Raw genomic sequence first — 113109 nt, 5'->3', positions numbered from 1 at the left:
AGTTCAAGCACATGCTGCTGGGGCAGAACCCCTGCAATGTCGACATGATCTTCTCGGCCCTGCGCCGCTACGGCAACTGGGGGCGGGAAGGGGGCGGCGTCTCCGGCATCGAGATCGCGCTGTGGGACCTGGTCGGCAAGGCCTATGGCGTGCCCTGCCACCAGTTCCTCGGCGGCAAGCACCGCGACCGGGTGCGGATCTACGGCGACACGCCGGCCCCGGCCCAGATGACGCCGGAGGGCTATGTCGAGGCCGTCCTGCGCCGCAAGGCGCTGGGCCTGACCTTCATCAAGTTCGACCTGCCGCCGCGCTTCTTCAACGCGGTCGACGGCGCCCTGGTCGGGCAGGCCACCCGGCACGAATACGACCTGGCCAAGGCCTGGCGCGCGCCGGGCGCCGGGCGGGGGATCAAGCTGAGCCAGGCCGGCATCGCCGCCGCGGTCGAGGTGGTCGGCGCCGTGCGCCAGGCGGTGGGCCCCGAGATCTCGCTGTGCATCGACCATTTCGGCGAGGGCTTCATGACCGCCGACGAGGCGATCCGCCTGGGAGAGGCGCTGGAGCCGTTCGACCTCGCCTGGCTCGAGGACCCGCTGCCCTGGCACGATTTCGCCGGCCACAGGAAGGTGGCCGACGCCCTGCTGACCCCGATCGCGGCGGGCGAGGAGCTGTATCTCTGGGACGGGTTCCGCGAGCCGATCGAGACCCGCGCTTTCGACATCCTGCACCCGGACCTGCTGACCTCGGGCGGCATGCTGGAGACCAAGCGCATCGCCGATTACGGCGAGCGCTTCGGCCTGGCGACCGCGCTGCACGCCTGCTGCACCCCGATCGGGCTGATGGCCAATGTGCATTGCGGCGCCGCGATCTCCGGCCTGGTGGCGGTCGAGCATCACGGGCTGGATATCCCGGATTGGGGCGAGCTGGTGACCGGGATCGACCCCGACTATCTCGAAGGCGGCTACGTCACCGTGCCGGACAAGCCGGGCCTCGGCATCGAGCTGAACGAGGCGGCGGTGGAGGCGCATCTGCGCCATCCCGGCACGATGTTCCAGCCGACCGAGGAGTGGAACCGCATCCGCATCGGCTTCGAGCGACGGTCGCGCGGCTGAAGGTGCGTCAGGCCGTTCGGGCCAGGTGCAGATGCTTGGTGCGGTCGTCGTTCAGCACGATGCCGTCCGCGACGGTGCGGATCGTGAACTCCCAGCCGCCCGCGTCGATCGCGCCGGGCTTCGGCGGCGTGTCCGAGAGGGCCCGCCACGGTACGGCCAGATGCAGGTCCGGCGCCCGGGCCTCCAACGCGGTCTGCCACGTGCCGTAGGGGGTGCTCAGGCGCAGCACCGTCTCGCCGTCCTCCTCGCCGATCTCGGCCTCGAACCCGGTGGCGGCGTCGGCATAGCGTCCGGCCAGGCCGGGCGCGGCCGGCAGGGCGGCGTCGGCCAGGCGGCGGAAGCGCCGCGGGCGGCCGAACCAGCGCGTGTCCATGTCGCCGTCGCCGCGCGGCGTGAACTCCAGCGGCACGATGCCCCGCTCCGGCATGAAGGCATCGTCGCCGACCTGCTCGATCGGCATGCCGCTGTTCATGTTGCTGACGAAAACGGGCTGCCCGTCCTTCACCGCGATGCCGAACACGTCGTCGCCGTCCTCGGCCCGGTACAGGCCGGCGGCCTGTTTCAGCCGCCCGGCCGTCGCCGCGGTGCACGGCGGGCCCGGCTCATGGCCCAGCACCAGGTCGAGGATCCGGCGGGCCAGGGAGAACGGGCCCATGTCGTCGGTGTTGCCGAGGATGACGATGCCGATCCCGGCTTCCGGGAAGCGCACCGATTCCGAACGTCCGCCGGCGACGCCGCCGCCATGGCCGATGCTGGCCAGGCCGCGGTAGCGGCAGGTGACCAGGCCCAGGCCGTAGGGCGACGGGATGCCGTCGATCACGGCGCCGGGCGCCGACATCCGGGCGATCATCTCCGGCGTGCCGACCTTCGGCGCGTCGAGATTGGCCAGCCACAGCGTCATGTCCTCGAGCGTCGAGACCATGCCGCCTTCGCCGCCCAGAACCACGCCCCATTGCGCCTTGTGCCAGCCGCCGTCCGGGCCGCGGGTGTGGTGATCCGCCAGCCGCGGCAGGATCTCCGAATCCCAGCGCATCAGCCGGGTGTCGCGCATTCCCAGCGGCCCGGTGATGCGTTCTTCCAGCAGCTGGTTGAAAGTCTTGCCCGAGACCTGCTCGACGATCTCGGACAGCAGGAAGAAGCCGGTGTTGCAGTAGATCAGGTCGGTGCCGGGCCGGAAGTTCACGCCGCCATGGCCGCCGATGATCCGGCGCGCCCAGGCGCGGGTGGACGGCGCCCCGATCGGCAACCCGCCCAGGACCATGATCTCGAGGAAGTCGCGCAGGCCGCCGACATTGGCGGCCAAATGGCGCAGCGTCACCGTCTCCGGGTATTCGGGCAGCCAGGGCAGGTGGCGGCGGACGTCGTCCTCCATCGACAGCCGGCCCTCGGCCTCCAGCATCAGCGCCAGCAGCACGGTGAACTGCTTGGTCTGCGACCCGATGCGGATGACCGTGCGCTCGTCGATCTTCACGCCGTGGGCCAGGTCGGCCATGCCGTAGAAGCCGCGATGGATCTCGCGCCCGTGCCGGGTGACGCGGACCGCGGCGCCGGGCGAATCCGGCCGGGCCCAGCGCGCGAACAGCGCGTCGATGCGGGACCGCAAATCATGGGGCAGGTCCGGGGGCAGGGGGCTGTCATCGGTCATGGCGTCCTCCCGGAAGCAGGGGTCAGGCGAAGGGGTTCTCCACGCGCGGCCAGAACGGCAGGCGGCGCTTGGTATAGCCGATACTGGCATAATCGGGCGGGATCGCACCCGGCGTGGTGACGTAGCGGATTTCGGCCGCGATCGGGGCGAAGCCGGCATGGAAATGCTGGGTCGACTTCACCACCACGATCGCCTTGCCGGCCGGGTCGATGCCGAAGGCGGTGAAGGCATCGGGTGCGAAGGTCTGGCTGCGCAGCGTCACCAGCACCAGGTCGACCTCGCCCGCCGCCTGCACCCAGACGCCGCGGCCCAGCGGCGCCCAATCCTCGCTCAGCCCGGTCTGGCGCAGCTCCGGCAGCACGCGCCTGACCGTGACCCGCAGGTCGACCGGGTCGCCGGAGGCCGGGCCGCATTTGCCGCCGATGCGCAGGTCGAAGCTCGCCCCCTCGCCGGCCTCCTCGCACAGCGCCACCGCCTGCGGGTCCCAGTAGCAGCCGCTGACCACGTTGCCGATGCCGCGGTCGATGATCCGGCGCAGGATGAAGGTGCTGTCGCCCGGCGCGCCGCCGCCGGCATTGTCGGCCACGTCGGCCAGCACCACCGGGCCGCGCGGCGTCGCCAGCGCGTGGTCCAGCGCCTCGTCCACCGTGTCGTGCGGCGTCGCCGTGGCGTGGCGCAGATCCCAGATCTCCCGCCCCAGATCCTCGGCCACCCGGCGGGCCCGGTCGCGGTCGCCGTCGGCGACCACCAGCATCCGCGCGCCGACATCCTCGACATCGCCCCAGGGGAAGCCGTGGCCGAAGGTGACCGACAGGATGCCGTCGCGACCCTCCAGCGCCTGCATCCGGTCGACGAAGCCGCGCATCGGTTCCACCGGGGTGCGCCACATGCCGATCATGCGGCAGTCGTGCAGCGCCATCACCGGCCGGATCTCGCCGCGGCGGGCGCGCAGGCACAGCTCGTACAGCTCGACCGCCCGCGGCTCCATGTCGGTGTGCGGGTATTCCTTGAAGCCGATGATCGCGGTGCAGGCCTCGACCATCCGGTCGGTCAGGTGGCAGTGCAGGTCCAGCTCCATCCCGACCGGCACATCGGGGCCGACGATGGCGCGGACCCGCTGGGCCGTGTCGCCCTCGCAGTCGTCATAGCCGTCGGCCACCATCGCGCCGTGCATCAGCAGTAGCACGACGTCGACCGGGCCGGCCTGCCGCAGGTCGTCCAGGATGTCGTCGCGCAGGCTTTCGTAGAGCGACCGGATGGTGCGCCCGGCCGGCTGGGCGATGGCGGTGACGCTCTCGACCACCTCATGCCCGTCGCGTTCGGCCAGGCGGCGCCAGGTCTTCTGGCAGATGGTCTCGGCCGCGGTGCCGTCCAGGCTGGCGTCGCGCCGCCGGTAGGTCTCGGGCGCGTAGAAGCTGGCGGCCCCGGTCGGCAGCGGCGAGAAGGTGTTGGTCTCGGTGACCAGGGCGGCGATGAAGATCTTCACGGATGCGGCTCCGTCGATGCAGAACCGGCGCGGAACCGGCCGGGGGAGAGGGCGGCGGCGGTGACGCCCAGCCGGGCGAGATCCTCGGGCACCGGATCGCCGCGCAGCCGCGCCGCCCCCAGCCGGGCCATCGCCGGCGCGGTCTGGAAGCCGTAGCCGCCCTGGCCGGCGCACCAGAAGAAGCCCGGCACGTCGGGGTCGAAGCCCAGCACCGGCGTCTTGTCGGCGACGAAGCTGCGCAGCCCGGCCCAGCGATGCGTCAGGCGCCGGATCTCGAGCGTGGTCGCGCGCTCGATCCGGTCGACCGCGACGGCGACGTCGATCTCCTCCGGCTGCGCGTCGCAGGGCGGGCTCGGCGTCTCGTCGGCGGGCGAGCCGAGCAGCTTGCCGGCATCCGGCTTGATGTAGAAGGTCTCGTCCAGATCGACCACCATCGGCCAGCCATCGACGTCATGGCCCGGCGCGTCGAACAGAATGGCGGTGCGCCGCTTCGGCACCAGCCCGACCGGCGCGACCCCGGCCAGGGCCGCGACCGCATCGGCCCAGGCCCCGGCGGCGTTGACCACGATGCCTGCCTCGACCGGCCCGGCCGCGGTGACGATCCGCCAGCCGCCGCCGGGCAACGGCGCCAGCGCCGTGACTTCGGCCCCGGTGCGGACCTCGCCGCCGCGCCGGCGCAGGCCGCGCAGCGACCCCTGCAGCATCCCGTTGGTGTCGAGGTCCAACGCCTCCGGCTCGAACACCGCGCCGGCGACGCCGCCCGGCTGCAGCACCGGCACCCGGGCGATGGCATCCGCGGCGCCGATCTCGCGGACGCTCGGGACCAGGGCCGCCAGCGCCTGCGCCCGGCTGCGGATCGCCGCCTCCTGGCCCGGCCGGCCGACGTGCATGGCGCCGCGCGGGCGGGTCAGGTCGAAGCCGGCGAAGTCCTCGGGCGGGGCGCGAAAGACGTCGCGGCTGCCGATCGACAGGGCGCGCACCACGGCGTTGCCGTAGGTCTCGGAGAACAGGGCGGCGGACCGGCCGCTGGCGTGGGTGCCGGGCTGGCTCTCGCGCTCCAGCAGTAGCACCCGGCGGCCATCCGCGGCGGCCCGGGCCAGCGATGCGCCGGCGATGCCTCCCCCGATCACGGCGATGTCGACCACATCCATCCGGCAGCTCCCTTTGACGGCAGACTGCGGAGCGATAGCGTTTGTGTCAAATAGTTTATCGTATCGGAAAATTCGTGGTTCTTGCGATAAGCCGTCCCCCGACATAGGGTGATCGACCATCCAGTGTCAGGGTCCGCGCATGTCCAATCAGCCCAAGCTCGGGGAATGCCTGAAGGCGCTGCGGCGCCGGCATGGCTGGACGCTGCAGGACGTCAACCGGCGGACCGGGGTCGCGGTCTCGACCCTGTCGAAGGTCGAGAACGACCAGATGTCGCTGACCTACGACAAGCTGCTGCAGATCAGCGAGGGGCTGGGCATCAACCTGGCCGAGCTGCTGTCGACGCCGGCGCCGTCGGGGGCGGCGCTGGCGCGCCGGTCGATCAGCCGGCCGGGGGAAGGGCTGCTGCAGGTCACCCAGAACTACGACTACCTCTATCTCTGCACCGAGCTGCAGCGGAAGCGGATGGTGCCGGAGGTCGGCCGGGTGAAGACCCGCACCATCGAGGAGTTCGGCCCGCTGGTGCGGCATTCGGGGGAGGAGTTCATCTACGTCCTGGAAGGGGCGATCGAGGTGCACACCGACCATTACGCCCCGGTGCGGCTGGAGAAGGGCGGCAGCATCTATCTCGACAGCACCATGGGCCACGCCTACATCTCGGTGGGCGAGGGCGACGCCATGGTGCTGGCCGTCTGCTCCAGCCCCGATCCTGACCTGGAGGGGACGCTGCGGTCGCTGTTCACGATCTGAAGGGGGGGGCGATGCGGACCGTCTTTCGCAAGGCCGCGGAACTCTTTGCTGACACGGCTATGAGGAAGGCACGCGTTGGAGAGGCGCATGGACGGCCTGGCCCGACGGGGGCCGAGTCCCCTAGGGATATCTATCTGCAGGCTTGCGATATTATTGCAGCAGAGCTCGCCAAGGAGGATTTCAAGTATGCAAGAAGCGGCCCTCATCTGAGTCGTCGCGACGAAGATTTTGTGTTCAAAATTCAATTCCAATCGAGTCACAACAACATCGCCAGCGAGTATGTGGCTCTTTGGGTGCACGGGGGTGTGTCGTCGCGCCGATTGGCGGAATGGGCCAGCAACCACCATTGGCCATGGGATCAAAGGCGGGAGAGGTATCGAGGGGTCGCCGGAGGTCAGATCGGCAATCTGGTCGATCCACCAGCGTGGTTGGAATGGAATTTGGCCGATCCGGGAACGAGAGCAGAGACCATCGCCGACGCTGTGTCTGCGTGCCACGAGATGATTCTGCCTTACTTCGACCGATTCTCCGATCCGGATGCGATGGCTCGATTGCTGATTGAAGAGGACGTCCCCTCGTTTGGGATCGGAGAGGCGATACCTTTCCTGCTCTGCTATTCTGGAAAGGACTTGGCGGAAGAAGCCGGCCGGAACTTTTTTGACCGGCATCCGGATCTCCTCTCGTCCTTCGAGGCGGCGCGAGAAAGGTTCGGCCGTGAGGGATTGCCTCGCCTCCGACCAAATGGAACCGCCTTGCTCCTGGCGGCTATAGCGACTGCAGAGAACCTGAACCTCGGTCTGCGATAGAGGGATGCGTCAGGTTCGGCGAGCTGGCCCCACACACCTAACACTACATCGTCGCGCCGACCGAGAGCCTACATCGTCGCACTGACGCTGTAGCCGAACAGGAACATCAGGAACTTCGACATGTCGACCGCATCCTCCGCCTCGTAGCGGATGGTGTGGGTGTCGACCTGGGTGACGAAGCGCAGATAGGCCAGGTATTCGACCGGCAGGCGGTGGCGGAAGCGGACCTCCAGGGCGAGGGGGCCGTTCAGCCGGAACGGCCTGGCCTCGCCGATCCGGGCGACCGCGCGCTTCACGCCTTCGCGCACCGCCGCATGGGCGGCCGCCGGCGTCAGGGTGCGGGCGGAGCGCGTGCTGTGCGCCCATTTCACCGTCGTGGTCTCGATGTCGCCGACGATGTCGCGGATCTCGGCGGTCGCCACGTCGTCGCCCGAGGCGTAGATCACCGGCACGCCGTAATGGCCGGCAATGGCAGCGTTCAGCCCGGCCTCGTTCAGCACCTGGCCATTGACCCGCACCTCCTGGAAGGCGCTGCCGCTCAGCGTGTGCGCCAGCACGCCGGCGGGGTTGCTGGCGCCGGAGTGGTAGCCGATCAGCAGGGCGCCGGCGAACTCTCCGACCTCGATTCCCTGCATCATGCACAAGGGGCGCGGCCAGCTGCGCACCAGCTGCACGCTGTCCGGCAGCTTCTCGATCTTCAGGCTCTGGCCGTTGCCGTGGGAATCGCTGACCACGATCCCGGTCGCCCCGGCCTCCTGCGCGGCCTCGCAGGCGGCGACCACCGTGTCGGTCATCCAGTCGCGCGCCCGCTCGTATTCGAAGCCTTCGGGCCCCGTCTGGTCGCGGCTGACGACGCCGACGATGCCTTCGATGTCGGCGGAGATGTAGAGACGCATTTCTTCCCTCCCGGCTTGTCATTGGCGCTTGTGAACGATGCCATTGTTGCATACGGTACTTTTTAGCGTATAGGAAATTTCTTCTCGCTACGGCATCGGAGAGCCATGAAGAACGATCGCCTGCTCGAGGTCGAAAATCTCCAGGTCTCGTTCTCGCTGGGCGGGGGCGAGACCCTGCGCGCGGTGAAGGGCGTCTCGTTCCATATCGGGCGGGGCGAGACGCTGGCCCTGGTCGGGGAATCCGGCAGCGGCAAGTCGGTGACGGCGATGACCATCATGCGGCTCGCCGAATATGACGGCGCCCGGCTGGTGGGCGGGTCGATCCGCATGCGCCTGCGTGGCGGAGAGGTGGCCGACCTGGCCCGGCTGCCGCAGAAGCGGATGCAGAGCGTGCGGGGATCCGACATCTCGATGGTGTTCCAGGACCCGATGGCCAGCCTGAACCCGGTCTTCAGCATCGGCTTCCAGATCGCCGAGGCGATCATGCGGCATCAGGACAAGAGCGCGGCGGAGGCCCGCGCGATCGCGCTGAACGCGCTGAAGCTGGTGCGGGTGCCGGAGGCGGAGAAGCGGCTGGACCAGTATCCGCACCACCTGTCGGGCGGCATGCGGCAGCGGGTGATGATCGCCATGGCGCTGTGCTGCCGCCCGTCGCTGATGATCCTGGACGAGCCGACCACGGCGCTGGACGTCACCATCCAGGCCCAGATCCTGGACCTGGTGCGGGCTCTGCAGCGCGAGATCGGGATGTCGGTGCTGTTCATCACCCACGACATGGGCGTGGTGGCCGAGATCGCGGACCGGATCTGCGTCATGCTGAAGGGGGAGATCGTGGAGACCGGGACGGTCTATGAGGTGTTCGAGACGCCGCTGCACGCCTATACCCGCGCGCTGCTGGCCGCGGTGCCGCGCCTGGGCAGCATGGCCGACAAGGACGAGCCCGAGCGCTTCCCGCTGGTCGAGGTCGGCAATGCTCTCGATCCGGCCGAGACGCGCGAAGACGCGCGCGTCGAGATGCCGGCATGACCCGCGCCCCGCTGCTGGCGGTCGAGAACCTGACCACCCGCTTCGACCTGCGGTCCGGCGTCTTCGGCAAGGTGACGGGCCGTGTCCACGCGGTCGAGAACGTGTCGTTCGAGATCTTCCCGGGCGAGACGCTGGCCCTGGTCGGGGAAAGCGGCTGCGGCAAGTCCACCATCGGCCGCAGCATCCTGCAGCTGGACCGGCCGGTCTCCGGCTCGATCCGGTTCGAGGGCCGCGAGACGCTGGGGCAGCCGGCGCGCGAGATCCAGGCGCTGCGCCGCCAGGTGCAGATGGTGTTCCAGGACCCCTTCAGCTCGCTGAACCCGCGCATGACCGTGGGGCAGGCGATCGCCGACCCGATGCTGGTCCATGGCGGCCTGTCGCGGGCCGAGATCCGGGCGCGCGTCGCCGAGCTACTGCGGCGGGTGGGGCTGTCGCCGGAGCATGCGCGGCGCCACCCGCACGCCTTCTCCGGCGGCCAGCGCCAGCGCATCTGCATCGCCCGGGCGCTCAGCACCCGGCCGAAGCTGGTGATCGCGGACGAGGCGGTGGCATCGCTGGACGTCACCATCCAGGCCCAGGTCATCAACCTGCTGATGGACCTGCAGGCGGAGACCGGCATCGCCGTCCTGTTCATCTCGCACGACATGGCGGTGGTGGAGCGGATGGCCCATCGCGTGGCGGTGATGTATCTGGGCCAGATCGTCGAGATCGGCAGCCGGCGCGAGGTCTTCGGCAACCCGCGGCACAGCTATACCCGCAAGCTCCTGTCCTCCGTCCCCGTCGCCGATCCGCGGCAGCGGCCGGAGAACCGCGCGCTGCTGGCCGACGAGATCCCGAGCGCGGTGCGCCCGCCCGATTTCGAGCCGGCGATCCTGCCGATGCAGCAGGTGTCCGACCGGCACTTCGTGCGCGCGGAGGTCTGAGACCTCATGAGCTGGGGTTATATTCCGATACGCTAAAGGTTTTCCGAAAGGCGGAAAATTGGGCGTATTCGGTATGGTCTTATTGTCAGGCGTAAGACACACTGCCGGGCAGATCGCCGTTCCAGGCGACCCCGTAAGGGCGAAAAGCGCCCAGCAAAACAGGAGGCTCCTCGATGAAGAGTTGGATCGGCCCCAGCCTCGGCATCGCCCTGCTGGCCCTGTCCGGCACGGCGCAGGCCGAGCTGAAGAACCCGAATACCCTCGTCTATCTGTGGACCAGCGACATCCGGACGCTGGATCCGGCCTATATGGCCGACACCCCGAACAGCTATGTCTCGATAAACACTCATATGCGGCTGCTGAACTACAAGGGCAGCGAGATCTCGGAGTTCGTGCCGGCCCTGTCGACCGAGGTGCCGTCATTGGAGAACGGACTGATCAAGCCGGGCGAGAACGGGTCGATCAGCTACACCTTCCCGATCCGCAAGGGGATCTACACCCACAAGGTCGGGGTGAAAGTCGCGGATGGCACCATCGCCTGGAAGCCGTATGACGAGCTGACCGACCAGGAGAAGGCGGCGATCGTCCCCGGCCATGGCGAGCTGACGGCCCAGGACGTCAAGTATTCGCTGATGCGCGCCATCCTGCAGGGCGACAGCTGGATGGCCAATGCGGTGACGGAGATGATCACCGCCGGCAAGTACCCGGACATCGAGGCCTGGGCCATCGACCTGGCCGGGGTGAAGACCTTCGACGAGGTCGACGCCGCCGGTCTGGCCAAGGTGCACGACGCGCTGTCGCAGAAGATCAGGATCGACGGCGACCGGGTGACGATCGCGCTGGACGCGCCGTTCCCGGCCACGCTGGGCATCATGGCATTGCCCTTCGCCACCTCGATCATCGACCAGGAATGGGCCCGCGACCAGGGCGACTGGGACGGCACCGCCGGCACCTGGAAGGCGTTCCACAAGCCCGAGCTGGGCGAGGACAAGCTGTTCGAGGTCGAGAACGGCAGCGGCCCCTTCATGGTCGAGGCCTGGGACCGGTCCGAGAAGAAGATCACCCTGAAGCGGTTCAACGGCTACTGGCAGGGCCCGGCCCAGCTGGAGCGCGTGGTGCTGCGCTCGGTGCCGGAATGGACCACGCGCCTGCTGCAGCTCGAGGCCGGCGACGCCGATGTGGTGACCACGCCGGTGGAGTTCCTGGACGAGGTGGCGGCGAAGCCCGGCATCAAGGTGACCGAGGGCCTGCCCCAGGTGTTCGGCCGGTCGATCTTCTACATCTGGCCGGTCGCCGCGGTGGACAATCCGGCGATCGGCAGCGGCAAGCTGGACGGCAAGGGCGTCCCGCCCGACTTCTTCGCCGATATCGACGTGCGCAAGGGCTTCAACTACGCCCAGGACTACCAGCTGCTGCTGGACGACGTGCTGCTGGGCAAGACCGTGCAGCTTCGAGGCCCCACCGTGCGCGGCATCATGGGCTACCGGCCGGACAGCCCGGTCTATTCCTATGACCCGGAGAAGGCGGCGGAGCACTTCAAGAAGGCCTGGGGCGGCCAGGTCTGGGAGAACGGCTTCGAGCTGACCGCCTATATGAGCGAAGGCAATACCGCCTATCATTCGGCGCTGTCGGTGCTGCAGCAGAACCTGGCCCGCATCAACCCGAAGTTCAGGCTGAAGATCCAGCAGCTGCAGCCCTCCACCTTCGCCGACAAGGTCTATGGCTCGGCGGATTCCGGCGCCGGCGCGGCGGATCCCAGCGCGCCGATGGCGATCATGGGCTGGGGGCCGGACTATTCCGATCCGGGCGGGCCGCTGGGCGCCGCCACCTACTACCTGTCCAGCACCGGCCTGGTGGCGGGAATGAGCGGCAAGGGATACCAGGGGCTGATGCGGGAGAAGTTCGACCCGCTGCTGAAGCAGGCCTGGACCACCGTGGACCCGGCCGAGCGGGAGAAGATCTACGCCAAGCTGCAGGAGATGAGCCACGAATACGCCACCACCCAGTTCCTGTGGGAGGAGTACGGCTTCATCGTCACCCGCGACTGGGTCGATGGCTACGTCCACAACATGATCGAGTACGGCGCCTGGGACTTCTATCCGATCTCCAAAAAGGAGAAATAGGCGCGGCGGCCGGGCAGGGGCGCCGGGCCGGCGTCCCTGGCCCGGCGCCGGCCGATCCTTTCCTTTCCGGTCCGGGATGCTCCATGTTCGCCTACACGATCCGACGCCTGTCCTTCATCCCGATCGTCTTCTTCGCGCTGACGCTGATGATCTTCGCGATGCAGATGATGCTGACGCCCACCCAGCGCGTGATCACCTATGTCGGCAGCCCTGACGCGCTGAAGGGTGGCGCCGCGCAGGTGCAGGCGCTGATCGAGAAATACGGGCTGAACGACCCGTTCCACGAGCAGTACGGCCGCTGGATCGGCAACATCCTGCAGGGCAATCTCGGCTGGTCGGAGACGGCGAGGATGCCGGTGGCCGAGGCGCTGGTCTCGCTGTTCCCGGCGACGTTGGAGCTGGTGATCTTCGCCTTCGTGCCGGGCATCCTGGGCGCGATCTGGCTGGGCAGCCGGGCCGGCGTGCATCTGAACAAGCCGGTCGACCACGGCATCCGCCTGTTCACCGTGCTCGGCTGGTCGTTCCCGGTCTTCGTCTTCGGCCTCCTGGTGCTGATGGTGTTCTACGGCTCGCTCGGCTGGTTCCCGCCGGGGCGGCTGAGCCAATGGGCGGTGGTCGAGGTCGGGGGCGACGGCTTCCGGCGCTGGACCGGGCTGAACACGGTCGACGCGCTCTTGAACGGCAATCTCGAGGTTTTCCTGGATTCCCTGCGCCACCTGGTGCTGCCGGTGCTGACGCTGACCTATGTCAACCTGGCGTCGATGACCCGGATCATGCGCACCTCGATGCTGGAGGCGCTGCGCCAGGATTATGTCCGCACCGCCCGGGCCAAGGGCCTCAGCGAGCGGGTGGTGCAGAACCGGCACGCCCGGCGCAACGCCCTGCTGCCGGTGATGACGCTGGCGGGGATGGAGGTGGCGGCGATGCTGGGTGGCGTCGTCATCACCGAGACCATCTTCGACTATCACGGCATCGGCCAGTTCGCGGCGAACGCGGCCTCGAACCTGGATTTCCCGGCCGTGCTGGGCTTCGCCCTCTACTTCTCGCTGGTGCTGGTGGTCCTCAACCTGGTGGTGGACCTGCTGTACCCCCTGTTCGACCCGCGGGTGAGGCTGGCATGAGGATCATCGGGTATCTGCTGCGCAACCCGCTGTCGCTGCTGGGCATCCTGGTGCTGGCCGGCTTCGTCGCCGTCGCCACGCTGGCTCCTGTGATCGCGCCGCCGGAGCCGTACCAGACCTCGCCCTACGAGATCCCGCGCAGCGGCTTCCGCGCCACGCCGCAGCCGCCGTCGGCCCGCGCCCTGCTGGGCACCACCGAGGGGCAGTTCGACATCTATTACGGCCTGGTCTGGGGCACCCGCACCGCCTTCAAGATCGGCCTCGGCGTCGTCCTGATCTCGACCCTGATCGGCGCCGCGGTGGGGGCGGTGTCGGCCTTCTACGGCGGCATGGTGGACGAGGTGCTGATGCGCATCGTCGACGTCTTCCTGGCCGTGCCGTTCCTGATCGCGGCGATGGTGCTGACCACGCTGCTGGGCAAGGGCATCGGGCCGATGACGATCGCGCTGACCGCCTTCGGCTGGATGAACTACGCCCGCGTCATCCGCAGCGAGATCCTGCGGGTGAAGGAGCTGGACTACGTCAAGGCCGCGCGGTCCTACGGCACGCGCGACGCCCGGCTGCTGCTGCGGCACATCCTGCCGAACGCCTTCTTCCCCGTGCTGGTGCTGGCCACGATGATGACGGGATCGATGGTGCTGACCGCCTCGGCCCTCAGCTTCCTCGGGGTCGGGGTCGAGCCCGGCTACGCCGACTGGGGCCAGCTGATCAGCTATTCCCGCAACTGGATCGTCGGCCGCGGCGACAGCCCGTTCCGCTACTGGTACACGCTGGCCTTCCCCGGCGCCGCGATCTTCCTGTTCGTGCTGTCCTGGAGCCTGCTGGGCGACGCGCTGCGCGACATCCTCGACCCCCGCCTCCGGACCTGAGAGGAGACATCCGAATGGACACGCGTGCCCTGGCCGCCGGCCTGGAGGAAGCCATCACTCACGAGGTCGCCGACAAGCGTCTCCCGTCGATCTCCTACGCCGTGGTCGACCGCGACGGCCTCCTGGCCGCGGGCCATGTGGTGCGGCCCGATCTCGGCCACCGGCTGGATGGGCATTCGCTATTCCGCATCGGGTCGCTGACCAAGATGTTCACCGCGATCGGTATCATGCAGCTGGCCGAGAAGGGGCTGGTCGACATCGATGCCGACGTGTCCGCCTACATCCCCGACTTCCGCCCCGTGAACCCGTTCGCCGGGCGCGAGAGCGGCCCGTACGGGTCGCAGGTGTCGCTGCGCAAGCTGATGAGCCACACCTCCGGCCTGGTGCGCGAGCCGAAGGACGGCCACTACCTGGACGACCGGCGGCCGGGGCTGGCGGTGACGGTCGAGGGGCTGAAGACTTCGGTGCTGAAGGAGGATCCCAGCGCCGGCATCGTCCACTACTCCAACGCCGCCATCGCCGTGGTCGGCGCGGTGCTGGAGCGGGTCAGCGGCATGGGCTATGCCGACTACGTCGCCCGCCACATCTTCGATCCGCTGGGGATGACCGAGAGCAGCGCGGGGCCGATGGCGGGGCTGCAGGACCGGCTGGCCCCGGCCTGGATGTGGGATGTCGACCGCGACTTCCCGGCGCCGGTCTTCGACCTGGGCGGGTCGCCGGCCGGCGCTATCGTCTCCACCGTGCCGGACATGGCGAAGTTCGCGGCCTGTATGCTGCGCGGCGGTTTCGCCCCGGACGGGCAGTCCGTCCTGTCGCCCGCCAGCCTGAGGCAGATGTGGACGGTGGTGGGCCGGCCGGCGGTCGGCCACAGCAGCAGCAGGGGCTACGGGCTGGGCTTCGGCGTCGGCGACCTCGACGGCTGGACCTCGGTCGGCCATGGCGGCGCGGTCTACGGCTATGCCACCCAGTTCATGGCGCTGCCGCAGGCCGGCCTGGCGGCGCTGACCTTCGGCACGCTCGATTTCACCAACCAGATCGGCACGCGGCTGGCCCGGCGGGCGCTGCGGCTGGCCTTGGCGTCGCGGAAGATGGGACGGCCGCCAGCGCCGCCGGCGAAGCATCCGCCGCTGACCGCGGCCCATCTGGCGGCGATGCCGGGCCTCTACCAGGCCGCGGACGGCAGCGAGAGCGTGGAGCTGCGGGCCCAGGACGGCCGGCTGTACCTGATGGGCGAGGGCGTGCCGCTGGAGCTGAAATGGCGCGGCGGCGACGCCTTCACCATCGACGGCCGGATCTATGGGGAAGAGGCGGAGTATCCGCATCTCGACCTGACCTTCGGCGCCGACGGCGTGCTGGGATGGAAGGGCAAGGAGTGGACCCGGCGCAACACCGTGCACGCCGACGCGCCGGCCGATCTGGCGCCCCATCTCGGCGTCTACGGCCCGGACTTCAACCCGACCTATCTTTTCTACGCCGACGGCCGCCTGAAATGCCTGATCGAGTATTTCTGCACCCATGACTGCGAGCAGCTGCCGGACGGCAGCTGGCGCATGCACGGCATCCTGTACGAGGGCGAGACGCTGGAGCTGGCGGCCCGGGACGGGGAGGGCCGCACCGGCATCCGCGTCGGCCCGATGTTCCTGGCGCGGCATGCGGAGAGGGGGGTGTAGCGGCCGCCAATCGGATTGCGATAGGGTGCCCGGCCATCGATCGGGCGCAGACGGAGGGACGGTTGTGAGCGGGACGAAGACCATCCTCGCCTTCGGCGACAGCCTGACCTGGGGCGCCGATCCCGTGAGCGGCGGCCGCCATCGCTTCGAGGACCGCTGGCCCAGCGTGCTCGAGGCCGGGCTGGACGGATCCGCCCGGGTGATCGCCGAAGGCCTCGGCGGGCGGACCACCATCTTCGACGACCACGGGGCGGCGGCCGACCGGAACGGCGCGCGGATCCTGCCGACGCTGCTGGGCAGTCACCATCCCCTCGATCTCGTGATCGTCATGCTGGGCACCAACGACCTGAAGCCGCATGTCTGCGGCAGCGCCGCCGGCGCGGGCGCCGGGATCGAGCGGCTGGTCGAGATCGCCAGGACCTACCCCTATGGCCAGGACGTAGCCGCCCCGAAGGTGCTGATCGTCGCGCCGCCGCTGCTCGGGGAGACCGCGGGTGGGGACTGGCAGCGCAACATTGCCGAATCAGAGAAGCTGGCGCCGCGCTACCGCGAGGCGGCGGAGTATGGCGGCTGCGCCTTCTTCGACGCGGCGGGCGTGGCGGCCGCATCGCCGGTCGACGGCGTGCATCTCGACGCCGGGAACACCCGGGCGATCGGGCTCGCCTTGATCCCCGTCGTCCGGCAGCTGCTGGCGTGACGCCGTACCGGCGCTTGATGCGGCGGCGAACCGTCCCCGCGACGATCGCGATGGACGGCCCTCCAGATAAGGGGCGTTCAGCTCGGGCTCGAAGCCGGACGAGGTCGGCGCCGAAGGTTAGGGCCTTCAGAAGCTGACGCGCAGCCCTCCGGTGGCGGCCTGGCTGCGATAGCCGTCGGCGAAGCTGCCGTCGTAGCGCAGGAACAGGTTCACCGCCTGCGCCGCGAGAGTGACGCCGACGCCGACCCTGGCGAGGTCGCGCGGGGCGTGGGCGCCCTCTACGGTGAACTCCGCGTCCGAGCCCTCGAACCGCCCGTCGAAGGACCGGTCGGTGTCGCCGACGTCGTGGCTCCATGCCGCGCGCAGCGACAGGCCGAGCGGTGCGCCCAGGCCGATGTCGAGGCGATGGGCCAGCTCCGCGCCCAGCAGGCCTTGGGCCGAGGTGACGGTCCGGCCGCCGATCTGGAGATCGACGGCGCCGGCCCCGCTCTCCCTGATCTCGTCCTGCCCGACGACGATGGCCTGGAACCCCGCGAAGGGGGTGAGGTCGGTGCTGTCGCCCAGCGCCAGGCGATAGCCCGTCTCGATGCCGGACAGGAACAGGTTCGAATCCGTGTCGGCGGCGGCGAAGCGGTCGATGCCGGGGAAGGAGATCGCCCGGCTCACCGTGCCCCAGCCATGGGCGTAGCCCAGCGCGCCGTCGACATACCAGGCGGCGGGCGAATAGCTGGCGTAGAGGCCGAGGGAGAGGGAGGTGAGGTCACCGTCGCCCGAGAGCTTCCGGGTGTCGAAGCGGCTGGTCGACAGGGACAGCGCGCCGCCGACGGCCAGCGCGTCGTCCAGGCGATGGTCGAAGCCGATGGCGACGCCGAGGATGTCGAAATCGACGTCATGCGTGTCGCCGTCGCCCGACAGCCGGCCGAAGCTGCCCAGCCCGGCGATCCAGGCGCTGGTGGAGCCGGGCTCGCCGGGGCCTGCGATAGCCGGCCCGCCGGCAGCCGCGGCGCCGCCGGTCCGCGACCGGCGCATCTGCTGCTGCAGGGTGTTCAGGAAGGCCTCGGCGCCGGCGATCTCGACCGACGGCAGGTCGGCATAGATCTCGCCGCTCAGCTGCTGCAGGGCCGAGCGCAGCGGATCGTCGTCGCCGTAGTTCAGCAGGTCGAGGCTGTTGTAGACATGGTCCATGTCGCCGAACAGCTGCGGCGGCGTGGCTCGGTCCAGCGCCTCGGCGATCGCGCCGGCGTTGCCGCCGCCGGCCCGCGGCGCATAGGCCAGGGCCTTGTCCCCGATCAGCTGCCGGTTGGTGTAGGCATCGGACGGCAGGAATTGCGGGTTGGCGCAGTTCGGGTCGTCGGAGGTCCCGATCAGCAGGGACTGCGCCGTGCCGCCGCTGCCCCACGGGCCGCCGACGGGGATCGACGGGGGATTGGCGGGGAAGTTGCCCAGGATCGGGGCGCCGGTCCCGGTCAGGATGCAGGTTCCCGCCGGCACGCGGACGATGGTCAGGGAATCCGGCAGATAGGGCAGGGCGAGCCTGTCCTTGATCTCCGCGGCCGTCATCCCGCGCACCGTGTCGGAGCCGGCGATGAAGCCGCCGACCGGCCGGGTGGTGCCTTCGGTGTAGACGCGGACATACTGCGTCTCGGCCGTGGTCCGCACCACCGCCGCCGGGGCCGAGTTCACGAAGGATTCGGTCGGCGGGGTGCTGAAGATGTAGGCGTTGGCGTCGGCTCCGGTCCGAACCGAAGGGACCGAGGACCCGTCCCTGCGGTAGACCAGGCCGGACAGCACGTCGCCGGGCGGCAGCGGCAGCATCTGCGCCAGCGCCGGGGCGGCGCATCCGATCGCCAGCACGCCCGAAAGAACCGCGGCCACGTGCCGTCCGGCACGCCGTTTCCCCACGCCACCCAGCATTGTCGCAGCCTCCCCACCCGGCGCATCGACGATTTCTTCTGATAAAGGATTCGTTTCTGAAATGCCCACGGAAAATCGGTGCGGGATTCAAGTTATATTGAGAGAAATGCAATAAAATAGATGTATTATTTATCTGAAACTGTCGGTTTCGGAGGGTCCCGGCAGCCGGACAACCGTCGTCGCGAGCTTCCCCGCCAGGGCAAGGTCGTGGGTGACCAGAAGCACGGCCAGCCCGGTCTCGGACACGACCCGGAGCAGGACCTCCACCACCTCCCGCTGGCTCACCGGGTCGAGGCGCGAGGTCGCCTCGTCCGCGAACAGGACCACCGGGTCGAGCAGCAGGGCCCGAAGCAGGGCGAAGCGCTGCAGCTCGCCGCCCGAGATCTGGCCCGGCAGGCGGTCGAGCAGGCCATCCGAAAGGCGCAGCCGGGCCATCAGCCCGGCCACCCGGTCCCAGGGCTGCCGATGCAGCCGGGCCAGGTCGCGCAGGCCCCGGCGGATCGGCTGGTGCGGCGCGAAGGCGGCTGGCGGGTCCTGGTACAGCTTCTGGAACCTGAGCCGCGGCTGCCCGCCGGGCCGCTCGACCATGCCCGCGTCGGGGGCGGCCAGCCCGAGCAGGATATTGCCGATCGTCGTCTTGCCGCAGCCGCTGGGGCCGGCGACGGCGACGATCTCGCCCGCCCGCAGCTCGATATCGATCCCCGCGAACAGACGGCGAGGGCCGAAGGCCTTGGTCAGGCCGCGGCCGCGCAGGACGGGGCCGCCCGAAGGCCGTGGCGCCCGATCGGGCCAGCCCCGCGGATCGGCGGCGAGCAGGGCGCGGCTGTAGGCGTGGCCCGGCGCCCGCAGCACCGTCTCGGCCGCGCCGTGTTCGACGATCCGGCCGTCCAGCATCACGCCGACGGTGCCGCCGAGCGCCTCGGCGACCGCGACGTCATGGGTGATGGTGAGCAGCAGGCGGCCGGCCTCCACCTCCCGCTTCAGCCGCGCCACGACGCTGTCGCGGAGCTGGGCGTCGAGGCCCTTGGTCGGCTCGTCCGCGATCAGCAGCCGGCTGCCGCCGGCATGGGCGATGGCGATCGCCACGCGCTGGCCCATGCCGCCCGAGATCTGGAACGGATAGAGCGCGCCGGCGTTGCCGAGCCCGACCTCGGCCAGGTGCTGCCCGCCGAGCGCCTCGCTCTCCGCCCGGGGGCGACGATGCACGAAGCGGTGCACCTCCGCCACCTGGGCGCCGCCCCGCATCGTCGGGTCGGGGGCGAGCCACGGCTCCGGCGGTAGCAACGAGATCGTGCGGCCCCAGAGCCCCCGCCGCTCCGTGGCTGGCAAGGCCAGCAGGTCGGTGCCGTCGAGATTGATCGCGCCGGCGGCCCGCAGCTCCGGCGGCAGCGTGCCCATGATCGCCTGGGCGACCAGCGACTTGCCGGAGCCGCTTTCGCCCAGCAAGGTCAGCGGCCGGCCGGGCTGCAGCGACAGCGAGACATCCGTGACGACGGGGCCGGCGGCCGAGGCGACGCCGAGCCCGGAGACGGAGAGGTCGGTCATCGGGAACTCCTCTGGGCGACGAGCTGCAGGCCGAGGACGAGCAGGACGATCAGGGCGGCGGGCAGCAGCACATGCACCGGCGCCTCCCCGTAATAGGGCAGCAGCTCGACGATCATGCTGCCCAGCTCCGGCGTCGGCGGCTGCAGGCCGACGCTGATCGCGCTGAGGGTCGAGATGGCGATGATCGCCGTCGCCATGGCGAAAGCCGCGAGCGTGCCGATCATCGGGGCGATCGCGGGCAGGACGTGGCGGCGGAGGATGTAGGCCGGGCCGAAGCCGAGCAGGGTCGCCGCCTCGACATGCGGCTGCTTCAGGACCGTTGCTGCTGTGGCGCGGGTGACGCGGTAGAACTCGACCCACAGCGTCAGCGCGAGGCCGAGATAGAGCGGCCCAAAATTGCCGGGCGCGAAGGCCAGCAGCAGAAGGACCAGCATCAGCCCGGGCAGGGCGAGGACGATGGTCGAGGCGAGGTCGGCCAGCCGCTCCACCCAGCCGCCGCGCCAGGCGGCGGCGAGGCCGAGCAGGACGCCGGGAACGGCCGCCGTCGCCATGGTCACGAACGCCATGCCGAAGGACAGCCGCGCGCCATGGGCCAGCCGGGCCAGCAGGCTGCGCCCGTAATGGTCGGCGCCGAGCAGGTAGTCGCCGCCGGCCGGTGCCAGGCTGGCGCCCAGATCCTGCCCCGCCGGATCGGCCTCGATCAGCCACGGCCCGAGCGCGGCGAAGGCCGCCAGCGCCAGCAGCAGCGCGCCGCCCGCCGCACGCGGGCCGGCGAGGCGCAGTTCGGAGAGAGGGCGGGTCATCGCGCGAGCCTCGGGCGCGGATCGAGCCAGGCGGCGGCGGCATCGACCGCGGCGGTGATGGCGACGAAGATCAGGCCCATGACCAGGGCGGTGCCCTGGACCATCGGGACGTCGCGCTCGATGATGGCGTGGACCAGGGCGTGGCCGATCCCCGGATAGGCGAAGATCGATTCGACCACGACGACGCCCTCCACCAGGTAGATCGCCTGCAGGCCGAGATAGGAGACGACGGGGATCGCCGCGTTGCGCAGGCCGTGGCGGCGCACCGCCACCGCTTCGGACAGCCCCTTGTGGCGGGCGAAGGCGAACCAGGGCGACGACACGACGCCGGCGACCGCGTCCCGCGTCACCCGGCTCGACACCGCGGCGAGGCCGAGGCCCAGGGTCAGCGCCGGCAGCGCGATCTCGCGCCACGTCCCGAAGCCGGCGGGCGGCAGCCAGCCGAGCCGGATGGCGAAGACCAGCATCAGCACGAGACCCAGCACGAAGGGCGGCAGGGCCCGCAGGGCGACCGAGCCGGCCAGCCCCAGCCGGTCGACCCAGCCCTGCGGCCGCAGGCCGGCGACGACGCCGAACGCCGGCCCGGCCAGCAGCGAGAGCCCCAGCGCCGCGGCCGCGAGCCAGAGGGAATAGCCGAGCTGGACCTCCAGCTCCTCGACGATCGGCGCGCCGGTCACCAGGGACCGGCCGAGGTCCAGCCGGGCCAGGTCGGCGATCCAGTCGGCGAACTGGGCCGGCCAGGGGCGATCGAGGCCGAGCTCGGCCCGCACCTTGGCCGCGGCCTCCGCATTCATCGCGTCGGGGCCGTAGCGGCCGGCCGCGATCCGCATCGCCGGGTCGCCGGGCAGGACGCGCATCAGGGCGAAGCACAGCGCGCCGACGACCAGCGCCACCAGGCCGGCCTGGGCCAGCCGGGCGAGGAGAAGTCGTCTCATCTAGTCCGCCCAGCGGATCGAGGCGAGGCGGTAATTCACCTCCAGCGGATCGACCTCCACGCCGGTGATGCGCTTGTTGGCGACAACCGCGAGCTCCGACCAGGTGACCGGGATGCCCGGCAATTGGTCCTGCAGGATCTCGGCGGCGCGCCGGCGCAGCGGCTGCTGCCGGTCCGGGTCGCTGGCCGCCATCAGCTGGTCGACGATGCCCAGCAGCTCCGGGTCGGACCAGCCCATCGCGCCCCAGTCTCCGCCCTTCGGCCCGTAGTCCTGCACCAGCGCCCCGATCGGATCGGGGACGACGGAGTAGAGGCGCGAGACCAGGCCGACCTCCAGCGTGCCGTCCTGGTGCCGGCTGACGATCTCCGAGCTGTTGCCGACCGAGACCTTCAGCTCGATGCCGACCTCCCGGAGCTGCGCCTGCAGGGCGGTGGCGATCGGCGGCAGCTCCGGCCAGTTGGCGTAGGTGATCAGCGTCGGGGCGAAGCGGCGGCCGTCCCGTTCCAGGATGCCGTCGCCGCCGGGCGTCCATCCGGCCTCGGCCAGCAGCCGCCGCGCCTCCTCCGGGTCGCGCCGCAGCGGCGGCAGGTCGGGGACGTGCCAGCCGGCGAGGGTGGGCGGGAACAGCTGGGTCGCGGCCAGGTCGGGGTTGCGCAGGATCGCCTTGGCGATGCCGGCGCGGTCGATGGCAAGGCTCAGCGCCCGGCGCTCCCGCACGTCGTCGAAGAAGGGCGAGGCCGCGTTCAGCTTCAGGAGGCGGGTCCGGGGAATGGTGGCCGCACGCACGTCGAGATCCGGATCGCGCTTCAGCCGCGCCACGGAGACGGGCAGCATGGAGAAGGCGAGGTCGGCCTCGCCGCTCTCCGCCATCAGCGCCCGAGTCTCGCCCTGGCCGACGGCGAGATACTGCACCTCGCGGATGCCGGGCTCGCCGCCCCACCAGCCGCCGGCCTCCTCGAGCTCCAGCTTCAGGGGCGGCGTCAGCGCCTTCACCCGGTAGGGCCCCGAACCGATGATCCGCGCGACGCGGCCGGACTCGTCGTAGGAGGCCGGGGCGAGGATGATCGCGCCGTAATTCACCAGGAAGGCGGGCAGGGCGGCGAAGGGCCGGTCCAGCCGGACGACGACGTCGCCGCCGTCATAGCCGATGTCGGCGATCGGCACCTGGGACAGGATGCCGGCCCCGGCCCGGGCCCGCCGCAGGCTGGCCGCCGCCGCCTCGGCGGTGACCGGCGTGCCGTCGTGGAAGACGGCGCCGCCGCGGATCCGGAAGCGCCAGGTCAGCCCGTCGTCGGCGGCGGACCAGGATTTGGCCAGGGCCGGGGACAGGTGGCCTGCGGGATCGACCGTGACCAGCGTCTCGGCCACCTGCATGCGGCTGGAGATGTAGCCCGACTGCGCCGGGTCGATCCCGGCGATCTCCCAGGGGCCGACCACCTTCAGCGGCCGGTCCTGCGCCGAAGCGGTGCCGGCCAGGAGGGCAAGCGCCAGCCCCGCCGCGGCGACAAGATGTGCGACCCGCATCCCGATCTCCGTAATGTTATATCATACGTTTTGGATCGGGCGGACGAAAAGGTCAACAGCCGGGTGGCGCGGCGGCCCGCTCGGGCGTGGCGCCCGAGCGGCGTCTCGCCCGGGCCTACTTCGCCAGCTCGGCTCGGATCTTGTCGACCTCTGCGGCGCTCATCTCGCCGATCGTCGTGACCTTGCCGTCCTGGATGCGCCACAGCCGGAACGGGCCGGTGATGTCGCCGTACCGGTCGAAGCTCACCGGGCCGATCACGCCTTCGTATTTGATCGGCTTGCCGTCCTTGATCAGCTGCAGCGCCTTGGCGAACTCGTCCTTGCCGGCGTGGATCGGCGTGCCGTCCTCGGCCACCACCTGCGGGATCGCGGCCTTGATCGCCGCGGCGTCGGCCTTGCCGGCCTTGGCGATGGCCAGCGCGACGATGGCGCCGGCGTCGTAGGAGCGGTCGGCCGCCGGCGCGTCCGGCTTGATGCCGCCGGAGAAGGCCTCGTAGGCGCCGTAGAAATAGTCGGTCGAGGCCGTCCTGGTGGTGCCGGAGGAGGTGCCGTAGGCGTCGTTCAGGTACTGCGCGCCGACGGCCTCGATGAAGTCGCTGGAGTTCATGCCGTCGTTGAGCAGCAGCTTCTGCGGGCCGCCGCCCGAGATCCAGGCGCGGGCGATGGTGGCGCCGTCGACCGGGGTGCTGACCAGGTACAGCGCCTCCGGCTCGCCCGCCATGGCCGCGCTGGCCTCGGCGGAATAGCTCGACTGCTGCTCGTTATAGGGCGTGGCCGAGGTGATGGTGCCGCCGAGCCTGGTGTAGGCGGCCGAGAACTCGCGGACGATGTTGACGCCGAAGTCGTTGTTGACGTGGATGATGGCGATCTTCTTCAGGCCCTGGTCGAGCGCGAATTTCGCCGCCGCCGTGCCCTGCAGCGCGTCGGAGGTGATGGTGCGGAAGAAGACGCCGTTGGTCTTGCCGTCCCGGCCCAGCGCGGTCAGCGTCGGCGAGGAGGAGGCGGGCGACACCTGCACCACGCCGGCCGGCGCCGTCACCGAGGTCAGGATCGGGATCGAGACCGAGGAGATGATGCCGCCGATCACCACCGGCACCTTCCTGATGTTGACCAGCTGCGTCGCCTGGTCGACGGCGACGGTGCCCTGGCTCTGGCTGTCGCGGGTGTCGGTCACCAGCTTGCAGCCCGCGGCGCCGCCGGCCTCGTTGGCGTCGCGGAACGCCATCTCGACCGACTTCGCGCCGGCCTGGCCATAGGCGCCGGCCGGGCCGGTCAGCTCCATCACCAGGCCGACGGTGATGTCGCAGGCGGCGGCCGGCAGGGCCGGCGCGGCGGCGGCCGCCATCAGGGCAGTGGTCAGAAGGATCCGTTTCATGGCTGTTCTCCCTGTTTGGTTGGGCCGGCGATCCGCCGCCGGCCGTTGCTTGCAAAGATCAGGCGGCGCCCTTGTTCAGGTTGTATTTCATGATCGCGCCATGGCGCCCGTGGCGGTCGCGCTCCAGCGTGTAGACGTCGCCCTCCAGCTCCCCCGCCCCCGCCAGCGCCCCGGCGATCTGCGCATGATCCTCTTCGGTCAGGGCGATGTCCGAAATGGCGAGGTTGGCAGCCAGATGGTCGCGGTTGCGGGCGCCGACGATCACCGCGGCCACGCCCGGCCGATCCAGCATCGCGGCGCTGGCCACCGTGGCGATGTCGCTGCCGTGCCGGTCGGCGACCCGGCGCAGCGCCCGCAGCAGGGCCTGGAACAGGTCCCAGCCGCCGAGATCGTCGATAATCAGCTTGTACTTGACCAGCGACCGGTTCTCCAAAGGCTCCGCCGGCTCCCTGGCGCCGAGCCAGCGGTCGCCCAGGAAGCCGCCGGCCACGGTGCCGTAGCAGAGGAAGGAGACGCCGTGCTCGGCCGCGGCCCGGGCCATCCGCCGCTCCGGCCGGCGGTCCAGCAGCGAATACTGCACCTGCATCGAGGTCAGCGGCACGCCGGCCCGTAAGATCTCCAGCATATGGTCGGTATCGAAATTGGTGCCGCCGACCTTGTGGATCTTGCCGGCGCGGCGCAGCTCCTCCAGCCACAGCGCCGCCTCGCCCCAGCGCGGCGCCGCGTAATCCCACCAGTGGAACTGCACCAGGTCCAGCCGCTCTAGCCCCAGGCGCCGCAGCGACCGGTCGATCACGGCCTCGACATCGGCCTTGCGGATGCGCGGCAGGATGTCGAGGTCGGGGACGTATTTGGTGTGCACCTTGATCCGGCCGAGTGCCTCCGCCCCGCGCAGATCGCGATACTGCCGCCGGAACCGGCCGATCATCTCCTCGACCCCAGTGTAGATGTCGGCGCAGTCGAAGGTGGTGATGCCGGCATCGGCGAAGGCCGTCATGTCGGCCACGGGATCGCCGCTGCGGGCCTCGCTATGGCCGCTCGACAGCTGCCAGCCGCCGCGGATCACGCGCGAGATCTCGTAGTCCGGGGCCAGCCGGATCCTCTGCATGGTCGTCTCACTCGTCATGGAGCGGCACCGCGGTGGTCGCGGCATGGCTGAACCGGCGCCGGCCGGTCCGGGTGATGCGGAAGCGCGACGAGCAGTTCGGGTCGGGGCAGGCGACCTCGGCGTCCGTCGTCATCCAGTCGTTGGCATGGGTCGGGCGCTGCTTGGCCGGCAGCAGCGGCAGCAGCGCCGCCAGCGAGTAGATCGAGAAGCCCTGGCCCGGCGGCAGGTGCAGCATCTCGCCGCGCAGCTCGAAATAATCGCCGACCCTGGCGCCGCAATAGATCTTCCCGCCTTCGGGCGCCACCACTTCGACCCGCAGGTCGTACAGCTCGAAGCTGTCGTCGCGTGCGTCAGCCATAGGCTCTCTCCTCGGCATCCTCGACGTCGAGCCGCCCGCGGATCAGGCGGAAAGAACGGGTGATGTCGCTCGTCAGCGCCCGGGTCGCCTCTCCGGCATCGCCGCGCTCCAGCGCCTCGATCAGTTCCCAGTGGTAATGGGTGGCCGGGATGTCCCGCTGCTCGTCATGGATCTGCGCCGCGGCGCGGACATAGGGGCCGGACTGCAGCCACAGGCTCTCGACGATCGGGATCAGCACGGCCGAGCCGGCGGCGCGGTAGATGGCGAAGTGGAAGTCGTGGTTCAGCTCCGACGTCCGGTGCGCCTTGTCCGGATCGTCGCTGCGGAAGGCCTCCTCGCACGCCACCGTCAGCTGCCGCAGCCGGGCGAAATCCTCTGTCGACAGGTTTGGCAGCGCCAGCGCCGTCACCTGGCCCTCGATCAGGCAGCGGGCGCGGGCCAAATCGTCGAGACGTTCGCGGGTGATCAGCGGCACCCGGACGGAGCGGTTGGGCAGCGCCTCCAGCGCCTGTTCGGAGACCAGGCGGCCCAGCGCCTCGCGCACCGGCATGGTGCTGGTCCGCAGCGTCTCGGCCAGTTCGACGATGCGCAGCACCTCGCCGGCGTCGAACATGCCGTGGATCAGGGACCGGCGCAGCTCGGCATAGACCCGGTCGTGCAACGTCTCGCGCCCGACCGGCGACAGCGCGCGCCGGCGGCTCATACGGCCACATCCATGCAAGACACCGCGTATCGCTCGTCCCGATCGGGCATCGGCCCTCCAGATGCTCCCGAATTTTCTACTTGCCATCCCGCCGGCTGTAAACTTTGATCAAACATCACCGATCAAAATTGGCCCGAGGCGGATGCAGCCAGCCGCACATGCCCCGAACGCTTCCGCCGGCGCGCCCGTGATCGAGGGGCGCGACCTGGTCAGGCAGTTCGGCGGCCTGCGGGCGGTGGACGGCATGTCGATCGCGCTCCATCCGGGCGAGATGCTGGGGCTGATCGGCCCGAACGGCGCAGGCAAGACCACGCTGTTCAACCTTCTGGCCGGCAGCCTGGCACCGAGCGCCGGCACGATCCGGATCGCCGGCCGCGCGCTGTCGCACCGGGGGGCGGAGCAGCGCATCGCCCATGGCGTGGCCCGCACCTTCCAGATCCCACGCCCCTTCGCCGAGATGACGGTGCTGGAGAACGTGCTGACCGGCGGCCAGAAGCAGGCGGGCGAGCGGATCTGGCCGAACTTCCTGTCCCCCGGCCGGGTCGCGGCGGAGGAGCGGGCGGCGGTGGAGAAGGCGCGGGCGCTGCTCGACTTCGTCACCCTGTCGCATCTGCAGCACGAGCCGGCGCGAATCCTGTCCGGCGGCCAGCGCAAGCTGCTGGAGCTGGCGCGGGTGCTGATGGCCGGTCCGCAGGCGATCCTGCTCGACGAGCCGGCGGCCGGGGTCGCTCCGGCGCTGCTGGAGCTGATCATCGACCGGATCCTCGAGCTGAATCGCCAGGGCCGCTCGATCCTGCTGATCGAGCACAACATGGAGATGGTGGCCCGGCTGTGCGGCCGTGTCGTCGTCATGGCCTCGGGCCGCCACCTGACCGAGGGCGCGCCGGCCGAGATCGCGCGCAACCCGGCGGTCGTCGACGCCTATCTCGGCGGGGTGGGGTGATGCCCCCACTGGAAACGACAGCCGCCCTGTCGACCCGGGGCCTTGTCGCCGGCTACGAGCCCGACCTGCCGATCGTGCGCGGCGTCGACCTGCGGGTGGCGCAGGGCGAGCTGGTGGTGCTGCTGGGGCCGAACGGCGCCGGCAAGTCGACCCTGGTCAAGGCGATCGCCGGGCTGGTGCCGGTCCATTCCGGTACGGCGTCGCTGGGGGCGGCCGACATCACCGGGGTGCCGGCGCACGAGAAGATCCGCCACGGGCTGGCCTTCGTGCCGCAGACCGAGAACATCTTCGCCACGCTGTCGATCCACGACAATCTGCGCGCCGCGGCCGACATCCTGCCGAAGGACCGGCGCGCCGGGCGCATCGCGGCGCTCTACGCCCTATTCCCCGACCTGGCCGCGCGGCCGTCGCTGCGGGCCGGCCAGCTGTCGGGCGGCCAGCGCCAGATGCTGGCGGTGGCCCGCGCCCTGATCGTCGACCCGGCGGTGCTGATCCTGGACGAGCCCTCGGCCGGCCTGTCGCCGAAGATCGTGGCGGAGGTCTTCGCCAGGCTGCAGGCGATCAACCGCGCCGGCGTCACCATCGTGCTGGTGGAGCAGAATGTGAAGGCGGCCTTGGCCATCGCCGACCGCGCCGTGATCCTGGTCGAGGGGCAGGTGCGCCACGAGGGACCGGCCATCGGGCTGGCCGAGGACCCGATCGTCGCCGATCTCTATCTCGGCGCCCGGCGTCCCGGGGCCGCGCCATGACCCCGCAGGTGATCATGGATGGGCTGATCACCGGGGCGATGATCGGGCTGGGCGCCATCGGCGTGACCTTGACCTATTCGATCCTGCGCTTCGCCAATTTCGCGCATGGCGAGCTCCTGTCCTGGGGCGCCTATGCCGCGCTGGCCGCCGCCGGCGCGCTCGGCAGCCTGTCCGGCGGGCTGCTGGCCCCCATCGGGCCGTTCTCCTTCGGCTGGGCGCTGCCGATCGGCGCGCTGGTCGCCGTGGCCCTGACCGGCGGGCTGGCGCTGCTGGTCGACGCGCTGCTGTTCGGTCGCCTGCGCGACCGGCGCAGCACCGTCATCATCCTGGTGATGGCCAGCTTCGGCGCAGCGCTGACGCTGCGCAGCCTGCTGGAGTTCATCTTCACCTCCAAGCCGGCCTACTACACCAAGGCGCTGCAGATCGCCGTGAAGTTGGGCGGCGGGATGCGGGCCACGCCCGACCAGCTGCTGACCCTCAGCGTCGTCCTCGTCCTGGTCCTGGCGGTGCATCTGCTGCTGACCCGGACGGCGACCGGCCGGGCGATGCGCGCGGTCAGCGAGAACCCGCAGCTGGCCGGCGTCGTCGGCATCGATGTGCGCCGCGTCATCCGCATCGTCTGGCTGCTGGGGGCGGGGCTGGCCGCCGTCGCCGGCATCTTCGCCGGCCTGCTGGTCCAGATCCGGCCGCAGATGGGGCTCGACCTGCTGCTGCCGCTGTTCGCCGCGGCGATCCTCGGCGGCATCGGCAGCATCCCGGGGGCGATGCTGGCGGGTCTCGTCATCGGCTTGGCCGAGGCGGCGGCCGTGCCGCTGGTCGGCGGCGAATGGCGCGCCGCCGTATCCTTCGTCGTGCTGGTGCTGGTGCTGCTGCTGCGCCCCCAGGGCCTGTTCGGGAGGGCCGGATGAGCGTCGAGCTGGTCGCCTATGGCTGCTTCTTCCTGACCATGGCGCTGACCTACGCGATCATGTGCCTCGGCCTGAACGTGCAATGGGGCCAGACCGGGCTGTTCAATGTCGGCGTCGCCGGCTTCGTCGCGATCGGCGCCTATGTCTCGGCGCTGCTGACCACGCCGGAGACGGCAGACCGCTTCGGCGGCTTCGGCCTGCCGATGCCGGCCGGCTGGCTGGGCGGGGCGCTGGCCACGGCGCTGGTGTCCTTCCTGATCGGCGCGCTGACCATCCGGCTGCGGGCCGACTGCCTGGCCATCGCCACCTTCGGCGTCGCCGTGGCTGTGCAGCTCTGCGCCCTCAACCTCGTCACGGTGACCGGCGGCCCCTTCGGCATCGGCTTCACCCCGCGGCCCTTCGCCGGCCTGGCCGGCGCCCCGCTGCTGTTCGGCCTGGCCAATCTCGGCGTGGTCGCAGCGGTCGTGCTGCTCCTGTACCTGGCGCTGCAGCGCCTGGTGCGCAGCCCCTGGGGCCGGGTGCTGCGGGCGATCCGCGAGGACGAGACGGCGGCGCGGGCCCTGGGCAAGAACGCCGTCTCGTTCCGGCTGCAGGCCTTCGCCATCGGCGGCGGCATCATGGGGCTGGCCGGCGCCGTGCAGGCGCATTTCATCGGCTTCATTGCGCCCGACAACTACCTGCCCCGGCTGACCTTCCAGGTCTGGGCGATGCTGATCGTCGGCGGCTCGGGCAGCAATCTCGGCGCCATTCTGGGCGCGGTCTTCGTCTGGGGCCTCTGGGCGGCCTCGGGCGGCGCCATCTCGGCCCTGTTCCCGCCCGACCAGCAGGCGCGCGCGGCCGCGCTGCAGATCGTCATGATCGGCGTCGCCCTCTGCGCCGTCCTGCTGCTGCGTCCGCGCGGCATGCTGGGCGAGGACCGCGTGGTGTCGCGCCATCTCGGCCGGCTGTCGGGCGCCGGCCGGACCATCACCGAGGAGACGTCCCGTGCCGGCAACCCCTGAACGCATCGAGCTCGGTCCCGGCCTCTCGATCAGCCGGCTGGTCTGCGGGTTGTGGCAGGTGGCCGACCTGGAGAAGGACGGCGCGACGCTCGACCCCGAGCGCGGCGCCGACGCCCTCGACGCCTATGTCCGGGCCGGCTTCGACAGCTTCGACATGGCCGACCATTACGGCAGCGCCGAGCTGATCGCCGGCCGTCTGCTGGCCCGCCACGGCAAGGGCGCAGGCCGGCCGCTCGCCTTTACCAAATGGTGCCCGGAGCCGGGGCCGATGACGGCCGAGGTGGTCCGCCGCGGCGTCCAGGACCGGCTCGACCGGCTGGGCGTCGACCGGGTCGACCTGCTGCAGTTCCACTGGTGGAGCTTCGAGCATCCGGCCTGGCTCGACGCGCTGCACGAAATGGCGCGGCTGCGGGAGGAGGGGCTGATCGGCGCCATCGGCGTCACCAATTTCGACGCCGCGCATCTGGCCGTGGCCCTGGCAGACGGCGTGCCGGTCCTGACCAACCAGGTGTCGTTCTCCCTGGTCGATCGCCGCGCGGCCGGCGCGCTGTCGGATCTGTGCCGGGCCAGGGGCGTGAAGCTGCTGGCCTACGGCACGCTCTGCGGCGGCTTCCTGTCGGACACGTGGCTCGGCCGGCCGGAGCCCGCTTCGATGCCGGATTGGAGCCGGTCGAAATACAAGCGCTTCATCGACGCGGCGGGCGGCTGGAGTGTCTTCCAGGGCATCCTGCAGGCCGCCGCCGAGGTTGCGCGGAAGCATGGCGTCTCCCTCTCCAACGTCGCCACGCGCTGGGTGCTGCAGCACGAGGCGGTCGCCGCCGCCATCATCGGCGCAAGGCTGGGCGAGAGCGAGCATCGCGCCGACAACCTCAAGGTCTTCGATTTCGCGCTCGACGCCCAGGACAGGGGGCGGCTCGAAGAGGCCTTCGCCGCGGCGACGCCGATCCCGGGCGATTGCGGCGACGAATACCGGCGGCCGCCCTATCTCACTGCCTCGGGCGACCTCAGCCACCATCTCGACGCCCTTCCGTCGATCTTCACGGCCGAGCCGGTGCCCGGCCGGCCGGACCGGCTGCGGGTCTCCTCCGGCAGCGTGTGGGAGCCGATCGCGGGATACAGCCGCGCCGTCCGGGTGAAGGACACGATCCGCGTCTCCGGCACCACCGCCACCCATGGCGGCGACCGCTGCGTCGCACCGGGCGACCCCGGGGCGCAGGCCACCTACATCCTCGACAAGATCGCCGCCTCGATCGCGGCGCTGGGCGGTTCGATGGAGGACGTCGTTTGCACCCGCATCTATCTCCGAGACGCCGCGATGTGGGAGCCGGTGTCGCGCGCCCATGGCCGGGTCTTCGGCGCGGTCAAGCCGGCCAACACCCTGGTCCAGGCCGGCGCCCTGGTGGGCGACTATGAGGTCGAGATCGAGGCCGAGGCGGTGGTCGGATAGCGCGGCGCTCAGACGGCTCTCGCCTGGGCGACGACGCTGAGGCTCACGCCCAGCCGGCCTCCGCCGCCATCGCCACCGGGCCGTTCTCCCGGGCCGTCCACAGCTTCAACCCGTCGCCGTTCTCCTCGGCGTGCAGCACCATGCCGTCGTCGTCGAACAGCGGCGACAGGCTGCGGAAGTCGAACCGTGCCGGTGGCGCGCGGCGGATCTCCGCCGCGAAATGGAACAGCAGCGTCGCCTGCAGCGGCCCGTGGACGATCAGGCCGGGATAGCCCTCGACCTCGGTGACATAGCGGCGGTCGTAGTGGATGCGGTGGCCGTTGAAGGTCAGGGCGGAGTAGCGGAACAGCAGGGGCGGGGACGCGTCGAGGCGGCGCCGGTGGCGGCCGCCTTCGGCCGGGGCGGGGGCCGTCTTCGCCCCGCCGCTGTCGAGGCCGCGATAGACGATGTCCTGCCGTTCCTGCAGCAGCGGCCGGCCGTTTCCCTCGACGGCATGGTCGACCGTGACGAAGCACAGCCGGCCGGTGCGGCCCTCCTTCAGCACCACATCGGCGATGCGGGAGACGCGCCGCACGGCATCCCCGACCCGCAGGTCGTCCCGGAAGGTCACGCTGCCGCCGGCCCACATCCGGCGCGGCAGTGGCACCGGCGGCAGGAAGCCGCCGCGCCGCGGATGGCCGTCCGGGCCCAGCGCCGCCGTCGGCGCGGCGGGCTGGGCCAGGCAGAAATGGATGAGGCGCGGCGCGACCTCGCCGATCTGCGGCGGGCCGCCGGGAAGGTCGAGCGTCGCCTTGAACTTGCGGACGAGATCGGCGGTGACGACGTCCTCCGCCACCTCCTCGCGCCCGATCCAGGAGCGCAGGTGATCGATATCGAGATCCTGCGGGACGGCGGTCATGCGCTCTGCTCCTCCACGTCATCGTCGAACGGCCGATGCCCGTCCAGCCCCGGCACCGCACCGTAGCGCCGCCGCGCGCCTGTGACGATCGGTACCGGGGCAGGGAGGAAGACCGGCCCGGCCGTGACCAACCGGCATCCGCCGCCGGCGGAATCCTGCCGGCGGCGGAAGCCGGATCGGCGGATTTCCGCCGATCCGCGCCGGCATCGGTTCCGCGAAACGGCCGGACTCCGCCATTTCCGGCGGCGTCCCGGCCCTGGCATCCCGCTTGCACCTCTCCCCGCCGGCCGCAGCCGCGGCCGGTCAAGAAAGCCCGTTCGGGGAGATGCTCATGGAAGACGCCGTTTCCGGTCTCGGCCAGCGCCGATTCCGTCCCGCGCCCGCCGTCGCCCAGCCGGTCGGCACGCGCCAGAGGATCGTGTCGATCTTCGGCGGCTCGGTCGGCAACCTGGTCGAGTGGTACGACTGGTACATCTACGCCGCCTTCTCGCTGTACTTCGCCAAGGCCTTCTTTCCGGCCGGCGACACCACCGCCCAGCTGCTGAACACGGCGGCGATCTTTGCCATCGGCTTCCTGATGCGGCCGATCGGCGGCTGGCTGATGGGCATCTATGCCGACAAGCACGGCCGCAAGGCCGGGCTGACCCTGTCGGTGATGGTGATGTGCGCCGGGTCGCTGATCATCGCCCTGACCCCGACCTACGAGACCATCGGCGTCGCGGCGCCGGTGCTGCTGGTCCTGGCCCGGCTGCTGCAGGGCCTGAGCGTCGGCGGCGAATACGGCGCCAGCGCCACCTACCTGTCGGAGATGGCGACCAGCCGGCACCGCGGCTTCTACTCCAGCTTCCAGTACGTGACGCTGATCATGGGGCAGCTGCTGGCGCTGGCGGTGCTGATCCTGCTGCAGCAGGTGTTCCTGACGTCGGAGCAGCTGGAGGCCTGGGGCTGGCGCATCCCGTTCTTCATCGGCGCGATCTGCGCCGTGGTGGCGCTGTATCTGCGCCGCAACCTGGCGGAGACCGAGGCCTACACCAAGTCCAGGCGCGAGCCGCGGAAGGAGAGCATCCTGCGGGCCCTGCTGCGCCACCCGCGCGAGATCATGATCGTGGTCGGGCTGACGCTGGGCGGCACGGTCGCCTTCTACACCTACACCACCTACATGCAGAAGTTCCTGGTCAACACCGTGGGCATGAGCAAGGCGGATTCGACCCTGGTGTCGGCCGCGGCGCTGTTCCTGTTCATGTGCCTGCAGCCGGTGGTCGGCGCCTTCTCCGACAGGATCGGCCGGCGGCCGCTGCTGATCGGGTTCGGCGTGCTGGGCACGGTCCTGACCGTGCCGATCCTGTCGACCCTGGCGCAGACGACCGACGCGCTGGCCGCCTTCGGCCTGATCGTGGCGGCGCTGGTCATCGTCTCCGGCTACACCTCGATCAACGCGGTGGTGAAGGCCGAGCTGTTCCCCACCGAGGTGCGGGCGCTGGGCGTCGGCCTGCCTTATGCCCTGACGGTGTCGATCTTCGGCGGCACCGCCGAATACATCGCGCTGTGGTTCAAGGACATCGGGCATGAGAGCTGGTTCTACTGGTACGTGACCGGCTGCATCCTGTGCTCGCTGCTGGTCTACGCCTTCATGCGCGACACCAAGTCGGCCTCAAGGATCGACGACGGCACGCAGCCGTAATAGGGTCCAGGCCCCGCCGCACGGTGCGGCGGGGCCTGTAAACCGTGTCGCGACTGCCGATGAACGTCACCGCCCGCCGGGGCCGGATCCTGCTCTTCGCCGCCGTCGGCTTGGCGGCGGCCGGCCTGTCGCTGGCGGTGCAGGGCTGGGTGCTGCGCGACAACCTCGCGGCGCTGGAAGGCCAGGCGCGGGAGCGGCTGACCCTCGCCGCCGCCAGCGTCGAGGCGGCGATCGGCCGGTTCCGCTACCTGCCGCAGGTGATCGGCCAGACGCCGCAGATCCGTGCCCTGTACGGCGCACCGCCCGGCCCGGCCGCTATCGACACCGCGAACCGCCACCTGCAGGCGATCAGCGGCGCGGCGGGCGCGGCCGCGCTTTATGTCCTCGACCGCGACGGCACGGCGATCGCCGCCAGCAACTGGGACACGCCCGGCAGCTTCATCGGGCACGGCTACGCCTACCGGCCCTATTACCGAGAGGCGATCGAGACGGGCGAGGGCAGCTTCTATGGCATCGGCGCCACCACCGGGCAGCCCGGCTACTTCCTGGCCAGCCGGATCGACGCGCCGGGGCCGGGCGGCCGGCCCGCGCCGGTCGGCATCGCCGTGGTCAAGGTCGATCTCACCGGGCTGGAGCGCGAATGGGCCGGGGCCGACGCCACGCTCGGCATCGCCGATGCCGACGGCATCCTGTTCCTCGCCGCCCGACCGGGCTGGCGCTACCGCCCGCTCTTCGCCCTCGACGGCCGCGCCCAGGCCTCTATCCTGGCGGAGCGGCGCTATGCCGGGCTGCCTTCCGTCACCCGGCCGATCTTCCGCAGCCGGACGGAAGCCGACGACCAGGGCCGGTCGGTCCGGCTGCTGGATCCCGGCGCCGGCGGCGACCTGCTGCTGTTCACCCTGCCGCTGCCCGACCATGGCTGGTCGCTGATCGCCGTGGCCGATCCGGGGCCGGCCCGGACCAACGCCCTGGTCGCCGCGGCAGCCGCCGGCCTGGCCGTGATCGTCGTGGTGCTGGCCGCCGTGCTGTGGCGTGCCCGCCGCCGCGCCCGCATTGCGGAGCGCCGGTCCAAGGACGAGCTGGAACGCCGCGTGGCCGAGCGGACCGAGGCGCTGACCGCCGCCAACCGGCGGCTGGAGGACGAGATCGAGGAACGCCGCCGCGCCGAGGCGGAACTGCACCGCACCCGGGACGACCTGGTCCAGGCCGCCAAGTTGGCCGCTCTGGGCCAGGCCTTCGCCGGGCTGGCGCATGAGATCAACCAGCCGCTGGCGGCGCTGAAGACCTATCTGGCCAGCACCCGCCTGCTGTCCGGCCGCGGTGAGACCGCGAAGGTGGCCGCCAATATCGACGTGATGGCCGAGGCGGTCGACCGCGTCGCCGGGCTGACCGGCCAGCTGAAGCGCCTGGCCCGGCGCGACGGGCACGATTCCGTGCCGGTCGATCTGGCCGCGGTGCTGGACGGCGTGCTGCGCCTCCTGGCCTATCGCCTGGCCGATCTCGGCATCGCGGTCGAGCGGACGGGGGACGGCCCGGCGGTGGTGATGGGCGAGGCCGGGCGGCTGGACCAGGTGGTGATGAACCTCGTCAGCAACGCGATCGACGCGGTGCGCGGCCGCGAGACGCGGCGGATCCGGGCTGTGGTCGAGACCGGTGGCGGCACGGCCCGGCTGACGGTCGAGGATTCCGGCCCGGGCATCGATCCGGCGATCCGCGACCGGCTGTTCGAGCCTTTCGTCACCACCAAGGAGGCGGGGGACGGCCTCGGGCTGGGCCTCGCCACCGTCTACCGCATCGTCCGCGACCATGGCGGCGGCATCAGCCATCGCCCGTCCGATCTCGGCGGCACCGCCTTTGTCGTGACATTGCCGCTTGCCGAAGCGAAGACCGTCGCCGAATGACCGAAACCTCCCACCGCATCCTGGTCGTCGAGGACGACCCGTCGGTCGCCGGGTCGATCGAGCAGTGGCTCGGCCTGTGCGGCTTCACCATCGAGACCGCGCGCTCCGCGGCCGAGGCGCTGCGCCGGATCGACGGCTTCGCCCCCGACGCGGTGCTGACCGACGTCCGCATGCCGGGCGAGAGCGGGCTGGAGCTGCAGCGCCGGCTGGCGGCGGAGCGGCCGGGCCTGCCGGTGGTGCTGCTGACCGGCCATGGCGACGTGCCGATGGCGGTGGCGGCGCTGCAGGCCGGCGCCTTCGACTTCATGACCAAGCCCTACGAGCCCGACCACCTCGCCGCGGTGCTGCGCAACGCCGCCTCGCAGCACCGGCTGCGCCGCCGGGTGAGCGAGCTGGAGACCCGGCTGGACGACGCCCTGGCCGGCACCCTGATCGGCGACGCCCCGGCGATGCGCCGCCTGCGCCGGCTGGTGGCCGAGCTGGCGGCGCTGCCGGTCGACGTCGTGGTGCGCGGCGAGACCGGCACGGGCAAGGAGGTGGTGGCGCGGGCGCTGCACGATTTCGGCCCGCGCCGCGACCGGCCCTTCGTCGCCATCAACTGCGCCGCGATCCCGGCCGAGATGATCGAGGGCGAGCTGTTCGGCCATGAGGCCGGCGCCTTCACCGGCGCCCGCGCCGCCCGGATCGGCAAGTTCGAGCATGCCGACGGCGGCACGGTGCTGCTGGACGAGATCGAGAGCATGCCGCCCTCGGTCCAGGCCAAGCTGCTGCGCGTGCTGCAGGAGCGGGTGGTGGAGCGGCTGGGATCGAACCGGCTGATCCCGGTCGACATCCGGGTGGTCGCCGCGGCCAAGACCGACCTGCGCGAGCGGGCGGCGGCGGGCGCCTTCCGCGAGGATCTGTTCTTCCGGCTGGCGGGGGTGGAGATCGAGATCCCGCCCCTGCGCGAGCGCGGCGACGACATCCTGCTGCTGTTCGGCCGCTTCGCCGGCGCCGCCGCCGACCGGCTGGGGCTGGACCGGCGCAGCCCGTCGTCGGCCGAGGTCGCGGCCCTGCTGGGCCATGGCTGGCCTGGCAATGTGCGCGAGCTGAAGGCGGCGGCCGAGCGTTTCGCCATGGGCCTGTCGGGCGCCGGAGCCGGGGACATCCTGAACCCGGCGGCGGACACGGGCGGCGGGCTGGCGGAGCGGGTCGCCGCCTATGAGCGCAGCCTGATCCTGGCGGCGCTGCGCGAGACCGGCGGGTCGGTCGCCGCGGCGATGGAGATCCTCGGCCTGCCGCGGCGGACGCTGAACGAGAAGATGGCGCGGCTGGGGATCGACCGGTCCCGGCTCGACCCGTCCGGGTGACGCGATGGCGGTGACGCTCGGGGTCAGCTTCTCTTCCGCCAGACGCGGCGGCGGCGCACCACGCCGTCATGGCCCTGCGCGCTGAACCACCCGCCCTGGAAGTGGTCGGTCACCTGTGGCAGCTCCGCCGACGGCCTGGTCTCGAAGGCCCCGGGCGCGGCGAAGTCGATGGTGCGATCCTGCGGTCGGTAGCCCAGCGCGGTCGCGACCGAGTTGTCCCACCAGGCGGCGTCGGTGGCCGACATGCCGTAGACCGCGGTGCAATCGATGTCGGGATGCTCCAGCCCGATCAGCACCAGCTGGGCCAGGTCGCGCGGGCTGATCCAGACCGCCAGGCCGCGGGCGTCGAAGGGCCGTTCGCCGGCGTTGCCGATGCGGATTGCCAGAGTGCGAATGCCCGTCTTCTCGAAATAGACCCCGGCCTCCAACTCGCCCCAGCATTTGCTGAGACCGTAGAGGCCGTCCGGCCGCATCTGGTCCTCGACCCCGACCCGCGCGTCGCGCGGATAGAAGCCGGTGACGTGGTTGCTCGACGCCAGCACCACGCGGCCGATGCCGGCGCGGAGCGCCGCCTCGTAGACATTGTGGGTGCCGAGCACGTTGACCCGCAGGATGTCCTCGACCGCGCGCTCGTTCGGATAGCCGGCGAAATGGACGATCGCGTCGGCGCCCGCCACCGCCGCGGTCAGCGCCGCCAGGTCGGTGATGTCGACCGAGGTCCAGCTCTCATGCTCCGCCAGCGGGCCGGGATCGGCGATGTCGAGGATGCGCACCGCGCCGATGCGGCCGACCAGCGCGCGGCGCAGCACCCGGCCGACATTGCCGGCGCCGCCGGTCAGCACGATCGACTTGGCGGAGGCCGCGGGCTCGGCGCTGCCACCGGGCGGAACGGTTGAGGTCAATTCAGACTCCTTCGAACATCCGCTGCCGGGCATTCAGGATGTGCCGGCGCATGGCTTCGGCCGCGGCGCCGGCGTCGCGGCGGCGGATCGCCTCGACGATCGCGACATGCTCGTCCTGCACCGCCCGGATCCGCTCCGGCGTCCGCATCCGGCTGAGATGGCGGGTGATGTTCATGCCGACGGCGATATGCGAGGCCAGCGAGGACTGCACGGCGATGTGATAGGGGTTGCGCGTCGCCCGGGCGACAGCCTCGTGGAAGCGCCGATCCTCGTCGGCGCCGAGTTGGCCATTGCCGAGGCACGCTTCCAGGGCCTCGAGCGCGTCCTCGATCTCGCGGAGATCCTCCGCCTCCCAGCGCTCGGCGGCGAGGGCCGCGGCCACGCCCTCGAGCCCGGCGCGGAACTCGAAGCAGCGCTGCACATCGGCCAGCGATCGCATCTGGGCGAATTGCAGCACCGCGAGGTCCGGCCGCCGCCGGACATAGGACCCGGAGCCCTGGCGCGAGACGACCAGCCCGTCCTGCCGCAGCCGGCCCAGCGCCTCGCGCACCACCGGCCGCGAGGCGCCGAACCGCGCCGAAAGCTCCGATTCCGACGGCAGCCGGCTGTTCACGGCGAAGTCGCCATGGGCGATCAGCGACACGATGCCGTCATAGACCACCTCGCTCAGCCGGGCCGGCGGTCCGCCGGCCCGCGGCATCAGGCCGGCATCGCCGTCCGTGCCACTCATGCCCGCCATCCTCCTGCCGGCAAGTTGTCAAGATTGATCACGGGCGCGACCTGCCTGGCCTCCTGCCGAATTCATCCGTTGCCGTCCGGGCTTGCTGTTCTTTGCGCTGTTTGCGCTGCAGCAATTCCGGGCGACAGAAAACGTCCGGAACAAGGCCATTGCGGTTGTGATTTGTCAATATTTGTAATATGACCGGGACGGCAAGGGAAGCGGGCCGGCACGCATGGCGAAGCCGGATCCAGCACACAGGGGAGGGTCCCAGGATGGACGACAAGCTCAGCGCCTCGCCGCACGTGTTCGCCCGACGCATGGTTCTGAAAGGGCTCGCCGGGGTGGCGGCGATGCCGCTCGCGGTCCGGCTCGCCCATGCCCAGGCCGCCAAGGGAGAAGCGCCCGGCCTGGCGCAGCTGGTGAAGGACGGCAAGCTGCCGCCCCTGGCCGAACGGCTGCCGGCCAACCCGCTGGTGGTGCAGCCGCTGACCAGGGTCGGCACCTATGGCGGCACGCTGCATCGCGGCCTGCGCGGCTCGTCCGACCACAACGGCATCCTGCGCGTCGTCGGCAACCAGGGGCTGGTGCGCTGGGACCTCGGCTTCACCAAGGCCCTGCCCAACCTGGCGGAGAGCTGGGAGGTCAACCCCGACGGCACCGAGTTCGTGTTCCATCTGCGCCGCGGCACGAAATGGTCGGACGGCCATCCCTTCACCGCAGACGACATCGTCTTCTCGATCGAGGATTGCGCCAAGAACAGCGAGCTCTACGGCTCGGTCCCGTCGCAGCTGACCATCGCCGGCAAGCCGGTGGTCGTCAGCAAGATCGACGACGCCACGGTGAAGTTCACCTTCGCCGCGCCCTACGCGACATATCTGGAGACGCTGGCGACCCCGCTGGGCCAGCACCCGACCCTGTTCGCCAAGCACTACGCCAGCCAGTTCCACCCGAAATACAACGACAAGGTCGGCGACCTGGTGAAGCAGGCGAACCTGCAGAACTGGACCGACCTGTTCCGAGCCAGGAACGGCGACATCGAGATCCCGCAGCGCTGGAGCAATCCGGAGAAGCCGACGCTCGACCCCTGGGTGGTCGCCGAGCCCTATGTCGGCGGCGCCACCCGCGTGGTGATGAAGCGCAACCCCTATTTCTGGCAGGTCGACACCGAGGGCAACCAACTGCCCTATATCGACGAGCTGTATTTCGGCATCTCGCAGGATGTCGAATCGCTGCTGCTCGACGCCATCTCCGGCAAGCTCGACATCCAGGAGCGGCACGTCAACCTGCTGCAGAACAAGCCGACCCTGTCGCAGAACCGGGAGAAGGGCGGCTACCGGTTGATCGAGCTGGAGCCTTCCGCGGCGCAGCAGTGCCAGATCTACCTGAACATCTGCCACAAGGACCCGAAGCTGAAGGCCTTCTTCGGCAGGAAGGAGGTCCGCCAGGCGCTGTCGCTCGGCATCGACCGGCAGGAGATCATCGAGCTGGTCTATTTCGGCCAGTCCGAACCGTACCAGACCGGGCCGCGGCCGAGCCATCCCTGGTATCACGAGAAACTGGCGCGGCAGTTCACCGAGTTCGACGCCGACAAGGCCGGCGCGATGCTGGACCAGGCCGGCTACGACAAGAAGGACGCCGACGGCTTCCGCCAGCATCCGGACGGCAGCAAGATCTTCTTCGCGATCGACGTGATCCCGACCCTCTATGCCGACCTGGTCGACGTGCTGGAGCTGGTGAAGCGGCACTGGGCGGCGATCGGCATCGACATCAAGGTCAACACCATCGAGCGCGCGCTCTACTACACCCGCGGCGACAGCAACGACCACGACGCGCAGGTGTGGCCGGGCCCGGGCGGCCTCGACCCGATGTTCGACCCGCGCGACTTCTTCGCCCAGCATCCGCAGGGCTCACGCTACGCCATTCCCTGGACGCTGTGGTACGTCTCGAACGGCAAGCAGGGCGAGGAGCCGCCCGAGAGCCAGAAGCAGCGCATGAAGCTGTTCGACGAGGCGCGCAGCACCGCCGACCTCGACAAGCGCGGCGCGATCATGAAGCAGCTGTTCGACCTGACCGCCGAGGCCTTCGAGACGGTCGGCATCTGCCTCGCTGTCAACTCCTTCGGCGTGGTCAAGACCAACCTCGTCAACGCGCCGGAGAAGGAGCCGGATTCCTGGACCTGGCCGAATCCCGGCCCGGCGATGCCGCAGCAGTTCTTCTTCTCGAGCTGACGCCCGGCGCCGCCACCGGTCTTCCTCCGCCGCTCAGCGTCCGTTTCGAGGAGAGCCCCGGATGCTCCGCTTCATCGCCAAGCGCCTGCTGTGGATGGTGCCCGCGCTCTTCGCGGTCAGCTTCCTCGCCTTCGTCCTGATCCAGCTGCCGCCCGGCGACTTCGTGACCAGCTATGTCGCGACGCTCGCCGCCTCGAACGAGATCGTCGACCAGAACGCCGCGGCGGCGCTGCGCGAGCGCTTCGGCCTGAACGACCCGATGCTGGTGCAGTACGCCAAATGGATCGGCGGCATCATCACCCGGGGCGATTTCGGCCTGTCCTTCGAATGGCAGCAGCCGGTCAGCGACCTGATCTGGGAGCGGATGGCGCTGACCCTGGTGCTGACCCTGGCGACGCTGATCGCGACGTGGGCGATCGCGCTGCCGATCGGGGTCTATTCCGCGGTGCGCAAATACTCGATCGGCGACTACATCGTCACCAGCATCAGCTTCGCCGGGCTGGCGATCCCGTCCTTCCTGCTGGCGCTGGTGCTGATGTATGTCGCCGCCATCGAATTCGGGCAGGACGTCAGCGGCCTGTTCTCGCCGGAGTTCGAGAAGGCGCCCTGGAGCATCGCCAAGACCATCGACCTGCTGCAGCACCTGTGGATCCCGGTGCTGATCCTGGCCGTCTCCGGCACCGCCAGCCTGATCCGGGTGATGCGGGCGAACATGCTGGACGAGATCCACAAGCCCTATGTCACCACCGCGCGCGCCAAGGGCCTGTCGGAGTTCCGGCTGCTGCTGAAATATCCGGTGCGGGTGGCGCTGAACCCGTTCATCTCCACCCTGGCCTGGCTGCTGCCGAACTTGGTCTCCGGCTCGATCGTGGTGGCGATCGTGCTGAACCTGCCGACGGCGGCGCCCCTTCTGCTGCAGTCGCTGATGGCGCAGGACATGTATCTGGCCGGCGCCTTCGTGCTGCTGATCTGCGCGCTGACGCTGATTGGCTCCCTGATCAGCGACATCCTGTTGGCGCTGGTCGATCCGCGCATCCGCCTCGAATAGGGGGGCTCATGACCGACCTCGCGACCGTCGCGCCCGCCGGCCAGCTTGCCGTCGCCTCGCAATGGCAGCTGATCTGGTGGGCCTTCCGCCGCCACCGGCTGGCCATGGCCTCGCTGGTGATCGTCGTGATCCTCTACGTGATCGCGGCCGTGCCCGGATTCTTCGCCATCAACGACCCCAGCCAGCAGAACGCCCGCGCCGCCTTCCACCCGCCGCAGGGCATCCACCTGTTCGACCGGGCCGAGGACGGCGGCCTGCAGGTCGGCCTGTACTTCCATCCGCACAAGCTGACCCGCGACCCGGAGACGCTGGCCGCGGTCTACAAGGAGGACCCGAGCCGCAAGGTCGCGGTCTCGCTGTTCGGCCGCGGCTATGAATATTCGGTGCTGGGGCTGTTCACCACGAACATCCATCTCCTGGCCTCGGCCGACCCGAAGCAGCCGCTATTCCTGTTCGGCACCGACCGGCTCGGCCGCTGCGTCTGGAGCCGGATCATGCAGGGCGCCCAGATCTCGCTGTCGGTCGGCCTGGTCGGCGTGTTCCTGTCGCTCGCCATCGGCCTGATCCTCGGCGGCATCTCCGGCTATTACGGCGGCCGGCCGGACTTCGTGATCCAGCGGGTGATCGAATTCGTCCTGGCCCTGCCGACGATCCCGATCTGGCTGGCCATGGCCGCGGCCCTGCCGCAGGACTGGCCGGCCATCACCCAGTACTTCATGATCACCGTGATCCTGTCGCTGACCGGCTGGGCCCAGCTGGCCCGCGTCGTCCGCGGCCGCTTCCTGTCGCTGAGGACCGAGGAGTTCGTCACCGCCGCCCGGCTCGACGGCTGCGGCGAGGGGCGGATCATCTTCCGCCACATGATGCCGAGCTTCCTCAGCCACATCATCGCCTCGGTGACCCTGGCGATCCCGGCCATGATCCTGGCCGAGACGGCGCTCTCCTTCCTCGGCCTCGGGCTGCAGCCGCCAACCATCTCCTGGGGCGTGCTGCTGCGCGAGGCGCAGAACATCCGCTCGATCGCCACCGCCCCCTGGCTGTTCGCACCCGGCGCCTTCGTGGTGCTGGCGGTGATGGCGCTCAACCTGCTCGGCGACGGCCTGCGCGACGCGGCCGACCCCTACAACAAGTGATGGCCTCGATGTCGACACCCCCGGTGCCGTTCCCCGGCCGTCCCAAGCCCGTCCTGGCGGTGCGCGACCTGGTGACCCATTTCCCGACTCGCGCCGGGTTGGTCAAGGCGGTCGACGGCGTGTCCTTCGCGGTCGAGCGCGGCAAGACCCTCTGCGTCGTCGGCGAAAGCGGCTCGGGCAAGAGCGTCACCGCCCGCTCGATCCTGCAGATCGTCGACCAGCCGGGGCGCATCGTCTCCGGCGAGATGGTGCTGAACCGGGCCGACGGCAGCAGCGTCGACCTGGCGAAGCTGCATCCGCGCGGTCGGGCCATCCGCCGGGTGCGCGGCCGCGAGATCGCGATGATCTTCCAGGAGCCGATGTCGTCGCTGTCGCCGATCCACACCGTCGGCGACCAGATCATCGAGGTGCTGCGCCTGCATCTGGGGATGAGCAAGGCCGCGGCCCGGGCGCGGACGATCGAGCTCCTGAAGCAGGTCGAGATCCCGCGGCCGGAGCGGGCGGTCGACCGCTACACCTTCGAGTTCTCCGGCGGCATGCGCCAGCGCGCCATGATCGCCATGGCGCTGGCCTGCAACCCGCAGCTGCTGATCGCCGACGAGCCGACGACGGCGCTGGACGTCACCACCCAGGCCGAGATCCTGGACCTGATCAAGCGGCTGCAGGCCGAATACGGCATGGCGGTGCTGTTCATCACCCACGACATGGGCGTGGTGGCCGAGATCGCCGACGACGTGCTGGTCATGTATCACGGCAAGGTGGTGGAGCACGGCTCGGTCGACCGCATCTTCCACGCGCCGCAGGAGCCCTACACGAAGATGCTGATCGGCTCGGTCCTCAAGCTCGAGGACAAGGCCGAGATCCGGCTGAAGCGCCCGCCGCGGCCGGCCGCCCGCCCGCCGGTGGTCGAGGTCGAGGGCCTGCGCATGCAGTTCGGCACCGGCAGCGCCGCCTTTGCCGCCGTTGACGGCGTGTCGCTGCAGGTGAGGGCAGGGGAGACGCTCGGCATCGTCGGCGAATCCGGCTCCGGCAAGACCACCATGGGGCGCTGCCTGCTGCGGGTCTACGATCCGACCGGCGGCGCCATCCGCTACCGCCGTGCCGACAATTCTGTGGTCGACCTGGCCAAGGCTGACAAGCCGACGCTCGCCTCCTGCCGGCGCGAGATCCGGATGATTTTCCAGGACCCGGTCTCCTCGCTCAACCCGCGCATGACCGTGGCCCAGGTGATCGGCGAGCCGCTGCTGGTCAACGGCATCGCCAAGGGCAAGGAGCTCGACGAGCGCGTCGCCGGGCTGATGCGCCAGGTCGGGCTCGACCCCGCCTGGCGCGAGCGCTACCCGCACGCCTTCTCCGGCGGCCAGCGCCAGCGCATCGGCATCGCCCGGGCCATCGCGCTGAACCCCCGCGTCATCGTCGCCGACGAGGCGACCTCGGCGCTCGACGTCTCGCTGCGCTTCCAGGTGCTGGACCTGCTGCTGAAGCTGCAGGACGAGCTGGACCTGGCCTACATCTTCATCAGCCACGACATCGGCGTGATCCGCTACATGTGCGACCGCGTCGGCGTGATGTATCGCGGCCGGCTGGTCGAGATCGGGCAGGCCGAGGCGGTCTGCGAGGCGCCGGCCCATGACTACACCAAGGCGCTGATCTCCGCCGTCCCGCGGCCCGACCCGCGCCGCCGCAGCATCCACAACCGCATCCGGTACACCGAAGAGCGGAGCCTCGCCCGATGAAGATCACCGACATCCGGACCTTCCTGATGCAGGCGGGCCCGCCGGACCCCGACAAATGGGCGACGGATGGCCGGCTCGGCGACGCGGCGATCGCGGAGGGCAAGCTCGGCGGCTTCCGCAACTGGCTGTTCGTCAAGGTCTATACCGATGCCGGCATCGTCGGCATCGGTGAATGCTCCGGCTGGCCGCGGGTGATCGAGACCGCGGTGCAGGACCTGAAGGCCCTGCTGATCGGCGAGGACCCGACGCATATCGAGCGGCTGTGGCAGAAGATGCAGGTCGCGACGATGGGGCACGGCATGCTCGGCACGGTCGGCGCCGGCGCCATGACCGGCATCGACGTCGCGCTGTGGGACATCAAGGGCAAGGCGCTCGGCGTGCCGGTGTGGAACCTGCTCGGCGGCAAGATGCGCGACCGGGTGCCGATCTACTCCCACGCCAACACGGCCGAGGCGGCGCTGGCGGTGAAGAGCCACGGCATCCGCACGATCAAATGCGGCGGCGTCGCCGATCCTGTGCGCAAGGTCGCGACCTTGCGCGAGGCGGTGGGCGACGAGGTCGACATCGCCATCGACCTGCACGGCCCGCCCTGGCTGACCCCGGCCGACGCGGCCCGGCTGGCGCGGGCGCTCGAACCCTACAACCTGCTGTGGATCGAGGACCCGATCGCGCCCGAAAACCTGGACGGCTACAGGCGCATCCGCGACGCCGCCCATGTACCGCTGGCGGCGGGCGAGCGCATGGCGACGATCTTCGGGGAGCGAGAGTTGATCGAGCGCGAGCTGGTCGACGTCATCCAGCCCGACACCGGCCGGGCCGGGGGTCTGACCCAGATGAAGAAGATCGCGGCGATGGCGGAGGCCCATCACATCATGATGGCGCCGCATTCCGGCTCGCTCGGCCCGGTCGCCGAATATGCGGCGCTGCATCTGCTGGCCGCGATCCCGAACGCGCTGATCCTGGAGCGGCTGGATGCCGACTGGCCGGGCCGCGCCCGGACCGTGGTGCCGCATCCACTGCAGCAGGACGGCTCGATCGCCGTGCCCGACGCGCCGGGCCTCGGCTGCGACATCGACGAGGAGTTCGTCGCGCGCTTCCCGAGCGAGCGCAACGTCGCCGTGCCCGGCTCCGACCGGTCCTATGCGCCCGGCACGCACCGGGAGCACGTCTATGTCCAGACGCGCCTCCGGCGGGCGCCGTATTTCAGCGGGCGGTGAGAGGGCGCCCGGCGATGAGGGCCGAGGCAGATGGATGGCCCGGGGCCACCCCCTCACCCGAAATCGCTTCGCGATTTCGACCTCTCCCCAAGGAGAGGTGAACATGCCCTCTCCCTCGGGGAGAGGGAGGGGCCCATTCGCGTTGGCGAATGGGAGGGTGAGGGGGAGCCGGCCGCGATCAAAGCCCCCAGCGCGACACCTCGCGCTCGAGCGTCTCCCGGTCCGCCGGGTCCAGGGCCGGCAGGCCCGGCAGGCGCACCGCGCCGGCCGGGAAGCCCAGCAGGCCCAGCGCCTCCTTGACCACGGTGACGTTGGCGCCGTTGCCGTAGCGGGTGCGCAGCGTCTCGAAGCGGGCGATCTCGTTGACCAGGGCGCGGGCTTTGGCATAGTCGCCCGCCTCCAGCGCCGCATGGATGGCCAGCGACCGCGCCGGGTCGACATTGACCAGGCCGGAGGTGAAGCCGCGGGCGCCGAGGGCATAGAAGGGCGCCGCCCAGCCCTCGGCCAGGCCGCAGACCCAGACGGCGGTGGCGGCGTCGCTCGACCGCACGCATTCGGCCAGCAGCATCAGGTTGGTGGTGGCGAACTTCACGCCGACGACATTCGGGTGGTTGGCCACCGACAGCAGGTCGTTGAGGCCCATGGCGTCGGACCGGACATAGGCGACCAGCGGCAGGTCGACCGCATCCGCGATCGCCCGGAAATAGGCGGCCTGGGCCTGGGGCGCGGCGAAGGGGTCGAGCGGCTGGTGCGACATGATCGCGGTCGCCCCGGCCTCCCTGGCCCGGCGGCCCAGCGCGATCGCCTCGGTCAGCGACCGGCCGACGGCTGCGATCACGTTGCTGCGGCCCCGGGCGGCGGCCACCGCCGTGTCGTGCACCAGCCGCACCTCGTCGGGCGACAGGGCGTAGAACTCGCCGGTGTTGCCGGCGGCAACGACATTGGGGATGCCGCCCGCGACGATGCGCTCGACGATGCGGCCGGTGAGGTCCGCGTCGACGCCGCCCTCGGCCGTATAGGCGGTCGCATGCACGCCCGAGATGCCGCACAGCGCGCGCCGCAGGCCGTTCCGGTTGTCCATTTTCAGCTACTCCTTCCGGCGCGCGAACGCCGTCTGCACATGTTGCCGGCCCGACCGCACGATGTGGTCGCGCATCGCCCGTTCGGCCGCGTCGGGGTCCCGCGCCTCGAGGGCGGCGAGGATGCTCAGATGCTCGCCCAGAGCGCGCTCGCGCTCCTCCTGGTCGCCGAGCAGGAAGCGGCGGGCCGCCTTGTCGTAGACCAGCTGTCCGGCAAGCAGGCGCTGCAGGTAGCGGCAGCCCGAGGCGGCGTGGATGGTCTCGTGGAAGGTCTCGTTCAGCGTGATCAGCCGGCGCACCGCGCCCGACGCCGTCGCCTGGCGCATGGCCTCGCCGACCGCGCGCAGCTCCGCGATCGTCTCATCCGTGATCCGCGTCGCCGCCTGGCGCGCGATCATGCTCTCCAGCGCCGCGCGCGCCAGCGCCATCTCCTCGGCCTGGGCGGCGTCGAAGGTGATGCGGATGCCGCGGCGCGGCTCGGTCCGCACCAGCCCTTCCAGCTCCAGCCGGCGCAGCGCCTCCTTCACCGGCGTGGTGCTGACGCCCAGCTGTGCCGCCGCCTGGCGCTCGTTCAGCAGCGATCCGGTCGGCAGCTGGCCGGAGATGATGGCCTGGCGCAACTGCTCGTGAACATGGTCGCGCAGCCCCTTCAGCATGTTCGGATCGAGCGATGGCAGGGGGCGGTGCACGTGGTCCTCTCGTTGCCTCCGGCGGATTCCGGCGTCGGCGATTTCTTGAGACTTGATATATCAGGTCTCATGAGGTTAAGTCTACCGCCAAGGCAAGGGGAGGAGTGGCGGCGTGAAGATCGACCGTCTGCGGACCTATATGACGCGCGACAAGGACCGCCCGCGTCTGCTCGTCGCCATTGACACCGATGACGGCCTGACCGGCTGGGGCGAGTGCTACAACCACGGGCCCGACCGGGCGCTGGCGCCGCTGCTGGAGTACCTGTTCACCTTCCTGCAGGGGCAGGACCCGCGTCGCATCGAATACATCGTCCAGTACCTGATGCAGCAGACCCGCTTCCCGCCGGGCGCGCTGACGCTGGCGGCGATCTCGGCGATCGACCACTGCCTGTGGGACATCTCGGCCAAGGCGCTCGGCGTCCCGGTCTACATGCTGCTCGGCGGCAACGCCCGCGACCGGGTGCGCGTTTATGCCGGCGTCTACACCGCCCCCGATGCGCCTGCGGCGCGGGAGGAGTTCGACCGGCTGAACGAGGCCTGGGGCCTGACCGCCTTCAAGCTCAGCCCCTATCGCATCAACATCTACGAGAACCGCTGGGGCGAGGTGGTGCGGACCAGCGCCGACTACTTCCGGTCGCTGCGGGAAACGGTGCGCAGCGACTACGAGATCGCCTTCGACGCCCATGCCCGCATCTTCGAGCCGCACCAGGCGGTGCAGCTCGGCAACGCGCTGGCGCCCTACGACCCGCTGTTCTTCGAGGAGCCGATCCGGCCGGAGAATGTCGAGGTCTGGGGCGACATCAAGCGGCAGATGGCCTGCACGCTGGCGACCGGCGAGTCGCTGTACAGCCGCTTCGAGTTCCTGCGCCTCCTGTCCCATCGCGGGGCCGACATCATCCAGCCCGACATCTGCGTCGTCGGCGGCCTGCTGGAGATGCGCAAGATCGCGGCGATCGCCGAGGCGCATTACGTCACGGTCGCGCCGCACAATCCGATGGGACCGCTGGCCACGGCGGTGAACCTGCATTTCTCCGCTGCCCAGCCGAACTTCCGCATCCTGGAGTACCGGCTGCCGCACGGCCCCAACTACACCTTCGAGGCGGGTGGCGGCGGGGCGAAGGCCGATCCCTCGGCCGGCGCCTGGTATGTGAAGGACCCGTATCTCCCGCGCGAAGGCTATCTTGAGCTGCGTCCCGACCGGCCGGGCTGGGGCGTCGAGATCGACGAGGAGGTGCTGAAGACCGACGGCTACGTCCATTGGGAGCGGCGCGTCGGCCTCCGCCCCGACGGATCGAGCGCGTTTCCGTAAGCAACCAAGAACGGTGGGCATCCGCCCCGACAGGGAGGACGAGAATGAGACTGTCCCTACTGGCCGCGACCGCGGCCCTGGCGCTCGCCTTCGGCATGCCCGGCGCCCAGGCCGCATCGCCGGCAAACGCGTTGGTGATCGGCACCCAGCTCAGCGCCGTGCCGTCGCTCGACCCGGCGGCGATCAACGCCCGCACCGTCTCCGAGATCGTCTCGAACCTCTACGACAACCTCGTGATGGTGGCGCCCGACGACCTGCAGACGATCCGGCCGATGCTGGCCGAAAGCTGGACTGTCGCCGACGACAAGCGCAGCATCACCATGACGCTGCGCCAGGGCGCGACCTTCTCCTCCGGCAATCCGGTGACGGCGGAGGATGCGGCCTGGACCATCCAGCGGGTGGTCAAGATGGGGCAGGTCGGATCGACCGACATCGCCCTCTGGGGCTTCACCAAGAACAATGTCGACCAGCTGGTCCAGGCCAAGGACGAGCGGACCCTGGTGATCAGCCTGCCGCAGCCGGTGTCGACCGACCTCGTGCTCTATTCGCTGGCCGGCGCCTCGCTCGGCATCATCGACAAGAAGACGGCGCTGCAGCACGAGCAGAACGGCGACCTGGCCCAGAACTGGCTGAAGGCGAACAGCGCCGGCAGCGGCCCGTACAAGCTGACCACCTGGCGGCCGAACGACATCCTGCTGTGCGACGCGCGGGCGGACTATTGGGGCGGCGCGCCGGCGATGAAGCGCGTGGTCATGCGGCACGTGCCGGAATCCGGCAACCTGCGGCTGCAGGTCGAGGCCGGCGACATCGATGTCGGCCAGTACATGGCCAACAGCGACATCGAGGCGCTGAAGGCCAAGGGTGCGACCGTCGACCCCGGGCCGGGCCTGGGCTTCTACTACATGGCCATGAACACGCAGGACCCGGACCTCGCCAAGCCCAAGGTGCGCGAGGCCTTCCAGCATATCATCGACTGGAAGCCGCTGGCCGAGACCACGATGAACTACAACGGCTTCCCCTGGCAGTCGATCATCCCGAAGGGGATGCCCGGCGCGCCGACAGGGGAGCCGACCGGCTATGAGTACGACCCCGAGCTGGCCAAGAAGCTGCTGGCCGAGGCCGGCTATCCGGACGGGCTGAAGAAGACGCTGTACCCATCGGGCGACGCGCTGCTGAAGATGGCGGTGGCGCTGCAGGCCAGCGCCAAGAAGGCGGGCGTCGAGTTCGAGGTCGTGCCGGGCGAGCACACACCGGATTTCCGCGCTCGGAAGTACCAGGTGCTGGTCGGCAATTCCGGCACGCGCCTGCCGGACCCGTTCGGCACGCTGGTGCAGTATGCCTATAACCCGGACAATCGGGACGAGGCGAAGCTCGGCGGCTACTACCTGTGGCGCACCGCGCTCGACGCGCCGGAGCTGACCAAAATGGTCGAGGCGTCGAAGTCCGAGACCGATCCGGCCAGGCGGGCGCAGCTGTTCTCCGAGATCGACCGCAAGTTCAAGGAGATGGTGCCGCCGCTGGTCATCGTGCTGCAGCGCACCGACCCCTATGTCATCCGCCAGGGCGTCACCGGCTATGTCGGCAACCCGACCTGGTCGACGCGCTGGCACGACGTGAAGAAGAACTGAGGGGCCGATGACGACGGTCGACGCGTTCAATCGGCCCGCACGCTTCCTGCGCATGCGGCGCCTGTCGGGCCGCACGCTGTCGGTCGTCGTCACCCTGGTCGGGCTGATGCTGCTGACCTTCTCCATGGGCCGGCTGCTGCCGGCCGACCCGGTGCTGGCGGTGACCGGGTCGGAGGTCGACAAGGCGACCTATGACCGCGTGTACCAGGAACTCGGCCTCGACCAGCCGGTCTGGCAGCAGTTCCTGTCCTATGTCGGCCGGGTCGTCACCGGCGACATGGGCCGGTCGCTGACCACCGGCCAGCCGGTCTCGGCCGACCTGCTCAGCGTCTTCCCGGCGACGATCGAGCTCGCCCTCGTCGCCATCCTGTGCGGCACGCTGGTCGGGGTGCCGCTCGGCGTCGTCGCCGCGGTCAACCGCGGCCGGCCGATCGACCACGTGGCCCGGGTGATCGGACTGGCCGGCCATTCGGTGCCGATCTTCTGGCTCGGCCTGATCGCGCTGATCGTGTTCTACGCCAAGCTGCAATGGGTCGCGGCCTCCGGCCGGATCGACATCCTGAACGAGGGGCTGGTGCCGCCGATCACCGGGCTCCTGCTGCTCGACACCGCGCTGCAGGGCGAGTGGGAGGTGTTCCGCGACGCGCTCGACCACATCATCCTGCCCGGCGCGATCCTCGGTTACTACTCGGTGGCCTATATCAGCCGCATGACCCGCAGCTTCATGCTGGAGCAGCTGGGCCAGGAATACATCGTCTCCGCCCGGGCCAAGGGCGTGTCGCGCCGGCGGATGATCTGGGCCCACGCCTTCAAGAACATCCGCGTCCAGCTGCTCACCGTCCTGGCGCTGACCTTCGGCGGGCTGCTGGACGGCGCGGTGCTGGTCGAGACCGTGTTCGGCTGGCCCGGCCTCGGCCAATACCTCACCCGGGGGCTGAAGATGAACGACATGAACGTGGTGATGGGCGCGGTGCTGCTGATCGGCATCGTCTTCCTGGCCATCAACATCATCTCCGACCGCCTCTACCGCATCCTGGACCCGCGCACCCGATGACCGCCACCCTCAGCGCTCCCCAGGGCAGCCTGCGTGCCTGGCTGAAGACGGACGCGCCGCGCACTGTCTTCCAGTCGGCGATGCAGCAGCTCTATCGCGGCTGGCTGCGCTTCGCCGCCCATCCGCTCGGCGTCGCCGGGCTCGGCGTCATCCTGCTGCTGATCGTGGCGGCGGTCGCCGCGCCCTGGCTGACGTCGCACGACCCGGTCGCGCAGGACATGGTCAACCGCCTGCAGCCGCCCTCGGCGGCACACTGGTTCGGCACCGACGAGTTCGGTCGCGACGTCTTCGCCCGCGTCGTCTACGGCGCGCGGACGACGATCTACATCATCCTGCTGGTCACCGTGATCGTCGCCCCGATCGGGCTCCTGATCGGCGCCTGCGCCGGCTATCTCGGCGGCTGGGCCGACGAGGTGCTGATGCGGGTCACGGACATCTTCCTGTCCTTCCCCGGCCTGGTGCTGGCGCTGGGCTTCGCCGCGGCGCTCGGCCCCGGCATCACCAACGCCATCATCGCCATCGCCCTGACCGCCTGGCCCCCGATGGCCCGCTTGGCCCGGGCCGAGGCGCTGAGCCTGCGGAAGGCCGATTTCATCGCCGCGGTGCGGCTTCAGGGCGCGTCGAAGGCGCGGATCATCACCCGCCACATCCTGCCGATGTGCCTGCCTTCGGTGGTGGTGCGCCTGACCCTGAACATGGCCGGCATCATCCTGACCGCCGCAGGCCTCGGCTTCCTCGGCCTCGGGGCGCAGCCGCCGCTGCCGGAATGGGGCGCCATGGTCTCCACGGGCCGTGAGTTCATGATCGACTGCCCCTGGGTGATCACCGCCCCCGGCATCGCCATCGCCGTGGTCAGTCTGGCCTTCAACCTCGCCGGCGACGCGCTGCGCGACGTGCTCGACCCGAGGTCCGGCGAATGAGCGATGCCCCGCTGATCGAGGTCCGCAACCTCGGCATCGCCTTCGGCCGCGGCGCCGGCGCCGTGCCGGTGGTGCGCGGCGTGTCCTTCACCCTCGGGCGCGAGAAGCTCGGCATCGTCGGCGAATCCGGCGCCGGCAAGTCCACCGTCGGCCGCGCCCTGATGCGGCTGCTGCCGCCCGCCGCCCGGGTCACCGCCGACCGGCTGGCCTTCCGCGGCACCGACCTGCTGGCCGCGAGCGAGAAACAGATGATGGAGCTGCGCGGCCGGCGCATGGGGCTGATCCTGCAGGACCCGAAATACTCGCTGAACCCGGTGGTGCCGGTCGGCGAGCAGATCGCCGAGGCCTGGCGGCTGCATCACAGGGGACCGGCCCGCGAGGCGAAGGAGCGCACCCTGGCGATCCTGGAGGCGGTGAAGATCCGCGACCCTGCCCGGGTGGCGCGACTATACCCGCATGAGATCTCGGGCGGGATGGGCCAGCGCGTCATGATCGCGATGATGCTGATCGCCGGCCCGGACGTGGTCATTGCCGACGAGCCGACCTCGGCGCTCGACGTCACCGTGCGGCTCGAGGTGCTGCACCTGCTGGACGAGCTGATCGAGAGCCGCGGCCTCGGCCTGATCCTGATCAGCCACGACCTCAACCTGGTCCGCCGCTTCTGCGACCGGGTGGTGATCATGTATGCCGGCCGGGTGATGGAGATCCTGCCCGCTGCCGACCTGGAACGGGCCGAGCATCCCTACACCCGCGGCCTCCTGGCCTCGCTGCCCTCGATCCACCGTGTCCAGGACCGGCTGCCGGTGCTGCGCCGTGACCCGGCCTGGTTGGCCGGAGCGGGAGGAACGCGATGATCGAAGTCCGTGATCTGGTCGTGCGCTTCGCCGCCGACGCGCCGCCGGCGGTGGCTGGCGTCTCCTTCGCCGTCGCCGCGGGCGAGACCTTCGGCCTAGTCGGGGAATCCGGCTGCGGCAAGTCGACGGTGCTGCGCGCCTTGGCCGGGCTGAACACCGACTATGCCGGGGAGGTGCGGCTCGACGGCACCGCGCTGCCGGCGGACCGGCCGCGCGGCTTCTTCAAGCGGGTGCAGATGGTGTTCCAGGACCCCTACGGGTCGCTGCATCCGCGCCAGACCATCCAGGCCCAGCTGCTGGAGCCGCTGCGCAACCAGGGGCTCGTTCCGCCCGCGGATGCGGTCGGCGCGGCGCTGGATTCGGTCGGTCTGCCGCGCACCGCCGCCTTCCGCTATCCGCACCAGCTGTCGGGCGGCCAGCGCCAGCGCGTGGCGATCGCCCGCGCCCTGATGCTGCAGCCGGAGGTGCTGCTGCTGGACGAGCCGACCTCCGCCCTCGACGTGTCCGTCCAGGCCGAGATCCTGAACCTGCTGATGGACCTGAGGGCGCAGCGGGGCCTGACCTACATCCTGGTCAGCCATGATCTCGCCGTGGTCGCCCATATGTGCCACCGCATCGCGGTGATGCAGGGCGGCCGCATCGTCGACGGCTTCGACGCGGCGACGCTGCGCGCCGGCACGCCCGAGCATCCCTACACGCGTGAGCTGCTGGCGGCCAGCGAGGCCTATGGCGAGGGGGCCGCGGCCTGACCGGTCACAGGAAGCTGTTCGCGATCAGCTCGCGCGTATAGGGCGCCTCGACGCTGCGGGCGCGCAGAGCGTCGGCCGGCAGCTCCTCGACCACCGCGCCGTCCTTCATCACCAGCACCCGGTCGCACATCTGGCCGACCACGGCGAGGTCGTGGCTGACGAAGACATAGGTCAGCCGGTGCTCCTCGCGCAGGGCCATCAGCAGATTCAGCACCTCCGCCTGGACCGACACGTCGAGGGCGGAGGTCGGCTCGTCCAGCAGCACGATCGGCGGGCGCAGGGCCAGCGCCCGGGCGATGGCGACGCGCTGGCGCTGGCCGCCCGACAGCTGGTGCGGGTAGCGGTCGGCGAAGCGCGCCGGCAGGCCCACCCGCGCCAGCGCGCCCGGCACATGGTCCCACGGGTCGGGCAGGCCCATGGCGATCAGCGGCTCGGCCAGGGCGCGGCCGATGCTGTGCCGCGGGTGCAGCGATCCATAGGGATCCTGGAACACCATCTGCACCCGGGCCAACTCGTCGCGGCCGCGCTTCGGGCCGACCGGCTGTCCGGCCAGCTGGATCCGGCCGGTCCAGCGCTGCTCCAGCCCGGCGAGGGAGCGCAGCACCGTCGACTTGCCGCAGCCGGATTCACCGACGATGCCGAGCGCGCCGCCGGGCTCGACCGCGAAGGAGACGCCTTTCACCGCATGCGCGGTGCCGCGGCGGGACTGGAAGCGGACGTCGAGATCCGCGACCCGGACCATGGTCTCGCCGGGGCTCATCGGGCGGCCTCCTCGAAGGCGGCGAGGCTCGCCCGGTCGATCACCGGCAGCCGCTTCGGCCGCGGGCCGTCGAAGCCGGGCATCGAGGCGATCAGGCCGCGCGTGTAGGGATGCCGGGCCTCATCGAGCGAGCGCAGCTCCTCGACAACCCGGCCGGCATACATGACGAGGATCCGGTCGCAGAAGCGCGCGACCATGCGGATGTCGTGGCTGATCAGGATCAGGCCGGAGCCGTTCTCGCGCACCAGCCCGTCCAGCAGGGTCAGCACGTCCTGACGCACGCTGACGTCCAGCGCCGAGGTCGGCTCGTCGGCGATCACCAGCTTCGGCTTGTTCAGCAGCATCATCGCGATCATGGCGCGCTGGCCCATGCCGCCCGAGATCTCGTGCGGGTACAGCGCCATGGTCCGCTCCGGATCGCGGATCCGGACATGGCCCAGCATCTCCAGCGCCGCCTTGCGTGCCGCCCGTGCCCCCAGCTTCAGGTGCACCCGCGCCGATTCCGCGATCTGCGCCCCGATCGGCTTCACCGGGTTCAGCGAATAGCGCGGGTCTTGCAGGATCAGGGCCATGTCGCGGCCGCGGATCCGGGTCATCTCCCGCTCGGACAGGGACAGCAGGTCGCGGCCGGCGAAGCGCAGGGCGTCGGCTGCGACCCGCGCGCCTTTGGGCTGCAGCCGCATGATGGCCCGCCCGGCGGTGGACTTGCCGGAGCCGGATTCGCCGACGATGCCAAGCCGCTCGCGGCCCAGCGCGAAGCCGACGTCGCGGACGGCCCGGACCTCGTAGCTGCCATGGCCGAATGTGACGGACAGGTTCTCGACCTGCAGCATCGGCGCGCCGTTCGTGGCATCAGCGGGCATGGCGGGGGTCCAGCACGTCGCGCAGGGCGTCGCCCAGCAGGTTGAAGGCCAGGCCGGTCGCCAGGATCGCCAGGCCGGGCATCACCGAGACCCACCAGGCGTCGAGCATGAACTTGCGGCCGCTGGAGATCATCGCCCCCCATTCCGGCGCCGGCGGCTGGGCGCCGAGGCCGAGGAAGCCGAGGCCCGCCGCGGTCAGGATCACGCCGGCCATCGACAGGGGCAGGCGCACGATCACCGACGGGATGCACATCGGCATCACATAGAGGCCGATCAGCCGCAGATGCGAGGCGCCGTAGAGCCGCGCCGCCGCGATGTACTCGGCCTGGCGCACCACCAGCGTCTCGGCCCGCGCCAGCCGGGCGATCGACGGCCAGGAGGTCAGCGAGATGGCGACGATCGCCGTGCCCAGCCCGGCGCCGAGCGCCGCGGCGAAGGCCAGCGCCAGCACCAGCGAGGGGAAGGACAGGACGATGTCGGTGGCCCGCATCAGCACGGCGTCGACGCGTCCGCCGCAATAGCCGGCGACGACACCGATCAGCAGGCCGATCGGCCCGATGATCAGCGTGACCGTGCCGACGATCTGCAGCGTGATCCGGCTGCCCCAGACCAGGCGGCTGAAGATGTCGCGGCCGAGCTCGTCGGTGCCGGCGAGATGCACCCAGTCCGGCCGCTGCAGCACGTTGTTCAGGTTCTGCACCGTCGGGTCGTAGGGTGCGATCCAGGGGGCCAGAAGGGCGACCACGGCGAGCAGGCCGATGAAGGCCAGCCCGGCGATGCCCAGCGGCTCGTGCCGGAAGCGGCGCAGCTGGGCGGAGAAGGCGCCGCCGGCCGCCGGTTCCGCCGCGGCCGGCGTCATCGGCTGCTGTGCCTGCATCGACGACATCAGCGGGCCTCCCGCGTGCGGGGGTCGAGCGCCAGATAGGCGGCATCGGCCAGGAGGTTGAGGATCATGAAGATCAGGCCGATCAGGAGCGTGCAGGCCAGGATGGCGTTCATGTCGCCGATCATCAGCGCGTTGGTCATGTACTGGCCGATGCCGGGCCAGGAGAACACGATCTCCACCAGCACCGCCCCCTCCAGCAGATGGCCGTAGGAGATGGCCAGGATGGTGACCAGCTGCACCGCGATGTTCGGCAGGATGTGGCCCCAGACCACAGCCGGCAGCCGCAGCCCCTTGGCCCGGGCGGCGATGATGTAGTCCTGGCCCAGCTGCTCCAGCGTGAAGCTGCGGGTCATGCGGACGATATAGGCCATCGCGGCATAGGCCAGGATGCTGGCCGGCAGGATCAGGTGGCCGAGCGCGTTCCAGAAGATCTCGTTCTCGCCGGCCAGCAGGCTGTCGATCAGGATGGCGCCGGTGCGCGGCTCGACGATGCCCTCGTAGAACACGTCGATCCGGCCCGGCCCGCCGACCCATTGCAGCCCGGCATAGAACACGATCAGCCCGACGATGCCGAACCAGAACACCGGCAGGGAATGGCCCAGCAGGGCAATCACCCGGGCGATCTGGTCCAACAGCGTGTCGCGGTACAGCGCCGCCAGGAGGCCGAGCGGCACGCCGACGACGACGCTGAGGATGATGGCCAGCGTCGCCAGCTCCAGCGTCGCCGGGAAGGCGGCGGCCAGGTCCGACACCACCGGGTTGCCGGTCAGGACAGCGGTGCCCAGGTCGCCGTGCAGCAGGTTCGTCAGATAGACCCAGAACTGCTGCGGGATCGGCAGGTCGAGGCCCATCTTGGCCCGCATCGCGGCATAGGCCGCGGGATCCGCGAGCTCGCCGACGATGGCGCCCACCGGATCGGACGGCATTAGCCGTCCGATCACGAAGGTGAGGCAGAGCAGGACGAACAGGCTGAGCAGCAGGCTGAAGACGCGGCGCAGCAGCTTCAGCGGCAGGTCGCGGGTCATGTCGTCTCCTGTCCGCCGGCCCGCATCGCGGTCACTCGGCCTTCTTCTTGACGATGTCCAGCCGGACGCCGCGGAAGCCCTGGCCGATGAAGTTCTCGACATCCGCCGACACCACCACCGGCGAGAACCGCTCGAACATCGGCAGGATGGCCGGGCCGCTGGCCAGGAACTGCTTCTGGATCTCGGTGTAGAGGGCCTCGCGCTTGGCGCGGTCCTCCTCGCCGCGGGCCTGGACGGTCAGCTTGGTCAGCTCCGGGATGTCCCAGGCGGACCGCCAGGTGAAGTAGCCGGAATTTCCGTTCGGGCTGTTGTCCGGGTTGTAGGTGAAGTTCTGCAGGGACCCGATCGGATCGGCCATGTTGCCGCCGCCGGTCAGCGGCATCAGCAGGTCGAACTCACGGGCGCGGTGGGCGGCGATGATCTGGCTGCCGTTGCCCTGCTCGATCGAGACCTTGATGCCGATCTGGGCCAGCGAGGCCTGGATGGCGGTGGCCAGGTCGACGCGCGGGGTCTCGGCGATCGTCTTCAGGGTCAGCGGGAAGCCGTCCGGGAAGCCGGCCTTGGCCAGCAGCTCCTTGGCCTTGGCGACGTCGAGCGTGTAGCCCGGATCGGGCAGGGCGGTCGGGTAGTTCTCCGGCACCGGCACCTGGCGCACCCGGCCATAGGGGCCCATGATCGTCTTCTGCATGCCGGCATAGTCCAGGCCCCAGGCGATGGCGCGGCGGACGTCCGGATTGGCCAGGTACTTGTTCTGGGTGTTCATCGCCAGCACGTAGAAGCCGCCGGTCGGCACCCGCTGGGTGACGAAGCCGGGCTTGCCGTCGAAGGCGGTGATGTCGGAGGCGGCGAGCGCCGTCGCCACGTCGATGTCGCCGCGCTCCAGCAGCAGGCGCTGCACCTGGCTTTCCGCGACGTGGCGCAGCACCACCCGCTTCATCGCCGGCGCGCCGCCCCAGAAGGCGTCGTTCCGGTCCATCAGGATGATCTCGTTCGGCGACCAGCGGCGCAGCACGAAGGGGCCGGACCCGGCCGAATTGGCGCGCAGCCAGGCATTGCCGAAGTCGTTGTTGGCCTCGTGCCTGGTGGCCTCGACCTTGTCGATCACGGCGCCGTTGTTGCCGGACAGGGCGAACAGCACGAACTCCGCGATCGTGCCTTCCGGCAGCTTCAGGCGGAAGGTCTTGGGGTCGACCACCTCGAGGAAGCTGTCGATGTTGGTCTCGTCGTAGCCGTAGGGCTTCCACAGCGATGCGGCGGCCTGGTTCAGCTTCAGCATCCGCCGCAGCGACCACGCCGCGTCCTCGGCCGTCACCGGGTTGCCGGAGGCGAACTTGGCGTCGCGCAGATGGAAGACGATCGACCGGCCGTCGACCTCCCAGCTCTCGGCCAGCTGCGGCACCAGCTTGGTCGGGTCGTTCGGATCGGTGGAGACCAGCCGGTCGTAGATGTTGGAGGTGACGATCCAGGAGCCGGATTCGGTGGCCTGGCCGGGGTCCAGCGACAGCACCTGCGCCAGCGAAGCGCCGATCACCAACTGGTCGGCCGGCGTCTTGGCCTCGGCGGAACCAACGGCCGGCGCCAGCGCGACGGCCAGGGCCAGCAGCCTTCTACTCCACTTTCCCATGGTCCGAGCCTCCCTGTCTTTATATGATGTCTGTTGTCTGACGACTATCATTGCCGATCTTGACTTCGCAAGTGTCAAATGTGTGACTGCCATTGACGAATGGGCGGAGGGCACGCCCCCACGAAGACGATCAGGAGGAGCGGTGCCGAACCCAACTGAAACCGAAGCGGGACCGCCACGACGCCGCGAGAAGCTGGCCGTCGCGGTTGCCGAGGCCCTGCGCCAGCGGATCGCCAACGGCGCGCTGCAGGTCGGCGCCAGGCTGCCGACCGAACAGCGCCTGATCGACGAGTTCAACGTCAGCCGAACCGTGGTGCGCGAGGCGATCGCCGAGCTGCGGGCCAGGGGGCTGGTCGAGCCGCGCCAGGGGGTGGGCGTGTTCGTGACGCCCGGGGCGGAGCCCGAGCCCGGCCTCCTGTCCGGCGACTTCACCCGGCTTTCGGAAGTCCTTGAATTGCTGGAGTTCCGCATGGGGGTGGAGATCGAGGCGGCGGGCCTGGCGGCGCTGCGCCGGTCGTCACGGCAGGAGGCCGAGATCCTGCTGGCGCATGACCGCATGATCGCCGCCGTCGACATCGGCGGCAGCGCCGTCGACGCCGATTTCGGGCTGCACCTGGCGATCGCCGCAGCCACCAACAACCACTTCTACAGCGATGTCCTGACCTATCTCGGCAAGCGAACCATCCCGCGCAGCCGGCTGGGCGAATCGGCCGAGGCGACGACCAGCTATCTGCGCAAGGTGATCGTCGAGCATGCCCGGATCATCGAGGCGATCGAGCGCCAGGACCCGGACGGCGCCCGCCTGGCGATGCGTCATCACCTGACCGAAAGCCAGCGCCGCTACCGCGCCCTGGGCGGGCTGCCGGCCGACGCCGGATCCTGACCGGCACCGCCGCGTTCCGGCTTGTCATCAGTCATATGATGTCATATTAGCTCAGCCAACAAAGCTGATCCCAGGGAGGGCGCGGGCATGTATCTCGGAACGCAGAACGGGGTTCGGGACGACGACGATCTCAGGGTCCTGGCCCAGCTCGGTGTCCGCCACCTCAACGACAACCCGCCCGGCAACCCGCATGACTGGTCGCTGGATGTGCTGCTGCGCCACCGCGAGAAGATCGAGAGCTTCGGCCTGGTGCTCGACATGGTGCAACTGCCGCTCGGCTCGCGCCCGATCGAGCAGTCGGACAGCCCGGACATCCTGTCGGCCGGGCCGAACCGCGACCGCCAGATCGACTCGATCTGCCGGCTGATCGAGAACCTGGCCCGGGCCGGCATTCCGGCCGCCAAGTACAACCTCAACATCATCGGCATCCCGCGGACCCCGGACGAGCCGGGGCGCGGCGGGTCGATGAACGCCTCCTTCCGCTGGGACAAGGCGGACCAGAATGCGCCGCCGACCCTGGTCGGCACCCTGTCCGAGGACGAGAACTGGGAGCGCATCGACTATTTCCTCGAGCGGGTGGTTCCGGTCGCCGAGGCGAACAAGGTCCGGCTGGCCTGCCATCCGCACGATCCCTACACCCCGCCCGGCTATCGCGGCGTCACCCGGGTTCTGGGCACGGTCGAGGGGCTGAAGAAGTTCGTGCAGATGCGCGAGAGCCCCTATCACGGCCTGAACTTCTGCCAGGGCACGGTCGGCGAGATGCTGGACGACCCGAGGAACGAGATCGACGACGTGATCCGCTGGTTCGGCAGCCGCGGCAAGATCTTCAACGTCCATTTCCGCAACATCCGCGGCCGCAAGCTCTCCTTCATGGAGACGTTCCCGGAGGAGGGCGACATGGACATGTGGCGGTCGATCAAGCTCTACGCCGAGCTCGGCTACCCCTACATGGTGATGCCGGACCACGTGCCGACCATCAGCGGCCGCGATCCGGAAGGCGTCGCCTTCGCCTTCGTCTACGGCTACATCGCCGCCCAGCTCGAGGCGGTGGGCCAGCTCTATCCGGGGTCCGTGACCCGCTGATCCGACCGCCTGCCGATCCGACCAACGAGGCCACGATGGATCCCCAGCAGCTCAAAGGTGCCCTGTCTGCAGGGCTCCTGTCCTTCCCCGTGACCCATTTCGACGCCGATCACGGCTTCGACCGCGCCGGCTACGAGGCGCATGTCGGCTGGCTCGGCGGCTTCGGCGCCGCGGTGCTGTTCGCCGCCGGCGGCACCGGCGAGTTCTTCTCGCTGACTCCGGCCGAGGTGCCGCAGGTGGTGCGCGCGGCGAAGGCCGCCGCCGGGTCCACGCCGATCGTCTCCGGCTGCGGCTACGGCACCCGGATCGCGGTCGAGATCGCGAAGGACGCCGAGGCGGCGGGGGCCGACGGCATCCTGCTGCTGCCGCCCTATCTGATGACGGCGGAGCAGGCGGGGCTGTACGCCCATGTCAAGGCGGTGTGCGACGCCGTCGGCATCGGCGTCATCGTCTACAACCGCGACAACGCGGTGCTGCAGGCCGACACCATCGCCCGGCTGTGCGACGCCTGTCCGAACCTGGTCGGCTTCAAGGACGGCCACGGCCAGGTCGACCTGGTGCTGGAGATCACGCGCCGCATGGGCGGCCGCCTGGCCTATATCGGCGGCATGCCGACGCATGAGGTGTTCGCGGCGCCGTACTTCGCCGCTGGCGTCACCACCTATTCCTCGGCCGTGTTCAACTTCGTGCCGGAGCTGGCGCAGCGCTTCTACCGCGCCCTGCGCGGCGGCGACACGGCGACGACAGACGCGTTGCTGCGCGACTTCTACTATCCGCTGCTGGCGATCCGGAACCGCGGCAAGGGCTATGCGGTGTCGATCATCAAGGCCGGGCTGGCCGCGGTCGGCCGCCCTGCCGGTCCGGTGCGCCCGCCGCTGACCGACCTGAAGCCGGAGGAGATGGCGCAGCTGCGCGACCTGCTGGCCCGGCACGAGGCCCCGGCCTGACGCGAAGCGCCTATTTCTCCATGGCGATCGTCTCCCCCGCCCAGGCCTCGGGCGGGGGGTGGCGCTCGTGCTCGGCGATGCGCAGGACGTAGAGGTCGTACAGGGCGGCCAGCGACGGCTCGATGTCCCGGCATTCCAGGAAGGCCGTCCGCGCTTCGTCCCAGCGGCGGGCGCGGTAGGCGGCGAGCGCCGCCTCGTGCCGGCCGGCCAGCGCCCGATAGGCTTCGTCCCCGACGCTGCGATGGGCGAGCAGCGTGTAGACCGCCGCCGGCTCGGTCCGGCCCTTGACCACCAGCCGGTCCAGCTCGATCAGCGGCGCCCGGCCGGCGAGAGCCAGGGCGGTGTCCGGCCCGATCACCGTGCCCACGCCATAGCGCTTGCAGGCGCCTTCGAGGCGCGAGGCGAGGTTGACGCTGTCGCCCAGCGCCGAATAGTCGAAGCGCCGGTCCGAGCCCATGTTGCCGACCACGCAGGTGCCGGTGTTGATGCCGATGCCGATCGCGATCGGGACGGCCACACCCTCCCGCCGCAGCGACTCGTTCAGCGCGGCGATCTCCGCGAGCATCCGGCGGGCGGCTTCGACCGCATGGGCGGCGTGGTCCGGGTCGTCCAGCGGCGCGTTCCAGAACGCCATGACGCAGTCGCCGATGAACTTGTCGATGGTGCCGCCGGTCGCCAGCACGGCCTCGGACAACGGCGTCAGGATCCGGTTCAGGAGGCGGGTCAGGCCCTGGGGATCCTGCTTCATCTCCTCCGACAGGGTGGTGAAGCCGCGGACGTCGCAGAACAGCACGGTCAGCACCCGGGTCTCGCCGCCCAGCTGCAGCTGGCCCGGGTCCTGCGCCAGGCGCGACACCAGCGACGGCGCCAGGTAGTGCTCGAAGGCGCGGGTGATGCGGCGGCGCTGCGCCTGCTCGCGGGCGAAGCCGTAGCTGCCCTGGACGATGATGGCGGCGGTGGTGCCCAGCATCGGCAGCACCGGCGGCAGCCAGACCCGGCCGAAGCGCAGCAGGGCATAGCTGCCGGCGGCGATGCCGATCGCCAGCAGCGCCAGGGCGGCGAGGGACGGCACCGGCCCCAGCCGGCGGGTGCCGAACAGCGCGACCAGCAGCAGCGCGGCCAGCACCACGGGCGGCAACCAGGGCGGCGCCGGCGTGATCCACAGCCCATGCACCAGGTTGTCGAGGATGGTGGCCTGCACCTCGGCCCCGGCGGTCAGGCGCCCCGTCTTCACCGTATAGGGCGTGACGAAGGCGTCGGCGCCGCCGCTGGTGACGGTCGGCACCGCCTGCAGGCTGAAGCCGACGATCGCGGCCCGGCCGGACAGGAAGCCGGGCGGCAGCATCCCCTCCGGCTGCAGCGCCTGATAGTAGGACACGGTCGGATAGCTGCGCGGCGGCCCGAAATACTGCAGCAGGGCACCGGGCGGCGGCGCGGCCTCATGCCCGGCGAGGCGCGCGAGGGTCGCGGCGAAGGGATCGGGCACGTTCGGCAGGCGCCGCAGCACGCCATCGGAATCCAGGTCGACCGAAGCGACGCCTGAGCGGGCGCCGCCGGCCAGCAGCGTCGCCAGCGGCTCGGTCCGGATCCGCTGTTCGAAGCGCTGGTCGGCGATGGCGGTGATGTCGGCCGCCAGCACGGTGTCGCCCGCCAGGGCCGCGGCCAGGGCGGTATCCTCCGCCGGCTGCGACGGCTCGGCGAAGACGATGTCGAATCCGATCGGCCCGGCGCCGGCGCCGCGCAGCGCCCGGGCCAGCCCGGCATGGACGCTGCGCGGCCACGGCCATTGCCGGCCGATCTCGGCGAAGGACGGCTCGTCGATCGCCACCACCACGGCGCTGTGCGCGGGCGGCCGCGGCGGGTCGTAGGTCGAGAACAGGTCGAAGGCCCGATGCTCCACCACCTGCCACCCGTCCGACGCGCCGAGGGGAACGAGGCCGGCGAAGAGCAGCGCCGCCAGCAGGACCGGCAGCCACAGGCTCCCATGGACCCGGCCCTGCGCCATCTAGAACCGGATCGAAGCGGTGGCGGCGACCAGGCGGCCCGGCGCCTCGACCCCGAAGGCGGTGTCGTACTCCTCGTCGAACAGGTTGCGGATCACGAAGCCCAGGGCGATGCGCTTGTCCAGCGGCTCCCAGCTGATCGCGATGTTGGTGCTGCCGAAGCCGTCGATCTCCGGCAGCCCCGGGCCGCTCGACTGCGGCCCGGCCCAGACCCGCTCGATCTGCGCCCGGATCTGCAGCGGGTGCACCCAGACGGCGCCGATCCGCGCCGTCCAGTCCGGCACGAAGGGGATCCGCTTGCCCTCGCCGAGGCCCTCGGTGATCTCCGACCGGATCAGCGAGGCCGAGCCGTAGACGCCGATCCCGCCGTCGAACCAGATGTTGCCGGCGGCGGTCACCCGGTCGGTGCGGCCGCGCTCGACCTCCAGCGAGACCAGCTGGGCCGAGGGGTAGGCGAAGGACAGGTTCTCCAGCTCCTGGTGCTGGCCCTCCAGGCTGGTGAAGAGATGCGAGGTCCACTCCGCCTCCCAGCGGGCGGTATAGCTGGTGGCGACGCCGCCGGTCGCGAGGGGCAGCGTGTCCGGCACGATGCCGACCGTGTCGACCGGGGCCAGGGTCAGGCTGCCCGGCGTCTGCGCCCCGCGCTGGACCGCGGCGCGCAGCCAGTGCCCCTCGGCCGGGGACCACGCCACGCCCAGCCGCGGCTCCAGCACCACGTCGGGCACGGGGCCGCCGTCGCCGGCACGCACGATGCCGGTGCCGAAATCGATCCGCAGGTCGGGGGTGGGCGTCCAGCGGCCGTAGGCGAAGACGCGGCCCAGCGTCTGCTCGATCTCGCTGCGGGCCGTCTCGTGGCCGCGGTCGGACTGCACCTCCCGGCCGAAGAGCTTGATCGAGGTCCAGACGGTCTCGTCGAAGGTCAGGGTCGACCGCGTCGACTGCACCTCGAAGCCGTACTGGACCGTGATGTCGCCCGTGCCCCAGACATGGGCCAGGCCGCCCATGGTGGTGTCGTTGTGCTGCTTGACGATGTCGTCGGCCCGGATGTCGTAGCTGACGAACTCCGGGAAATCCCGGTCGGGGATGTCGAACAGCAGCGTGCGGTTGAAGTCCCGGCGCTCGACATGACTGTGCTGGACCATGGCGGTCAGGCGGCTGCGCTCGCCGAGGCGGTAGCCGAAGGCCAGGCCGCCGGACACGGCCCGGCTGCGTTCGCTGGCGAAGGGGGTGGGCGCGAACGAGGTTCCAGCGAGCTCGTTGCCGGCCTCGCCGCCATCGATCCAGACCGCGAAGCTGCCGCCCAGACCCAGGCGGCCGGCGAGGCGGGCGGAGCCGGTCCAGCTGTCGCTGTCGTCGCCATGGTCGTCGCCGTCATTGTCGATCCGGGCGAAGCTGGCCCGGAAGGCCAGCGGGATCGGCGTGACGGTGTAGGCGTCGATGTCGACCCCCTCGCTGTGGCCGAGCGTGTCGCCGACGGCGACGATGCCGCCGGTCAGCTGCGCGTCCAGGAACGGCCGGGGCAGCAGGTCGGTGCGGCGCTGCCGCGACGAGGCCAGGGTGGGGTCGAGCAGCAGGGCCTGGATCTCCTCCGACAGAGCCACGCCGTCGGGCACGGCAGGGTCGGCGCCGAACACGGTCGGCTGGGTGATGACCGACCGGCCGAGAAAACTGGCGGCGCTGAACGGGTCGTCGGTGCGGTCATTGTAGTAGCGGCCCCAGTCCAGCAGGCCGAGATTGGCATAGGCCGCCAGCAGCGGCGGCCCCAGCCGGTTGCCCAGATTGGCGGTGCTCAGCGCCAGGCTGCCCTGGCCGCTGCGGGCCGCGATCTCCCGCGCGTTGCGGATCGCCTCGTCGGCCTCGGCCTCGTCGATCGCGATGATGGTCCGCAGATTGGGGACCATCGGGTCGTTCGGGTCCAGCCGGTCGGCGTTCTCCAGCGTCTGCTTCGCCTGTCCGGTCTCGCCGAGCGCGTATTGTGCCGCCGCCAGGCCCTGCAGGTTCTCCGAGGAGGCGGGGTTGGCGGCCGAGGCGGCCAGGAACTTCTCCAGCGCGCCATCGACGTCGCCGGTCTCGAAGGCCAGGATGCCTTCGCCGATCAGGGTGATGCCGGAATCGGGGTCGATCTCCCGCGCCTGGCCCAGCAGCTCGCGGGCGCGGTCAATCATGCCGGCCTCGAGGTAGAGGACCGCCTGGTTGACCCGGATGTTGGCGGCGTCGGGGTCGAGCGCGGCGGCCTTCTCCAGCGCGGCGTCGGCCTCGACCAGCCCGCCGCGGATGTCGTGCAGCATGCCGAGATCGTTCCAGCTCTCGGCATCGCCCGGGGCCTCGCCGGTGGCACGGCGCAGCAGCGTCAGCGCCCCGTCCGGGTCGTTGGCGAAGGCGACCTTGTAGTCGGCGGCCATGCGCAGGGCCTCCGGATCGTCGGGGTCGATCGCCAGGGCGCGATCGGCCGCTTGCCGCATCCCTTCGCGGTCGCCCAGCACCTGCGCCGCCATGGCCTCGCTGACGGCGATGTCGAGATCGCCGGGGAAGCGGCGGCCGCCTGCCTGCAGCGTGGCATAGGCGGCCGGCAGGTCGCCCCGGATCGCCTGCAGCCAGGCCAGCCCGTCGACCGCGAGAGGATCGTCGCTGGCCACGAGCTCGCGCTCCATCGCCGCCGCGTCGACAGCCTCGCCGGAGGCCGAGCCGGCGAAGAAGCGGCCGAGGCGGGCCCGCCGCCGCAACCGTCCGGTGCTGCCGGCCTCGGCGGCGGCGAAGGCTCGGGCCGCGTCCTCCTCGCGGCCGGCCCGGCCGGCCAGGAGGCCGTCCAGCAGATCCGCCCGCACCGCCTGCTCCGGCGTCAGCGGCCCGGCGGCGCGGGCCCTGGCCAGATCGGCGGCCGCCGCCGCGGGACCGGCGATATCGAGATCCGCCTCGGCCAGGGACAGCCAGTCCTCGGCCGAGCGCTGCGCTTCCGGCACGGCGGTGATGCGGCGATGCGCCTCGCGCCGGCTGCGGGCGTCGGTATGGGAGGCGGGGAAGGAGTCGAACACGCTGCCCGGCGCCAGCCAGAACAGCATCTGCTCCCGGTCCTTCGGCGTGGTGACGATGATCTTGGCCGGCGCACTGCCGACCGCCGCCACCGCCGCCTCGCCGCGGCCGACGCTGACCCGGCCGAATTCGTTGCTCAGCTCGACCACGCCGGACAGCACGACCAGCGTGGTCTTGCCGTCCGGCCCGACCGCCAGCGACCAGTCGGTGCCGCGGATCGCCGCGGTCGCGGCCGGCGTCGTGATCTCGACGCCGCTGCCGCCGGTCACCGCCCGGGCCCACACCGCGCCGGAGTTCAGGTCCATCCGTGCCGGGCCGCCGTCGCCGCCGACCTCGCGCACCAGCAGCTGGGAGTTGTTGTGGACACGGATCTGGGTCTGGTCGGCGAACAGGATCGCCAGCCCGCCCAGAGGGCCGGTGCGCAGCGCGTCGCCGCCCAGCAGCACCTGCTGCACCTCCGCATCCTGCCAGAGCTCCGCGGCGGTGAACCGGACTTCCGACTGCCCCGTGGCCTGGACGATCGAGCCCGCGGCCCTGCCGTCGCGCGGCACCACCGCGGCATCGGCCGTATCGAAACCGAAGAGTGGGACAACCAGGCTCAGCGAGCCCAACAGGATCCGCCGAAGAATGAGGCGGTGCATCGAATATGTCTCCGTCCGTCAATAGCCCTGGTGGGCATCCGGCAAAACGCCCGGCATCCCGGCCGCGCCAATTCAGATCAATAAAGCGAAAATCCCCCTCGATCCCCCCTCAATCAGGGGGGATGGCGGCGTTTCGGTCAACAGCATTCGCGTGAGAGTAGAGGCGCCTCAGCTCCGCGGCAGCCGTCCCAGCGGGATGTGATCGCGGGAGCCCGGCGTCCAGGGGGCGCCCGTCCAGTCGCCCAGCCAGGTGTCGATCGCCAGCCCGGCTTCGCCGATCAGGGCCTCGAGCTGCGCGCGGGGCGGAAAGGCGATGCGCGAGCGCGAGGACAGCAGGCGGCCGTCGGCGACGATGCGGTAATAGGTGCCGTAGGTCACGATGCCCGTGTCCGGATCGTGCTCGACATCGTTCCAGGCGTCCACGGCGCCGAAGCGGGGATGGTCGATCCGGCGGGCCGATGCCTCCGGCGTCCACTCCCGCCATTCCTCGATCGCCGGGTTTCGGCTGTCGAAGATGAACCGCCCGTCCGGCGCCAGATGCGCCGCGATGGTGCGCAACGCCTCCAGCTGGTCCCCGGGCGTCAGGAACACCTGGAAGGCATGGCCGGTCAGCACCACCAGGTCGAAGCGACGGCCCAGCCGGACGCTGCGGCCGTCGCCCTGGACCCAGGTCACCCGGTTGCCGCCGGGGCGCGCCCGGGCGATGTCCAGCATGGCGCCGGCGGGGTCGACGCCGAACACCGTGCGCTCCGCCTCGGCCGCCAGCGTCGCGGCCAGCCAGCCGGTGCCGCAGCCGAGGTCGAGAACCGAAGCGCACCCCTCGGCCAGCGACCGGCAGCTATCCCGGTCCGCGGACCAGGCGTTCTCGACGTCGTAGAAATCGGCCAGGTCCGGATCCTGGTAGAGACGATCCTGTTCCATGAGATCCAGCCCTCTGCCGCCGAGAGTGCCGACCGTACCGGGATTCGGGCTGGGGCGGGAGCGTTCAGCCCTGATGCGCGAGCGAGGCGTCGTAGAGGCAGCAGAAGGCGGCGGCCGCGTCGCGGGCGATGGCGGCGACCAGCGACGGCAGGCGCGACATCGGCGGGTCGAGATGCACAGCGGCATAGCGGGTGGCGGGGAAGGGCGGGTGCACCTTGAGCACGTGCAGGATGCCCTCGCGCAGCTCGCGCTGGATCACCACCGGCGGCAGCACGGCGATGCCGATGCCGGCGATGGTCATGCTGACCGTGGTCGACAGCGAGTTGGAGTAGTGCAGCACCGGGTCGCCGGCCCCGGCGAGATAGTCCAGCAGCCGGGCATGGTTATGCGCCCCGGGTTCGTAGGAGATGATGGCATGGGCGGCGATGTCCTCGGGCCCCAGCGTCTCATCGGCCGGGCGGGGCAGCAGGGTGGGGCCGGAGATCCAGAACATCCCGTAGGTGCAGAGGTCGAGGATCTTGAGGCCGTCCGCCTTGTCCGGCCGGATGACCAGCGCCACGTCGATCTCCCGGTCCGACAGCTTCTGCAGGATGGTGTGGGAGGCGTCGGTGGTGACCGAGAAGCGGACGTTGGGGAATTGCCGGCGCAGCGTGCCGGCGATGTCGGGCAGGAGGGTCAGGGCCATGCTCGGCACCAGGCCGATCCGCACCGCGCCCTTGATCGCCGAGGTCGGATCCAGGCTGCAGACCAGCTCGCGGTACCGCGCCACGATCTCCTGCGCGCCGTCGACGAAGGTCTGGCCCTCGGCGGTCAGGCGCACGTCGCGGGCGTCGCGCTCGAACAGCTTGAAGCCCAGCTCCTGCTCCATCGCCGCGACCCGGCTGGAGATCGCGGCCTGGGTGATGTTCAGGCGCTCGGCCGTGGCCCGGAAACTGCGCAGGCGCGACAGCCAGATCGCGGTCTCGAGGAAGCGTATGTTCATGGCGGGTCGGCGGCGCCCCGGCCAGGATCTGCAGGGACCCTGATTGAGGGCGCCGGCGAGCCCCGCGTAAAGGGCCGTGTCAGGCCGCGCCGCGGGCGAGCACCTTGCGGCTGGCCCCCGATACCTCGCCCAGCTTGGCGCCGTGCTTGACCGTCAGCTCGCGCTCGCGCCCCGTCTCCTGCCGCCGCAGCGCCTCACGCGCCACCGCCTCGACCTCCGCCCGCGGCAGCACCAGCACGCCGCTGTCGTCGGCCAGGATGGCATCGCCGGGCATCACCACCACGCCGCCGCAGGCGACCGGGATGTTGAGGCCGCCGCCGAGATCGTAGAGCCGGGTGGTGATCGGCGAGATGCCGCGGGCCCAGATCGGGAAGTCGGAGTCCTCGATCTCCGCCAGGTCGGTGCAGGGGCCGTCGACGATGCCGGCGACCGCGCCCGCCGCCTTGGCCGCCACGGTGACGCCGCCGCCCCAGCAGGCGTGGCGGTCGTCGCCGAGCCGGTCGACGACCAGGATGTCGCCTGGCCGCAGCAGGCCGGTGGCATGGTGCAGCAGGGTCGAATCCGGCCCTGGGATGGCGACGGTGACGGCGGTGCCGACCACGCGCTTGCCGCGCAGCAGCGGCTGGATGCCGTGATGCATGAAGCCGAACAGGCGCCAGTGGCCGACGGTCGCGGTCTCGACGCCGGACAGCAGGTCGAGATGGGCCGGCGGCACCGGCGCCGGCATGTCGTTGATCGTGTACATCGGCATCCTCACGCGCAGGCCAGGCGGCGGTGGTCGCTCATCGGGATCGATGTGCGAGCCCGGCGGATCTGCTCCGGGTCGATCCGGGCGGTGACGAAGCCGACGCCGTCCGAGGCGCGGGCGACGACATGGCCCCAGGGGTCGCAGACCAGCGAATGGCCGTAGGTGTGGCGCTTCTCGCCGTTCGCGACATAGGCCCCCCATTGGCCGCAGGCGGCGACATAGGCCTGGGTCTCGATCGCCCGGGCGCGGGCCAGCACCTCCCAATGGTCCTTGCCGGTCTGCAGGGTGAAGGCGGCGGGCAGCACGATGACGTCGGCGCCCTGCTTCGCCAGCGCCAGGAACAGCTCGGCGAAGCGGACGTCGTAGCAGATGGCGCAGCCGACCTTCAGCCCCTCGAGGTCATAAAGGACGACGTCCTCGCCCGGCCGCACCGTCGCCGATTCCCGATAGGCGGTGCCGTCCGGCGCGACGATGTCGAACAGGTGGATCTTGCGGTAGCGCGCGGCCTCGCGCCCGTCGCGGTCGAACACGACCGTGGTGTTGTAGATCCGGTTCTCGCCCGGGATGCGCTCCATCATGCTGCCGGCATGGACCCAGACGCGGTTGGCCTTGGCCACGCCCTGCGCCATGGCATAGGCGGCGCCGCCCGGCGCCGGCTCGGCCGCCGCCACCTTGTCGGCGATGCCGCCGCCATAGAGCTCGAAATATTCCGGCAGCACCAGCAGGTCCGGCTTGTCGGTCTGGATGGCTTGCTCCATCAGCACCTTGGTGTTGCCGAGATTCTCGGCCCGGTCGGTCTGCGGGTTGGTCTGGATCAGGCTGATCTTCATGGCAAGGCTCCGAAGGAAGGGAAGGGGTCAGGCGGCGAGCACGGCTTCGCGCTTCAGCGCATCGAGCGTCCCGGCCAAGCCCTGGCGGACGACCATGGTCTGGGTCGCGACCACCAGCTGGGCCGCCCCCTCGGCCAGGGCGAATGTGCGCTCCGCCGCGGTCCAGGCGGGCATGATCCAGGGCTTGCCGGCGGCGCGCGCGGCACGGGCGCAGCGGGCCAGGTCGGCGCGGTCGGATTCGCCGAATTCATAGGCGCCGCGGCCGCGCGCCAGCGCCAGGTCGGACGGGCCGGGGAACAGCCCGTCGACCGTGTCGAGGCCCAGGATGCCTTCGACCTCGGCCAGGCTCTCGGCGGTCTCGATCATGGCGTAGCAGCGGGTGCGCCGGTTCTCCTCGTCGAAATAGGCGCTGCTCGGACGGGCATATCCGGCCGGCCGGCCGCCGGAATAGCTGCGGATGCCGCGCATCGGGAACTTCGCGGCGGCGGTCACCGCCCTGGTGTGCTCGACCCCGAGGAGGTGCGGGATGACGACGCCGTCGGCGCCGAAGTCGAGCACCTGCTGGATCGCCTCCGTGGTCGGCGCCAGCACCTTGGCCAGGACCGAGATGCCCTTGGCCTTGGTGAAAGCCAGGAAGCGGTCGAGGTCCGGCAGGTCGAAGGTGCCGTGCTCGACATCGATGACGAGGGTGCGGAAGCCGCAGAGATGCGCCATCTCCACGTAGGAGAAGTGCGGATGCGACATCCAGAGGGCCAGACGATCCATGTTCGACGGAGACTCCATGGCAGCGGGAGCGAGGGTCACTTGCCCATCGCTTTCGACAGGCCGAGCGAGCGCTCGACCAGGATGATGATGAGGAGCGTGGCGGCGACGAGGACGACCGAGACGGCGGCGATCATCGGGTCGGTCCGGCTCTCGACGTAGTTGAACATCGCGACCGGCAGGGTGGTGATGCCGGGGCCGGTGACGAACAGCGAGATCACCACCTCGTCGAAGGAGATCAGGAAGGCCAGGGCGGCGCTGGCGACCAGGCCCGGCATCATCAGCGGCAGGGTGATCCGGCGGAACACGGTGAGGGGCGCGGCGCCCAGCGTCGCGGCCGCGTCTTCCACCGCCGGCGGCAGGGTGGCCAGCGCCGTCGCCATGATCCGGATCACATAGGGCGTGGTGACGATCAGATGCGCCGCCACCAGCCCGGGATAGGTGCTGAGCAGGCGCAGGTCGACGAAGACCAGCAGGATCGCCAGCCCCAGCACGATCGAGGGCAGCAAGAGCGGCGCTGTGAACAGGCTCATCAGCGCCTCGCTGCCGCGGAACCGGAAGCGCCGGATGGCGTAGGCGGCGGGGATGCCGGCCGCCAGCGACAGGGCGGTGACCAGCGCCGCTATGCCGAGGCTGACCCAGAAGGCCCGGATCATCACCTTGTTCTGGACCAGCGCCGCGTACCAGCGCGTGCCCCAGGCCGAGGGCGGGAAGGTGAGATAGGCGTCGTTGCTGAAGGACAGCGGCACGACGATCAGGATCGGCGCCAGCAGGAAGGCGTAGAGCAGCAGCACCAGCAGCCTGAAGGGCAGAGTCGTGGTTCCGACCATGGCGGTTCCCTCCTTCAGTCGAAGCGCCGGACGATGCGGGCATAGGCGGCGAGGGCGCAGCCGAAGATGATCAGAACGATCACCGAGATCGTCGCCGCCATCGGCCATTGCAGCTGGATCACCGCCTGGTCGTAGATCTCGGTCGCCAGCAGGAAGACCCGGCCGCCGCCCAGCAGCTTCGGGGTGATGAAGGAGCTGATGGCCAGCACGAAGCACAGCAGGCAGCCCAGCGCGATCCCGGGCAGGGTCAGCGGCAGAACGATGCGGCGGAACCGGGTGAAGGGGCCGGCGCCGAGCGAGGCCGCAGCCTCCTCATAGCTCGCCTCCAGCCGGCCGAACCCTGCCATCAGCGACAGCGCCATGTACGGCATCAGGATCTCGACCAGGCCGATGAAGACGCCGGTCATGTTGTTGACCAGGCGCAGCGGCGACTGGACCAGGCCGAGCGACAGCAGCGCCCTGTTCACCAGCCCCTGGTCGCCCAGCAGCACCATCCAGCCATAAGTGCGGACGACGCTGCTGACCAGCAGCGGCGACACCGTGATCACGAACAGGATGTTCCGCCAATGGGCGGGCGCCCGGTGCAGGAACATCGCGATCGGATAGGCGCAGGCCAGCGTCGCCAGGGTCACGGCGAAGCTCATCGCCAGCGAGTTCGCGATCAGGCTGAGATTGAAGCTGTCGGTGAAGAAGCCGAGATAGTTGCGGAAGCTGTAGACGTCAGTCAGGACGCCGCTGCTGCGGCTTTCCTGGAACGAGATCTGGGCCAGCCGCAGCACCGGGAAGACGAAGGCGACGAGGTTGATCAGCGCCATCGGCGCCAGCAGGGCGGCGGCGATCAGGGCGAAGCGGCCGCGGCGGGAGCGGGACGGGGCGGCCGGGGCGAGGTCGGCGGAGACGGCGGTCATGGCTCAGCCCGGGAAGACCAGCATGTCGTCGGGCGACCATTCGCACATCAGCCGGTCGCCCGGCCGGTGGGCGGCCCCATGACCGGCGGTGGGCGCCTCGACCTTCAGCACCGGGCCGCCGATGTCGATGTCGTACTGCACCAGGTCGCCGATATAGGTGACGCGCAGCACCCGGCCGGGGGCGCCGTTGGTGGCGGTGCTCAGCAGCGCCTGGTCGCGATGCGGCGTCAGGCTGATCCGGTGCGGCCGCACCGTCGCCCAGGCGGCGCCGGGCGACTGCTCGGTCGCGGCGCAGCGGTAGACGGCGCCGCCCAGCCGCAGCCGGCGGCGGTCCAGTAGCTCGCAGGGCAGGGTGTTGGTGCGGCCGACGAACTCGGCCACGAAGCGCGACGCCGGCCGCTCGTAGATGTCCTCCGGCGTGCCCAGCTGCGCCAGCCGCCCGCCGGACATGACGCCGACCACGTCGCACATGGTCAGCGCCTCGACCTGGTCGTGGGTGACGAAGACGGTGGTGATCGACAGCCGCTGCTGGATCTCGCGGATCTCGATCCGCATCTCGTCGCGCAGCTTGGCGTCGAGGTTGGACAGCGGCTCGTCCAGCAGCAGGATGCGGGGGCGGATCACCAGCGCCCGGGCCAGGGCGATGCGCTGCTGCTGGCCGCCCGACATCTCCTTCGGCTTGCGCGGGCCGTAGCCGGGCAGCCGCACCATCTCCAGCGCCTGCTCCACCCGCTCGCGCGCCTCGGCCTTGCCGACGCGGCGCATCTCCAGGCCGAAGGCGACGTTCTCGGCCACGGTCATGTGCGGGAACAGGGCATAGTTCTGGAACACCAGGCCGATGTCGCGCCGGTGCGGCGGGCGCTGGGTGATGTCGTCGCCGGCCACCACGATCCGACCGTCGGTCACCGGCAGCAGCCCGGCGATCATGCGCAGCGCCGTGGTCTTGCCGCAGCCGGAGGGGCCGAGCAGGCCCAGCAGCTTGCCGCGGCTGACCTCGAGCCAGAGGTCGGAGACGGCGGTGAATCCGGCATAGCGCTTGGTCACGCCCTCCAGCCGCAGGAAGCCGGCGGAGGGATCGGGTGCCGGCTCGGCACGGTCGAGGACGGGGGCGGGGGCGGTCAGCATCGCCTGCATGGGACTTCCCGAGGCTGGTGGATGGGAGGGGTTAGAGACCGTTTGGAAATGCGCTGGCGTGAGTCGGCTGGCGGTGGTTTCGAGAACCGGAGCGCAGCGCACATTGGTGCGTGAGCACCGGAAGCGGAGAGACCGCCGTCAGACGGCCGCGCCAGTAGCGTTTACAAACGGTCTCTAGCGGCTGGCCGGAATGATCTGGCGCCGCCAGGGGGCCAGGATCGATTCCCGCATGTCGCCGATGGTCATCCAGTCGATCGGCACCAGCTTCGCCTTCTGTGCCGGATCGAGCAGCGGGATGCGCCTGCCGGTCTCGGGCGGGATCGCCGTGTCCTTGTTCGAGGGGGCGTAGAACATCGCCTCGGAGAAGCGCTTCTGCGCCTCGGCCCCCAGCGCGTAGTCCATGAAGGTCTCGGCCGCCTCGCGGTTCGGCGAGTTGGCGATCAGGCTGATCACGTTGACCTGGGTGATGGTGCCCTCCGCCGGCGCGACGGAGCCCAGCCGGCCCTCGGTCTGGTCGGCGTAGAACTGGCTGCGCGCGTTCCAGCCGATGGCGAGGGTGGCCGTGCCGTTGGCGACCAGGGTGTAGGCGTCCGGCTTCGGCTCCCAGGTCTGGATCAGGGGGGCCATCTCGACCAGCTTCTCGACGCCGGCATCGACGCCCTGGCGGTAGTCTTCGGCCCCGGCCATGCGGTTGGCGATCAGGGTCAAGGCGATCGCCTGGATATCGCCGCCGCCCTGGGCCGGGACGATGACCTTGCCGGCCTGCGCCTTGTCCCACAGTGCGGTCCAGCTGGTCGGCGCCGTCGGGAACGCCTCGGCGTTGTACAGCAGCGCCAGCGTGTCGTAGGTGATCGGCGGCGCGAAGGCGCCGAGGTCGCGGCCGAGATCGCCGAGCCGGGCCAGGTTGGTCAGCCGCGCCGGGTCGCCCTCGGCGATCAGCCCTTCGTCCCGGGCGATCTTGGCGACAGACAGGTCGAAGATCACGGCGTCGACCTGCGGCGCGTCCTTCTGCGCCCGCATCAGCCCCAGCGCTGTGGCCGCGTTCTGCACGCCGTAATAGGTCACGGTGATGTCCGGATGGGCGGCCTGGAACGGCTCGATCACCGCCTTGGTATAGTTCTCCTGGAACTCGCCGCGATAACCCATCACGGTGATCTGGGCGGCATCGGCCGCGGTCGCGGCGACGGCCAAGATGGAGGCGAGGCAAAGGGATCGCGCGCAGGAGGCGAGTGTCATGGTCGTGTCCCTGTTTGTGCCGTGGCGGCCGCCGTCTCGGGCGGTCTGCGGGCGCCGGTCGATCGCCGGCGGCAGGGATACGCTGGGACAGGCGGGCGGTCCCGTCTAACGGGTTTTTCTTATCGCCCGATAAGATTTCCCGGAGGGCTTATCCCGCCCGCACCAGGCAGGCGGCCTCGGTGCCGCCTTCGGCCGGTCGCAGCGCCGGGCGGATGGCGGCGCAGTCCTCGACCCGGATCGGGCAGCGGCTGACGAAGGGGCAGCCGGCGGGCGCCGCCAGCGGGCTCGGCAGGTCGCCGGACAGGATGATCTTGCGGCGCTGCCGCTGCGCTCGCGGGTCGGGCAGCGGGATCGCCGACAGCAGCGCCTCGGTATAGGGGTGGCGCGGCGCCGCGAAGACGGCGTCGGTGTCGCCCTGCTCGACGATGGTGCCGAGATACATCACCGCCACCCGGTCGGCGATGTGGCGCACCACCGACAGGTCGTGGCTGATGAAGAGATAGGCGAGGCCCAACTGATCCTGCAGCCGCACCAGCAGGTTCAGGATCTGCGAGCGGATCGAGACGTCGAGCGCCGAGACCGGCTCGTCGCAGACCAGCAGCTTCGGCGACAGCGCCAGGGCGCGGGCGATCACCACCCGCTGGCGCTGCCCGCCCGACAGCTCGTTCGGATAGCGCTGCGCGTAGGATTCGGGCAGGCCGACCAGGTCCAGCAGCTCCGCCACCCTTCGGCGGCGCTCGGCGCCGGGCGTGCCGCGGATCGCCAGCGGCTCGGCGATGCTGGCGCCGATCCGCATCTTCGGGTCCAGCGCCGCGCTCGGGTCCTGGAACACGATCTGCATGGCGCCGGCCAGGGCGCGGCGCTCGGCTGGGGCGGCGTGGGTGACGTCGCGGCCCTCGAAGGCCACGGTGCCGCGCGTCGCCCGCTCCAGCCCCAGGATGGCATAGCCGGTGGTCGACTTGCCGCAGCCGCTCTCGCCGACCAGCGCCAGGGTGCGGCCGGCCTCGAGCTCCAGCGAGACGCCGTCCACCGCCTTGACCGCGCCCTTGGCAGCGCCGCCGCGGACCGGGAAATGCACCGCCAGGTCGCGGACGGAGAGCAGCGGCGCGCCGGTCATGCCAGCCCCGCGACGCGGTCGCTGTGCCAGCAAGCGGCCAGATGATCCGTTGCTGAGTCAGCTCGCGATGGAGGGGCCTGTTCCCCCTCACCCTCCCGTCGCTGCGCGCCGGGCCCCTCCCTCTCCCCGAGGGAGAGGGGCAGTTGACCTCTCCCTCGGGGAGAGGTCGAAATCGCGCCGGCGATTTCGGGTGAGGGGGCGGCACCGACCTCTCCCCTCATGCTGCCGCGGCGTACCGATTCCAGCGGCGGCGCTTCGGCGCAGCGCGCGTCGGCCAGCGGGCAGCGGGTGCGGAAGCGGCAGCCCTGCGGCCAGTGCGCCGCGTCCGGCACCGCGCCGGCGATGGTCTTCAGCTCCTGCCGCCGCGGGCCGTCGAGGCGCGGCACCGTCGCCAGCAGCAGCTTGGTGTAGGGATGGGCGGGGGCGTCGAAGATCGCGTCGACCGGCCCGCTCTCGACCACCGTGCCGCCATACATCACCGCCACCCGGTCGGCCATGTCGGCGACCACGCCCATGTCGTGGGTGATCAGTAGGATGGCGCTGCCGGCCTCGGCCCGCAGGGTCTTCAGCAGGTCCAGGATCTGCGCCTGGATGGTGACGTCCAGCGCCGTGGTCGGCTCGTCGGCGATCAGGATCTCCGGCCGGCAGATCAGGGCCGAGGCGATCATCACCCGCTGGCACATGCCGCCGGACAGCTCGAACGGGAACTGCCCGGCCCGCCGCTCCGGATCGGCGATGCCGACCCGCGCCAGCATGGCGACGGCCTCGCTGCGGGCCTCGGCGGCCGGGGCGCCGCGATGCAGCCGCAGGCTCTCCGCCACCTGGTCGCCGACCCGGACCAGCGGGTTCAGCGACGCCACCGGCTCCTGGAAGATCACCGACACCCGGTTGCCGCGCAGGGCGCGCAGCGCCGCCTCGTTCAGCCCCAGCAGGTCGATCCCGTCCATGGCGACGGCGCCGCCGGCGATGCGGGCGGCGGCCGGCAGCAGGCGCAGCACCGACAGGGCCGTCAGGCTCTTGCCGCAGCCGCTTTCGCCGACCAGGGCCAGCACCTCGCCGCGGCCGATCGACAGCGACACCCCGTCGACCACGGACCGGCCGCCGATCGCGACCCGCAGTCCGTCGATGGCGAGAAGGGGGGCCTCAGGCATCGGCCGGCCCTCCGACCGCCACGCCGGACCAGGGGCTGGTCGGGTGCGCCATGCCGACCGTCTCGCCGGTCGCCGGGTCGCGCGCGGCGGCGGAGGCGATGGCGAAGTTCACCGGGTACAGCGTGTCCTCGACGATCTGCACCGGGAAGTCGCGCGCCACCGTGGCGGCGACGTCCGGCGCCGCGGCCGCGTTCACTTTGATCGTGGGCGTACTGGCGTCGACGCGCGGGGTGTGGAAGGCCGCCTCCAGCGACATGCCGTAATCGACGACGTAGGAGATCAGCTGCAGCAACGCCGGGAAGATCGACCGGCCGCCGGCGGCGCCGATGGCCAGGTCCGGCCGGCCGTCGCGGCCCAGGATCAGCGGGCACATATTCGCCAGCGGCTGGGCGCCCGGCGCCATGGAGTTCGGCTGGCCCGGCCGCGGGTCGAACCACATCATGCCGTTGTTCATCAGGATGCCGGCGCGCGACAGCACCACCTTGGAGCCGAAGCGGGACAGCAGCGTGTTGGTCAGCGAGACGAAGTTGCCCTGCGCATCGACGATGCTGATATGGCTGGTGCAGCCGGGGGCGCGGGCGAGGCCGGCATGGCCCATGCCGGTCAGGCGGGGGCGGTAGGCCTCGCGCGCCGCGCGGGCATAGGCCAGGGCCGCCCGCGCATCCGGCCGGTCGCCCCAGGACGTGCGAGGGGCCAGCAGCTCCAGCGCCGCCAGCAGGCTGGGGCCGCCGCTCAGCCCCGGCATGGCCCAGACGTCGCGGCCGCGATAGGCGCCGCGCAGCGGCTCGGCCCAGCGCGGTTGATAGGCGGCCAAGTCGGCGGCGGTGATGCGGGACCCGGCGTCGGCCAGGTCGGCGGCCAGGTCCCGCGCGGTTCCGCCCTCGTAGAACTCGCGGGCGCCTTCCCGCGCCAGGCGCCGCAGCATTCGGGCCTTGGCCGGCATCGGGCGGTATTTCCCTTCCGCCGCCTTCGGTGCCTGGCCGTTCTCCAGCAGCAACTCGGCGGTGGGGGCGAAGCGGGCCAGGGCCGTGGCCTCGATCGACAGGCAGAAGGCGGCGTACCAGTCGATCTCCAGCCCGCGCTCGGCATGCTCGATGGCGGGCGCCAGCGCCTCGGCCCAGCCGATGCTGCCGAAGCGTTCCAGCGCCGCGGCCAAGCCGGCGATGGCGCCGGGAACACAGATCGAGGGGCCGCCGATCAGGTTGCGGTCCTCGGTCACCGACGGCCACTGGAACCAGTTGCCGGTGTCGGCCCCCGCCAGCGGATAGTCGGCCGGGTCCAGCGCCGCGGGCGCCCGGACGTTGAAGTCCAGCGCGGAGCCCGTGCCGCTCGAGCCATCGGCATGCAGCAGGAAGCCGCCGCCGCCGATGCCGGACAGCCGGGGCTCGACCACGCTCAGCCCCAGCGCCGCCCCCACCGCCGCGTCCATGGCGTTGCCGCCGCGGGCCAGCACCGCCGCGCCGGCTTCCGCAGCATAACGATGCTGGGCCGCAACCAGGCCGTGGCGGCTGCGGATCTCGGTCCTGCGCCCGCTCACAGTCATGCCGTGCGCCCGAAGCGGCGCGGTTCGACCGGGCCGGGGATGTCCGACGCGGCGACGAACCTCCCGGCATTGGCCGACCCGGCGTGATACGCCGCGACCTCGCCGACCGTGGCGATCCAGACGCCGGGCGCGGCGGTGATCCGTTCCAGGAGGCGCTCCAGCAGCCGCAGCCGCTGGGCCCGGCCGGAGATCCAGTCATGGACCGTCAGCATGAACAGGCCGTTCAGGCGGCGCAGCCCTTCCCACTCGTCCAGCCAGCCCTCCAGGATCGGCCCCGGCGCCTCGGGCGGCCACTGGTCGGTGCCGCCGCCGGAGAACTTGAAGAACACCGCGTCGTCGATCGCCCATTGCACCGGCACCTCGACCACGCCGTCGATCTCATAGGGGTGGTCGGCGCCCATCAGCGAGCTGTCCCAGAAGCCGTGCCGGCGGATCTCCGCCAGCATGTGCGGGGTCATCTCCCAGGCCGGCGACCGGAAGCCCCTCGGCACCGCGCCGGTCTGGCGCCGGAACACCTCGATCGAGGCCTCCAGCGCGCCGGTGAACTCGGCATCGCTGCTCTGCGCCACGATCTCGTGGAAATAGCCGTGCAGCCCAATCTCGTGGCCGCGCTGCAGGAAGGCGGGCAGCAGCTCGGGATTGGCCTCGGCCACCGCCCCCGGCACGAAGAAGCTGCCCTTGACGCCGAAGCGGTCCAGCAGGTCCAACAGCCGCCAGATCCCCAGCCGCGGCCCGAAGCGCCGCTGCTCCAGCTGCCCCAGCGAGCGCGTCGCCTCTGGCGCCCGCTGCTGCCACAGATAAGGCGAATCCGCATCGACATCGACGGTGAAGCAGAAGGCGCTGTCGCGGCCTTCCGGCCATTGATAACGCGGCCAGGGCTGGACCATCGGTTCCTCCTACAGCGGCGACTTCTTGGCCTGGTACACGGCCATCGATCCGATCGAGTTGCCGCCGTCGACCGTCATGGTCGACCCGGTCATGTAGGCGGCGGCGTCGCTGGCCAGGAACAGGACGGCGTTGCCGACATCGGCGGCGGAGGAGGGGCGGCCGAGCGGGATCGACCCGCTGGTGGCCTCCACGTGCTCCTGGGTCAGCAGGCTGACCTTGCTGCCGGCGATGAAGCCGGGCTCGACCGCGTTGACCCGGATGCCGAATTCCGCCAGCTCCAGCGCGAAGCCCTTGGTCAGCCGGTCCAGCGCGGCCTTGGACACGCAATAAGGCACCACGGTCCGCCGCATCTTGCGCGATGCGCCGGAGGAGATGTTGATGACGCTCCCCGGAACCTTGGCGGCGATCATCTGCCTGGCCAGGGCGCGGGTCAGCAGGAAGGGCGCGCGCAGGTTGACGTCGAAGATCCGGTCCCATTCGTCGACGTCGATGTCGAGCAGGAAGCCGCTGGGATAGACGCCGGCATTGTTGACCAGGATGTCCGCCGTGCCCCAGCGCCGGCCGATCTCGGCGGCCAGGTCGTCGATCGCGGCGTCCTTCCGTAGGTCGGCCGCATGGGCGAAGCGGTCGCCCTTGAGGTTCAGGACCAGGCGGTCGAGATCCTCCTGGGATGTGTCGGTCAGGCACAGGCGGGCGCCGGCCTCGGCGAAGGCAGCGGCGATCCAGCTGCCCACCACGCCGCAGGCGCCGGTCACCACCACGCGCTTGCCGTTCAGATCGCTGGGGATGTTCATGGGGGTCCTCATCGGCTGTGGGGGTCGAGACGGTCGCGCAGTGCGTCGCCGATCAGGTTGGCGGCGAGCACCAGGAGGAACAGGCAGAGGCCGGGGAAGGTGGCGATCCACCATGCGGTGGCGACGTAGTTGCGGCCGGTCGACAGCATCGCGCCCCAGCTCGCGGTCGGCGGCTGCACGCCGAGGCCGAGGAAGGACAGCCCGGCCTCGAACAGCACCATCAGCCCGAACTCCAGCGTCGCGACCACGGTCACGGCGCCCAGGATGTTCGGCAGGATGTGGCGGAACAGCACGCGGAACGGCCCGGCGCCCATGAAGGCGGACAGCCGGACATAGGGCCGGCCGGCGATCGCCAGCGTCTGGCCGTAGGCGACGCGGGCGTAGCGCGGCCAGCGCGTCAGGGCCAGCACCAGGATGACGTTCAGCAGGCCGGGGCCGACCACGGCGACGGTGATGATCGCCAGCAGGATGGCGGGCACGGACAGGAACACGTCGACCACCCGCATCACCACGATCTCGACCGGCCCGCGCAGATAGCCCGCGAGCATGCCGAGCACGGTGCCGACGACGCCGGAGATCAGCACCGACAGCACCGCGACCAGCAGCGAGATCCGGGCGCCCCAGACCAGGCGGCTCAGCAGGTCGCGGCCGAGCTCGTCGCTGCCCAAGAGGTAGTGGACGTTGCGGGCGACGGTGCCGGGCGGCTTCAGCCGGCCCAGCAGGTTCTGTGCGTTCGGGTCGTAGGGCGCGACCAGCGGCGCCAGCACCGCGGCCACGGCGAACAGCGCCAGCAGGACGATGAAGGGCAGGGCGCGCCGCAGCGGCCGGCGGGTGGCCGGGGCCGGGGTTATGTCGACCGCGGCGCTCATCTTGCGCTCCCCAGCCGGATGCGCGGGTCGACGGCGCTGTACAGCAGGTCGGTCAGCAGGTTGAGAGCGACGGTGACGAAGGACCCCAGCAGCACCACCCCCTGCACGATCGGGAAGTCGCGCGCCAGGATCGATTGTACCGTCAGCTGCCCCAGCCCGGGCCAAGCGAAGACCGTCTCGACGATCACCGCCCCGGCCAGGAGGTTTGAGATCTCGAGACCGGCCACCGTGATCACCGGGATCGAGGCGTTGCGGGCCAGGTGGCGCAGCAGCAGGCGCCCGGTGGCGGCGCCGCGGGCCCGGGCGGTGCGGACATAATCCTTCGACAGCTCCTCCAGCAGGGCCGTCCGCGTCACCCGGGCGAAGGTCGCCATGCTCAGCAGGCCCAGCGCCACCGACGGCATCACCAGATGGTCGATCCCGCCGGTGGAGGAGGGCGGCAGCCACCCGAGCGTGACGGCAAAGACCAGGATCATCAGGATGCCGCTCCAGAAGGTCGGCATGCTCTGCGCCGCCAGCACCAGCCCGGCCAGCATCCGGGCCACCCAGCGGTCCCGTCCCAGCGCCAGCGCCACCCCGACCGGGATGCCGAGGCCGCAGGCGACCAGCAGCGCCCCCGCCGCCAGCGCCAGGGTGTAGGGCAGGCGCGAGGCGATGATGTCCGCGACAGGCACGTTCTGCACCACCGACTTGCCGAGGTCGAAGCGCGCGATCTCGCCCAGAAAGGACAGGTACTGCACCCAGAGCGGCCGGTCGAAGCCCAGCGCGTGGCGCAGCGTCTCGATGTCGGCCTGGGTCGCGGTGTCCGGCACCAGCAGATAGGTCGGGTCGCCGGTCAGGCGCTGCAGGAAGAAGATCAGCGTGGCGACGCCGAAGATCGTCAGCAGCGCCTGGCCCAGGCGGCGGAGCAGGAAGGCGGTCATGCCTCCCGATCCTCCTTATTCCGACCAGGACATGCGGTTCAGGAACAGGCTCTCATTCGGGGTCGGCTGCCAGTTCAGCTGCTTCGCGGCGCCGTAGATGATGGCGGCCTGGTACAGCGGCACCACCGGCACGTCGCCGGCGACGATCTCGTTGACCTTGGCATAGCGGTCGAGGCGGACGGCCTGGTCCAGGGTCGAGCGGGCCTCGACCAGCAGCTTGTCGACCTCGGCGTTGCGGTAGTTCGACCAGCCGCTGCTGCTGTGCAGCAGCGGGAACAGCACGCCGTCGGCATCCTGGCAGGCGCAGGACCAGCGGCCGAAGGTGATGCTCGCGCCCTCCTGCGGCTTGCCCTGCGACCGCTTCAGATAGCTGGCCATGTCGGTCATCGTGATCTTCACGTTGATGCCGACCTCGGTCAGCTGCTGCTGCACGGCCTGGACGATGCGCTGGTCGTAGACCGGCGCGGTCGACAGCTCGGCCTCCACCTTCGCCGCGTCGCCGGCCTCGGCGACCAGCGCCTTGGCCTTCTCCGGATCGTAGGGGAAGCCCTCGATGCCTTCGGTCCAGCCGACATGGGCGGGGGTCAGCAGCTCCGCCACCGGCTTGTCGTAGCCGCCCAGGATGCCTTCGGTCAGCCCCTGCTTGTCGATGGCATAGGCCACGGCCTGGCGCAGCTTGAGGTTGTCGAAGGGCGGGATCAGCGGGTTCAGCCGCAGATAGGCGACGCGCTCGGTCAGCACCACCAGCGGTTTCACCTTGTCCGATCCCTGGATCTGGGCCGCGAGGTCGCTGTCCAAGGTGACGACGAGATCGGCGGTGCCGGCCTGCAGGTCGGCCACGCGGGTGGCGGCGTCGGGCACGGCGCGGAACACCGCGGTCTGGAACGGGCCCTTGGTGCCCCAATAGGCGTCGTTGCGGGTCAGGGTGACGGCGACGCCGCGCTGCCAGCTGTCGAACCTGTACGGCCCGCTGCCGACGGGTTTCTGGTTGAAGGCCTCGTTGCCCACCGCCTCGACCACATGCTTCGGCACGATCGACAGCTTCACCAGCTGGGCCAGCAGGGCGGGATAGGGACCGTCGGTCTTGATGCGGACCGTGGTCGGGCCGGTCGCCTCGGCGCCGGTGATCTTGTTGAACTGGCCCAGCTGCGGGCTGGCGAATTTCGGGTCGGTGATGCGGCGGATGCTGTAGGCGACGTCCTCCGCCGTCAGCTTCTGCCCGTCATGGAAGGTGATGTCGTCGCGGATCTGGAACTCGATCTCGGTGTCCGAGAGGTATTTCCAGGAGGTCGCGACCTGCGGGACGATGTCGCCCTTGTCGTCGCGGGTGACCAGGTTGTCGAAGACGTTGCGGTAGACGTAGTAGCTGTCCGGGTTCCATTGCTGCTGCGGGTCCAGCGAAGAGGGCTCGTTCACCAGATCGATGGTGAGACGGTCCTTGGCCATGGCCGGGGCCGTCGCCAGCATCACGGCCCCGAGCGCCGCGCCGAGCCATATGGTCCTGATCCGCGTCATGTGATGTCCCCCTGTTGTGACGGCCGGCGCGGGCGCGCCGCGCGCGCCATCGCCGGTCCGGTTTGTCGCCGACGTCGCCTGTCGCCGTCCGTCTCCGCCACGTCGAGGGGCGAGGGCAGGGCGAACAGGGCCTCGGTCGCGAAATCCTGGAAGGCTGATATCGCGGCCGCGATCTCCCGCCGCGCCGCCTCGGCGTCGCCGGCGGCCAGCGCCGCGATCAGTGGCTCCCGTCCGACCGGCCGGTGGTGCCGTCCGGCGAGGTCGAAGAAGGCCGCGATCCGGTCCGCCTGGTTCCAGGCCTGGTCCAGCCAGCGGCCGACCAGCCCGCCGGACCGGGCCGCCAGCTGGTCCAGGATCTGGCGGTCGGCGCTGCGCAGCGTGACCAGCGCCTGATGGTCCTCGCGCCCCTGCAGCGCGGTGCTCATGCGGGTCAGCGCCGTCAGCCGGGCGGCGGCATCCGGCGGCAGCCGGATCTCGGCCAGGCCGGGCTCGACCGCCTTGCGGGCGCGGATCACGTCGCCGATCAGCGCCCCGGTGACCGGTGCCACCCGCCAGCCGCGGCGCGGCTCGACGGCGACCAGCCCTTCGCCCGCGAGGGTGGTGAGGGCCGTGCGGACGGCGGCGCGGCCCAGGCCGAAGCGCGTGGCGAGCTCCGGCTCCGAGCACTCGGCATCCGGCCGGAGCTCGCACTCGATCACGGCCCGGCGCAGCCGCTTCAGCGCGAAAGCGGCCTTTGGCTCGGCGCCGGGCGGGAGGGCGTGGGCGAAAGGCGAGGCATGATCATACATGCCCGCAGCGTGTCATTGTACGTGACATCTCACAAGATGAATCTGAAATTTCACATTGAGAGATCATAAAATCGAGCGGTGCTTCCGATCAGAAACCGGTTTACTAAACCGGTTTCTGACGCTAGGCTGAGTCTCGGAGGCACAATGGCGACCATTCGCGACGTCGCGCGGGAGGCGGGGGTTTCACCGGCCACGGTCTCGCGCTACCTGAACGGGAACATCGAGCTGCCGGCGGAGACCGCCGGGCGGATCGATGCGGCGTCGAAGCGGCTGGGATATCGCCCGAACCTGCTGGCCAAGCGCCTCAGCCTCGGCAGCTCCGAGACCATCGGCCTGGTCACGCCGGAGATCGCCAACCCGTTCTTCGCCGCGCTGGCCGCGGCGGCCGAGGACGAGGCGCGGCGTGAGGGCTTCTCGATCCTCTTGAGCAGCACCGGCGGAGACCTGGAGATGGAGGCCGCCAGCATCGACCGGCTGGCGGCGCGCCATGTCGACGGCCTGCTGGTCCTGACCAACCGGGTCGACGACGGCCGCCTGCGGGACCTGATCGACGGGCGCACCGACGTGGTCGTGCTCGACGAGGACGTGCCGGGCGCCAGGGTGACGCGGATCTTCGTCGAGAACGAAGCCGGCGCCTATGACGCCACCCGCCATCTGATCGCGGCCGGGCACCGCCGCATCGCCCATATCGGCGGGCCGGAGCAGCTGCTGAGCTCTCGCGAGCGCTTCGCCGGCTTCGCCCGGGCTATGGCCGAGGCCGGGCTGGCGGTCGAGGACGGCCTGGTCCGGTTCGGCGCCTATGAGCGCGATTTCGGATGCGAGGCGACCCGGGCGATCCTCGCCAACGGCCGGCCGACCGCCGTGTTCACCGGCAGCGACTACATCGCCGTCGGGGTGCTGCAGGAGCTGGCGGCCCAGGGCCTGTCGGTGCCGGGCGACCTGTCCCTCGCCAGCTTCGACGACATGCCTTTCGCGGACCTCCTCAGCCCGCCGATCACGACCGTGCGCCAGCCGATCGAGGCGCTCGGCCGGCTCGGCATCCGCACGCTGCTCGCGCAGATCCGGGGCGAGGAGCCGCCGCCGACCCAGCGCCTGCCCACCCAGCTGGTGGTCCGCCGATCCGTCGGGCCGCCGCCGGGCAGGGCCAAGAAGGCAGGCTGATCGCGACGCCTGCCGTCAGGGACGAAACGCGACAACGACACTGCAGACAGAGGAGAGCTTCATGACGCGACCGACATTTCCGACCAAGGTCTCCCTTGCCGCGGCGCTGACCGGCGCGGCGATGCTGGCCGGCGCCGCCCAGGCGCAGGCCGAGATGATCGCGCTGGTGACGATCAATCAGCAGGCCCTGTTCTTCAACCAGATCAACGAGGGCGCGCAGAAGGCGGCCGACGCCGCCGGCGCCAAGCTGGTGATCTTCAACGCCAACAACGTGCCCAGCGCCCAGAACGACGCGATCGAGAACTACATCACCCAGAAGGTCGACGGCATCGTCCTGGTGGCGATCGACGTCAACGGCGTGAAGCCGGCGATCACCGCGGCCAAGCAGGCCGGCATCCCGGTGGTCGCGGTCGACGCGCAGATCCCGGACGGCGACAACGCCGCCTTCGTCGGCGTCGACAATCTCAAGGCCGGCGAGGAGATCGGCAAGCATGTCGCCGATTACGTGAAGCAGAACATGGGCGGCAGCGCCAAGCTGGGCGTCATCGGCGCGCTGAACTCCTTCATCCAGAACCAGCGGCTGGACGGGTTCAAGAAGGCGCTGTCGGCCTCGGGCGTGAAGGTCGATATCGTCGACACGGTCGACGGCCAGAACGTCCAGGACGTGGCGTTGACGGCGTCGGAGAACCTGATGACCGCCAACCCGGACATGACCGCGCTCTACGCCACCGGCGAGCCGGCGCTGATCGGCGCCGTCTCCGCCGTCACCAGCCAGGGCCGCACCGGCGACATCAAGGTGTTCGGCTGGGACCTGACCGCCCAGGCGATGGAAGGCATCGACGCCGGCTGGGTCGCCGCCGTGGTGCAGCAGGACCCGGCCACGGAAGGCAAGGTCGCGGTCGAGACGCTGCTGAAGCTGAAGAAGGGCGAGACCGTGCCGGCGATCATCAACGTGCCTGTGACCATCGTCACCAAGGCCAACGTCGACCAGTTCCGCAGCCTGTTCAAGTAACCCAGGGCGGCTCGCCCCCCTCACCCGAAATCGCTGCGCGATTTCGACCTCTCCCCAAGGAGAGGTGAACATTCCCTCTCCTCGGGGAGAGGGAGGGGCCCGGCGCCGAAGGCGACGGGAGGGTGAGGGGGAGAACCGCTGTCGAGTGATCAAGCGATGGAGGGACTGTTGGACGAACCTGTCCGCGTCCGCATGAGCGGCATCTGCAAGCGCTACGGCGCGATCCAGACGCTCGACAATGTCGACCTGACCCTGCGCCGCGGCGAGGTGCTGGGGCTGGTCGGCGATAACGGCGCCGGCAAGTCGACGCTGAGCAAGGTGCTGTCCGGCGCCGTGATCCCCGACGCCGGCACGATCGAGATCGACGGTGCCCCGGTGCGGTTCGAAAGCCCGGCCGATGCCCGCCGGCACCGCGTCGAGATGGTCTATCAGGACCTGTCGCTGTGCGACACGGTCGACGTCGCCGGCAACCTCTTCCTGGGGCGGGAGCCGCGGCGCGGCGCCTTCGGCCTGTCCTTCCTTGACAAGGGGCGGATGCACGCCGAGGCGCGGCGGATGCTGGACGGGCTCGGCATCCGCATCCCGAACACCTGGCTGAAGGTCGAGAACCTGTCGGGCGGCCAGCGCCAAAGCATCGCCATCGGCCGCGCCGCCTCCTTCGATCCGAAGGTCCTGATCATGGACGAGCCGACGGCGGCGCTGGCCGTCGCCGAGGTCGAGGCGGTGCTGGAGCTGATCCGCACGGTCAGCGCCCGCGGCGTCAGCGTCATCCTGATCACCCATCGGCTGCAGGACCTGTTCCTGGTCTGCGACCGGATCCAGGTGATGTACGAGGGCCGCGCCATCGCCGAGCGGAATATCGCGGACACCAATATCGAGGAGGTGGTCGACCTGATCGTCGGCCGGAAGTTCACCGCCCGCTCGGCCCGAATGGGCGGCGGCGCGGGCGCGGAGGCGCGGGCATGAGCGCCGCGGGGAGCACTGCGATGACCGAGGACCATGCCGCCCCGGCGAAGGCCGACCGGCCGCCGGGGCTGCGCCACCAGGTGATGGCGAACGGCGGCGTCGCCAGCATCTTCATCTTCTTCCTGGCCGTCTGCATCCTGTTCGGCCTGGTCACGGACAGCTTCCTGACCGAGGCCAACATCCTGAACATCCTGCGCCAGAGCGCGCCGCTGCTGATCGTCGCCACGGCGATGACCTTCGTCATCACCACCGGCGGCATCGACCTGTCGGTCGGCTCCATGCTCGGCCTGGTCGGCGCCCTGTCGGCGGTGCTGCTGCAGGCCGGGGTGCCCTGGCCGGTGGCGCTCATCGGCCTGGTCCTTCTGGGCGCAGCCATCGGCGCGGTGCAGGGCTTCTTCATCGCCTATGAGGGCATCCCGGCCTTCATCGTCACCCTGGCCGGGCTCGGCATCATCCGCGGCGTCGCGCTGCTGATCACCCAGGGCTATTCGATCCCGATCGAGCCGACCAGCGCCTTCGTCACCATCGGCCGCGGCTGGGTGGCGGGGCTGCCGCTGCCGGCGATCATCGCGGTCGCGGTGCTGGCGCTCGGCGTCGTGATCTTCACCCAGACCCGCTTCGGCCGCTACGTCACCGGCATCGGCGCCAATGCCGAGGCGGTGCGCCGCGCCGGCGTGAACATCCGGCGGGTGACGCTCCTGGTCTACGTCCTGTCCGGCGCCGCCGCGGCGCTGGCAGCGGTGGTGATCGCGGCGCGGCTGGGCAGCGGCTCGGCCAATTCCGGGGCGGGGTTCGAGCTCGACGTCATCGCCGCGGTGGTGCTGGGCGGCACCAGCCTGTTCGGCGGCCGCGGCACCATGGTCGGCACCGTGCTGGGCGCCCTGACCGTCGCGGTGATCGGCAACGGCCTGATCCTGGCGCATATGTCGCCGTTCCTGACGCCCATCATCACCGGCGTGATCATCCTGATCGCGATCTGGCTCAACTTCCGGATCTTCCGGACCACGTCCCGCCGCTGAGGCCCCACCATGACCACGACAGACACCATCGGCGTGCGCTCCGGCCAGGTCATGACCGTGCTGGGGCCGATCCCGGTCGACGACATGGGCGTGACCCTGATGCACGAGCACATCCTGCTCGACACCTCCGGCTGGTGGCGGCGGCCGTGCTGCGCCAGCCACATCGCCCTGGCCGAGAAGCCGATCGACATCACCATGCTCGGTGAGCTGCGGATGAACCCGTTCCTGAACCGGGACAACTGCTTCCTGCTCGATGTCGACCTGGCGGTGGAGGAGCTGGGCAAGTTCGCCGAGCTGGGCGGCGCCACCGTGGTCGACCCGACCTGCTTCGGCATCGGCCGAGACCCGGAGGCGCTGCAGCGCATCAGCCGCCGCACCGGCCTCAACATCGTCATGGGCTCGGGCTACTACCTGCAGCATTCGCACCCGGAGGAGGTGCGGACGATGGAGGTCGACGCCATCGCCGACAAGATCGTGCGCGACGTCGGCGGGGCGCCGCCGGCCGAGGATGATGACGGGCCGGTGATCCAGGCCGGGCTGATCGGCGAGATCGGCATCAGCAAGGACTTCACGGCGCAGGAAGAGAAGTCGCTGCGCGGCGCCGCCCGCGCCGCTCGCCGCACCGGCGTGCCGCTGTCGATCCACCTGCCGGGGTGGGAGCGGCTGGCCCATCGCGTGCTGGACGTGATCGAGGAGGAGGGGGCGGATCTGCGGCACACCGTGCTGTGCCACATGAACCCGAGCCACGGCGACTTGTCGTACCAGAAGGCGCTGGCCGGCCGCGGCGCCTTCCTGGAATACGACATGATCGGCATGGACTACTACTACGCCGACCAGAAGGCGCAGTCGCCGAGCGACGAGCAGAACGCCCGGGCGATCGTCAGCCTGATCGAATCCGGCCATGAAGACCGGCTGCTGCTGTCGCAGGACGTGTTCCTGAAGATGATGCTGACCCGCTATGGCGGCTTCGGCTACGGCTACATCCTCAAGCATTTCGTGCCCAGGCTGCGCCGGCACGGCGTCGATCGCGCGACGATCGACCGGCTGCTCATCGACAATCCGCGGCGGGTCTTCTCCGCCGCCCACAACACCAAGGCCTGACTTATGGCGAAGCACAAGATCCTGCTGGCGGGCGAATCCTGGGTCTCGACCGCAACCCACATCAAGGGGTTCGACCAGTTCCCGACCGTGACCTACCACCAGGGCGCCGAGCCGCTGCTGGAGGCGCTGAAGGACTCGCCTTTCGACATCCACTACATGCCGGCGCATCTGGCGCAACGCGACTTCCCGCAGTCGATCGAGGGGCTGCAGGCCTATGACGCGGTGATCCTGTCCGACATCGGCGCCAACACGCTGCTGCTGCATCCCGACACCTGGGTGCACAGCCGGCGCACGCCGAACCGGCTGAAGCTGCTGCGCGACTATGTCCGCGGCGGCGGCGGCCTTCTGATGTTCGGCGGCTATTACAGCTTCCAGGGCATCAATGGCGGCGCCCGCTTCCACAAGACCGCGGTGGAGGAGGTGCTGCCGGTCGAGATCCTGCCGGTCGACGACCGGGTCGAGGTGCCGGAGGGTTTCGATCCGAAGACCGTCGCCGACCACCCGATCCTGGCCGGGCTTCCGGGCCCCTGGCCGGCGCTGCTCGGCTTCAACGAGGTGAAGCCGAAGCCGGGCGCGCAGGTGCTGGCCACGGTCGGCGCGGAGTACGGCGACCTGCCGCTGCTGGTGGTCGGGGAGTACGGCCAGGGCCGCACCCTGGCCTGGACCTCCGACATCGGCCCGCACTGGCTGCCGCCGGAATTCGCGGCCTGGGACGGCTATGGCCGCCTGTGGTCCCAGGCCCTCGCCTGGACGATCGGGAAGGCGTGAGGCGGATCGATGCGGAGACGCCGGTGACGCCCCCTCACCCGAAATCGCTGCGCGATTTCGACCTCTCCCCAAGGAGAGGTGAAGCGCGGCCCGTTTCCCTCTCCTCGGGGAGAGGGAGGGGCCCGGCGCGACAGCGACGGGAGGGTGAGGGGGGACCGCGCCGCTGGAGCAGACCCATGGGATCTCGATGACCGTCCATGTCGTCGGCAATGCCTGTCTCGACACGCTCTACCGGCTGCAGCGCTTCCCGGAGCCGGGGGAGACGATGGTCGCCGACGGCATGGCGGAGGATCTGGGCGGCAAGGGGCTGAACCAGGCGGTCGCGGCGGCGCGCGCGGGAGCGCGGGTCCACCTGTTCGCCGCCATCGGCCCCGACCGGCCGGGCGAGGCGGTGGCGGAGAGGCTGGCGGCGGAGGGGATCGACGCCGCCGGGCTGGTCCGGCTGGATTGTCCGACCGACCGGTCGATGATTCAGGTCGACGCCGCCGGCGAGAACACCATTGTCAGCGTCACCGGCTGCGCCGACCGCTTCGCCCCGCCGCTGGGCACCGATCTGGACCGCGCGCTCGAGGCCGGCGACCTGCTGCTGATGCAGGGCAATCTGCGGATCTCCGCGGTGCGCGAGTGCTTCGCCCTGGCCCGCGGCCGCGGCGTCGGAACCGTGCTGAACCCGTCCCCGATCCGGGATTCCTACGCCGCCGTCCTGCCGCTGACCGACCTGCTGGTGGTCAACCGCGGCGAAGCCTGCCGGCTGGGCGGCGATGCCGACCCGCACCGGTCGGCGCAGGCCCTGCTGCGCCGCGGCGCGTCGGCGGTCGTTGTGACCCTCGGCGCGGCCGGCGCCTCGCTGGTGACGGCCGATGGCCGGCAGGGTTTTCCCGCGCCTGCCGTCACGGCTGTCGACACCGCCGGCGCTGGCGACCTGCTCTGCGGCGTGCTGGCCGGGCTGCTCGACCGCGGCGTGGCGATCGAAGCGGCACTGCCCGCCGCGATCCGCGCCGCCGCCCTCGGCGTCGCCCGGCCGGGCGTCCTGTCTTCATTTCCGAGCCGGGCGGAGATCGACGCGATCCTGCCCGCATCCCTGGCCCGAGGAGGGGCCGAGCGATGACCGAGACCAAAGCGGTGGCCGAGACCCGGGGCCACGCCATCCGCGACATCTTCGGCCGAAGCAAGGCGGTGATCGGCGTCGTCCATCTGCTGGCCCTGCCCGGCGCGCCGCAGTATCGCGGCGGCGGGGTCGATGCCATCTATGACCGCGCCATGGCCGACGCCGAGGCCTATCTGGCCGGCGGCTGCGACGGGCTGATCGTCGAGAACCACGGCGACATCCCCTTCGCCAAGCCGGACGACATCGGGCCGGAGACGGCGTCGCACATGGCGGTGATCGCCGACCGCATCCAGCGGCAGCTCGGCAAGCCGATCGGCATCAATGTGCTGGCCAACGCCGCCATCCCTGCCTTCGCTGTCGCCTGCGCCGCTCAGGCGGCCTTCGTGCGGGTAAACCAGTGGGCCAACGCCTATGTCGCCAATGAGGGCTTCGTCGAGGGCGAGGCGGCGCGGGCCCTGCGCTACCGCGCCCGGCTGCGGGCCGACGGCATCCGCGTCTTCGCCGACGCGCATGTCAAGCACGGCGCCCACGCCATCACCGGCGACCGCCCGGTGGAGGAGCTGGCGCGCGACGTGGAGTTCTTCGACGCCGACGCGGTGATCGCCACCGGCCAGCGCACCGGCCACGCCGCCGATCTCGACTACATCCGTACCATCGCCGGCGCCACCACGCTGCCCTCGCTGGTCGGCAGCGGCGTGACGCCGGAGAACGTCAACGCCATCCTCGGCGTCGTCGACGCGGTGATCGTCGCCAGCGCGCTGAAGCGGGATGGGGTGTGGTGGAACCCGGTCGATCCGGAGCGGGTGCGCCGCTTCATCGCCGGCATCGACCGGTGAGGGCGGCGATGGTCCCCGAGATCGCCCCCGCGCGGCTGCTGCGGCGGCTGGACGAGCTCGCCGCCTTCGGCGCCACCCCGGCCGGCGGCGTCGACCGCCAGGCCCTGTCGCAGCCGGAGATCGCGGCCCGGCGCTATGTCCTCGATATCGCCGCGGGGCGCGGCTTCCGCAGCTTCGTCGATCCGATCGGCAACCTGTTCCTGCGGCGCGAGGGCACCGACCCGTCGCTGCCGCCGGTCGTCGCCGGCAGCCATCTCGACAGCCAGCCGCGCGGCGGGCGCTATGACGGCGCGCTCGGCGTGATGGCGGCGCTGGAATGCCTGGAGGCGATCGACGATGCCGGCCTCATCCACCGCCCGCCGGTCGAGGTGGTAGCCTGGACCAATGAGGAGGGCAGCCGCTTCGCCCCGGGCGCCATGGGCTCGATGGCCTATAGCGGCGCCCGGCCGCTGGCCGAGCTGCTGGCCAGCCGCGACGCCGAGGGCATCGCCGTCGCCGACGCCCTGCCGGCGGCGCTGGCCGCCACGCCGGAGGCGGAACCGCGGCCGCTTGGCGCGCCGCTCGCCGCCTATCTCGAGCTGCATATCGAGCAGGGGCCGGTGCTGGAGGCGGAGGGCATCCCGGTCGGCATCGTCACCGGCATCCAGGGCGCCCGCTGGCTCGAGGTGACGGTGTCGGGCGAGGCCGGCCACGCCGGCACCACGCCGGAGGCGTTCCGCAAGGACGCCTTCGTCGCGGCGCAGCGGATCATCGCCGAACTGCGCGCGGCCCTGGCCGATCCGGAGGACCGCACCCGCTTCACCATCGGCCGCTTCGCCCTGCACCCCGGCTCGGTCAACACCATCCCGGCCGAGGCAACGTTCTCGATCGACCTGAGGCATCCGGAGGAGGACCGGCTCGACGCGCTGGAGACTGCAGTCCGGAGCATCGTCGCCGAACGCGCCGCGCCCTGCCGGGCGGTGATCCGGCCGCTCCTGACCATCCCCGGCCGGCGCTTTCCCGACCGGATCACCGGGCTCTGCGCCGAGGCGGTGCGGGAGTGCGGCTTTCCGGAGCGGCGCCTGGTCTCCGGCGCCTTCCACGACGCCCAGTTCATCGCCGGGATCTGCCCGTCCGGCATGATCTTTGTGCCCTGCCGCGGCGGCATCAGCCACAACGAGGCGGAGCATGTCGAACCGGAGCACGCCGTGGCCGGCACCCGGGTCCTGCTCGCCGCCCTGCTGCGCCTGGCCGCCTAGCGCGGTTCGCCGGACGGTCAGGACGCCGCCTCGGCGAGGCCGATGCGGATGCGCCGGTTGTGACGGCCCTTGTTGTCGACCTTGAGGATCCGGATCGGCCCGGACCGGCCGGTGGAGGCCAGATGCGTTCCGCCGCAGGCCTGACGGTCGAGCCCGGCGATGTCGACGATGCGGATCAGCCCGTCCGCCGTCGGCGGCGGCGTCACGGATTTCGAGCGGATCAGCCCCCGCGTGTTGTGGGCCTCGGCCAGCGGCACATAGTCGTCGCGCACGGCGAGATCCTGGCGGATGAGGTCGTTGATCTCGGGCTCGAGCGCGCGCAGGCGGTCGTTGTCGGCATCGGGCAGGTCGAAGTCGAGCCGGGCCGTCCCGTCGGCGCCCAGCTGAGCCCCGGTGACGAGCGCGCCGTCGAAGTGCCGGAAGACCAGCGCGTTCAGGATATGCGTGCCGGTGTGCAGCTCGCGCATCATCCGGCGGAAGTCGGGGTCGACCGCGGCCTCGACCGGGCCGGCCATCTCGACCGTGGGATCGTCCAGCAGGTGCCAGACCTTGCCGCCGGCGGGTTCGAAGCCGGCGACCGCGACCTCGCCGCCCTGCCAGCGCAGCGTGCCGCGGTCCGGCAGCTGCCCGCCGCCACCGGGATAGAAGGGAGACCGGGCCAGCAGCACCCGGCCGGGACGGGCGTCGACCACCTCGGTCTCGAGGGTAAGGTGGTCCGGATTCTCGTGATAGAAGGAGCGTGCCATGACTGACGACCTGATGAAGGAAACGCAGGCAGTCTGGCGCGGGGTGCGGCTGCCGCTATTGGCGGAAATCGAGGTTTCGCGATCGAAGGGCCGGCTCGGTCCCGCTGCCGCGCTGACCGCGCGGAATGATCAAATTCTGGGCAATGCGCTTCCCGATTGATCCCCGGCGGTCTTCGGCCGGGGTGTCGCCGCAGGCCTTGACCACGGAATTATGATGCATCAAACATGATGCGCCAATGGCACGAGACTTGCAGAGCTTGATCATGGATGACGGGACCTGACCCGCCATCCGTGGAAGCCGCCGCGGTCCGCGGCGGCAGCCGGCCAGCAGCAGGGGAGGCGATCGAAGAATGGACATCCATGGCTTGACACGGCGGCATCTGCTCGCCACCGCCGGGGCGGTCACGCTCCTCAGCCTCGCCGAGGCCCGGGCGCAGGGCGTGGCGCCCAAGGCCGGCGGCACGCTCACCACCGTGATCACGCCGGAGCCGCCGCTGCTGGTGCCGGGCGTGAACAATCAGGGTCCGACCCTGATCGTCTCCAGCAAGATTTATCAGGGGCTGATCAGCTACGCCCCCGACCTGACGCCCCAGCCGGCGCTGGCGAAGAGCTGGGAGCTGTCGGACGACAAGCTGACCTACACCTTCCATCTGCAGCCGAACGTGTCGTTCCACGACGGCAAGCCGATGACGGCCGACGACGTGATCTTCTCGATCATGAAGTTCCACATGGAGCTGGCGCCCCGGGCCCGCGGCGTGTTCTCGAAGATCAAGGCGGCGGAGGCGCCGGACCCGAACACGGTGAAGCTGACGCTCGATTCACCGTTCGAGCCGTTCCTCCTGATGTTCGACGTGACCACCTGCGCGATCGTGCCGAAGCACCTCTACGACGGCACCGACTACCGCAACAACCCGGCGAACCAGCACCCGGTCGGCACCGGGCCCTTCGCCTTCGACGCCTGGCAGCGCGGCAGCTTCATCCGGCTGAAGAAGTTCGCCGGCTACTGGAAGCCGGGGCAGCCCTATCTCGATCAGCTGATCTACCGGATCGTGCCGGACAGCCAGAGCCGGGCGCTGGCGCTGGAGACCGGCCAGGTCCAGATGACCCAGTTCAACGACATCGAGCCGTTCGACGTGCCGCGGTTCCAGCAGCTGCCGACGCTGATGGTCGAGACAAGGGGCTGGGAATACTTCGCGCCGCTGATGTGGCTCGAGCTCAACAACCGGGTGAAGCCGCTGGACGACGTCCGCGTGCGCCAGGCGATCAGCCACGCGCTCGACCGCGACTTCATCGTCAAGCGGCTGTGGTTCGGCGTCGGCAAGCCGGCGACCAGCCCGGTCGCTTCGGCCACCCGCTACCACGATCCCGACGCGAAGCTGCAGGCCTACGACCTCGAGGCGGCGGCGAAGCTGCTGGACGACGCCGGGCTGAAGCCCGACGCCAACGGCGTCCGCTTCACCATCAAGCACCTCGCCATCCCCTATGGCGAGATCTGGTCGCGCCTGTCGGAATATGTCCGGGCGTCGCTCGGCAAGATCGGCATCCAGGTGGTGCTGGAGACGACCGACGCCGGCAGCTGGGCCAAGCGCGTCGGCGACTGGGACTACGAGACCGCGATCAACTTCGTCTACCAGTACGGCGACCCGACGCTGGGGGTCGAGCGCACCTATGTCAGCAGCAACATCAAGAAGGTGACCTTCGCCAACACCGAAGGCTACTCCAACCCGGCGGTCGACAAGCTGTTCGAGACTGCCCGCCTGTCCGGCGATCCCGAGGAGCGGAAGAAGGCCTTCTACGAGGTGCAGAAGATCCTGACCCAGGAGGTGCCGGTGGTCTGGTTGATGGAGATGAGCTTCCCGACCATCCACGACCGGCGGGTGAACAACCTGATCACCACCGGAACCGGCGTGCACGCCTGTTTCGACGACGTCTTCATCGCCTGACGATGGCGCGCCTCCTGCTCCTGCTCGGCCGGCGCCTGGTCAAGATGGTGCTGGTCGTGCTGGCGGTCGCGGTGGTCAGCTTCCTGCTGATCCATGCCGCGCCCGGCGACCCGGCCAGCGTCATTGCCGGCCAGTCCGGGGCGGCGGACCAGCAGCTGGTCGACCAGCTGCGCCAGCAATTCGGCCTGGACAAGCCGCTGATCACCCAGCTCGGCATCTATCTCGGCCATGTGGCGCAGCTCGATCTCGGTTTCTCCTATCCGCAGCAGCGCAGCGTCGCCTCGCTGATCCTGGAGCGGCTGCCGGCCACGCTGCTGCTGACCGGCACCGCCTTCCTCCTGGCGCTGCTGGCCGGGGTGGTCGCGGGGGTGGTGGCGGCGCGCCATGCCGGGCGCTGGCTCGACAGCATGGTCACCGTCGTCGCCCTGTGCTTCTACGCCACCCCGATCTTCTGGGTCGGGCTGATGCTGGTGCTGGTGTTCAGCGTCTGGCTGAACTGGCTGCCCAGCTTCGGCAGCGAGACCGTCGGCGCCGACCTGACCGGGCTCGCCGCGGTGCTCGACACGCTATGGTACCTGACCCTGCCGGCGGTGACGCTCGGCCTGTTCTACATGGCCGTCTATGCCCGCATGACCCGCGCCTCGATGCTGGAGGTGGCGGACCAGGACCATATCCGCACCGCCCGCGCCAAAGGCGTGCCGGAAGGGCGGATCCTGCGCCGGCACGTGCTGCGCAACGCCCTCCTGCCGATCGTCACCCTGGCCGGCATTCAGGCGGGGCAGCTGGTCGGCGGCGCCGTGCTGGTCGAGACCGTCTTCGCCTGGCCCGGCATCGGCCGGCTGGCCTTCGACGCGCTGATGGCCCGCGACTACCAGCTGCTGCTCGGCGTCTTCCTCTGCACCTCGGTGCTGGTGGTGCTGTTCAACCTGGTGACCGACCTCTTGTACCTCGTGATCGATCCGCGGGTGGAGGCGGTGTGATGGCGTTCGCCCGGGCCTTCCTGCGCAACAAGGGCGCCGTCATCGGCCTCCTCTTCCTCCTCGCGCTCGGCCTCCTCGCCGCGCTGGCGCCGGTGCTGTTCCCGTTCTCGCCATGGGACATGCAGGGCGCGCCCTTCACCCCGCCTGGCGAGGAGCAGTTCCTGCTCGGCACCGACTCGCTGGGACGGGACGTGGCGGCCGGCATCGCCTACGGCGCCTCGGTCTCGATGCTGATCGGCGTGGTCTCGACCCTGGCGGCGGTCGGCATCGGCGTGCTGCTCGGCGCGCTGGCCGGCTATGCCGGCGGGCGGGTCGACGACCTGATCATGCGCTTCACCGAGATCTTCCAGACCGTGCCCGGCTTCGTCCTGGCCATCGTCGTGGTCGCGATCCTGACACCCAGCCTGGGGTCGATCGTCATCGCGATCGCCGTGGTCTCCTGGCCGCCGGTGGCGCGCGTCGTCAGGGCCGAATGCCTGTCGCTGCGCAGCCGCGAATTCGTCCAGGCGGCGGAGGTGCTGGGCCGGTCGCACGCCGCCATCATCCTGCGCGAGATCCTGCCGAACGTCGCCTCCTCGGTGGTGGTGCTGGCCAGCCTGATGGTGGCGACCGCGATCCTGCTCGAATCCTCGCTGTCCTTTCTCGGCCTCGGCGACCCGAACCTGATGTCCTGGGGCTTCATGATCGGCAGCGGCCGCAGCGTCATCCGCCTGGCTTGGTGGATGAGCGTCTTCCCCGGCGTCGCGATCTTCCTGACCGTGCTGTCGCTCAACCTGGTGGGGGAGGGGCTCAGCGATGCCCTGAACCCGCGCCTGGCGAGGACCCGGCGATGAGCCTGCTCGAGATCACCGGCCTCACCGTGGCCCTGCCGCCGGGCGGCGACCGGCCGAACGCCGTCTCCGACATCTCGCTGACCCTGGAGGCCGGCGAGATCCTGTGCATCGTCGGCGAGAGCGGGTCGGGCAAGTCGGTCTCGACCGCCGCGGTCACCGGCCTTTTGCCGAAGCAGCTGCCGGTCCGGTCGGGCCGCATCCTGTTCGAGGGGCGGGACCTGCTGGCGCTGAAGCCGGAGGAGATGCGCGCCCTGCGCGGCGCCCGCATCGGCATGATCTTCCAGGAGCCGATGACGGCGCTGAACCCGCTGATGCGGGTTGCCGACCAGATCGCCGAGGTGCTGCAGGTGCACGGGGTGCACCCCGGCAACCGCGTGACCGAGCTGATCGCGGCGGTCGGCCTGCCCGACCCGGCACGGATCGCCCGCTCCTACCCGCACCAGTTGTCCGGCGGGCAGCGCCAGCGGGTGATGATCGCCATGGCCCTGGCGCTGGAGCCGGCGATGCTGGTGGCGGACGAGCCGACCACGGCGCTCGACGTCACCACCCAGATGCAGATCCTGCGCCTGATCCGGTCGATCCAGCGCCGGCGCGGCATGGGCGTGATCTTCATCACCCATGACTTCGGCGTGGTGGCCGAGATCGCCGACCGGGTCGCGGTGATGCAGCACGGCCGCATCGTCGAGACCGGGGCGGCGCAGGAGGTGCTGAACGCGCCGGCCCACCCCTACACTCGCGCCCTGATCCGCGCCGTGCCCCGCTTCGAGGGTCGGGCGCCGGACGGCGCCGCCGTCGGATCGGACGTCCTGGTCGCGGCACGGGACATCCGCAAGACCTACCGCTCGCACGGCCTGTTCCGGCGGCCGGCGACGAAGGCGATCGACGGCGCCACCATCGAGATCCGGCGCGGCGAGACGCTCGGCCTGGTCGGCGAGAGCGGCTCGGGCAAGTCGACCCTGGCGCGCACGCTGGTCCGGCTGGTGCGCCCGGACGACGGCCGCATCGTCTTCGACGGCGCCGACCTGCGCCCGCTGTCGCGGTCCGGCTGGCTTCCCTACCGCAAGCGCATCCAGATGGTGTTCCAGGACCCCTTCGCCTCGCTCAACCCGCGGCGGCGGGTGGGCGAGATCATCACCGAGGGGCCGATCGCCCATGGCGTCCCGCGGGCCCAGGCCGAGGCGGAGGCGCTGGAACTGCTCGACCTCGTGCGGCTGGATCGCGCCGCCGCCGGCCGCTACCCCCACGAGTTCTCCGGCGGCCAGCGCCAGCGCATCGGCATCGCCCGGGCGCTGGCGATGAAGCCGGAGCTGCTGATCGCGGACGAGCCGGTCTCGGCCCTCGACGTCTCGGTCCAGGCCCAGGTGCTGGACCTGCTGCGCGACCTGCGCAGGCGCCTCGGCCTGTCGATGCTGTTCATCACCCACGACCTGCGCGTCGCGGCCCAGATCTGCGACCGGATCGCGGTGATGCGTCGCGGCGAGATCGTGGAGCAGGGCGAGACCGCGGCGGTCTTCGCCGCCCCGACGCATGACTACACGCGCGAGCTGCTGGACAGCATCCCCGGCCGGCACTGGACGCCGCCGGCCCTGGCGATGGAGCCGGCGGCGTGAGTGCACCGACCGTCCTGCTGCTCTCCAGCACGCTCGACCTCGGCTATCTGGTCGAGCCGATGCGTGACGCGCTGCCGGGTGCCGATGTCCGGCTGTGGCCGGATGCCGACCCGCAGGCGGTGGAGATGGCGATCTGCTGGCGGCCGCAGGCGGGCGTGCTGGCCGGGATGCCGCGGCTTCGGCTGATCCATTCGATCGGGGCCGGGGTCGACCACATCACCGCCGACCCGGACCTGCCCGACCGGCCGCTGTGCCGGATGATCGACGGCGCCATGGCCGCCGGGATCCGCGAATACGTCCTGTGGTCGGTGCTGTACTTCCACCGCGACTTCGACCTCGCCGCCCGCCAGCGCGAGCAGCGGCTGTGGGAGGCGCGGGCGCCGGTCCCGGCCGGCGAGTGGACGGTCGGGGTGCTCGGGCTCGGCGCGATCGGCCTCGGCGTCGCCGCGGCCCTGCGCGACCTCGGCTACCGGGTGCGCGGCTGGTCGCGCGGCCCGAAGCAGGTTGAGGGCATGGACTGCTTCGCCGGGCCGGAGGGGCTGGTGCCCTGCATCGAGGCCTGCGACGTGGTGGTGTCGATCCTGCCGCTGACGACGGAGACGCGGTACCTGTTCGATCGCACGGTGCTGTCGCGGCTGAAGCCGGGTGCCGCCGTCGTCAATGTCGGTCGCGGCGAGCAGCTGGTGCTGGACGACCTGCTCGGCCTGCTCGACGAGGGGCATCTGCGCGGCGCCGTGCTCGATGTCTTCGAGATCGAGCCGCTGCCGCCGGACCATCCCGCCTGGCGGCATCCGGCGGTGGTGGTGACGCCGCACATGGCGTCGCGCACCGACCGGCGCGACATCGCCCGCCAGGCGGCGGAGAACTGGCGTCGCACCGTCGAGGGACAGCCGCTGATCGGGCTGGTCGAACGCGAACGAGGCTATTGAGAGGAGGCCCGGATGGACGGACGCATGGGCACGGTGCCGGCCGGCATGAGCGAGGCGGAGTGGAGGACGCGCTGCGACTTGGCGGCGCTGTACCGGCTGGTCGCGCATTTCCGGATGACCGACCTGATCTACACCCACATCAGCGCGCGGGTGCCGGGGCCGGAGGACCACTTCCTGATCAACCGCTACGGCGTGCTGTTCGACCGCATGCGCGCCAGCGACCTGGTCAAGATCGACCTCGACGGCCGGGTGGTTGGCGGCGCCGACGCCGCAATGGACCAGGAGGTGAACGCCGCCGGCTTCACCATCCATTCGGCGATCCACGCCGCCCGGCACGATCTGGTCTGTGTCGTCCACACCCACACCGCCGCCGGCATCGCCGTCTCGGCGCAGAAGCACGGCCTGCTGCCGATCAGCCAGCACGCGCTGAAGTTCTACGGCCGGCTGGCCTATCACGGCTATGAGGGCATCGCCCTCGACCTCGACGAGCGCGAGCGGCTGGTGCGCGACCTCGGCGACAATCAGGCGATGATCCTGCGCAACCACGGGCTGCTGGTGGCCGGGCGGACGATCCCGGAGGCGTTCAACCAGATCTACTACCTGGAGCGCGCCTGCCAGGCGCAGATCCAGGCCCTGGCCGGCGGGGCGGAGCTGGTGCTGCCGCCGGAGGAGGTGCGCCTGCACACCGCCGAGCAGTTCCGCCGCGGCGCCACGCTGGAGCATTGCGAGAAGGGGTGGCAGGCGGCGCTGGTGCTGGTCGAGGACGGGAAACCGCCCTACTGGTCGTGAGACGAAGCCTCCAGCAGCTTGCGCTGCAGGATGACCTCGCCGCCCTTCAGGATGTCCTGCGCGATCGCCTGCCGCGCGGCCGGGCCGTCGCCGGCGCGGATCGCCTCTAGGACCGGATAGTGATGCTCGATCATCGACCGGCCGCCGGCCTCGTAGAGCTCGGAGATCAGCGGTCCCATCCGCATCCACAGCGGCTTCAGAATGCCGGCCAGGGTCGGCAGCCCGGCGATCGCCGGCAGCGCCAGGTGGAACTGCTCGTTCAACGCGATGGCTGCGGCGGTGTCGCCCCTGCGGATCGCCGTCTCGTTCTGGCGGATCAGCCGCTCCAGCAGCTTCAGGTCCTTCGGCGCCGCCCGCGCCGCGGCCCGCTCCGCCGCCAGCCCCTCCAGCTCGATCCGGATGTCGCGGATCTCGAGATACTGCTCCAGCGTCAGGGACGGCACGCGGATGTCGCGCAGGCTGCGCAGGGTCAGCACCTGCTCCTGCACCAGCCGCAGGATGGCGTCGCGCACCGGGGTGACGCTGGTGCCCATCTGCTGCGCCAGGTCGCGGATCCGCAGCCGGTGCCCCGGCCGCAGCGCCCCCTCCATCAGCGCCGCGCTCAACTTGCCGTAGACGATGTCGCCGAGATTCTCGTGGTCGATCGCGACCAGGCCGGGCACAGGGTGGAGTTTCTCGGTCGTCGTGCTGTCCATGAAGCGGGATGGTGCGAGAGATCTTGATGATGCATCATACATCACTGATGCGGCGGCGGTCGAGGCCGGGCCGCCTTTCGACGAATGGACAGTGACATGAAGGTCTTCTGGAACGAGGTCCAGCGCAGCCACGCGCCGCAATTCTTCCTCCAGCGCGGCCAGCTGCGCCGGAATTTCGAGGTGCCGGCCCGGGCCGAGGCGCTGCTGGCCGCGGTGCACGAGATGAGGCTCGAGGTCGTCGAGCCGCCGCAGGTCGACCGCGCCATGCTGCAGTCGGTCCACGCGGCGGATTATCTCGGCTTCCTGGAAGGCGCCTGGGCGGAGTGGGCGGCGCTGCCCGATCATGGGCCCGAGCTGGTGCCGAACATCCATCCGAGCCCGGAGATGCTGGCCCAGGGCGCCAGGCCGTCCGGCACCATCGTCGGCCGGCTCGGCTGGTACACCGCCGACACCTCCTGCCCGATCGGACCGCAGACCTGGACGGCCTCCATCGCCGCCGCTTCCTGCGCCGTCGCCGCGGCCGACGAGGCGGCCGCCGGCCGTGCCGCCTATGCCCTGGCGCGGCCGCCGGGGCACCACACCTATGCGGCGCGGGCCGGCGGCCACTGCTACCTGAACAACGCGGCGCTGGCGGCGCAGCGGCTGCGCGCCCGCGGCGCCGCGCGCGTCGCCGTGCTCGACATCGACGCCCATCACGGCAACGGCACCCAGGGCATCTTCTGGGACCGCGCGGACGTCTTCACCGCCTCGGTGCATGGCGACCCGAACCGCTATTACCCCTGGTATGTCGGCCATGCCGGCGAGACCGGGGGCGGGGCGGGAGAGGGGGCCAACCTCAACCTGCCGCTCGTCCTCGGCACCGGCGACGAGGGCTGGCTCGCCGCGGTCGACCAGGCGATCGCCGCGATCGAGCGGGCCGGGGTCGACGCGGTGGTGGTCAGCCTCGGCTTCGACGCCTCGAAGGACGAGCCGCTGGCGGCGCTGCAGGTGACCGAGGACGGCTTCGCCCGGACCGGCGAGAAGATCCGGACCCTCGGCAAGCCGGCGGCGATCATCCAGGAGGGCGGCTACGCCGTCGAATTCCTCGGCCGGCTGCTGACGCGCTTCTTCGACGGCTTCTCCGGCTGATGCTCTCGCCGGAGGACGCCGAGCGGCTGGTCCGCGCCCGCTGGGGAATCGAGGGACGCGCCGAGGCCCTGAGCAGCGAGCGGGACCAGAACTTCCGGATCGAGACCGCGGCCGGGCGGCGCGTGCTGCTCAAGATCGCCGATCCGGCCGAGGACCGGCAGGTCACGAACTTCCAGACCGAGCTGCTGCTGCATCTGGAGCGGGCGGATCCGGGCCTGCCGGCGCCGCGCATCCTGCAGGCGCTCGACGGGACGGCGGAGATCGAGATCGGCACCGGCACCCCGCTGGTCGCCCGGCTGCTGTCCTTCCTGGACGGGATGCCGCTGGCGGCGGTGGCCGCGCGCTCGCCGCGCCAGCGCCGGCGGATCGGCGAACGCCTCGGCCGCCTCGGCGCGGCGCTCGCCGGTTTCCGCCATCCGGCGGACGAGCACGAGCTGATCTGGGACATGGCCCGCGCGGCGCGGCTGCGCGACCTGCTGGGCGAGATCGAGGATGCGGACCGCCGGGCGCTCGCCGCAGCCGGCCTCGACCGGTTCGAGCGGGCGGTGGTGCCGGCCCTGCCGGGGCTGCGCCGGCAGGTGATCCATGCCGACGCCAATCCCAGCAATATCCTGGTCGACCCCGCCGATCCCGACACGGTCGCCGGCCTGATCGATTTCGGCGACGCGGTGCGCACCGTGCTGGCCAGCGACGTCGCCGTCGCCGCCGCCTATCACCTCTCGGACGGTGACGATCCGCTCGGGCCGGCGGCCGAGCTGATCGCCGGCTACCATGCCGCGCTGCCGCTGCGGCCGGAGGAGATCGAGCTGCTCTGCGACCTGATGGCGACCCGGCTGGTGATGATCGTGGTCATCGGCGCCTGGCGCGCCCGGCGCCATCCGGAAAACCGGGACTACATCCTGCGCAACAACCGGACGGCCTGGGCGCGGCTGCGGCGCCTCGCCGATCTCGACCGGCAGGCCGCCGCCGACTGCCTGCACCGGATCTGCCGGGAGGAGCCCGCCCATGCCTGATCCACGACCCGCCGCCTGGCGCGCCCGCCGCGACCGGCTGCTGGGCCCGGCCTACCGCCTGTTCTACGACGAGCCGCTGCATGTCGTGCGCGGCGAGGGCGTCTGGCTGACCGACGCCGCGGGCGACCGCTACCTCGACGCCTACAACAACGTCGCCTCGGTCGGGCACTGCCACCCGCATGTCGTCGCCGCCCTGGCGCGGCAGGCGGCGGTGCTGAACACCCACACCCGCTACCTCGGCGAAGGCGTGCTCGACTATGCCGAGCGGTTGCTGGCGACCTTCCCGCCGGAGATCGGCCATGTGATGTTCACCTGCACCGGCAGCGAGGCCAACGACCTGGCCCTTCGGGTGGCACGCACCGTCACCGGCGGCACCGGCGTGATCGTCACCGACTGGGCCTATCACGGCGTCACCGTGGCGCTGGCGGAGATGTCGCCTTCGCTCGGCAGCGCGGTGCGGATCGGCGACCATGTCCGGCTGGTGGCGCCGCCCGACGCGTATCGCGGCGAAGGGGATGTGGGCCAAGCCTTCGCCGCGCGGGTGGCCGCGGCGATCGAGGACATGCGCCGCCACGGCATCGTGCCGGCGGCGCTGCTGGTCGACACGATCTTCTCCAGCGACGGCGTCTTCGCCGACCCGCCGGGCTTCCTGGCCCCGGCCGCGGCGGCGATGCGGGCGGCGGGCGGTCTGGTGATCGCCGACGAGGTGCAGCCCGGCTTCGGCCGCACCGGCGACGGCATGTGGGGTTTCGTCCGCCACGGCGTCGTCCCGGACATGGTCACCATGGGCAAGCCGATGGGCGACGGCCATCCGATCGCCGGCATGGCCGCCCGGCCGGAGGTGCTGGCCGAATTCGGCCGCCGCACCCGCTACTTCAACACCTTCGGCGGCAACCCGGTCTCGGCCGCCGTGGGCATGGCGGTGCTGGACGTGATCGAGGGCGAGGGGCTGGTCGCCAACGCCCGCGACACCGGGGCCTTCCTGGCCGAGGCCCTGCGGACGCTGGCGAACCAGCATGCCGCCATCGGCGACATCCGCGGCGCGGGGCTGTTCCTCGGCGTCGAGCTGGTGCGCGACCGGACGACGCGCGAGCCGGACGGCGCGCTGGCGGCGCGCGTGGTCAACGGCCTGCGCCGGCGGCGGGTGCTGGTCAGCAGCTGCGGCCGGCACGGCAACGTGCTGAAGCTGCGCCCGCCGCTGGTCTTCGGCCGCGAGCATGCCGAGATGCTGGTCGACGCCCTCGACCGCACCCTCCACGATCAGGAGACGTCGCGATGAGCACCTTGTTCGACCTGACCGGAAAGCGTGCCCTGGTCACCGGCTCCTCGCGCGGCCTCGGCTTCTCGGTCGCCGCCGCGCTCGGCCGCCACGGTGCGACGGTGATCCTGAACGGCCGCGACGACGGGCCCCTGGCCCAGGCGGTGGCCAAGCTGCGCGACGAGGGCATCGATGCCCATCCCGCCCGCTTCGACCTGACCGATGCCGAGGCCGCGTCCGCCGCGATCGGGCAGGCGGTGCAGACGGTCGGGGCGGTCGACATCCTGGTCAACAACGCCGGCGTCCAACTGCGCAAGCCGTTCCTGGACTTCGCGATCGAGGACTGGCGGATGATCCTCGACGTGCACCTGATCGGCAGCGTCGTCGCCGCCAAGGCGGTGCTGCCCGGAATGGTCGAGCGCCAGGCCGGCAAGATCATCAACATCTGCTCGCTGATGAGCGAGCTGGGCCGGCCGACCATCGCCCCCTATGCCTCGGCCAAGGGCGCGCTGAGGATGCTGACCCGCAACCTCGCGGTCGAGTTCGCCCGGCACAACATCCAGGTCAACGGCATCGGCCCCGGCTATTTCGCCACCGAGCTGAACCGGGCGCTGATCGACGACCCGGAGTTCGACGCCTTCGTCAAGCGCCGCACCCCCGCGGCCCGCTGGGGCCGGCCGGACGAGCTGGGCGGGGCCGCCGTGTTCCTGGCCTCCGCCGCCTCCGACTTCGTCAACGGCCAGATCGTCTATGTCGATGGCGGCCTGCTGGCATCCGTGTAGCCGCCGGGCCGTGGCGAGGGGATCGGGCGGGTGACTTTGCATTGCCTCTCCCGCAAGCGGGACTTTCCCGGAATGGCCCGAGCCCTTCCGGTATGATCGGGCGGGCCGCCGAATAAGGCCCTGCGATTGTTCGCGTCGGGCCCGGGTGATCCGACCCGGATTCATCCGGCTCGCGGCAGCGCTCAGCTGCTGTCGGGCGGGGCCCCGGCGGCGTCGTCCGCGTCGTCGAGCGGGATGTCGAGGTCGTTCTCGATGTCGAAGCCGAGGGAGCGGCAGAGCCGGACCACGGCGGTGCCGAAGCTTTCGCTGTCGAGCAGCGTCTCGACATCGGGCTCCTGCATCCGGACCGCCAGCCCGGCCCGGATGTCGGCGGCCAGGGCGGGGTCGGCGAGGTCGTCGACGGCCTGCTCGATCCAGGCGGTGACCGCGGCGCGGCGGCGGGCGCGCTCGGCCCGGATCTCCTCCGGGCTGCCGTCCGGCCGGCCCGGGCGCGGCCGGCTGACGCGATGCGGCGCCCAGCGGCTCCACTTGTCGGCCAGGCCGAGGCCGCAGACCAGCCCGGCCACGACCGAGCCGACCGGGCGGTCCTCGACCGGGTCCTCGGCGTCGCCATAGAGGTCGGCGAAGGCCTGGGAGACCTGCAGGTCGAGGGCAGCGGCGCGGCCGCGGTCCTCGGCATCGCTCCAGACCAGACGGCCGATCAGGGTCTCGACCTGCTCGCGGTGGCGGGCGCGGCGGGCGTCGCGGCCGCCGTCGCGGACATCGAGGGCCCGCACGGCGCGGGCGCGCTGGGCCAGGGTCTGGCGCACCAGATGGGCATAGCGGGTGAAGGCGAGCCCGGGGTCTCCGGCCGGGGCGGCCTCGGGCCGACTCTCCGCAGCCTCGGCCTGGGGCTCTGCCGCCTGGGCGGCGAGGGCGCGGGCGCCGGCGGCTTCGGCCAGCTGCATGCCGATCTCGGCCAGGCGCGAGAGCATCTCGCACTGCTGCAGGGCGCAGCCGCGGCCATAGGCCTGGACATCGAAATCGGCAGGGATCTCCTTCATGGAACATATCATGAACGAATCGCGCGGCCCCGCGCAATGAACATTGTGTTTACTGATTTGACGGGACCGGCGCGGTTGCGCTCTCAGGCCGAGCGGCGGATATCCGGCCGGCCCGTGGATCCGCTCCGCTCGCCAGAGCCGGATCCTGCGCTGTCACCGAGTTTCGCGACCGGTCCGCGCATCATAGGCTTCCTGGGCCTGTTCGATTTCGTGCAGGTGGTTGATGGCCCAGTCATAGACCGCGCCGAACGGGCCCTGCAGCGTGCGTCCGAGGTCCGTGATGGAGTACCGGACGGCGACCGGGGACGTGGCCAGGACCTCGCGGGCGATCAGCCCGTTGCGCTCCAGGCGCCGCAAGGCCTGCGTCAGCGCCTTGTGCGTCACGCCTTCCAGGCGCCGGATGAACTCGTTAAAGCGCGTCGGCTTTTCGATGAGGATGGTCAGGATCATCACCGACCATTTGTTGGCGACCTGATCGAAGAAGGAGCGCGCGGCGCAGTCCGCGAAATACACGGCGTCGACGGGTTCCGCCATCGGGATATCCTCGCATATACCTGGGCACCTGAAGGTGCGTGATTGACCCTAAATATCAATCGTATACCCCATGGGGCAACCCGGCCGATCGGCGCCGGGCACCGCTTCGCCCGATTCCGATCCGGGAGCGGGAAGCGGTCTCGTGCACCATGGATGGAAGAGATGGCGCAATTCGATCTGTCTCGGCGCGGCGTGCTGGCGCTCACGGGGGCGGCGGCGGCCGCGGCGACTGCAGGCCTCGCAACGGGGCTGGCGGCGACGGCACGTCCGGCGAGGCTGTTCTCCACGGACACCGGCGCCGGCAGGACCGTCATACTGCTGCACGGCTGGACGTGCGATTCCCACGACTGGAGCTGGCAGCTGCCGGTTCTCGAAAGCCGGTACCGGGTCGTCGCGGTGGATCTGCGGGGCCATGGCCGGTCCGAGGTCATGCCGCCAGGGGGCTACACGCCCGCCGATTACGTGGCAGACATCGAGTCCCTGATCGCGACCACCTATGGCGGCCAGCCTTTCGTCCTGGTGGGGCATTCGATGGGCGGGCAAATCGCCGCCCGCCTGGCCGCCAGGCGGCCCGACCTGGTCAGCGCCGTCGTGTCGGTCGACGGCGCCCTCGGCCTGTCATCCGACCTGGCCCCGGTCTTCCGGAAAACCGCCGACGATCTGAACGCCGGGGACCCGGGCGCGGTGGGGCCGGCGCTGTTCGAGCTGTTCTACGACGCCGCGACCGATCCGGCCTACAGGCGCTGGCACGCGAGGCGCATGCAAGGCGTGCCGCTGCACGTCGTGCGCGAATCCTTCGGTCCCCTGTTCCTGGGCCCCGGCCAGGTCGGCATCGGCAAGCGGAGCGAGGACTTCCTGAAAGGCTTGACCGTGCCGGTCTACCACCTCAGCCGCAATCCGGCTCAGGTCGGCCCGATGCGCTCGTGGCTCTCGCACCCGAAATCGAAGGTCGACCTGTGGACCGGCGCCGGGCACTGGATCATGCAGGACCGGAAGGATGACGTGAACGCCGCGCTCGCCGCGTGGATCGATGCGCTGTAGCGACGGTCATGCTCGACCGACCTCTGTTACCAGGCCGTCGAGGCGTGAAGGCCGCCGCGTCGGGCGGCCTTCGACATGCCGGAACGGCTTAGTGCCACTGCGCCTTGGCGTCCTTGGCCGTCATGGTGAGATGGACCCGGTCGTCGACATGGTCGACCCAACCCATCGGGATGTAATGATGCTGCGACCCGGCATCCCGGTCCGACCGGGCGAGCTTGATGCGGTCCTGGCCTTCCATATGGTCGACTGTCCCGACATGCATGCCGTCGGAGCCGACCACGTCCATATGGTCCTTGATCTGAGACATCGGCGTCATGGGACATCCTCCTGGTTGCCTAGAGTCTCCAATGGAGGCATCCGCCCCGATGTTCCGCGGGACCGGCGGCGCCGCGGGGGACGGACAGGCATCGGCCCGTCAGCCGTTTCCGACGAAAGTGCCGCCGAGATAGGCGAACTTCTTCCGCAGCCCGATCAGGTCGCGCTCGAACTGCTCCAGCGGGTAGTCGATCTCCGGCGCGGCGCTGGCGTCGGGCTGGCCGGGCAGGTCCGGGTCGATCCGCCGGATCGGGTCGATCATGGTGTCCGCCTTGGTCACGACGGTCGGGTCCTGCTGTGCGCCCTCGTCGGCCAGGAGCTGCCGGACCGCGAAATGGACGTTCCACCGCTCGCGCGAGGTCATCCTGTGGCCGGCCTGCCAGCGCCGCAGCCACTGCTCCAGCTGGCCCAGCGCATAGCGCAGCTCGCCGTCTCGGTCGGCACCGGGCATCGCCTCTCTCCCCTTCGGTCGCTCCAGGAAGATGGCGGCGGCCGGGCGCCCCGGCAAGCCGAGCGGCGCTAGGCGTGGCCGATCGGGCGGCCGCCGAGCCAGCTCAGATACTCGTATTTCGGCCGCAGCAGCTCCAGATCGCGCTCGAACTCCGGCAGCGTGTAGCCGATGGCGGAGGCATCGCCGCCCGTCTCGACCAGCGGCGAATGCTCCGGATCCGCCGCGGCCAGCAGGTCGGCGATCTCCTGATGCGCCGAGGGCTCGGCGTCGTCATGGACCTCGCCCTCGTCGACATGCAGTTCGCCGACGGCCCGCTTGATCGCGGCCAGCTGGAGCCCGTTCGGGGCCCGGCCGGCGCGCCAGCGCGCCAGCCAGGCCTCCAGCTGGTTCATCGCGTAGCGCAGCTCGTCGTCGCGTTCGTTGGCGGGCATGGTCGGGCTCCCGACTGTGGCAGGTTGGTGATGCGCGCCTTCGGCGAAGGGGGCAAGAGCCTCTTCGCAGGAAAGAGGAGAGCGTCCGCGCGGCATTCACCGGAAATAAGAAACAAAACTACATGCACTCCCGGGCGGTACCGGCCGTTGCCACAAAAATGCAACACCGGAGGAGCTGCCTATGGAGCCCGATCGAGACCCTTGCGTCCTCGTCGTCGAGGACGAGTTCCTGACCGCCCTGCTGGTGGAGGAGGCCCTCGCCGAGGCCGGCATCCGCGTCCTGGGCCCGGCTGCGAGCCTGGAGCGGGCGGTGGAGCTGGCCGGACATGACGGCGTGGATGCCGCCCTGCTCGATGTCGAGCTGTCCGGCGGCGACGAGGTCTTCCCGGCGGCGGAGATCCTGGCCGAGCGGAACGTTCCGTTCGCCTTCGTGTCGTCCTGCCCCCGCGATCGCATCGAAGACAGATTCGTCGCCCGGCCGATGCTGGCGAAGCCGTTCCAGGACCGCGAGGTGCAGGCGATCGCGGCGAAGCTGCTGATGCCCAGAGGGCGCTGAGGACACGCCGGCGCATGTCGTCTCCCCGTCCCCGATCGCCTCGATGACAACGTTGTCTTGACAGAATCCTGCCGTCCCGTCTCTCCTTGCGCGGGGATGATGTCGTCCTGCCGCCGGCCCGCAGCGGAAGATTGCGGCCGGGCAGGCGGCGTCGCACCCTCCCGGCTTTGCCCTTGGGCTTCGCCGGGCGAATCGACAACGCACCGGCCGCGATGGTCCGGGTCAGGCAGGGAGAAAATGATGACGAAAGATCTGGCGCGCCGCGCCGTCTGCGGGGCGGCCCTCGCGGTCGCGGCCCTGGTCGCCGCCACCGGCACGGCCGACGCTGCCGCCAACTGCATCAAGGGCGACCGTAAGCCGCCCTTCACCGTCGGCTGGGCCAACATCTATTCCGTGCCCACCTGGATGAAGCAGACCGAAGGCACCATCAGCACGATGGTGGAGGAGCTGAAGGGCAAGG

Annotated in this window: 105 protein-coding genes (2 of these 105 running past the window's edge); 55 read left to right on the top strand and 50 right to left on the bottom strand. The window is 70.6% G+C overall.

Going from position 1 to position 113109, the window contains the following annotated elements; translation table 11 throughout:
* A protein-coding gene (locus LG391_RS16780) for a mandelate racemase/muconate lactonizing enzyme family protein (RefSeq protein WP_225769145.1) crosses the window boundary here: on the top strand, nucleotides 1-1109 show its 3' portion. 211 nt of this gene lie to the left of the window's left edge; the window shows 1109 of its 1320 coding nt (coding positions 212-1320); its start codon lies off the left edge, out of view; its stop codon occupies nucleotides 1107-1109.
* 7 nt (nucleotides 1110-1116) lie between these two features.
* Here the strand turns inward: LG391_RS16780 and LG391_RS16775 are convergent, their stop codons facing one another.
* Genes LG391_RS16775 through LG391_RS16765 form a run of 3 tightly spaced genes read right to left on the bottom strand, consistent with a single transcriptional unit; the run spans nucleotide 1117 to nucleotide 5391 of the window.
* Nucleotides 1117-2754, bottom strand: coding sequence for a serine hydrolase (locus LG391_RS16775; RefSeq protein WP_225769144.1), 1638 nt, complete (start codon nucleotides 2752-2754; stop codon nucleotides 1117-1119).
* Nucleotides 2755-2776: 22 nt separating this feature from the next.
* Complete coding sequence (locus LG391_RS16770) at nucleotides 2777-4240, bottom strand: M81 family metallopeptidase (protein WP_225769143.1); 1464 nt, start codon at nucleotides 4238-4240, stop codon at nucleotides 2777-2779.
* A complete protein-coding gene (locus LG391_RS16765) occupies nucleotides 4237-5391 on the bottom strand; it encodes an FAD-binding oxidoreductase (RefSeq protein WP_225769142.1) in 1155 nt (384 codons plus the stop codon). The genes LG391_RS16770 and LG391_RS16765 overlap by 4 nt, the downstream gene beginning before the upstream one ends.
* 139 nt (nucleotides 5392-5530) lie before the next feature.
* On the opposite strand from LG391_RS16765, the gene LG391_RS16760 reads away from it, so the two are divergent.
* Both LG391_RS16760 and LG391_RS16755 read left to right on the top strand, forming a co-directional pair.
* Nucleotides 5531-6139 carry a helix-turn-helix domain-containing protein gene (locus LG391_RS16760; protein ID WP_225769141.1) on the top strand — a complete coding sequence of 203 codons (609 nt, stop codon included), beginning with the start codon at nucleotides 5531-5533 and terminating at the stop codon, nucleotides 6137-6139.
* Between the two features lie 11 nt (nucleotides 6140-6150).
* The gene (locus LG391_RS16755; protein WP_225769140.1) at nucleotides 6151-6945 is read left to right on the top strand and encodes a DUF4304 domain-containing protein; all 795 of its coding nucleotides are present in this window, start codon (nucleotides 6151-6153) and stop codon (nucleotides 6943-6945) included.
* Between the two features lie 68 nt (nucleotides 6946-7013).
* Here the strand turns inward: LG391_RS16755 and LG391_RS16750 are convergent, their stop codons facing one another.
* Entirely contained in the window at nucleotides 7014-7841 is an 828-nt protein-coding gene (locus LG391_RS16750) for a M55 family metallopeptidase (protein ID WP_225769139.1), read from the bottom strand.
* A 105-nt stretch (nucleotides 7842-7946) separates the two neighbouring features.
* Here LG391_RS16750 and LG391_RS16745 point away from each other — a divergent pair, with 105 nt between their 5' ends.
* The 7 genes from LG391_RS16745 to LG391_RS16715 all read left to right on the top strand — a co-directional run bounded on the left by LG391_RS16745 (nucleotide 7947) and on the right by LG391_RS16715 (nucleotide 16270).
* Nucleotides 7947-8867, top strand: a complete 921-nt coding sequence (locus LG391_RS16745; protein WP_225769138.1) for an ABC transporter ATP-binding protein — start codon at nucleotides 7947-7949, stop codon at nucleotides 8865-8867.
* The gene (locus tag LG391_RS16740; RefSeq protein WP_225769137.1) at nucleotides 8864-9790 is read left to right on the top strand and encodes an ABC transporter ATP-binding protein; all 927 of its coding nucleotides are present in this window, start codon (nucleotides 8864-8866) and stop codon (nucleotides 9788-9790) included. The genes LG391_RS16745 and LG391_RS16740 overlap by 4 nt, the downstream gene beginning before the upstream one ends.
* A gap of 173 nt (nucleotides 9791-9963) precedes the next feature.
* Complete coding sequence (locus tag LG391_RS16735) at nucleotides 9964-11913, top strand: ABC transporter substrate-binding protein (protein WP_225769136.1); 1950 nt, start codon at nucleotides 9964-9966, stop codon at nucleotides 11911-11913.
* Between the two features lie 83 nt (nucleotides 11914-11996).
* Nucleotides 11997-13034 carry an ABC transporter permease gene (locus tag LG391_RS16730; protein ID WP_225769135.1) on the top strand — a complete coding sequence of 346 codons (1038 nt, stop codon included), beginning with the start codon at nucleotides 11997-11999 and terminating at the stop codon, nucleotides 13032-13034.
* On the top strand, nucleotides 13031-13903 hold the full coding sequence (locus tag LG391_RS16725) for an ABC transporter permease (RefSeq protein WP_225769134.1): 873 nt from the start codon (nucleotides 13031-13033) through the stop codon (nucleotides 13901-13903). Before LG391_RS16730 ends, LG391_RS16725 begins: the two co-directional genes overlap by 4 nt.
* 14 nt (nucleotides 13904-13917) lie before the next feature.
* The gene (locus LG391_RS16720) at nucleotides 13918-15573 is read left to right on the top strand and encodes a serine hydrolase (protein ID WP_225769133.1); all 1656 of its coding nucleotides are present in this window, start codon (nucleotides 13918-13920) and stop codon (nucleotides 15571-15573) included.
* 64 nt (nucleotides 15574-15637) lie between these two features.
* Nucleotides 15638-16270: an SGNH/GDSL hydrolase family protein gene (locus LG391_RS16715; RefSeq protein WP_225769132.1), complete on the top strand. Its 633-nt coding sequence runs from the start codon at nucleotides 15638-15640 to the stop codon at nucleotides 16268-16270.
* A gap of 126 nt (nucleotides 16271-16396) precedes the next feature.
* Here the strand turns inward: LG391_RS16715 and LG391_RS16710 are convergent, their stop codons facing one another.
* From LG391_RS16710 to LG391_RS16670, 9 genes are all read right to left on the bottom strand, one after another.
* The gene (locus tag LG391_RS16710; protein ID WP_225769131.1) at nucleotides 16397-18145 is read right to left on the bottom strand and encodes an autotransporter domain-containing protein; all 1749 of its coding nucleotides are present in this window, start codon (nucleotides 18143-18145) and stop codon (nucleotides 16397-16399) included.
* A gap of 168 nt (nucleotides 18146-18313) precedes the next feature.
* On the bottom strand, nucleotides 18314-19729 hold the full coding sequence (locus LG391_RS16705; protein WP_225769130.1) for an ABC transporter ATP-binding protein: 1416 nt from the start codon (nucleotides 19727-19729) through the stop codon (nucleotides 18314-18316).
* Nucleotides 19726-20532, bottom strand: a complete 807-nt coding sequence (locus LG391_RS16700) for an ABC transporter permease (RefSeq protein ID WP_225769129.1) — start codon at nucleotides 20530-20532, stop codon at nucleotides 19726-19728. Before LG391_RS16700 ends, LG391_RS16705 begins: the two co-directional genes overlap by 4 nt.
* On the bottom strand, nucleotides 20529-21467 hold the full coding sequence (locus LG391_RS16695) for an ABC transporter permease (protein WP_225769128.1): 939 nt from the start codon (nucleotides 21465-21467) through the stop codon (nucleotides 20529-20531). The genes LG391_RS16700 and LG391_RS16695 overlap by 4 nt, the downstream gene beginning before the upstream one ends.
* Entirely contained in the window at nucleotides 21468-22991 is a 1524-nt protein-coding gene (locus LG391_RS16690) for an ABC transporter substrate-binding protein (protein WP_225769127.1), read from the bottom strand.
* A gap of 115 nt (nucleotides 22992-23106) precedes the next feature.
* Nucleotides 23107-24366, bottom strand: a complete 1260-nt coding sequence (locus LG391_RS16685) for an ABC transporter substrate-binding protein (RefSeq protein WP_225769126.1) — start codon at nucleotides 24364-24366, stop codon at nucleotides 23107-23109.
* A 58-nt stretch (nucleotides 24367-24424) separates the two neighbouring features.
* A complete protein-coding gene (locus LG391_RS16680) occupies nucleotides 24425-25474 on the bottom strand; it encodes an aldo/keto reductase (protein WP_225769125.1) in 1050 nt (349 codons plus the stop codon).
* Nucleotides 25475-25481: 7 nt separating this feature from the next.
* The gene (locus tag LG391_RS16675; RefSeq protein ID WP_225769124.1) at nucleotides 25482-25832 is read right to left on the bottom strand and encodes a TIGR04076 family protein; all 351 of its coding nucleotides are present in this window, start codon (nucleotides 25830-25832) and stop codon (nucleotides 25482-25484) included.
* Nucleotides 25825-26535 (bottom strand): GntR family transcriptional regulator, encoded by a 711-nt coding sequence (locus LG391_RS16670; protein WP_225769123.1) that lies wholly within the window; start codon nucleotides 26533-26535, stop codon nucleotides 25825-25827. Before LG391_RS16670 ends, LG391_RS16675 begins: the two co-directional genes overlap by 8 nt.
* Before the next feature lie 142 nt (nucleotides 26536-26677).
* Here LG391_RS16670 and LG391_RS16665 point away from each other — a divergent pair, with 142 nt between their 5' ends.
* From LG391_RS16665 to LG391_RS16645, 5 genes are read left to right on the top strand one after another with little or no spacing between them, the layout of a single operon-like run.
* Nucleotides 26678-27478 (top strand): ABC transporter ATP-binding protein, encoded by an 801-nt coding sequence (locus LG391_RS16665; RefSeq protein WP_225769122.1) that lies wholly within the window; start codon nucleotides 26678-26680, stop codon nucleotides 27476-27478.
* A complete protein-coding gene (locus tag LG391_RS16660; protein ID WP_225769121.1) occupies nucleotides 27478-28227 on the top strand; it encodes an ABC transporter ATP-binding protein in 750 nt (249 codons plus the stop codon). Before LG391_RS16665 ends, LG391_RS16660 begins: the two co-directional genes overlap by 1 nt.
* The gene (locus LG391_RS16655) at nucleotides 28224-29135 is read left to right on the top strand and encodes a branched-chain amino acid ABC transporter permease (protein WP_225769120.1); all 912 of its coding nucleotides are present in this window, start codon (nucleotides 28224-28226) and stop codon (nucleotides 29133-29135) included. Before LG391_RS16660 ends, LG391_RS16655 begins: the two co-directional genes overlap by 4 nt.
* Nucleotides 29132-30136, top strand: a complete 1005-nt coding sequence (locus tag LG391_RS16650; RefSeq protein ID WP_225769119.1) for a branched-chain amino acid ABC transporter permease — start codon at nucleotides 29132-29134, stop codon at nucleotides 30134-30136. Before LG391_RS16655 ends, LG391_RS16650 begins: the two co-directional genes overlap by 4 nt.
* The gene (locus LG391_RS16645; protein WP_225769118.1) at nucleotides 30120-31583 is read left to right on the top strand and encodes an aldo/keto reductase; all 1464 of its coding nucleotides are present in this window, start codon (nucleotides 30120-30122) and stop codon (nucleotides 31581-31583) included. Before LG391_RS16650 ends, LG391_RS16645 begins: the two co-directional genes overlap by 17 nt.
* A gap of 43 nt (nucleotides 31584-31626) precedes the next feature.
* On the opposite strand, the gene LG391_RS16640 is transcribed toward LG391_RS16645, so the two are convergent.
* Nucleotides 31627-32481, bottom strand: coding sequence for a MaoC family dehydratase N-terminal domain-containing protein (locus tag LG391_RS16640; protein ID WP_225769117.1), 855 nt, complete (start codon nucleotides 32479-32481; stop codon nucleotides 31627-31629).
* 331 nt (nucleotides 32482-32812) lie between these two features.
* Here LG391_RS16640 and LG391_RS16635 point away from each other — a divergent pair, with 331 nt between their 5' ends.
* The 3 genes from LG391_RS16635 to LG391_RS16625 are packed head-to-tail and all read left to right on the top strand — an operon-like array spanning nucleotide 32813 to nucleotide 37412.
* Complete coding sequence (locus LG391_RS16635) at nucleotides 32813-34162, top strand: MFS transporter (protein WP_225769116.1); 1350 nt, start codon at nucleotides 32813-32815, stop codon at nucleotides 34160-34162.
* A 44-nt stretch (nucleotides 34163-34206) separates the two neighbouring features.
* On the top strand, nucleotides 34207-36063 hold the full coding sequence (locus LG391_RS16630) for an ATP-binding protein (protein ID WP_225769115.1): 1857 nt from the start codon (nucleotides 34207-34209) through the stop codon (nucleotides 36061-36063).
* Nucleotides 36060-37412 carry a sigma-54 dependent transcriptional regulator gene (locus LG391_RS16625; protein ID WP_225769114.1) on the top strand — a complete coding sequence of 451 codons (1353 nt, stop codon included), beginning with the start codon at nucleotides 36060-36062 and terminating at the stop codon, nucleotides 37410-37412. The genes LG391_RS16630 and LG391_RS16625 overlap by 4 nt, the downstream gene beginning before the upstream one ends.
* Nucleotides 37413-37435: 23 nt before the next feature.
* On the opposite strand, the gene LG391_RS16620 is transcribed toward LG391_RS16625, so the two are convergent.
* Complete coding sequence (locus LG391_RS16620) at nucleotides 37436-38314, bottom strand: NAD(P)-dependent oxidoreductase (RefSeq protein WP_225769113.1); 879 nt, start codon at nucleotides 38312-38314, stop codon at nucleotides 37436-37438.
* A 1-nt stretch (nucleotide 38315) separates the two neighbouring features.
* On the bottom strand, nucleotides 38316-39044 hold the full coding sequence (locus LG391_RS16615; protein WP_225769112.1) for a FadR/GntR family transcriptional regulator: 729 nt from the start codon (nucleotides 39042-39044) through the stop codon (nucleotides 38316-38318).
* A gap of 263 nt (nucleotides 39045-39307) precedes the next feature.
* On the opposite strand from LG391_RS16615, the gene LG391_RS16610 reads away from it, so the two are divergent.
* From LG391_RS16610 to LG391_RS16590, 5 genes are all read left to right on the top strand, one after another.
* Nucleotides 39308-41263: an ABC transporter substrate-binding protein gene (locus tag LG391_RS16610; protein ID WP_225769111.1), complete on the top strand. Its 1956-nt coding sequence runs from the start codon at nucleotides 39308-39310 to the stop codon at nucleotides 41261-41263.
* Between the two features lie 61 nt (nucleotides 41264-41324).
* Nucleotides 41325-42311, top strand: a complete 987-nt coding sequence (locus LG391_RS16605; RefSeq protein WP_225769110.1) for an ABC transporter permease — start codon at nucleotides 41325-41327, stop codon at nucleotides 42309-42311.
* Nucleotides 42312-42319: 8 nt separating this feature from the next.
* Nucleotides 42320-43444 (top strand): ABC transporter permease, encoded by a 1125-nt coding sequence (locus LG391_RS16600; RefSeq protein ID WP_225769109.1) that lies wholly within the window; start codon nucleotides 42320-42322, stop codon nucleotides 43442-43444.
* 8 nt (nucleotides 43445-43452) lie between these two features.
* The gene (locus LG391_RS16595; protein ID WP_225769108.1) at nucleotides 43453-45180 is read left to right on the top strand and encodes an ABC transporter ATP-binding protein; all 1728 of its coding nucleotides are present in this window, start codon (nucleotides 43453-43455) and stop codon (nucleotides 45178-45180) included.
* On the top strand, nucleotides 45177-46397 hold the full coding sequence (locus LG391_RS16590) for a mandelate racemase/muconate lactonizing enzyme family protein (protein WP_225769107.1): 1221 nt from the start codon (nucleotides 45177-45179) through the stop codon (nucleotides 46395-46397). Before LG391_RS16595 ends, LG391_RS16590 begins: the two co-directional genes overlap by 4 nt.
* A gap of 178 nt (nucleotides 46398-46575) precedes the next feature.
* Here LG391_RS16590 and LG391_RS16585 read toward each other — a convergent pair whose 3' ends face one another.
* Together LG391_RS16585 and LG391_RS16580 are read right to left on the bottom strand one after the other, a co-directional pair.
* The gene (locus tag LG391_RS16585; protein ID WP_225769106.1) at nucleotides 46576-47478 is read right to left on the bottom strand and encodes a dihydrodipicolinate synthase family protein; all 903 of its coding nucleotides are present in this window, start codon (nucleotides 47476-47478) and stop codon (nucleotides 46576-46578) included.
* Nucleotides 47479-47484: 6 nt separating this feature from the next.
* Nucleotides 47485-48165 carry a GntR family transcriptional regulator gene (locus LG391_RS16580; RefSeq protein ID WP_225769105.1) on the bottom strand — a complete coding sequence of 227 codons (681 nt, stop codon included), beginning with the start codon at nucleotides 48163-48165 and terminating at the stop codon, nucleotides 47485-47487.
* A 112-nt stretch (nucleotides 48166-48277) separates the two neighbouring features.
* Here LG391_RS16580 and LG391_RS16575 point away from each other — a divergent pair, with 112 nt between their 5' ends.
* From LG391_RS16575 to LG391_RS16550, 6 genes are read left to right on the top strand one after another with little or no spacing between them, the layout of a single operon-like run.
* Nucleotides 48278-49474, top strand: a complete 1197-nt coding sequence (locus tag LG391_RS16575) for a mandelate racemase/muconate lactonizing enzyme family protein (RefSeq protein ID WP_225769104.1) — start codon at nucleotides 48278-48280, stop codon at nucleotides 49472-49474.
* A gap of 44 nt (nucleotides 49475-49518) precedes the next feature.
* Nucleotides 49519-51102 carry an ABC transporter substrate-binding protein gene (locus tag LG391_RS16570; protein WP_225769103.1) on the top strand — a complete coding sequence of 528 codons (1584 nt, stop codon included), beginning with the start codon at nucleotides 49519-49521 and terminating at the stop codon, nucleotides 51100-51102.
* A gap of 7 nt (nucleotides 51103-51109) precedes the next feature.
* Nucleotides 51110-52156 (top strand): ABC transporter permease, encoded by a 1047-nt coding sequence (locus LG391_RS16565; protein WP_225769102.1) that lies wholly within the window; start codon nucleotides 51110-51112, stop codon nucleotides 52154-52156.
* Nucleotides 52153-53076 carry a nickel transporter permease gene (gene nikC, locus LG391_RS16560; RefSeq protein WP_225769101.1) on the top strand — a complete coding sequence of 308 codons (924 nt, stop codon included), beginning with the start codon at nucleotides 52153-52155 and terminating at the stop codon, nucleotides 53074-53076. The genes LG391_RS16565 and nikC overlap by 4 nt, the downstream gene beginning before the upstream one ends.
* Nucleotides 53073-53930, top strand: a complete 858-nt coding sequence (locus tag LG391_RS16555; RefSeq protein WP_225769100.1) for an ABC transporter ATP-binding protein — start codon at nucleotides 53073-53075, stop codon at nucleotides 53928-53930. Before nikC ends, LG391_RS16555 begins: the two co-directional genes overlap by 4 nt.
* Entirely contained in the window at nucleotides 53927-54679 is a 753-nt protein-coding gene (locus LG391_RS16550; RefSeq protein ID WP_225769099.1) for an ABC transporter ATP-binding protein, read from the top strand. Before LG391_RS16555 ends, LG391_RS16550 begins: the two co-directional genes overlap by 4 nt.
* Nucleotides 54680-54683: 4 nt before the next feature.
* On the opposite strand, the gene LG391_RS16545 is transcribed toward LG391_RS16550, so the two are convergent.
* From LG391_RS16545 to LG391_RS16525, 5 genes are read right to left on the bottom strand one after another with little or no spacing between them, the layout of a single operon-like run.
* The gene (locus tag LG391_RS16545) at nucleotides 54684-55439 is read right to left on the bottom strand and encodes an ABC transporter ATP-binding protein (RefSeq protein ID WP_225769098.1); all 756 of its coding nucleotides are present in this window, start codon (nucleotides 55437-55439) and stop codon (nucleotides 54684-54686) included.
* Nucleotides 55436-56302 (bottom strand): ABC transporter ATP-binding protein, encoded by an 867-nt coding sequence (locus LG391_RS16540; RefSeq protein ID WP_225769097.1) that lies wholly within the window; start codon nucleotides 56300-56302, stop codon nucleotides 55436-55438. The genes LG391_RS16545 and LG391_RS16540 overlap by 4 nt, the downstream gene beginning before the upstream one ends.
* Nucleotides 56292-57188: an ABC transporter permease gene (locus LG391_RS16535; RefSeq protein ID WP_225769096.1), complete on the bottom strand. Its 897-nt coding sequence runs from the start codon at nucleotides 57186-57188 to the stop codon at nucleotides 56292-56294. Before LG391_RS16535 ends, LG391_RS16540 begins: the two co-directional genes overlap by 11 nt.
* Nucleotides 57188-58213: an ABC transporter permease gene (locus tag LG391_RS16530; protein ID WP_225769095.1), complete on the bottom strand. Its 1026-nt coding sequence runs from the start codon at nucleotides 58211-58213 to the stop codon at nucleotides 57188-57190. Before LG391_RS16530 ends, LG391_RS16535 begins: the two co-directional genes overlap by 1 nt.
* A gap of 31 nt (nucleotides 58214-58244) precedes the next feature.
* A complete protein-coding gene (locus LG391_RS16525; protein ID WP_225769094.1) occupies nucleotides 58245-59837 on the bottom strand; it encodes an ABC transporter substrate-binding protein in 1593 nt (530 codons plus the stop codon).
* A gap of 142 nt (nucleotides 59838-59979) precedes the next feature.
* Here LG391_RS16525 and LG391_RS16520 point away from each other — a divergent pair, with 142 nt between their 5' ends.
* The 3 genes from LG391_RS16520 (at nucleotide 59980) to kdgD (ending at nucleotide 62750) form a co-directional block, all read left to right on the top strand.
* Complete coding sequence (locus LG391_RS16520) at nucleotides 59980-60720, top strand: FadR/GntR family transcriptional regulator (RefSeq protein ID WP_225769093.1); 741 nt, start codon at nucleotides 59980-59982, stop codon at nucleotides 60718-60720.
* An 87-nt stretch (nucleotides 60721-60807) separates the two neighbouring features.
* Nucleotides 60808-61803 (top strand): mannonate dehydratase, encoded by a 996-nt coding sequence (locus tag LG391_RS16515; protein ID WP_225769092.1) that lies wholly within the window; start codon nucleotides 60808-60810, stop codon nucleotides 61801-61803.
* 35 nt (nucleotides 61804-61838) lie between these two features.
* Nucleotides 61839-62750, top strand: a complete 912-nt coding sequence (kdgD, locus tag LG391_RS16510; protein ID WP_225769091.1) for a 5-dehydro-4-deoxyglucarate dehydratase — start codon at nucleotides 61839-61841, stop codon at nucleotides 62748-62750.
* A gap of 10 nt (nucleotides 62751-62760) precedes the next feature.
* Here the strand turns inward: kdgD and LG391_RS16505 are convergent, their stop codons facing one another.
* The 20 genes from LG391_RS16505 to LG391_RS16410 all read right to left on the bottom strand — a co-directional run bounded on the left by LG391_RS16505 (nucleotide 62761) and on the right by LG391_RS16410 (nucleotide 86363).
* Nucleotides 62761-64755, bottom strand: coding sequence for a CHASE2 domain-containing protein (locus LG391_RS16505; protein WP_225769090.1), 1995 nt, complete (start codon nucleotides 64753-64755; stop codon nucleotides 62761-62763).
* Nucleotides 64756-68424, bottom strand: a complete 3669-nt coding sequence (locus LG391_RS16500) for a TonB-dependent receptor domain-containing protein (protein WP_225769089.1) — start codon at nucleotides 68422-68424, stop codon at nucleotides 64756-64758.
* A 168-nt stretch (nucleotides 68425-68592) separates the two neighbouring features.
* The gene (locus LG391_RS16495; protein ID WP_225769088.1) at nucleotides 68593-69345 is read right to left on the bottom strand and encodes a class I SAM-dependent methyltransferase; all 753 of its coding nucleotides are present in this window, start codon (nucleotides 69343-69345) and stop codon (nucleotides 68593-68595) included.
* Between the two features lie 64 nt (nucleotides 69346-69409).
* Entirely contained in the window at nucleotides 69410-70327 is a 918-nt protein-coding gene (locus LG391_RS16490; protein WP_225769087.1) for a LysR family transcriptional regulator, read from the bottom strand.
* Nucleotides 70328-70406: 79 nt separating this feature from the next.
* On the bottom strand, nucleotides 70407-71072 hold the full coding sequence (locus LG391_RS16485) for an RraA family protein (RefSeq protein ID WP_225769086.1): 666 nt from the start codon (nucleotides 71070-71072) through the stop codon (nucleotides 70407-70409).
* An 8-nt stretch (nucleotides 71073-71080) separates the two neighbouring features.
* The gene (locus LG391_RS16480; RefSeq protein WP_225769085.1) at nucleotides 71081-71905 is read right to left on the bottom strand and encodes a carbon-nitrogen hydrolase family protein; all 825 of its coding nucleotides are present in this window, start codon (nucleotides 71903-71905) and stop codon (nucleotides 71081-71083) included.
* Between the two features lie 27 nt (nucleotides 71906-71932).
* Nucleotides 71933-72670 (bottom strand): aldolase/citrate lyase family protein, encoded by a 738-nt coding sequence (locus LG391_RS16475; RefSeq protein ID WP_225769084.1) that lies wholly within the window; start codon nucleotides 72668-72670, stop codon nucleotides 71933-71935.
* 35 nt (nucleotides 72671-72705) lie between these two features.
* Entirely contained in the window at nucleotides 72706-73497 is a 792-nt protein-coding gene (locus LG391_RS16470) for an ABC transporter permease (protein WP_225769083.1), read from the bottom strand.
* Between the two features lie 14 nt (nucleotides 73498-73511).
* Nucleotides 73512-74405, bottom strand: coding sequence for an ABC transporter permease (locus tag LG391_RS16465; RefSeq protein WP_225769082.1), 894 nt, complete (start codon nucleotides 74403-74405; stop codon nucleotides 73512-73514).
* Between the two features lie 3 nt (nucleotides 74406-74408).
* Nucleotides 74409-75539, bottom strand: coding sequence for an ABC transporter ATP-binding protein (locus LG391_RS16460; RefSeq protein ID WP_225769081.1), 1131 nt, complete (start codon nucleotides 75537-75539; stop codon nucleotides 74409-74411).
* Nucleotides 75540-75713: 174 nt separating this feature from the next.
* Nucleotides 75714-76775 (bottom strand): extracellular solute-binding protein, encoded by a 1062-nt coding sequence (locus LG391_RS16455; RefSeq protein ID WP_225769080.1) that lies wholly within the window; start codon nucleotides 76773-76775, stop codon nucleotides 75714-75716.
* A gap of 148 nt (nucleotides 76776-76923) precedes the next feature.
* Nucleotides 76924-77892, bottom strand: coding sequence for an ABC transporter ATP-binding protein (locus tag LG391_RS16450; protein ID WP_225769079.1), 969 nt, complete (start codon nucleotides 77890-77892; stop codon nucleotides 76924-76926).
* Entirely contained in the window at nucleotides 77889-79043 is a 1155-nt protein-coding gene (locus LG391_RS16445; RefSeq protein WP_225769078.1) for an ABC transporter ATP-binding protein, read from the bottom strand. Before LG391_RS16445 ends, LG391_RS16450 begins: the two co-directional genes overlap by 4 nt.
* Complete coding sequence (locus LG391_RS16440; RefSeq protein WP_225769077.1) at nucleotides 79036-80586, bottom strand: gamma-glutamyltransferase; 1551 nt, start codon at nucleotides 80584-80586, stop codon at nucleotides 79036-79038. Before LG391_RS16440 ends, LG391_RS16445 begins: the two co-directional genes overlap by 8 nt.
* Entirely contained in the window at nucleotides 80583-81473 is an 891-nt protein-coding gene (locus LG391_RS16435) for a polysaccharide deacetylase family protein (protein ID WP_225769076.1), read from the bottom strand. Before LG391_RS16435 ends, LG391_RS16440 begins: the two co-directional genes overlap by 4 nt.
* A 9-nt stretch (nucleotides 81474-81482) precedes the next feature.
* Complete coding sequence (locus tag LG391_RS16430; RefSeq protein ID WP_225769075.1) at nucleotides 81483-82268, bottom strand: SDR family NAD(P)-dependent oxidoreductase; 786 nt, start codon at nucleotides 82266-82268, stop codon at nucleotides 81483-81485.
* Between the two features lie 8 nt (nucleotides 82269-82276).
* Nucleotides 82277-83137 (bottom strand): ABC transporter permease, encoded by an 861-nt coding sequence (locus tag LG391_RS16425; RefSeq protein WP_225769074.1) that lies wholly within the window; start codon nucleotides 83135-83137, stop codon nucleotides 82277-82279.
* Nucleotides 83134-84060 carry an ABC transporter permease gene (locus tag LG391_RS16420; protein ID WP_225769073.1) on the bottom strand — a complete coding sequence of 309 codons (927 nt, stop codon included), beginning with the start codon at nucleotides 84058-84060 and terminating at the stop codon, nucleotides 83134-83136. The genes LG391_RS16425 and LG391_RS16420 overlap by 4 nt, the downstream gene beginning before the upstream one ends.
* 15 nt (nucleotides 84061-84075) lie before the next feature.
* On the bottom strand, nucleotides 84076-85575 hold the full coding sequence (locus tag LG391_RS16415; protein ID WP_225769072.1) for an ABC transporter substrate-binding protein: 1500 nt from the start codon (nucleotides 85573-85575) through the stop codon (nucleotides 84076-84078).
* Nucleotides 85572-86363, bottom strand: coding sequence for a GntR family transcriptional regulator (locus LG391_RS16410; RefSeq protein ID WP_225769071.1), 792 nt, complete (start codon nucleotides 86361-86363; stop codon nucleotides 85572-85574). Before LG391_RS16410 ends, LG391_RS16415 begins: the two co-directional genes overlap by 4 nt.
* Nucleotides 86364-86441: 78 nt before the next feature.
* On the opposite strand from LG391_RS16410, the gene LG391_RS16405 reads away from it, so the two are divergent.
* The 9 genes from LG391_RS16405 to LG391_RS16365 all read left to right on the top strand — a co-directional run bounded on the left by LG391_RS16405 (nucleotide 86442) and on the right by LG391_RS16365 (nucleotide 95572).
* On the top strand, nucleotides 86442-87524 hold the full coding sequence (locus tag LG391_RS16405; RefSeq protein WP_225769070.1) for a LacI family DNA-binding transcriptional regulator: 1083 nt from the start codon (nucleotides 86442-86444) through the stop codon (nucleotides 87522-87524).
* Between the two features lie 61 nt (nucleotides 87525-87585).
* Entirely contained in the window at nucleotides 87586-88536 is a 951-nt protein-coding gene (locus tag LG391_RS16400; protein WP_225769069.1) for a substrate-binding domain-containing protein, read from the top strand.
* 168 nt (nucleotides 88537-88704) lie between these two features.
* On the top strand, nucleotides 88705-89502 hold the full coding sequence (locus LG391_RS16395) for an ATP-binding cassette domain-containing protein (RefSeq protein ID WP_225769068.1): 798 nt from the start codon (nucleotides 88705-88707) through the stop codon (nucleotides 89500-89502).
* A 20-nt stretch (nucleotides 89503-89522) separates the two neighbouring features.
* Nucleotides 89523-90521: an ABC transporter permease gene (locus LG391_RS16390; protein WP_225769067.1), complete on the top strand. Its 999-nt coding sequence runs from the start codon at nucleotides 89523-89525 to the stop codon at nucleotides 90519-90521.
* A 9-nt stretch (nucleotides 90522-90530) separates the two neighbouring features.
* Nucleotides 90531-91622 (top strand): phosphotriesterase, encoded by a 1092-nt coding sequence (locus LG391_RS16385; protein WP_225769066.1) that lies wholly within the window; start codon nucleotides 90531-90533, stop codon nucleotides 91620-91622.
* Nucleotides 91623-91625: 3 nt separating this feature from the next.
* A complete protein-coding gene (locus tag LG391_RS16380; protein ID WP_225769065.1) occupies nucleotides 91626-92390 on the top strand; it encodes a glutamine amidotransferase in 765 nt (254 codons plus the stop codon).
* A 187-nt stretch (nucleotides 92391-92577) separates the two neighbouring features.
* Nucleotides 92578-93498: a PfkB family carbohydrate kinase gene (locus LG391_RS16375; RefSeq protein ID WP_225769064.1), complete on the top strand. Its 921-nt coding sequence runs from the start codon at nucleotides 92578-92580 to the stop codon at nucleotides 93496-93498.
* Nucleotides 93495-94334, top strand: coding sequence for a BtpA/SgcQ family protein (locus tag LG391_RS16370; protein WP_225769063.1), 840 nt, complete (start codon nucleotides 93495-93497; stop codon nucleotides 94332-94334). The genes LG391_RS16375 and LG391_RS16370 overlap by 4 nt, the downstream gene beginning before the upstream one ends.
* An 8-nt stretch (nucleotides 94335-94342) precedes the next feature.
* The gene (locus tag LG391_RS16365; RefSeq protein ID WP_225769062.1) at nucleotides 94343-95572 is read left to right on the top strand and encodes a M20 family metallo-hydrolase; all 1230 of its coding nucleotides are present in this window, start codon (nucleotides 94343-94345) and stop codon (nucleotides 95570-95572) included.
* Between the two features lie 17 nt (nucleotides 95573-95589).
* Here LG391_RS16365 and LG391_RS16360 read toward each other — a convergent pair whose 3' ends face one another.
* Nucleotides 95590-96318, bottom strand: coding sequence for an alanyl-tRNA editing protein (locus LG391_RS16360; RefSeq protein WP_225769061.1), 729 nt, complete (start codon nucleotides 96316-96318; stop codon nucleotides 95590-95592).
* On the opposite strand from LG391_RS16360, the gene LG391_RS16355 reads away from it, so the two are divergent.
* The 7 genes from LG391_RS16355 to LG391_RS16325 all read left to right on the top strand — a co-directional run bounded on the left by LG391_RS16355 (nucleotide 96317) and on the right by LG391_RS16325 (nucleotide 103402).
* A complete protein-coding gene (locus LG391_RS16355) occupies nucleotides 96317-96478 on the top strand; it encodes a hypothetical protein (protein ID WP_225769060.1) in 162 nt (53 codons plus the stop codon). The two genes, LG391_RS16360 and LG391_RS16355, sit on opposite strands and share 2 nt — an antisense overlap.
* Before the next feature lie 190 nt (nucleotides 96479-96668).
* Nucleotides 96669-98261, top strand: a complete 1593-nt coding sequence (locus tag LG391_RS16350) for an ABC transporter substrate-binding protein (protein WP_225769059.1) — start codon at nucleotides 96669-96671, stop codon at nucleotides 98259-98261.
* Between the two features lie 2 nt (nucleotides 98262-98263).
* Complete coding sequence (locus LG391_RS16345; RefSeq protein ID WP_225769058.1) at nucleotides 98264-99241, top strand: ABC transporter permease; 978 nt, start codon at nucleotides 98264-98266, stop codon at nucleotides 99239-99241.
* Nucleotides 99241-100074, top strand: a complete 834-nt coding sequence (locus LG391_RS16340) for an ABC transporter permease (RefSeq protein WP_225769057.1) — start codon at nucleotides 99241-99243, stop codon at nucleotides 100072-100074. The genes LG391_RS16345 and LG391_RS16340 overlap by 1 nt, the downstream gene beginning before the upstream one ends.
* The gene (locus LG391_RS16335; protein ID WP_225769056.1) at nucleotides 100071-101684 is read left to right on the top strand and encodes an ABC transporter ATP-binding protein; all 1614 of its coding nucleotides are present in this window, start codon (nucleotides 100071-100073) and stop codon (nucleotides 101682-101684) included. The genes LG391_RS16340 and LG391_RS16335 overlap by 4 nt, the downstream gene beginning before the upstream one ends.
* Nucleotides 101681-102613 (top strand): glyoxylate/hydroxypyruvate reductase A, encoded by a 933-nt coding sequence (locus LG391_RS16330; RefSeq protein ID WP_225769055.1) that lies wholly within the window; start codon nucleotides 101681-101683, stop codon nucleotides 102611-102613. Before LG391_RS16335 ends, LG391_RS16330 begins: the two co-directional genes overlap by 4 nt.
* Nucleotides 102614-102625: 12 nt before the next feature.
* On the top strand, nucleotides 102626-103402 hold the full coding sequence (locus LG391_RS16325) for a class II aldolase/adducin family protein (protein ID WP_225769054.1): 777 nt from the start codon (nucleotides 102626-102628) through the stop codon (nucleotides 103400-103402).
* Here LG391_RS16325 and LG391_RS16320 read toward each other — a convergent pair.
* Complete coding sequence (locus LG391_RS16320; protein WP_225769053.1) at nucleotides 103390-104097, bottom strand: GntR family transcriptional regulator; 708 nt, start codon at nucleotides 104095-104097, stop codon at nucleotides 103390-103392. The two genes, LG391_RS16325 and LG391_RS16320, sit on opposite strands and share 13 nt — an antisense overlap.
* 96 nt (nucleotides 104098-104193) lie before the next feature.
* On the opposite strand from LG391_RS16320, the gene LG391_RS16315 reads away from it, so the two are divergent.
* Genes LG391_RS16315 through LG391_RS16300 form a run of 4 tightly spaced genes read left to right on the top strand, consistent with a single transcriptional unit; the run spans nucleotide 104194 to nucleotide 108278 of the window.
* Nucleotides 104194-105225 (top strand): histone deacetylase family protein, encoded by a 1032-nt coding sequence (locus LG391_RS16315; RefSeq protein WP_225769052.1) that lies wholly within the window; start codon nucleotides 104194-104196, stop codon nucleotides 105223-105225.
* Complete coding sequence (locus tag LG391_RS16310) at nucleotides 105225-106238, top strand: phosphotransferase (RefSeq protein WP_225769051.1); 1014 nt, start codon at nucleotides 105225-105227, stop codon at nucleotides 106236-106238. The genes LG391_RS16315 and LG391_RS16310 overlap by 1 nt, the downstream gene beginning before the upstream one ends.
* Nucleotides 106231-107517 (top strand): aspartate aminotransferase family protein, encoded by a 1287-nt coding sequence (locus tag LG391_RS16305; RefSeq protein WP_225769050.1) that lies wholly within the window; start codon nucleotides 106231-106233, stop codon nucleotides 107515-107517. Before LG391_RS16310 ends, LG391_RS16305 begins: the two co-directional genes overlap by 8 nt.
* On the top strand, nucleotides 107514-108278 hold the full coding sequence (locus tag LG391_RS16300; RefSeq protein ID WP_225769049.1) for an SDR family oxidoreductase: 765 nt from the start codon (nucleotides 107514-107516) through the stop codon (nucleotides 108276-108278). Before LG391_RS16305 ends, LG391_RS16300 begins: the two co-directional genes overlap by 4 nt.
* A gap of 182 nt (nucleotides 108279-108460) precedes the next feature.
* On the opposite strand, the gene LG391_RS16295 is transcribed toward LG391_RS16300, so the two are convergent.
* Nucleotides 108461-109321: a hypothetical protein gene (locus tag LG391_RS16295; protein ID WP_225769048.1), complete on the bottom strand. Its 861-nt coding sequence runs from the start codon at nucleotides 109319-109321 to the stop codon at nucleotides 108461-108463.
* Between the two features lie 153 nt (nucleotides 109322-109474).
* Nucleotides 109475-109855, bottom strand: a complete 381-nt coding sequence (locus tag LG391_RS16290; protein WP_225769047.1) for a helix-turn-helix domain-containing protein — start codon at nucleotides 109853-109855, stop codon at nucleotides 109475-109477.
* A 162-nt stretch (nucleotides 109856-110017) separates the two neighbouring features.
* Here LG391_RS16290 and LG391_RS16285 point away from each other — a divergent pair, with 162 nt between their 5' ends.
* Nucleotides 110018-110896, top strand: a complete 879-nt coding sequence (locus LG391_RS16285; RefSeq protein WP_225769046.1) for an alpha/beta fold hydrolase — start codon at nucleotides 110018-110020, stop codon at nucleotides 110894-110896.
* 88 nt (nucleotides 110897-110984) lie between these two features.
* On the opposite strand, the gene LG391_RS16280 is transcribed toward LG391_RS16285, so the two are convergent.
* The 3 genes from LG391_RS16280 to LG391_RS16270 form a co-directional block, all read right to left on the bottom strand.
* A complete protein-coding gene (locus LG391_RS16280; RefSeq protein ID WP_225769045.1) occupies nucleotides 110985-111212 on the bottom strand; it encodes a DUF2171 domain-containing protein in 228 nt (75 codons plus the stop codon).
* Nucleotides 111213-111311: 99 nt separating this feature from the next.
* Nucleotides 111312-111662: a hypothetical protein gene (locus tag LG391_RS16275; RefSeq protein WP_225769044.1), complete on the bottom strand. Its 351-nt coding sequence runs from the start codon at nucleotides 111660-111662 to the stop codon at nucleotides 111312-111314.
* 68 nt (nucleotides 111663-111730) lie between these two features.
* Entirely contained in the window at nucleotides 111731-112093 is a 363-nt protein-coding gene (locus LG391_RS16270; protein WP_225769043.1) for a hypothetical protein, read from the bottom strand.
* A gap of 181 nt (nucleotides 112094-112274) precedes the next feature.
* Between LG391_RS16270 and LG391_RS16265 the strand changes: the two genes are divergently transcribed.
* Both LG391_RS16265 and LG391_RS16260 read left to right on the top strand, forming a co-directional pair.
* Complete coding sequence (locus LG391_RS16265) at nucleotides 112275-112649, top strand: response regulator (protein ID WP_225769042.1); 375 nt, start codon at nucleotides 112275-112277, stop codon at nucleotides 112647-112649.
* Nucleotides 112650-112889: 240 nt separating this feature from the next.
* Nucleotides 112890-113109, top strand: partial view of an ABC transporter substrate-binding protein gene (locus tag LG391_RS16260; protein WP_225769041.1) — the 5' portion only. Its footprint extends 833 nt past the window's final position; 220 of the gene's 1053 nt are visible here — the first part of the coding sequence; the start codon lies at nucleotides 112890-112892; its stop codon lies beyond the right edge, outside the window.

The organism is Inquilinus sp. Marseille-Q2685 (assembly GCF_916619195.1).
Classification (GTDB): Bacteria; Pseudomonadota; Alphaproteobacteria; order DSM-16000; family Inquilinaceae; genus Inquilinus.
The sequence above is the reverse complement of the archived record's forward strand: the minus strand, read 5'-3'. Positions and strand labels throughout refer to the sequence as shown.

Coding starts and splice junctions, on each gene's coding strand:
- LG391_RS16775 (WP_225769144.1), bottom strand. CDS start 2,754: ATGACCGATGACAGCCCCCTGCCCCCGGACCTGCCCCATGATTTGCGG.
- LG391_RS16765 (WP_225769142.1), bottom strand. CDS start 5,391: ATGGATGTGGTCGACATCGCCGTGATCGGGGGAGGCATCGCCGGCGCA.
- LG391_RS16760 (WP_225769141.1), top strand. CDS start 5,531: ATGTCCAATCAGCCCAAGCTCGGGGAATGCCTGAAGGCGCTGCGGCGC.
- LG391_RS16755 (WP_225769140.1), top strand. CDS start 6,151: ATGCGGACCGTCTTTCGCAAGGCCGCGGAACTCTTTGCTGACACGGCT.
- LG391_RS16750 (WP_225769139.1), bottom strand. CDS start 7,841: ATGCGTCTCTACATCTCCGCCGACATCGAAGGCATCGTCGGCGTCGTC.
- LG391_RS16745 (WP_225769138.1), top strand. CDS start 7,947: ATGAAGAACGATCGCCTGCTCGAGGTCGAAAATCTCCAGGTCTCGTTC.
- LG391_RS16740 (WP_225769137.1), top strand. CDS start 8,864: ATGACCCGCGCCCCGCTGCTGGCGGTCGAGAACCTGACCACCCGCTTC.
- LG391_RS16735 (WP_225769136.1), top strand. CDS start 9,964: ATGAAGAGTTGGATCGGCCCCAGCCTCGGCATCGCCCTGCTGGCCCTG.
- LG391_RS16730 (WP_225769135.1), top strand. CDS start 11,997: ATGTTCGCCTACACGATCCGACGCCTGTCCTTCATCCCGATCGTCTTC.
- LG391_RS16725 (WP_225769134.1), top strand. CDS start 13,031: ATGAGGATCATCGGGTATCTGCTGCGCAACCCGCTGTCGCTGCTGGGC.
- LG391_RS16720 (WP_225769133.1), top strand. CDS start 13,918: ATGGACACGCGTGCCCTGGCCGCCGGCCTGGAGGAAGCCATCACTCAC.
- LG391_RS16705 (WP_225769130.1), bottom strand. CDS start 19,729: ATGACCGACCTCTCCGTCTCCGGGCTCGGCGTCGCCTCGGCCGCCGGC.
- LG391_RS16700 (WP_225769129.1), bottom strand. CDS start 20,532: ATGACCCGCCCTCTCTCCGAACTGCGCCTCGCCGGCCCGCGTGCGGCG.
- LG391_RS16695 (WP_225769128.1), bottom strand. CDS start 21,467: ATGAGACGACTTCTCCTCGCCCGGCTGGCCCAGGCCGGCCTGGTGGCG.
- LG391_RS16690 (WP_225769127.1), bottom strand. CDS start 22,991: ATGCGGGTCGCACATCTTGTCGCCGCGGCGGGGCTGGCGCTTGCCCTC.
- LG391_RS16685 (WP_225769126.1), bottom strand. CDS start 24,366: ATGAAACGGATCCTTCTGACCACTGCCCTGATGGCGGCCGCCGCCGCG.
- LG391_RS16680 (WP_225769125.1), bottom strand. CDS start 25,474: ATGCAGAGGATCCGGCTGGCCCCGGACTACGAGATCTCGCGCGTGATC.
- LG391_RS16675 (WP_225769124.1), bottom strand. CDS start 25,832: ATGGCTGACGCACGCGACGACAGCTTCGAGCTGTACGACCTGCGGGTC.
- LG391_RS16670 (WP_225769123.1), bottom strand. CDS start 26,535: ATGAGCCGCCGGCGCGCGCTGTCGCCGGTCGGGCGCGAGACGTTGCAC.
- LG391_RS16665 (WP_225769122.1), top strand. CDS start 26,678: ATGCAGCCAGCCGCACATGCCCCGAACGCTTCCGCCGGCGCGCCCGTG.
- LG391_RS16660 (WP_225769121.1), top strand. CDS start 27,478: ATGCCCCCACTGGAAACGACAGCCGCCCTGTCGACCCGGGGCCTTGTC.
- LG391_RS16655 (WP_225769120.1), top strand. CDS start 28,224: ATGACCCCGCAGGTGATCATGGATGGGCTGATCACCGGGGCGATGATC.
- LG391_RS16650 (WP_225769119.1), top strand. CDS start 29,132: ATGAGCGTCGAGCTGGTCGCCTATGGCTGCTTCTTCCTGACCATGGCG.
- LG391_RS16640 (WP_225769117.1), bottom strand. CDS start 32,481: ATGACCGCCGTCCCGCAGGATCTCGATATCGATCACCTGCGCTCCTGG.
- LG391_RS16635 (WP_225769116.1), top strand. CDS start 32,813: ATGGAAGACGCCGTTTCCGGTCTCGGCCAGCGCCGATTCCGTCCCGCG.
- LG391_RS16625 (WP_225769114.1), top strand. CDS start 36,060: ATGACCGAAACCTCCCACCGCATCCTGGTCGTCGAGGACGACCCGTCG.
- LG391_RS16615 (WP_225769112.1), bottom strand. CDS start 39,044: ATGAGTGGCACGGACGGCGATGCCGGCCTGATGCCGCGGGCCGGCGGA.
- LG391_RS16610 (WP_225769111.1), top strand. CDS start 39,308: ATGGACGACAAGCTCAGCGCCTCGCCGCACGTGTTCGCCCGACGCATG.
- LG391_RS16605 (WP_225769110.1), top strand. CDS start 41,325: ATGCTCCGCTTCATCGCCAAGCGCCTGCTGTGGATGGTGCCCGCGCTC.
- LG391_RS16600 (WP_225769109.1), top strand. CDS start 42,320: ATGACCGACCTCGCGACCGTCGCGCCCGCCGGCCAGCTTGCCGTCGCC.
- LG391_RS16595 (WP_225769108.1), top strand. CDS start 43,453: ATGTCGACACCCCCGGTGCCGTTCCCCGGCCGTCCCAAGCCCGTCCTG.
- LG391_RS16590 (WP_225769107.1), top strand. CDS start 45,177: ATGAAGATCACCGACATCCGGACCTTCCTGATGCAGGCGGGCCCGCCG.
- LG391_RS16585 (WP_225769106.1), bottom strand. CDS start 47,478: ATGGACAACCGGAACGGCCTGCGGCGCGCGCTGTGCGGCATCTCGGGC.
- LG391_RS16570 (WP_225769103.1), top strand. CDS start 49,519: ATGAGACTGTCCCTACTGGCCGCGACCGCGGCCCTGGCGCTCGCCTTC.
- LG391_RS16565 (WP_225769102.1), top strand. CDS start 51,110: ATGACGACGGTCGACGCGTTCAATCGGCCCGCACGCTTCCTGCGCATG.
- nikC (WP_225769101.1), top strand. CDS start 52,153: ATGACCGCCACCCTCAGCGCTCCCCAGGGCAGCCTGCGTGCCTGGCTG.
- LG391_RS16555 (WP_225769100.1), top strand. CDS start 53,073: ATGAGCGATGCCCCGCTGATCGAGGTCCGCAACCTCGGCATCGCCTTC.
- LG391_RS16550 (WP_225769099.1), top strand. CDS start 53,927: ATGATCGAAGTCCGTGATCTGGTCGTGCGCTTCGCCGCCGACGCGCCG.
- LG391_RS16545 (WP_225769098.1), bottom strand. CDS start 55,439: ATGAGCCCCGGCGAGACCATGGTCCGGGTCGCGGATCTCGACGTCCGC.
- LG391_RS16540 (WP_225769097.1), bottom strand. CDS start 56,302: ATGCCCGCTGATGCCACGAACGGCGCGCCGATGCTGCAGGTCGAGAAC.
- LG391_RS16535 (WP_225769096.1), bottom strand. CDS start 57,188: ATGTCGTCGATGCAGGCACAGCAGCCGATGACGCCGGCCGCGGCGGAA.
- LG391_RS16530 (WP_225769095.1), bottom strand. CDS start 58,213: ATGACCCGCGACCTGCCGCTGAAGCTGCTGCGCCGCGTCTTCAGCCTG.
- LG391_RS16525 (WP_225769094.1), bottom strand. CDS start 59,837: ATGGGAAAGTGGAGTAGAAGGCTGCTGGCCCTGGCCGTCGCGCTGGCG.
- LG391_RS16515 (WP_225769092.1), top strand. CDS start 60,808: ATGTATCTCGGAACGCAGAACGGGGTTCGGGACGACGACGATCTCAGG.
- kdgD (WP_225769091.1), top strand. CDS start 61,839: ATGGATCCCCAGCAGCTCAAAGGTGCCCTGTCTGCAGGGCTCCTGTCC.
- LG391_RS16505 (WP_225769090.1), bottom strand. CDS start 64,755: ATGGCGCAGGGCCGGGTCCATGGGAGCCTGTGGCTGCCGGTCCTGCTG.
- LG391_RS16500 (WP_225769089.1), bottom strand. CDS start 68,424: ATGCACCGCCTCATTCTTCGGCGGATCCTGTTGGGCTCGCTGAGCCTG.
- LG391_RS16495 (WP_225769088.1), bottom strand. CDS start 69,345: ATGGAACAGGATCGTCTCTACCAGGATCCGGACCTGGCCGATTTCTAC.
- LG391_RS16490 (WP_225769087.1), bottom strand. CDS start 70,327: ATGAACATACGCTTCCTCGAGACCGCGATCTGGCTGTCGCGCCTGCGC.
- LG391_RS16485 (WP_225769086.1), bottom strand. CDS start 71,072: ATGTACACGATCAACGACATGCCGGCGCCGGTGCCGCCGGCCCATCTC.
- LG391_RS16480 (WP_225769085.1), bottom strand. CDS start 71,905: ATGAAGATCAGCCTGATCCAGACCAACCCGCAGACCGACCGGGCCGAG.
- LG391_RS16475 (WP_225769084.1), bottom strand. CDS start 72,670: ATGGATCGTCTGGCCCTCTGGATGTCGCATCCGCACTTCTCCTACGTG.
- LG391_RS16470 (WP_225769083.1), bottom strand. CDS start 73,497: ATGGTCGGAACCACGACTCTGCCCTTCAGGCTGCTGGTGCTGCTGCTC.
- LG391_RS16465 (WP_225769082.1), bottom strand. CDS start 74,405: ATGACCGCCGTCTCCGCCGACCTCGCCCCGGCCGCCCCGTCCCGCTCC.
- LG391_RS16460 (WP_225769081.1), bottom strand. CDS start 75,539: ATGCAGGCGATGCTGACCGCCCCCGCCCCCGTCCTCGACCGTGCCGAG.
- LG391_RS16455 (WP_225769080.1), bottom strand. CDS start 76,775: ATGACACTCGCCTCCTGCGCGCGATCCCTTTGCCTCGCCTCCATCTTG.
- LG391_RS16450 (WP_225769079.1), bottom strand. CDS start 77,892: ATGACCGGCGCGCCGCTGCTCTCCGTCCGCGACCTGGCGGTGCATTTC.
- LG391_RS16445 (WP_225769078.1), bottom strand. CDS start 79,043: ATGCCTGAGGCCCCCCTTCTCGCCATCGACGGACTGCGGGTCGCGATC.
- LG391_RS16440 (WP_225769077.1), bottom strand. CDS start 80,586: ATGACTGTGAGCGGGCGCAGGACCGAGATCCGCAGCCGCCACGGCCTG.
- LG391_RS16435 (WP_225769076.1), bottom strand. CDS start 81,473: ATGGTCCAGCCCTGGCCGCGTTATCAATGGCCGGAAGGCCGCGACAGC.
- LG391_RS16430 (WP_225769075.1), bottom strand. CDS start 82,268: ATGAACATCCCCAGCGATCTGAACGGCAAGCGCGTGGTGGTGACCGGC.
- LG391_RS16425 (WP_225769074.1), bottom strand. CDS start 83,137: ATGAGCGCCGCGGTCGACATAACCCCGGCCCCGGCCACCCGCCGGCCG.
- LG391_RS16420 (WP_225769073.1), bottom strand. CDS start 84,060: ATGACCGCCTTCCTGCTCCGCCGCCTGGGCCAGGCGCTGCTGACGATC.
- LG391_RS16415 (WP_225769072.1), bottom strand. CDS start 85,575: ATGACGCGGATCAGGACCATATGGCTCGGCGCGGCGCTCGGGGCCGTG.
- LG391_RS16410 (WP_225769071.1), bottom strand. CDS start 86,363: ATGTATGATCATGCCTCGCCTTTCGCCCACGCCCTCCCGCCCGGCGCC.
- LG391_RS16400 (WP_225769069.1), top strand. CDS start 87,586: ATGACGCGACCGACATTTCCGACCAAGGTCTCCCTTGCCGCGGCGCTG.
- LG391_RS16390 (WP_225769067.1), top strand. CDS start 89,523: ATGACCGAGGACCATGCCGCCCCGGCGAAGGCCGACCGGCCGCCGGGG.
- LG391_RS16385 (WP_225769066.1), top strand. CDS start 90,531: ATGACCACGACAGACACCATCGGCGTGCGCTCCGGCCAGGTCATGACC.
- LG391_RS16380 (WP_225769065.1), top strand. CDS start 91,626: ATGGCGAAGCACAAGATCCTGCTGGCGGGCGAATCCTGGGTCTCGACC.
- LG391_RS16375 (WP_225769064.1), top strand. CDS start 92,578: ATGACCGTCCATGTCGTCGGCAATGCCTGTCTCGACACGCTCTACCGG.
- LG391_RS16370 (WP_225769063.1), top strand. CDS start 93,495: ATGACCGAGACCAAAGCGGTGGCCGAGACCCGGGGCCACGCCATCCGC.
- LG391_RS16365 (WP_225769062.1), top strand. CDS start 94,343: ATGGTCCCCGAGATCGCCCCCGCGCGGCTGCTGCGGCGGCTGGACGAG.
- LG391_RS16355 (WP_225769060.1), top strand. CDS start 96,317: ATGACTGACGACCTGATGAAGGAAACGCAGGCAGTCTGGCGCGGGGTG.
- LG391_RS16360 (WP_225769061.1), bottom strand. CDS start 96,318: ATGGCACGCTCCTTCTATCACGAGAATCCGGACCACCTTACCCTCGAG.
- LG391_RS16350 (WP_225769059.1), top strand. CDS start 96,669: ATGGACATCCATGGCTTGACACGGCGGCATCTGCTCGCCACCGCCGGG.
- LG391_RS16345 (WP_225769058.1), top strand. CDS start 98,264: ATGGCGCGCCTCCTGCTCCTGCTCGGCCGGCGCCTGGTCAAGATGGTG.
- LG391_RS16340 (WP_225769057.1), top strand. CDS start 99,241: ATGGCGTTCGCCCGGGCCTTCCTGCGCAACAAGGGCGCCGTCATCGGC.
- LG391_RS16335 (WP_225769056.1), top strand. CDS start 100,071: ATGAGCCTGCTCGAGATCACCGGCCTCACCGTGGCCCTGCCGCCGGGC.
- LG391_RS16325 (WP_225769054.1), top strand. CDS start 102,626: ATGGACGGACGCATGGGCACGGTGCCGGCCGGCATGAGCGAGGCGGAG.
- LG391_RS16320 (WP_225769053.1), bottom strand. CDS start 104,097: ATGGACAGCACGACGACCGAGAAACTCCACCCTGTGCCCGGCCTGGTC.
- LG391_RS16315 (WP_225769052.1), top strand. CDS start 104,194: ATGAAGGTCTTCTGGAACGAGGTCCAGCGCAGCCACGCGCCGCAATTC.
- LG391_RS16310 (WP_225769051.1), top strand. CDS start 105,225: ATGCTCTCGCCGGAGGACGCCGAGCGGCTGGTCCGCGCCCGCTGGGGA.
- LG391_RS16305 (WP_225769050.1), top strand. CDS start 106,231: ATGCCTGATCCACGACCCGCCGCCTGGCGCGCCCGCCGCGACCGGCTG.
- LG391_RS16300 (WP_225769049.1), top strand. CDS start 107,514: ATGAGCACCTTGTTCGACCTGACCGGAAAGCGTGCCCTGGTCACCGGC.
- LG391_RS16295 (WP_225769048.1), bottom strand. CDS start 109,321: ATGAAGGAGATCCCTGCCGATTTCGATGTCCAGGCCTATGGCCGCGGC.
- LG391_RS16290 (WP_225769047.1), bottom strand. CDS start 109,855: ATGGCGGAACCCGTCGACGCCGTGTATTTCGCGGACTGCGCCGCGCGC.
- LG391_RS16285 (WP_225769046.1), top strand. CDS start 110,018: ATGGCGCAATTCGATCTGTCTCGGCGCGGCGTGCTGGCGCTCACGGGG.
- LG391_RS16280 (WP_225769045.1), bottom strand. CDS start 111,212: ATGACGCCGATGTCTCAGATCAAGGACCATATGGACGTGGTCGGCTCC.
- LG391_RS16275 (WP_225769044.1), bottom strand. CDS start 111,662: ATGCCCGGTGCCGACCGAGACGGCGAGCTGCGCTATGCGCTGGGCCAG.
- LG391_RS16270 (WP_225769043.1), bottom strand. CDS start 112,093: ATGCCCGCCAACGAACGCGACGACGAGCTGCGCTACGCGATGAACCAG.
- LG391_RS16265 (WP_225769042.1), top strand. CDS start 112,275: ATGGAGCCCGATCGAGACCCTTGCGTCCTCGTCGTCGAGGACGAGTTC.